Raw genomic sequence first — 114,864 nt, forward strand, 5'->3', positions numbered from 1 at the left:
CCAGCAACGCCACGTCGGCGCCGACGAGCACGAATGCCGCGCCGGCCTCGGCGTAGCGGTCGGCGGCGGCGGGGGCGAACGCATTGACCCCGGCCGGCTTGCCTGCTGTTCGGGCCGCCTCGATCGAGCGAAGCACTCCGGCCACGACATCGGGATGCTCCTGCTGGCCGATGAACCCCATGGAGGCGGCGAGGTCGGCCGGCCCGATGAGGATGCCGTCGACGCCGTCGACCGCGGCGATCCGTTCGACCTGCGCCAGCGCGGACGCCGTCTCGATCTGCACGAAGAGCGAGATCGTCGACGATGCGTCGGCGAGGTAGTGCTCGACGCGGTTCCATCGTGACGCGCGAGCGAGCGCGCTCCCGACCCCGCGGATGCCGTGCGGCGGGTACCGCACCGCACGCACCATGGCTTCGGCGTGCTCGACCGAGTCGACCATCGGAATCAGCAGGTTCTGCACGCCGATGTCGAGGTACTGCTTGATGACGACGGGGTCGCCGAACGGAGGTCGCACGATCGGCGTCACCGGGTAGGCGGCGACGGCCTGCAGTTGGGCGAGAAGCGACTCGAGGCTGTTGGGCGAGTGCTCGGCGTCGATGAGCACGATGTCGAGGCCGCTGCCGGCCACGATCTCGGCGTTGATCGCGCTGCCCGAGCACACCCAGGCGCCGAACTGCGTGCGGTCGGATGCCGCGAGCCGCGCGCCGAGCGTCGGTGGCAGGGTCATTCGAACCGGCATGTGATGGCTCCCAACTGTCCGTAGTCCGCGTGCACCGTGTCGCCGCGTTCGACCCACATCGGGCGGGTGAACGATCCGGCGAGGATGATCTCGCCCGCGCCGAGCGCCTGATCGTGCTGTGCGAGTTTGTTCGCCAGCCAGGCGACTCCCATGGCCGGATGGCCGAGCACCGCGGCGGCGACACCCGATTCCTCGATGGTCTGGTTGCGGGAGAGCAGGGCGGCGACCCAACGGAGGTCGACCTCGTCGACCTTCACGGGACGACCGCCGATGACCATCGCGCCCATGGCCGCGTTGTCGCTGATCGTGTCGACGATCGTGCGGCCGGTCATCTCGATGTGCGAGTTCAGGATCTCGAGGGCCGGTACGACGTAGGCGGTGGCGTCGAGCACGTCGAAGATCGTCGTGTTCGGCCCCTCGAGCGGTTTGGCGAGCACGAACGCGAGCTCGACCTCGATGCGCACGTTCGAGAAGCGATCGAACTCGACGGATGCCCCGGACTCGATCACCATGTCGTCGAAGATGACGCCGTAGTCCGGTTCGGTGATGCCGGTGGCGACCTGCATGACCTTGGAGGTGAGGCCGATCTTGCGCCCGACGATCCGCCGCCCGGTGGCGACGCGGCGGTCGGCCCAGAGTCGTTGCACGGCGTAGGCGTCGTCGATGCTCATGCCGGGATTGCGGGCGGTCAGGAGCGGCACGGTCGTGCGGTCACGGTCGGCCGCGAGGAGTTCGTCGGCGATCTCGGCGATGCGAGCGGGATCTAGCAACGTGCGGCTCCACTTCGTTGTCGAGGGTCCTGCGTTTGGTATCTCACATCGTATCTGATCAGCACCTCGCCGTCTCAGCTGTTCACGCGAACGATCTCCTGTTGGTAGGGCGCGACGACGCTGCCCGAGATCCGGCAGTCGAGCACGAGGAAGCGGCGTTCGTGCACGGGCTCGGCCGACCAGGTCGCAAGACGTTCGAGGTCGGGCAGCTCGCGCACGACGACGCCCTCTGCGCCGACCGCGGCTGAAAGCCCGGCGAAGTCGGTCTCGGGAATCAGCATCGGCGCCTCGGCGAGGCCCTTCTTGCCGTAGAGGTGCACTTCGGCGCCGTAGGCGGCGTCGTTCCACACAACGGCCATGCCGCGCCCGCCGGCGACCCGCACGGCGCTCTCGAGGTCGGCCAGGGCCATCAGCCCGCCGCCGTCCCCGGTCGTGAGCACGATCGTCGAGTCCGGCCGGGCGATGGCGGCGCCCGCGACGCTCGGGAACCCGAAGCCGATCGACTGGAAGGCGGTGCCGACCATGATCATGCGGTCGGGCGAGGCGATCGGCCAGTACATGTTCGCCCAGCCGATGAAGTGACCGCCGTCCGAGACGACGACCCGATCGTCGGGCAGCACTGCCGCGAGCCGGTCGGCCACGCTGCGCGGGTCGAGCCGGCCGTCGGGCGCGAGTCCGACGCCGGCGTCGTAGCTGCGTGCGGCCGTGACGTCGACCGACTCGCGCCAGCCTGCCGGCCCGGCGCCGAGCATCTCGAGCTCGGCGAGCAGCGCACGGGCGACGACGGCGGCGTCGCCGCGAATGAAGCCCGTCACGTTCGCGTGCGTCGCCGTGGCGGAGACATCCACCTGCACGACGCGAGCGCCCGGGGCGAAGAGCTCGCCGAACCGCATCGTGAACTGGTTGAGGGATGCGCCGAAGACGACCACGACGTCGGCATCGCGCACGAGCTCCATCGCCCGCTCCGCGCCGAAGCCACCGGCCACGCCGAGGTCGAACCGGCCGTCGGGGAAGACGCCGCGACCGAGGGCGCTCGAGACCGTGAGCGCGCCGGTCGCGTCCGCGAGCGCACCGAGCGCCTCTCCCGCGTTCGCGAGCCAGGCGCCGCGGCCGGCGAGGAGGAGCGGCCGGCGGGCGCTCGCGAGCGTCGCGGCGAGTTCGGCGACGGCATGCGTCGCGAACTCGCCCGTCGGCGCGAGCGGGCCGGGCAGGCGCAGGGCGGGCGCGGCGGCGCCCGCGACCTCGGGGTCGAGCGGCCCGACGTCGAACCCGCCGACGTCGTAGGGGATCGCCAGCACCGCCGCCGTGCGGTTCGCCAGCGCGTGCTCGATCGCGAGCAGCGTGGTGGCGGCGGAATCCGTGCGCCCGACCGTGAAAGTGCGCGCGCCCACCCCCGATGCCATGGCGATCTGGTCGACAGCCCACGGGCGCGGGCCGGTGGTCGGTTCGTCGCCGACGACGAGCACCACCGGGATGCGCGCCTGCACGGCCTCCGCGAGGGGGGTGAGCGTGTTCGTGAAGCCGGCGCCGTACGTCGCGGTGGCCGCGGCGAGGCGCCCGGATGCCCGGAAGTGCGCGTCGGCCGCGACCACCGCGCCCGCCTCGTGACGGAGGGCGGTATAGCCGGCCGAGGTGCGGTCGATGGCGTCGAGGAAGAGGGCGTTGCCGTTGCCCATGACCCCGAAGACGTGGTCGATGTGGCGGCTGAGGGTGTGCGCGACGAGTGCGGCGACGGTGGGCATGAGGGCTCCAGGTGAGACAGACGGATGTTGGATTCCGTATGTGTCTCGCGACCCCGGGGGGTGGCTTCATGCCCCTTTTTCGAGCACCGGCGCCAAGTTGCCGGACTCGCCGATCCTACCTCGCGTCCGCCGAGCCGCACGCGTTGAGAGGCGGCGGTGCAGTCAGCCGCGGCACACGGCAGAATGGTCGGGTGAAGACCATTCAGCTGCGCCGCTACACACTCGTCGACGGAGAATACGATGCGTTCGTCGCATGGTTCGCGGGGTCGATGCCGATCGTGCGCCCCGCGGCCGGATTCGCGATCGAGTTCGCCTACGGCATCCGCGAGTCGAACGAGTTCGTCTGGGCGGTGAGCGCACCGGGCGACCGAGCCGAGTTCACCCGACTCGAGCAGACGTACATGGCCTCGCCCGAGCGAGCCGCCGTGTTCGAGGGGGTGCCGCAGCGCGTCGCCGTCTCCGACATCCGGTTCGTCGACGACGACCCGACCGCCGGCTGACCTGGCCGCCCGACCCCGGCGCACAGCACATCCTCGGGGGACATCCGTAGAATCGACGCATCCCCCGAAGAGAATGCGGCCGACGCTGCCCACTCGGCAGACTCGCCGCGAGGACCTGGTCGACGACGCCCATCGCACGCTCGACCGAGAAGGAAGACCGTGAGCCACGAGTTCGACGCCCGCCGCACCGAATGGATCGCCAAAGAGGAGCTCGCCGAGCGGATGATCCCGCTCATCGGCGGCCTCTACCGAGACCACGGGGTGGTGACCTCCATCCACGGCCGACGACTCATCAACAGGTCCGCCATCGCGCTGCTGAAGGCGCATCGCTTCGCCCGGCAGGCCGGTGAGGTCGAGCTCGATCTCGCCGACACGATGCGCGTGCTCGAGGTGCTGCGCGAGATCGCGCCCGGGCCCGCCTCGGTCGACGTCGCACGTCTCGTGGCCCGGTACTCCGATGCCGTCGGCGAGGGCGATGCCCGCGAGCTCGCCGACTTCGTGCGCGACGAGCTCACGTCGGTGATCGCGGCCGAGGGGGAGCCCGAGGCATCCGGAACCGATGTCGTGCTCTACGGCTTCGGACGCATCGGCCGCCTGCTCGCCCGAATCCTCATCGCGCACGCCGGCAACGGCAAGGGGCTACGCCTTCGCGCGATCGTCGTGCGCAAGGGTTCCGACAACGACCTGGTCAAGCGAGCGAGCCTCTTGCGGCGGGACTCGGTGCACGGTCCGTTCGCCGGCACGATCGAGGTCGACGAGCGGGCCGGCACGATCCTCGCGAACGGCACGCTCATCCAGGTCATCTACTCGAACGACCCGGCGTCGATCGACTACACGGCCTACGGCATCGACGACGCGATCGTCGTCGACAACACCGGTCGCTGGCGCGACGAGGCAGGGCTCTCGCAGCACCTGCAGTCGACCGGCGTCGCCCGGGTGCTGCTCACGGCTCCCGGCAAGGGCGCGATCAAGAACATCGTGCACGGCATCAACCACGACGACATCTCGCCAGACGATCGCATTCTCTCCGCCGCCTCGTGCACGACGAATGCGATCACGCCGGTGCTGAAGGCGATCGACGACGCATACGGGGTCGTGCGCGGGCACGTCGAGACGGTGCACTCCTTCACGAACGACCAGAACCTGATCGACAACTTCCACTCGGGTGATCGGCGCGGGCGCTCGGCCGCCCTCAACATGGTGATCACCGAGACCGGTGCTGCGAAGGCCGTCGCCAAAGCGCTGCCGTCGTTCGCGGGCAAGCTCACCGGCAGCGCCATCCGGGTGCCGACGCCCGATGTCTCGCTCGCGATCCTGAACCTGCAGCTCGAGCAGCCGGCATCGAAGCCGCAGCTCAATCGCTACCTGCGCCAGGTCTCGCTCACCTCGCCGCTGCGCCAGCAGATCGATTACATCGAGTCGCCCGAGGTGGTCTCCACCGACTTCGTCGGTTCGAACCGCGCCGGTATCGTCGACGGCCTTGCGACGATCGCCGACGGCACCGATGCCATCGTCTACGTCTGGTACGACAACGAATACGGCTACTCGTGCCAGGTCGTACGGGTCATCGAGGCGATGGCGGGAAGCCACCCCGTCGTGCTGCCCGAGCGGCAGCCGGTCGCGCTCGAACGCGAGGTGCTCGCGCTGGTCGAGTAGCACGAAGCGCGACGTAGGCTGGGGAGCATGAGCACCGAAGCCGTCATCGTCGACGTCGTCCGCACGCCCGTTGGTCGCGGCAAACCCGGAGGCATCCTCTCCGAGATCCACCCGGTCGACCTCCTCGCCGGGGTGCTCGACACGGTCGTGAACCGCAACGACCTCGACCCGGCGCTGATCGACGACGTCATCGGCGGCTGCGTCAGCCAGATCGGCGAGCAGAGCTACAACATCACCCGCAACGCCGTGCTCGCGGCCGGCTTCCCCGAGAGCGTGCCCGGCACGACGATCGACCGCCAGTGCGGATCGAGCCAACAGGCTGCGACCTTCGCCGCCCAGGCGGTGCTCGCCGGCCAGGCCGATATCGTCATCGCCTGCGGGGTCGAATCGATGAGCCGGGTGCGTCTCGGATCGAGCACTGCCGGCGCCGATCCCTACGGGTCGCGGATCCGCTCCCGCTACCCCGACGGCCTCGTGAACCAGGGGGTCTCCGCCGAGCTCATCGCGGCGAAATGGGGCTTCTCGCGCGCCGAGCTCGACGACTTCGCGGCGCACTCGCACACGCTCGCCGCGGTGGCGCAGTCGACCGGCGCGTTCGCGAGCGAGGTCGTGCCCGTCGCCGGGGTCGACACGCTCACCGACGAGACCGTTCGGCCCGCGACATCCGTCGATTCACTGGCCGGTCTGAATCCCGCCTTCCGCACCGACGAGCTCGCCGAGCGCTTCCCCGAGATCGACTGGCACATCACGCCGGGCAACTCCTCGCCGCTCACCGACGGCGCCTCGGCCGCGCTCATCATGAGCGCAGAGCGCGCCGAGCAGCTGGGACTCACGCCGCGGGCGAGGTTCCGCGCGTTCTCAGTGGTCGGCAGCGACCCGCTGTACATGCTCACCGGCGTGATCCCGGCGACGGCGAAGGTGCTCGAGCGCGCTCGGCTGGGGCACGATGACATCGACGCCTACGAAGTCAATGAGGCGTTCGCGTCGGTGCCGCTCGCGTGGCTGCGCGAGACCGGCGCGGATGCCGCGAAGCTGAACCCGCGGGGCGGCGCGATCGCCCTCGGCCATGCGCTCGGCTCCTCTGGCACGCGCCTGCTCACGACGCTCGTCAATCAGCTCGAAGCTTCGGGCGGGCGGTACGGCCTGCAGACGATGTGCGAGGGCGGCGGCATGGCCAACGCCACGATCATCGAACGCATCTGATCGCGCCGACCCGATCCGCTCAACCGACGAAAGGACTCACATGGAACTCGACGGCGCATCCGCGATCGTCACCGGCGGTGCATCCGGCCTCGGCCGAGCGACCGCGCGAGCACTCATCGACGGCGGGGCATCGGTCGTGCTCATCGACCTGCCCGGTCCACGTGGCGAGGAGGCCGCCGCCGAACTCGGCGAGCGGGCACGCTTCGTCGCAGCGGATGTCGCGAACGAGGCCGAGGTGCAGGCCGCCGTCGACGCGGCGTCTGCGCTCGCACCGTTGCGAGTCGCCGTGAGTTGCGCCGGAATCGTCACCGCGGGCCGCACCGTGGGTCGCGACGGCCCAGCGTCGCTCGAGGCGTTCGAGCGCACGATCCGCGTGAATCTGATCGGCACCTTCAACGTCACCCGACTCGCTGCAGCAGCGATGGCCGCGACCGAACCCGCCTCGGGCGGAGTGCCGGGTGGCCCGGCCACCGCGGAGCGCGGAGTGATCGTCAACACGGCATCGGTCGCGGCGTTCGACGGCCAGATCGGCCAAGCCGCCTACGCGGCGTCGAAGGCGGCGGTGGCCGGCATGACACTGCCCATCGCGCGCGACCTCTCGAAGCTGCTCATCCGCGTCGTCACGATCGCTCCTGGCATCTTCGAGACGCCCATGATGGCCGGAATGGCCGACGACGTGCGGGCGTCGCTCGAGGCGCAGGTGCCGCACCCGTCGCGGCTCGGGCACCCCACCGAATACGCCGCGCTCGTGCGCTCGATCATCGCGAATCCGATGCTGAACGGCGAGACGATCCGCCTCGACGGCGCGATCCGCATGCAGCCGAAGTAGCCGTCGAAGGCAGCCGGATGCCGCGTGCAGCCGCCACCCGGGCGAGCACGCGGCATCCGTCGTACCGATCAGGCGGCGAGTCGTGCTGCCCCCTGCGCGCGCGACGCCTTGATGAAGCCGTCGACGATGTCCCACAGGGCGGCACCGATCGCCACGACGACGATGACGGCCACGATCACCGGTGCGGAGTCGCCCCACGGCCACCGCATCACCTCGAGGGCCGACTCGTTGAGCAGCTGGCCGGTCGTGAACAGCCAGACCGCCGGAATCGTGAACGCGGCGTTGAGCACGATGTTCGCGGTGGCGAGCCACCAGTTCCATCCCCAGGCGAAGATCGCCACGGCGAACAGGATCTCGAGGCCGATCAGCCCGAGGAAGTACGGCAGCCAGAACGACCACAGGGCGGGGTCGAGGATCGGCACCGATGCCAGCTCGGGCACCCACGGGATCCCGAACTGCTGCACGACGATCGCGGCGGCGAACACCGTGAGCATCACGACCGACGCGATGAGCTCGGCGAGCCGGGACGCCTTGCCGGGCTCGGGCACGGCGGGCAGCATGTCGAGCGTCCACGGCGCGTCGATTCCGCGCCGGCCCGCAGGGGCCGGTGTGCGTTCGAGGATCGCGAAGACGAACGTGGTCCAGAAGGCGATGTGCACCGCGACCGAGATCGTGATGCCGATGACGGCGCCGATGATGCCGCCGACCGGCGTGCCTCCGACGGCCTGGGCGATCGCGATACCGAGTGCGGCGAACGGCAGCACGGTGATGAGCAGCAGTTTGAGCAGACGCCACCACGCGAGGAAGTACTTCGGCCCGATGAGGTGGAGCGGTCGATCGACATAGTGTGCCGCGAGCGCCGCTGGGTCGCCGAGTTCGATCAGCGCGGAGCGCTCGGCGTCGTCGGTCGAGGCGCCGAGTTCGATCAGCGCGTCACTCGCGTCGCCGATGCGCTCGCGCAGTTCTCGATCGAACTCGGGGCGCTGCGCCTCGGGCAGGGTGCGGGCGGCGGCCCAGACGTAGCGGTCGGTGAGGGTGGTCATCGTTCGTCTCCGGTCGTGAGTCCGGCGAGCGCATCGTCGATGCGTCGCCAATCGGTCATGAGGGCGTCGGCGAGCTGTTCGCCGCTCGGGCTCGTGCGGTAGAACTTGCGAGGACGTGCCTCGTCGGTGTTCCACTCGCTCGTCAACAGGCCCTGCTTCTCGAGCCGCCGGAGCAGCGGGTACAGGGTGTTCGCGTCGACGAGGATGCCGAGCCCGTTCAGCGACTCGAGCAGCGCGTAGCCGTAGTCGGGGATGCGCAGGCGCACCAGGCACGCGAGCACGACGGTGCCGCGCCGGAGCTCCTGCAGGTGCCCAGCTGTCGTTTCATCGGGGTTCATGCCTCACACGATACTGTGTGACGCACACTAATGCAATAGAGACTTCATAGCGCGACGGATGCCCCGTGATCCCGTGGTCACGGAACTCACGGCGGGCTACTGCTCGGCGTGCGCCTCGAGGAACTGGTACACCGAGGAGTCGTCGACACCAGGGAACGTGCCCGACGGCAGCGGCGACAGCACGTGCGCGTGCAGCCGGGCGCTCGGCCAGGCGCGCCCCGCCCAGCGTTCGGCGAGCTCCGACGGTGCACGCCGGCAGCACGACTCCTCGGGGCACGTCGACACGGCGCGCTGGGTCGTCTCGCGCCCGCGGAACCACTTGGCCTGGTTGAACGGCACCCCGACCGAGATCGAGAAGTCCGCGGCGTCCGTTCGCCCGGTCTGCGTCGCGCACCAGAAGGTGCCGACCGGGGTGTCGGTGTACTGGTAGTTCTCGGTCGTTCGATTGGTGTGACGGAACGACGTGCGCGCGCTCCACTTCTTGCACACCCACTGGCCTTCGATCGAACCGGTGACATCGGACGGCAGCGGGAGCCCGTCGTTCTCGTAGCCCTTCAGCAGCGCACCGTCGCCGGCGACGCGCAAGAAGTGCAGCGTCATGTCGAGGTGCGTGGTGGCGAGATTCGTGAATCGCAGCGCCGCGGCCTCGTGGGTGACGCCGAACGCGTCGCGGAAGTCTTCGATCGCGAGGCGCTTCTCCTTCTTGGCTGCCTGGAGGAACGTGACGGATGCCTCGCGCGGCATCAGGCAAGCGGCTGCGAAGTAGTTGATCTGCAACCGTTGCCAGAGGAACTCCGCGTAGCTCGCCGGGCGCTCGTGTCCGAGCAATCGGTGCGCCACGGCTTGGAGCGCCATCGAGCGGAGCCCGTGGCCGCCGGGGATCGACGCCGGCGGCAGGTAGATGCGGCCGTTCGCGATGTCGGTGATCGATCGCGTGGAATCCGGCAGGTCGTCGACGTAGATGAGCTGGAAGCCGAGCCGCTCGGCCATCACGCTCACCTCGCGGTGGGTGAGGGCGCCCGAACGGTGCCCTGACGCGTGCACCTGGTCTTCGGCGAGCTGCTCGATGTCGACCAGGTAGTTGTCGCGTTCGCGCATGAGTTCGCGGAGCTCGGTATTGGCGCGCCGCGCTTCTTCGGGCGTGGCGATGGCCTCGCTCGCGCGCCGTTGCAGTTCGTGGTGCAGGCCGACGATCGCCTCGAGGGATTCGTCGGTGATGCCGCGCCCCGGCCGGATGGCCGGCAGTCCGAGGCTCGCGTAGAGCGCGCTCGACTGGGCTCGGCCGAGTTCGAGCTCGAGGGCCGCCCGCCGGCTCGGCGCCTCGCGCGAGAGCAGGTCGGCCAGGTCGACGCCGAGGGCGGCGGCGAGCGCGTCGAGCGTCGAGAGCTTCGGCTCGCGCTTGCCGTTCTCGATGAGCGACAGCTGGCTGCCGGCCAACGCCACCGCCTCGCCGAGCTGATCGAGGGTGAGGCCGCGCTCGCCACGGAAATGGCGGATGCGCTGTCCGAGTGTTGCGAGGTCTGGGGAGCCTGCCTTCATGGCTTAAGAATAGCGAAAGATTGCAGCTTCTTAACGCTGGAATTGGCAGTACGGATGTCGTGAGGGCGCGCATTCTTGAAGTACGAACTCTTTCCGACCCCGGTCGGCACCACTTGGAAGGGACGACGATGACCATCTCCGACTTCTCGATCGGCACCGAGGCATCCGACGCCACTCGCGCCGCGCGCGGCACCACCGACGCGGCCCTCCGCGCCTGGGTCGACGAGATCGCCGGGCTCACCAAGCCTGACGAGATCGTCTGGTGCGACGGCTCCCAGCACGAAGCCGATCTGCTGACGAAGCAACTCGTCGCCGAGGGCAAGCTCATCAAACTGAACCCCGAATGGCGCCCCAACAGCTACCTCGCGCGCACCGATGCGGGCGACGTCGCCCGCGTCGAGGATCGCACCTTCATCTGCTCGACGTACGAGGAAGACGCCGGCCCCACGAACAACTGGCGCGACCCGCACGCGATGCGCGAAGAGCTCACCGACGTCTTCGACGGCTCGATGAAGGGCCGCACGATGTACGTCGTCCCCTTCTCGATGGGCCCGCTCGGCGGCCCCATCTCGCAGCTCGGCGTCGAGATCACCGACTCGCCCTACGTCGTGCTCAACATGGGCATCATGACCCGCATGGGCGATGCCGTCTACCGTCTCATCGAGGCGGGCGAACCGTGGGTTCGAACCATCCACTCCGTCGGCTACCCCCTCATCGACGGCGTCGGCCACCGCCGCGCAGAGGTCGACTGGCCGTGCAACGAGACGAAGTACATCGTGCAGTTCCCCGACTCGCGGGAGATCTGGTCGTACGGCTCGGGCTACGGCGGCAACGCCCTGCTCGCGAAGAAGTGCTTCGCGCTGCGCATCGCCTCGGTGATGGCTCGCGACGAGGGCTGGCTCGCCGAGCACATGCTGCTCATCAAGATCACCTCGCCCGAGGGCAAGTCGTACCACGTCGCCGCAGCGTTCCCGTCGGCGTGCGGCAAGACGAACCTCGCGATGCTCCGTCCGACGATTCCCGGCTGGAAGGTCGAGACGATCGGCGACGACATCGCCTGGATGCGTCCCGGTGCCGACGGGCGTCTCTACGCGATCAACCCCGAGGCCGGCTTCTTCGGCGTCGCCCCCGGAACGGGCGAGAGCACGAATCCGACCGCCGTGCAGACGCTCTGGGGCAACACGATCTTCACGAACGTGGCCCTCCGGCCCGATGGCGACATCTGGTGGGAGGGGCTGACCGACACGCCTCCTGCCGAGCTGACCGACTGGGAGGGCAACCACTGGACGCCCGGCTCCGGTCGCCCGGCCGCGCACCCGAATTCGCGCTTCACCGTGGCCGCCGCCCAGTGCCCGCAGATCTCCGACGACTGGGACGCCCACGACGGCGTGCCGATCGACGCGATCCTCTTCGGCGGGCGCCGCGCGACCAACGTGCCGCTCGTCGCCGAGGCACGCAGCTGGAAGCACGGCGTGTTCATGGGCGCGACGATCTCGTCGGAGCAGACCGCGGCCGCAGAGGGCACCGTCGGCGAGCTGCGACGCGACCCCTTCGCGATGCTCCCGTTCTGCGGCTACAACATGGCCGACTACTGGGGTCACTGGGTCAAGATGGGCCGCGTGCTCGGTACCGACGCGCCGAAGATCTTCCAGGTCAACTGGTTCCGCAAGGGCGCCGACGGCTCGTTCCTGTGGCCCGGATTCGGCGAGAACTCGCGCGTGCTCGAGTGGATCGTCGGTCGCCTCGAGAGCTCCAGCGACGCGCTCGAGACGCCGATCGGCCTGCTCCCGGCGTCCGACTCACTCGACCTCGACGGACTCGAGATCGAGGATGCCGCGCTCGAGCAGCTCTTCGACGTCGACCGCGACTCGTGGCTCGCCGAGTGCGACCTGACCGAGGAGTACTTCGGCCAGTTCGGCGACCGTGTGCCTGCGGCGCTGCGGGCGGAGCTCGCGAGCCTGCGCTACCACCTGCAGCACGCCGAGTAGGCGATTTCACGAGGGAGGGCGGATGCTGAGGCACCCGCCCTCCCTCGTGACCTGCCGTTTCCCGGCACGTCGCGCGCACCGGAGACCTCCTCGGCGCTAGCGTGTGCCGCGAGGGGGGCTGCATGGGCATCGAGTTCGGCCAGATCATCGAGGCGACCGGTGAGGTCATCGACATCCTCGGTGTCATCGCCATCGTCGTCGGAGTGCTCTATGCCATCGTCGATGCAGGCCTCCGCGGGCTGCGACGTGTCAGCCCCGTCTACACGCGGTTCCGCCGCGTGCTCGGGCGAGCCATCCTGCTCGGACTCGAACTGCTCGTCGCGGCCGACATCATCAAGACGGTCGCGGTGACGCCGACGCTCGATTCCGTCGCGGTGCTCGCCGTGATCGTGCTCATCCGAACCTTCCTCAGCTGGTCGCTCGAGCTCGAGATCTCGGGGCGTTGGCCGTGGCAGAAACGCGGCGCGGCGGTCGAGACGGAGTCTGCCGTCGCCGACTGAGCGGCAGCCGACCGCCGCTCAGACGAGCAGCTGGTGCGCCGCGAGGTCGCGGTAGAGGGGCACGGCCGCGACGAGCTCGGCGTGGGTGCCTTCACCGATCACCCGGCCCTCGTCGAGCACGACGATGCGGTCGGAGTCGATGACCGTCGAGAGGCGGTGCGCGATCACGATGAGCGTGCGGCCGGCCGAGACCGCGTCGATCGCGTCGCGCATCATGCGCTCGTTGGCGCCGTCGAGGGATGACGTCGACTCGTCGAGCAGCAGCACCGGGGGAGCGGCGAGCAGCGCCCGAGCGATCGCAAGGCGCTGGCGTTCGCCGCCCGAGAGCATGATGCCGTCTTCGCCCACCGCCGCGTCGAGGCCGGCGGGGTCGCGGTCGAGCACGCCGCCCAGATTCACCGCGCGCAGCACCTGCTCGCACGCGGCGTCGGTGGCCTCGGGGCTGCCGAGCTTGAGATTGTCCCGCAGGCTGCCGGCGAGCACGGGTGCGTCCTGCTCGACGTACCCGATCTGGGCGCGAAGCTCGGCGCGGTCGAGCGAGCGCAGGTCGAGACCGCCCATGCGCACCGTGCCGACCGAGGGATCGTAGAACCGCTCGATGAGCGCGAGGATGGTCGACTTGCCGGCGCCCGAGGGTCCGACGAGCGCGATGCGCTGCCCGCGCGGCACCTGGAACGAGACGCCGCGCAGCACCGGCTGCCGATCGGTGATGTCGGGCTCGGGCTGGTGCTCGTCGAAGGAGTCGTTCGCCGGGTCGGCGGGATCGGAGCGGGTCGTCGCGTAGGCGAAGTGCACGCCGTCGAACTCGATCGCAGCGGCGTGGGGGAGCACGGCGGCGTTGGCCTCGCCGACCATGAGGGCGAGCGGCGCGAGTTCGCGATCGTGGGCATCCTCATCGGGCAGGTCGAGGATCTCCTGAATGCGGCCGAGTGCGCCGAGCGCCTGGTTCACCGAGGTGATCGCGCCGAAGGCCTGGCCGAGCGGCAGGATCATCATGAACAGGAAGAGGATGAACGCCACGAGGTTCGCGACCGTGATGGCGCCGGATGCCACTCGGAACCCGCCGACGCCGAGCACGACGAGGAATGACACCTGCATCGCGATGCCGGCGATCGGCACGATGAGCGCCGAGATCTTGGCGACGTTGACGCCCATCTGCCACGCGCTCTCAGCCTGGCCCTCGACGTCGCGGATCTCGCGTTCGGTGGCGCCGGCTGCACGAATGGTGCGCACGGCGCTGATCGCACGTTCTACGGATGCCGCGACGTCGCCGATCTTCTCCTGCGCCGCGTGCGACGCCTCGCGAACGCGGCGCGAGAGCAGCGTCACCGTGGTGATGGCGACCGCGATGACGAGCACCGTGAGTCCGAGCAGCACGGGGTCGATGATGAGCATGGCGATGAGCGCCCCGACGAAGGTGACGGCGCCGCCGACCGCTTCGACGAGGCCCTGCGTGAGCACGGCGCGGAGCATCGTCGTGTCGCTGCCGACGCGCGAGACGAGGTCGCCCGTGCGGCGGGTGTCGAACTCCGCGATGGGCAGGCGCAGGAGCTTGCCGATGAGCCGCTTCCGGCTCGAGAGCACGACGCCTTCGCCCGTGCGCTGCAACAGGTAGTGCTGGTACCCGGTGATGATGGCGCTGATCACGACGAGGGCGACGAGTGCCCAGACGATGCCGCCGAGCGGTTCGCTCGCTTCGACGACCGTGATGACCTGGCTGACGAGGAGTGGCTGGGCGAGGCTCGCGAGTGCGCCGATGACGCTCAGCACCGCGACGACGATGAGCACCGGGCGGTGCTCGAAGATGAAGGGGAGGAGTTGCCGGAACGTCGCGCGGGGACCCGTCGGGGTCGCACGTCGGCTGAAGGGGGAACGTCGGGTGTCGGTGTCGCTCATGTTCGCTTCCTGGCCGGCACGGCGAGCGGATGCCGCATCCGCTCGGGTTCCGCGTCGTCGCCGCATTGCAGCTTACGTGCCTGAGCTGCGTCCGTACTTCTTGTGCACGGCCTGCTTGGAGACCTCGAGGGCGAGGGCGATGAGTTGCCAGCTCGAACCGGCGGCCCGGGCCCGTCGCACGGCGATGGCTTCGGCGCGGTCGAGTTCGCGGGTGAGCTCGGCGCGTGCGTGGTGGAGGTTTCTGAGCGCGCGATACGGGTCGTCGCCGTCGGCCGCCGCGATCGCCGTGCGAAGGGTGGTGTCGTCCATTTCGTCAACTATAGTTGACGTTCCGGGTGTCGTCAATCGAGGTTGACGTTGGCGAGGCGGCCGCGGGCACGGCACGATGGAGGCATGGACTTCACCGGGGCCGCACTCGTCGGCATCTCGCACGGCACCGCATCGGCCGACGGACAGGCCGCCGTGCGCGCGCTCATCGACGCGGTCGAGACCGCCGGCGGCACCGGCTCGCTCGGCCCCGCTGCCCCCGGTACCCGCCGACTCGAGGGATCCGAGCCGGCGACGGTTCGGCTCGGCCACGTCGACGTGCAGCAGCCGGATGTCGCGGCGACGCTCGCCGCACTCCCTCCGGCGTTGCCGGCCGTCGTCGTGCCGCTCCTTCTTTCGGCGGGCTACCACGTGCACGTCGACCTTCGGAACGAGATCGACGCGGTCATCGAGCGACCCGTGCGCCTCGCCGCGGCCCTCGGCCCCGACGATCGTCTCGTCGAGGTGCTGCGCCGTCGGCTCGACGAGGCCGGTGCGACCGCTGACGACGTGATCGTGCTCGCCGTCGCCGGATCGAGCGACGCGCGAGCGGTCGAGGACTGCCGTGACATGGGGGAACGCCTGGGTGCAGCCCTCGGGGCTCCCGTGACTGTCGGCTTCCTCTCGGCTGCCGAGCCGCGGCTCGATGCCGCGGTCGCCTCGGCCCGCGCGAGTGGCGATGGCCGCCGAGTGGTCGCGGCGAGCTACCTGCTGGCTCCGGGCTACTTCCAGGACCTCGCCGCCGCGGCGGGTGCCGACCGCATCACCGAGCCGCTGCTCACGCCGCACGACACGCCGACGCCGCTCGTCGAGATCGTGCTCGACCGCTACTCGGCGGCGGCGGAGGGCGTCGCGAGCGAGTCGACGGCCACGGCGCCCGAACTCTAGCGTCGCGCGACCGCCCCGGCGCCATGTGACGCCGAGTTACCTGAATTGACGCCGTGTGTCCTTCCTTACCGTGATGTGACGACGCACGCTCCGGTGCCCGGCGATCGCGCCTAGCCTCGGTCGAAACCCGCAACTCGCGGCGACCGAGGAGCAGACATGACGCAAGAGACGATCGAGGCGACGGCCCCACCGGCCGGGTCGGCGAGCCGCTCCGCCGCGCGTCCGCCCCGCCCGGCGAGCCGTCCGCACGGGCAGTGGAAGGTCGACGGCACGGCACCGCTCAACGGCAACGAGGAGTGGAAGCAGGTCGACAACGGCCTGAGCGTTCGCGACCGCATCGAGAAGCTCTACTCGAAGGGCGGGTTCGCGTCGATCGACCCGACCGACCTGCACGGCCGCTTCCGCGTGTGGGGCCTGTACACGCAGCGAAAGCCCGGCATCGACGGCGGCCGCACCGCGACGCTCGAGCCGCACGAGCTCGAAGACGAGTTCTTCATGCTGCGCGTGCGCATCGACGGCGGGCAGCTCACCACCGAGCAGCTTCGCGTGATCGCCGACATCTCGATCGACTTCGGTCGCGACACCGCCGACCTCACCGACCGCCAGAACGTGCAGCTGCACTGGATTCGCGTCGAGGATGTGCCCGAGATCTGGCGGCGTCTCGAGGCCGTCGGACTCGGAACGACCGAGGCCTGCGGCGACGTGCCGCGCGTGGTGCTCGGCTCGCCGGTCGCCGGCATCGCCGCCGACGAGCTCATCGACCCGACTGCGCAGATCGACGCGATCACGAGCCGGTTCATCGGCGATGAGACGCTCGCGAACCTGCCGCGCAAGTTCAAGACGGCCATCACCGGGCACCCGAGCCAAGACGTCGTGCACGAGATCAACGACGTCGCGTTCGTCGCGGTCGACCACCCCGAGCTCGGCATCGGCTACGACCTGTGGGTCGGCGGCGGGCTCTCCACGTCGCCGCGACTCGCCGAGCGCCTCGGCGTCTTCGTCGCCCCCGAGCGGGTGGCCGAAGCCTGGCACGGTGTCGCCCAGATCTTCCGCGACTACGGCTACCGACGCTTGCGCAACAAGGCGCGCCTCAAGTTCCTGCTCGCGGACTGGGGCACCGAGAAGTTCCGCCAGGTGCTCGAGACCGAGTACCTCGAGTCACCGCTGCCCGACGGGCCTGCGGCCCCCAAGCCGCTCGCGCACGGCGATCACGTCGGCGTGCACCGCCAGAAGGACGGCCGGTTCTACGTCGGCGCCACGCCGATCGTCGGCCGCGTCTCGGGGCCGACCCTCGCGAAGCTCGCCGAGCTCATCGAGGCGCACGGCTCCTCGCGGCTGCGCACGACGCCTCACCAGAAGATCGTGATCCTCGACATCCCCGAAGACCGCGTGGAGTCGCTCATCACGGGCCTCGACGAGCTCGGCCTCTCGGCCCGTCCGAGCCTCATCCGCCGCGGCACCATCGCCTGCACGGGCATCGAGTTCTGCAAGCTTGCGATCGTGGAGACCAAGGCGTTCGCGACGGCGGCCGTGCTCGATCTCGAACGTACGCTCGACGGCTTCGACCTGCCGCACCCGATCAGCCTGCACGTCAACGGCTGCCCGAACTCGTGCGCTCGCATCCAGACGGCCGACATCGGCCTCAAGGGCCAGCTCGTCATGAGCGACGCCGGCGAACAGGTACCCGGCTACCAGGTGCACCTCGGCGGCGGCCTCGCGACGGCCGATCGTGAAGAGGCAGGACTCGGCCGCACGGTCCGCGGACTCAAGGTCGAAGCCGACGGCATCGCCGACTACGTCGAGCGGGTCGTCAAGCGTTTCCTCGACAGCCGCGACGCCGAGGCCGACGAGACCTTCGCCGAATGGGCCCACCGCGTCGACGAGGAGGTCCTTCGATGAGCGCGCGCAACCTCGCACACTCCACCGGTCGAGGAGCGGGGCGTATCGAGATCAGCGCGCCGGGTCTCGATACGGTCGCTGCGCTCCCTGCTCGACCGACGGGCTTTCGCACGCACGACGAACTGCGCGCTCTCGCCGAGCAGGGCGAACGCGAACTCCGCAGCCTGGCGGCTGACGAGGCGTCCGCCTTCGAGGTCATCGCCTGGGTCGCGCGCAACTTCGAGACGGATGCCGCGGCCGTCGCCTGCTCGATGGCCGATGCCGTGCTCCCGCACGTCGTGGCCCAGTCGTTGCCGGGCGTCGATGTGCTCTTCCTCGACACCGGCTACCACTTCGCGAAGACCTACGAGACGCGGGACCGGGTCGCATCGGCGCTCGATGTGCGCGTGGTCGACGTGCTGCCCGAGTTGACCGTCCCCGAGCAGAACGCGAAGTACGGGCTCGACCTGTTCGCCCGCGACGCCGCGGAGTGCTGCGCCATGCGCAAGGTCGCACCCCTGCACGATGCGCTCTCGGGCTACGAGCTGTGGTTCACCGGCGTGCGCCGCGACGAGGCGCCCACCCGCACGAACACGCCGCTCGTGACGTTCGACGAGCGCAATGGGCTGGTCAAGGTCAATCCGCTTGCGGCGTGGAGCTTCGACGAGCTGATCGACTACTCGAACGCCTTCGGTGTCCCCGTGAACGAGCTCCTGACGCAGGGCTACCCGTCGATCGGCTGCGAGCCGTGCACGCGGCGAGTGGCCGAAGGCGAAGACCCCAGAGCCGGTCGCTGGTCGGGCCTCGACAAGACGGAATGCGGGTTGCACCTGTGAGCGAGACATCCACCGCCGCCGGTCGGGTAGCGAGCCACGGCGAGCGTATCGAGACCACACCGTCGGGTCTCGAGACGAGCGCTGAGCGCTCCACCCGACCAGCCTCGCTCTCCGCGCTCGACACGCTCGAGTCCGAGGCGATCCACATCATCCGCGAGGTCGTCGCCGAGTTCGAGCGGCCCGTGCTGCTCTTCTCCGGCGGCAAGGACTCCGTCGTCGTGCTGCACCTCGCCGCGAAGGCGTTCTGGCCGGCGCGCGTGCCGTTCCCGGTGCTGCACGTCGACACCGGACACAACTTCCCCGAGGTCATCGCGTTCCGCGACGAGACCGTCGCGCGCCTCGGCATCCGTCTCGAAGTGGCGTCCGTGCAGGACTACCTCGACGACGGCCGCCTGCAGGAGCGCGCCGACGGCACCCGCAACCCACTGCAGACGCAGCCGCTGCTCGACGCGATCGCCGCAGGCAAGCACGACGCCGTCTTCGGCGGTGCGCGCCGCGACGAGGACAAGGCCCGCGCGAAGGAGCGCATCCTGAGCCTCCGCGACGAGTTCGGCCAGTGGGACCCGCGCAACCAGCGCCCCGAGCTCTGGGACCTCTACAACGGCCGTCACACGGTCGGCCAGCACGTGCGCGCGTTCCCGATCTCCAACTGGACCGAACTCGACGTGTGGAGCTACCTCGAGCGAGAGCAGATCGCCCTGCCGCCGCTGTACTTCGCGCACGAGCGCGAGGTGTACCTCCGCGACGGCATGTGGCGCGCGGTGAGCGAGGTGTCGCCCGCCCGCCCCGATGAGGTCATCGAGCGCCGCGCAGTGCGGTACCGCACCGTCGGCGACATGAGCTGCACCGGCGCGGTCGAATCGGATGCCGCGACCGTCGCCGACGTCGTGCGCGAGGTCGCCACCTCGACCCTCACCGAGCGGGGCGCCACTCGCGCCGACGACCGTATCTCCGAGGCCGCCATGGAGGATCGCAAGAAAGACGGGTACTTCTGATGACGTCGACCGCCACCGAGAGCACCCTCTTCCGTTTCGCCACGGCGGGCTCCGTCGACGACGGCAAGTCGACGCTCGTCGGCCGCCTGCTGCACGACTCGAAGGCGATCCTCGCCGACCAGCTCGAATCGGTGACGCGAACGTCCGCCGAGCGCGGCTTCGGCGGCGAGCCCGGCGCGATCGACTTCGCGCTGCTCACCGACGGCCTGCGCGCGGAGCGCGAGCAGGGCATCACGATCGACGTCGCCTACCGCTACTTCTCGACGGGTCGCCGCTCGTTCATCCTCGCCGACTGCCCCGGGCACGTGCAGTACACGCGCAACATGGTCACCGGCGCCGCCACCGCCGACGCCGTCATCGTGCTCATCGACGCGCGCAAGGGCGTGCTCGAGCAGACGCGCCGGCACCTCGCCGTCGTGCAGCTCCTTCGGGTGCCGCACGTGATCGTGGCCGTGAACAAGATCGACCTGCTCGACTACGCCGAATCGGCGTTCGCGCCGGTCGCCGCCGAGGTCACGGCGCTCACTCGCGAGCTCGGCCTTCCCGAGGCGCACGTGATCCCGGTCTCGGCGCTCGCGGGCGACAACATCGTCGAACGTTCCGCGAACACGCCGTGGTACGAGGGACCGAGCCTGCTCGAGTTGCTCGAGACGCTGACCTCCCTCGACGAGCTCGAGTCCGAGCTCGAGGCGCTGCGGATGCCGGTGCAGCTCGTCATCCGCCCGCAGGGCGCCGTGGCGCACGACGTCGACGACCCAGAGCTCTTCCGGGACTACCGGGCGTTCGCCGGGCGCATCTCCTCGGGAACCGTGCGTCTCGGCGACGAGGTGCAGGTCTTTCCGGGCGGTGCCACGACCACCGTCGTCGGCATCGATGCCGGATCGGCCGAACTCGCGTCGGCGTCGGCGCCGCAATCGGTCTCGCTGCGGCTCGCCGACGAACTCGACGCCGCGCGCGGCGCGGTCATCGCGGCGTCCGGCTCGTTGCCTGCGGCGCGACGCGAGCTCGAGGCGTCCGTGTTCCAGCTCGACCCGAGGCCGCTCGCGCCCGGTGCGCGCGTGCTCGTGAAGACCGGCACGTCGACCGTGCAGGCGATCGTCACCTCCATCGACGGCCGCCGCGACCTCACCACGCTCGGGCTCGACCCTGCCGATCGCCTCGAGGTGAACGACATCGGTCAGGTCTCGCTCAAGCTCTCGGCCGAGCTTCCCCTGGAGGCCTACGCCGACCATCGCCGTGCGGGCGCGTTCCTCGTGATCCACCCGCAGGACGGCGCGACCCTCGCGGCCGCGATCGTCACCCAGCCCGTCGCGTGAGCGACGAGCATTCCGACTCATCCGCGAACCAGCACCGAAGGAGCAGCAGCATGAACGCGACATCCCGCGTCCGCACCCGCATCGGCCTGGTGGGCGGCATGATGCTCGCCGCAGCCATCGTCGCCGCGGCCGTGCTGGCGCTGAGCGGCTGCGCCGCTGCCGCTGCCGGCCAGACCGGTGAATCATCCGCCTCGACGGGCCCGGCCGATGAGCTCCGCCTCGGGTACTTCGCCAACGTCACGCACGCGCCGGCGCTCGTCGGCCTCGAAGAGGGGCTCTTCGCCGACGCGCTCGGTGAGACGACCCTCACGACGCAGGTCTTCAACGCCGGACCAGCGGCGATCGAGGCGCTCTCGGCCGGCGCGATCGACGCGACCTACATCGGCCCCAACCCGTCGATCAACACGTACATCCAGTCTGCCGGGCAGTCGGCGCACATCGTCGCGGGAGCCGCGACCGGCGGTGCAGCACTCGTCGTCCGCGAGGGCATCGACTCGGCCGCCGACCTCGAGGGCACCACGCTCGCGACGCCGCAGCTCGGCAACACGCAGGACGTCGCGCTGCGCTCCTGGCTCGCCGATGAGGGCTTCGAGACCGACACGACGGGCGGCGGTGACGTGCACATCACGCCGACCGAGAACGCCCAGACGCTGACGCTCTTCCAGCAGGGCGGCGTCGACGGTGCCTGGCTCCCCGAGCCGTGGGTGTCGCGTCTGCTCGCCGACGGCGGCAACGGCGCACACGTGCTCGTCGACGAGGCCGAGCTCTGGGACGACGGAGCATTCCCGACGACCGTGCTGCTCGTGCGTGCGGAGTTCCTCGCTCAGCACCCCGAGACGGTGCGGGCGCTGCTCGACGGCCACGTGGCATCCGTCGCCTGGCTCGACGAGCACGCCGAGGAAGCGCCGGGCGTGATCAACGCGGCACTCGAGGCCGAGACGGGCAAGCCGCTCGCCGACGCCGTGATCACCCGCGCACTCGAGTACGTGAGCTTCTCGGTCGACCCGCACGCCGAGACCTTCGAGGCGCTCGTGGAGAACGGCCTCGAGGCCGGCACCCAGAAGGACGGCTCGATCGACGGACTCTTCGACCTGCGACTCCTCAACGAGCTGCTCGACGCCGATGGGGCCGAGCCGGTCTCTGCCGGCGGACTGGGCGAGGAGTAGAAGCCATGAGCGGGCAGACGGCCATCCGCATCGAGCAGCTGGGCAAGCGTTTCGGCGCAGGACCGCTCGTGCTCGACGACGTGAACCTGTCGATCGAATCGGGCGAGTTCGTCTGCCTGCTGGGCGCCTCGGGTTGCGGCAAGTCCACGTTGTTGAACCTCATCGCGGGACTCGACCGGCCAACCTCGGGCACCATCGATGTGCCCGCCGAGGGCGCAGCGGTGATGTTCCAGGAGTCGGCGCTCATGCCGTGGCTCACCGCGCGACAGAACGTCGAGCTCGCGCTGCGGCTGCGCGGCGTGCCGCGCAGCGATCGTCGCGGGCAGGCGCTCGAGCTCCTCGACACCGTGAACCTCGCGGATGCCTCGGAGAAGCGGCCGCACGAGCTCTCGGGCGGCATGCGGCAGCGCGTAGCGCTCGCCCGCGCCCTCGCCCAGGACCGGCCGGTGCTGCTCATGGACGAGCCGTTCGCCGCGCTCGACGCGATCACCCGCGACCTGCTGCACGAGGAACTCGAACGCGTGTGGCGCCGCACCGGTCGCACGATCGTGTTCGTGACGCACAACGTGCGCGAGGCGGCCCGACTCGGGCAGCGCGTGGTGCTGCTCTCGAGCCGCCCCGGCCGCGTGGCCGGCGAGTGGCGCATCGCAGAGACCTCCGGTCGTCGCATCGAATCGCCCGAGGTCGCCGCGCTCTCGATCGAGATCACCGAGCAGTTGCGGAAGGAGATCCGCCGCAATGCCGCATGACACCGCAACCCCCGCCGATCGAGGCTCGGGTCGAGTAGCGATGCAGGAGCGCATCGAGACCGAGACGGAGGAGCGTATCGAGACCGCCGCTGGTCTCGATCCGCTCGCTGGCGCTCCCGACTCGACCGGCGGAACCGGCCAGACCGACGACCTCCGCAGCCTCGAGGCGGGTCTCGACCGCCTGCAGACCGATGACGCGCGCGTCACGAACGCGTGGAGAACCTTCACCACGAGCGTGCTGCCGCCGATCGTCTTCGTCGTCGCGCTCATCGCGGCCTGGCAGATCTACGTCTGGATCGTCCAGCCCCGCCCCGACATCGTTCCGAGCCCGATCAGCGTGGTCACCGCGATCGGCGACGCCTGGCAATCCGGCCGCCTGCAGACCGCGGTGCTCACCAGTCTCGAACGCGGCGTCTTCGGGTTCCTCATCGCGGTCGTCGTCGGCACACCCCTCGGGCTGCTCCTCGCCGAGGTCAAGCCGCTGCGCCGTGCCGTCGGCCCGATCATCTCGGGTCTGCAGGTGCTGCCGTCGGTCGCCTGGGTGCCGGCCGCGATCCTCTGGTTCGGACTCACGGATGCCACGGTCTACTTCGTCGTGCTCATGGGCGCCACCCCGTCGATCATCAACGGCCTCATCGCGGGGGTCGAACAAGTACCGCCGCAGCTGCGGCGCGTCGGTACGGTCCTCGGCGCCGGACCAGCACGGCTCGCCACGCTCGTGGTGCTCCCGGCCGCCCTCCCCGGCTACGTCGCGGGCCTCAAGCAGGGCTGGGCGTTCTCGTGGCGCTCGCTCATGGCCGCCGAGATCATCGCGACGGGCGGCACGATCGGCTTCGGGCTGGGCTCGATGCTCGACCAGAGCCGCGAGCTCGCCGACCTCGCAAGCGTGCTCGCCACGATCCTCGTGATCCTCGCCATCGGCATCCTGATCGAGCTCGTCTTCTTCGCGCCACTCGAGCGACGGATGCTGCGCCGCCGCGGCCTGCTCCAGGGAGGCACGCGATGACGGCCCGCCGCCGGTCGAGTAGCGCCGAAGGCGCGCATCGAGACCAGCCCACGAGGTCTCGATACGGCGCTGGCGCGCCTACTCGATCGACGGGTACCGTCACCCTCGTCGGCGCGGGACCCGGTGATGCCGGCCTGCTCACGATCCGGGGCCTCCGCGCGCTCGAGGCGGCCGATGTCATCGTCGCCGACCGGCTCGGCGCGCGCGGCGTGCTCGACGGGCTCGCCGCCGAAGGGGTCGAGCTCACGGCCGACATCGTCGACGTCGGCAAGCTGCCCGGCCACCACGCCGTGCCGCAGGACGCCATCAACGCACTGCTCGTCACGCTCGCGCGCGACGGCAAGCACGTCGTGCGCCTCAAGGGCGGGGACCCGTTCATCTTCGGTCGCGGTGGCGAGGAACTCGCGTTCTGCCGCGATGCCGGCATCGACGTCGCGGTCGTGCCCGGCATCACGAGTGCGATCTCGGTGCCGGCGATCGCCGGCATCCCGCTCACGCACCGCGGGCTCGCGACGACGTTCACCGTCGTCACCGGGCACGAGCAGATCCGGGCGCTCGGCGGCGGCCGCGACCACACGGTCGTGCTGCTCATGGGAATCGGCACCCTCGCGAACTCGGCGATCACCCTTGCGCGCAGCGAGCGCGGCTCCGACTGCCCGGTCGCGATCATCGAAGACGGCTACGGGCCGGGCCAGCGCGTGACGGTGGGAACCCTCGACACGATCGCGCTGCAGGCGGCCCGCCGCGGCGTCCGTTCACCCGCAGTGGTCGTCGTCGGTGATGTCGTCAGGCTCAGCCCGTATGCTTCCGAGCTGTGGAATGAGCCGGTCGAACTCCGTGTCCCCGGTCCGCCTTCGGCGAGCTCATCCAGCACACACCCCCATCGAGAGGCCCAGCAGCAATGACCCGTTCCCTTCGCGTCGCGATCGTCGGAGCCGGCCCCGCCGGCATCTACGCCGGCAACATCCTCAATCGCCAGGTCACCGAGGCCGGCGGCGAGGTCGCGATCGACCTGTTCGAGTCCCTGCCCGCCCCATACGGACTCATCCGCTACGGCGTCGCGCCAGACCACCCGCGCATCAAGGGCATCGTGAACTCGCTGCACGAGATGCTCGACGCCGGCACGATCCGATTCATCGGCAACGTCGAGGTCGGCAAGGACCTCACGGTCGACGAACTGCGTGAGCGCTACGACGCGGTGATCTTCGCGACGGGTGCGCTGAAGGATGCCCCGTTGAACATCCCCGGCATCGAGCTGCCCGGCTCCTACGGTGCCGCAGACTTCGTGGCGTGGTACGACGGCCACCCCGACGTGCCGCGGGAGTGGCCGCTCGAGGCGCGGTCGATCGCCGTGATCGGCAACGGCAACGTGGCGCTCGACGTCGCTCGCGTGCTCGCCAAGCACCCGAGAGACATCCTGTCGACGGATGTCCCGGCCAACGTCGTCGCCGGCCTCGAGGCGTCGCCCGTGACCGACGTGCACGTGTTCGGCCGTCGCGGCCCGGGTCACGTGAAGTTCACGCCGATCGAGCTGCGCGAACTCGGCGAGGTGCCCGATGTCGATGTCGTGGTCTACGACGACGATTTCGAGCGCGCCGCGAACGATCCGCACGCCGAGGCGCTCTTCGCATCGAACAACCAGGTCAAGGTCATGACCCGCACGCTGAACGGCTGGCGCAAGCCCGCCGACCACGAGTACACGGCGTCGCGTCGGTTGCACCTGCACTTCCTGCACACGCCGGTCGAGGTGCTGGGTACCGACGCGGTCGAGGGCGTTCGGTTCGAGCGCGCGCGTCCGGTGGGCGACGGATCGGTCGAGGGCACGGGCGAGTTCGTCGACGTGCCCGTGCAGGCGGTCTACCGCGCGGTCGGGTACGCGAGTTCGCCGATCGACGGCGTGCCGTTCGACGAGCGGGCAGCGGTCGTTCCCAACGCCGGCGGTCGGGTGACCGATGCCGCGGGTGCTCACCTCGCGGGTGTCTACGCCACAGGCTGGATCAAGCGCGGCCCCGTCGGCCTCATCGGCCACACCAAGGGCGATGCGCTCGAGACCATCACGAACCTGATGGCCGATGCCGTGGCGGGTGCGCTCCCCGCCCCGCTCGTCGACGCCGCCGGCGGTGCCGAGGTGTTCGAGCTGCTCGAGTCGCGCGAGGTGGCGTTCACGACGTGGCAGGGCTGGCTCTCCCTCGATGCGCACGAGCGCGAGCTCGGCGAGAAGTTCGAGGCTCCCGAGCACTACGCGGGCGTCGTGCGCGAGCGCGTGAAGGTCGTGCCCCGCGACGAGCAGGTCGAGATCTCGCGCTCCGGCGCGCTGGTCGGCTCGTGACCTACGTCATCGCGCTGCCCTGCGTCGATGTCAAAGACCGTGCGTGCATCGACGAGTGTCCGGTCGACTGCATCTACGAGGGTGAGCGTTCGCTCTACATCCACCCCGACGAGTGCGTCGACTGCGGCGCCTGCGAACCGGTCTGCCCGGTCGAGGCGATCTACTACGAAGACGACCTGCCCGACGTGTGGGCCGACTACTACAAGGCCAACGTCGAATTCTTCGAGCTCTCCCACGCCGGAGGCCCGGCACTCGGCTCACCCGGCGGCGCCGCGAAATCGGGCGTGCTCGACTACGACCACCCCGTCATCGCGGTACTGCCACCGCAGGCCGACGGCGCCCACTGACGGCGAGTGCGTGCTGGCGCCCTCCCGCGACTGACGGGCGCACGAGAGTGTTTCCGCGTGTGACGGGGACCCGCGACATCCGCTCGATGCGCGCGTAACGTGGCCCGCATCCAACTCCGAGGAGCCCTCATGTCGCACCGCGAACCGCACGCCGCAACCGAGCCGCACACCGGCACGGTCATTGGCATGCGCGGGTGCGAGGTCGCAGCGGAGTGCCGAAGCGATCGGCCCGGCCACCGTCTGCACGCGATGCAGGAGCGCCTCGCGACGACCACGGCGAGCAAGTGGGTCGACGCGATCGTCGTCGACGCGAACTCGGACGGCTTCGTCACCGTCGCCGAACTGTCGAGCGATGCGCTCCGACGGGTCTGGCACCATGACGCCTTCGAAGGTGCGCTCAGCGTCGGCGACCCGGTCGCGGTGCACGGCGTCTACGGCGTGCTCGCGCACGGCGAACGACGATTCAGCGTCGCGGCCGCCTGAATCGGGGCCCCACGAACGGCGGCCCGAAACGAGCCGAACCTGCTCACGCCATCGGCATCGCCTCGCTCATCGAGCCCATCATCTTCTCCATCGCCATGACGGCCTGATCGCACGCCATCGCGCACATGCGGCAGTGCTCGCTCATGTCGGCGTGCATCATGCACTCCGTCGAGCAGGCCCGGGCCATCATGACGGTCGACTGCATCATCGACATCATCACGTGCATGTCCCAGCCGTGCATGCGCAGCATCATGCGCATCATGGTGTCGCACATGTCGGCGCAGTTCGCACAGAGGCTGGCGCACCGGCCCATGCCCTCGCCCGCGTCGGCGTCGGCGCACATGAGGCACGCCTGCATGCACGCGGAGAGGGCCTCCATACACTCCTGCATCACCATCGGATCCATGTCCTGCATGGGCATCTCCGACGATGACATCGCGCCCTTCATCATGTCCATCGTCATGTTCACGCTCGACCGCCGTCCTCGGGCGCCGAGCGTCGACGGTGCGCCGGCGGATGACTCGGCAGCCCTGTTCGCAGCCATGCTACGCCGGGCGGCTCGGGTCGAGAAGGGGTGCGTGTGACGATCGCATGAACGAATGCGGCCGACGACCGAGGGGCGGATGCCGCAGCATCCGCCCCTCTGATTCGCCGTGCGTGCCGGCTACAGCACCGCGGACGCCTCGATGCCCGCAGCCTCGTAGTCGACGTCCTTCGTCTCCTTCGACACGAGGAGCGCGATGAGCGTGAGCACGGCCATCACCGAGAGGTACACGCCGACCCAGAACGGGCTGCCGCCGCCTGCCGCCCAGAGTGCGGTGCCGATGAATGGAGCGACGGCGGCACCGAGAATCGACGACACGTTGTACGAGATACCCGAGCCCGTGTACCGCACATTCGTCGGGAACAGCTCGGGCAGCAGGGCCCCCATCGGACCGAACGTCATGCCCATGAGGGCGAAGCCGATGATGAGCCACGCCATGACCCCGACGAAACCGGCGCCGAGGAGCGGTACCCAGGCGAGGCCGAACACGATGATGCCGAGCGTCACCCAGATCAGCGTCTTGCGGCGTCCCCAGCGGTCGGCCCACGGGCCGGAGAGCAGGGTGAAGATGCCGAAGAACACGACACCGCCGATGAGCATGAGCACGAACGTCGTGTACGAGTACCCGAGACCCGCGATCGGTGCGTCGCTCGGCTTCGTGCCGTAGCCGAGCGAGAACGTGGTCATCAGGTAGAAGAGCACGTATGTCGCCAGCATGAAGAACGTGCCGAGGATGAGCTGCTTCCAGTAGTTCTTGAAGACGCTCGCGAGCGGGAGCTTCGCGAGCTTGCCCTGCTTCGAGGCGTTCGAGAACGCGGTCGACTCGACGAGTCGCAGTCGCACCCAGAGACCCACGACGACCATCACGGCCGAGAACAGGAACGGAATCCGCCAGCCCCAGTCGAGGAACGCGTCCGAGGGCAGCGAGGAGTTCGGGTCATCCGCAGGCAGCAGCGCAGCGATGATGAGGAACAGCCCGTTGGCGATGATGAAGCCGATCGGTGCGCCGAGCTGCGGGAAGGTGCCGTACCAGGCGCGCTTGCCCGCCGGCGCGTTCTCGGTCGCCACCAGGGCGGCACCCGACCACTCGCCGCCGAGGGCGAAGCCCTGAGCGATGCGGAGGATCACGAGCAGTAGCGGTGCGAACCAGCCCACCATCAGGTAGGTCGGCAGCAGGCCGATGAGGAACGTCGCGATGCCCATCGTCAGCAGCGCGCCGACGAGTGTCGCCTTGCGCCCGTGCTTGTCGCCGAGGTGTCCGAAGATGACGGCGCCCACCGGGCGCGCCACCATCGCGGCGCCGAACACCGCGAACGACTGCAGCAGTGCGGTCGTCGGGTCGCCGGTCGGGAAGAACAGGTGCGGGAAGACGAGCACGGCGGCGGTCGCGTAGACGTAGAAGTCGTAGAACTCGATCGTCGTGCCGATGAGGCTCGCGAAGATCACGCGGCTGCGGGGGTTCGCAGGGGTGGTGGGTGCGGCGTGGGCCGCGGTGGATGTGGACATCGCTGGCGAGGACTCCATGGAGAGTGTGCGGAACGCTGGCTTCCGTGGCGCGCGTCGGTCTGGCGTGAGCGCGGAGTCAGTGGGTGGGAACCGTCGCTTGTGGCAACCGAAACAGCCTACGTGCCGCTCGCCGGCGGATCCGGACGCCTCAGCACCCCTGCGCCGAACGGCGGCATCGACGCGGCGAACGGCGCGTCGCGATGCATCGAACGACGGATGTCGCGGCATCCGCGCCGTCGTCAGGCTGACCCCATGGATACGCTGTTCAGCATTCTGCACGTCGTCGGCGCCGTCTTCATCGCCGACGAGAAGTACGGCCTGTCGTTCACGACACCGTGGATCCTCTGGTCGATCATCCTCTACGCCATCGCGTTCGCGCTGACGATGTTCGTCGTCGTGCCGTCGATGAAGAAGGCTGCAGCGGCACTCGGTGCGAGCGACGGTGCGGATGCCGCGGCGACCGGCTACCCCGCGATCGCAGCGGGCAGCGGGCAGCGGCATCGCGTCGCTGCTCCTCCTGGCCGTCGTGGTGCTCATGGTCTGGAAGCCCTAGCCCAGGCCGTCGGTCGAGTGGCGAGCGCCAGCGAGCGTATCGAGATCTCGCACCGGGTCTCGATACGCTCCTTCGTCGCTACTCGACCGACGACAGCGACTTGTTCTTCGCTACTCGACCGACGACAGCGACTGCAGCACGCGCGCCGTCGCGATCGCGGCCTCGGCCGCCTCGCGGCCCTTGTCCTCCTTCGAGCCGGGCAGGCCGGCCCGGTCGAGGCCCTGCTGCTCGTCGTCGAGGGTGAGCACGCCGAACCCCACGGGCTTGCCGGTATCGAGCGCGACCCGCGTGAGCCCGTCGGTCGCCGCCGCCGAGACGTACTCGAAGTGCGGCGTGCCGCCGCGAATGATGACGCCGAGGGCCACCACTGCATCGGCACCCTCCTCGAGCGCCGCCTTCGCGACGACCGGCAGTTCGAAGCTGCCGGGCACGCGCACGAGCGTGAAATCTGCACCGGATGCCTCGAGCGTGCTGGTCGCACCCGCGATCAGGCCGTTCGTGATTTCGTCGTGCCAGCTGCCAGCGACGATGACGACCGTGAGCCCGCGTCCGTCGATGTCGAGGGTGGGGGATCCTGCTCCACTCATGATGGGTGTCCTTTCAGGAGGGTTTCGGCGGCGCCGTCGGTGAGTTGCTGGTCGTTGATCGCGTGCCCCATGCGCTGGCGTTTCGTGTCGAGGTAGCCGGTGTTGCCGACGCCGACGCCGACGACGAGCGGCAGGCGATCGGTCACGGTGATGCCGTGCGCCTCGAGCTGCCGCACCTTCTCAGGGTTGTTCGTGAGCAGGCGCACCCGCTCGATGCCGAGGTCGGTGAGGATCGCGGTCGCGGCACTGTAGTCGCGCGCGTCGATGGGCAGCCCGAGCGCGAGGTTCGCATCGAGCGTGTCGAGGCCGTCCTCCTGCAGCCGGTAGGCACGGAGCTTGTTGATGAGGCCGATGCCTCGGCCTTCGTGCCCGCGGAGGTAGACGACCACGCCGCCGTCGCGCTGGATCGTCTCGAGGGCGGCGTCGAGCTGGGGTCCGCACTCGCACTTCAGCGAGCCGAATGCCTCGCCGGTCAGGCATTCCGAATGCACCCGCACGATCGCGCCCTCGGCGACGGCTGCCGGGTCGCCGGCGATGATCGCGACGTGGTCGGCTCCCGTCGCCCGGTCGCGGTAAGCACGGACCCGGAATTCGCCGTGCTCGGTGGGCAGCGCGGTCTCGACCTCGAAGTCGACGGACGACGACTCGGGCACCGCTGACGAAGGTGCGGCTGCCGAAGGGCCGTCGCCCGGGTGACGCTGCTCGAGCCAGTCGACGAGTGCGGCGACGGTCGTCACCGGCAGGCCCTCGCGGTCGCCCAGTTCGATCAGGCCCGGCAGCCGCATCATCTCGCCGTCGTCGGCGACGATCTCGCCGATCACGCCGACGGGGGAGAGCCCGGCGAGCCGCATCAGGTCGACGGCCGCTTCGGTGTGCCCGGCGCGTTCGCGCACTCCGCCGTCGACCGCGCGCAGTGGTATGACGTGCCCGGGCCGGATGAGCCGATCGGGCGTGGCCGACGGATCGGCGAGCACACGCAGGGTGTGCGCCCGGTCGGAGGCCGAGATTCCCGTTGACGACCGATCCGCAGCGTCGACGGTGATCGTGTAGGCGGTGCCGCGCACGTCTTCGCTGCGCTCGGTCATGAGCGGCAGCGCGAGCCGGTCGGCGATCTCGTTGGGCATCGGCGCGCAGAGGTACCCGCTCGTGTGGCGCACCATCCAGGCGATCCACTCCTGCGTCGCGAACTCGGCCGCCATGATGGCGTCACCCTCGTTCTCGCGAGCCTCGTCGTCGGCGACGATGACCGGCTTGCCGGCGCGCAGCGCGTCGAGCACCTCGGGAATGGTGGCGAGGCTCATGCCGCACCTCCGTTGGTCGGCAGCGGTGACGGTGCCGGGGTCGCCTGGAATCCGATCACCGAGCTCGCGCGCTCGGCCGGTTCGTCGCGCCGACGCGCGTCGAACCGGAGCATCCGCTCGACCTGCCGGGCGAGGATGTCGGTCTCGATGTTCACTCGATCGCCGATCTCACGCGCGCCGAGCGTCGTCGCCGCGAGGGTCTCGGGAATGAGCGAGACCTCGAACCACGACCCGTCGGCTTCGTCGCCGACGGCGCTCACGGTGAGCGAGACCCCGTCGACCGCGATCGACCCCTTGTCGACGACGAGCGGCGCGTGTGCCGGGTCGAGCGAGAAGCGGATGACCCGCCACGCGTCGCCCGGGCGGATCTCGAGCACCTCGGCGGTGCCGTCGATGTGGCCCTGCACGATGTGCCCGCCGATGCGGTCGCCGACTCGGGCGGCACGTTCGAGATTGACCGCGAGCCCCTCGCGGGCGCCATCGAGCGTCGACATCTCGAGGGTCTGCGCCATCACGTCGGCCGTGAAGCCCTCGTCGTCGAAGGCGACGACGGTGAGGCAGACCCCGGACACCGCGATCGAGTCGCCGTGCTTGACCCCCTCCACGGCGAGCGGACCGCGCACCGTGAGGCGAGCTGCGTCGGCGGTGCGCTCGACGCGGGCGATGGTGCCGAGCTCCTCGATGATTCCGGTGAACATGTCAGTTCCTCTCAGGGGCGGTGGTCGAGACGCGCGGAGCGTGCCTCGAGACCGGGCGGGCGACGATCAGCAGGTCGTCGCCGAGTCGTTCGATGGTGGCGATGTCGAGGCGGAGCGCCTCGTCGATCGAGGCGACGCCGAGCTCGCCGAGGGCGAGACGGGGGCCGCCGATGAGGGCGGGCGCGAGATACACGAGTACCTCGTCGACCAGGTCTGCGGCGATGAAGGCGCTCGCGAGCGTGGGGCCGCCCTCGATGAAGAGCGAGCGGATGCCCCGGTGCGCGAGTTCCGCGAGATCGGCGGGGAGGTCGGTGCCGTCGAAGAACAGGGGTGCGTGCGGGTGACGGGTGATCGCGGCATCCGTCGGCACTTCGCGCCGGCCGAAGACCACGGGCACCGGCTGTGCTTCGAGGGGCTCGCCGCCGGAAGCGCGCGCCGTGAGCGAGGGATCGTCGGCGAGGACGGTTCCGGTACCGACCGCGATCGCATCGGCGACGGCACGCCGTCGGTGCACGTCGGCGCGAGCCTCGGGTCCGGTGATCCACTGGCTCGTGCCGTCGGCCGCTGCGGCGCGGCCGTCGAGGCTCGCCGCCCACTTGACGGTGATGCGCGGCCGGCGACGGCGAGCGGCGAAGATCCAGTCGTCGAGCATCGCCCCCACCTCGTCGGCGAGCACGCCGGCGGCCACCTCGACACCGGCCGCGCGAAGGCGATCGGCACCACCCGAGGAGTGATCGCCTGGGTCGGCGACGGCGTAGACGACGCGACCGATGCCGGCTTCGATGAGCGCCACCGCGCAGGGCCCGGTGTGCCCGATGTGGTTGCACGGCTCGAGGGTGACGACGGCCGTCGCCCCGAGCGCGGAGCCGGGCGCGAGCTTCGAGAGGGCATCGACCTCGGCGTGGGCCGTGCCGACCCCGCGATGCCAGCCCTCGGCGATCACGTCGCCCGTCGGCGAGAGGATCACGCAGCCGACCCGCGGGTTCACGCCGCGAGACGGGCCGCGGTCGGCGAGCTCGAGCGCACGGCGCATCGCCGCGACATCCGTCGCCCTGGGGTGGCCCGCACTCATCCGTTGTCCTGTCTCAAGGCTCCGGGGTGCGCGGCGTCGTCGACGACGTCGACGAATCCTGCTGCCGGCGGCGCACAGCGCTGCCGACACGTGCGCCTCCCATCCGGACTTTCACCGTCGGTACCGGAATTCCACCGGTTCGACCGCGGGTGCGGAGCCTCTCGGCCTCGCACTCGCAGTTCGCGGACTGTCACCGCCGGTTCGGACTTACACCGACCCCGGAGCACGTTTCTGTGTCGATTCTAGATCAACGCGTCCGACGGCCGGCTATTCCCCGTCGCTCGAAGTCTCGACGAGCGCGCGCGCGGTCCCCTCGTCGACGATGAGGTCGGTGATGAGCCCGGCTGCGAGTGCACCGCGCAGGCTCGCGAGTTTCGCGCGTCCCGAGACGACGCAGATGCGGCGGGGTGCGCGGCGAAGTACCGCGAAGTCGGGGCCGGTGGCGCGTTCGTTCACGGCGATGCCGTCGGTCGAGCCGTCGGCGCGGTAGAAGACGGTCGCGACGTCGCCGACCGCGCCGTCGCGGGAGAGTGCCTCGTAGTCGGCGCGTTCGAGGTAGCCGCCCTGGTAGACGTGGCTCGGCACCTCGGCGAAGGGGGAGCCGACGCCGAAGAGTGCGACATCCATGCGTTCCTGCACCTCGAGGAGGCGGCGCGTGCTGCGCTCGCGCCAGAATGCTCGGCGGGTCTCGGGGTCGTCGAAGAACGCGGGTACCGGGAACTGTTGCACGCGCGCGCCGAAGGCATCGCCGAAGCGGCGCAGCAGTTCGCTCGCGTAGACGATGCCGGTGGTGCGGCCGTTGCCGGCCCCGTTGAGCTGCACGATCTCGGAGTTGTGGACGGCTTTCGGCACGAGGTGCCGGCTCATGGCACTCATCGTCGAGCCCCACGCGACGCCGATGGTCTGGTTCGAGTCGACGAAGCGGCCGAGAATTCGTGCAGCCGAGAGGGCGACGCGGTCGAGCCGGTCGACGTCGCTCGCGTGGTCGGGCACGGGGATCACATGGGCTCCGACCTCGAATCGCTCGAGGATCTCGTGCTCGATGCGACTCGGCAGGTCGAGCGGGGAGTGGATGGAGATCTCGACGAGGCCACTGGCGCGCGCATGGCTGAGCAGGCGCGAGACCGAGGATCGTGAGGTGTGCAGTTCGTGCGCGATGGCATCCATCGTGAGGTCCTGCATGTAGTACAGGTGCGCTGCCCGCAACGCGTCGCGGGTCTTGCCGGGCACCGCTTCGGTGCCGTCGGCGACGGGGTCGGTGTGCTGCTCGATCATCCTGGTCATCCTTGCACGTTTGTTCACTCGGCTTGCAAGTTCGTTCCGCCGTGTTCACGATGTATTCATCCACACCCGGCATGCTCGACGCAAGCCGCCGTTCCACATCGAGAGGACAGCGATGTCTCCGCAGCAGACGATCCCGAACCAGCCACGCCCCCACTCGAGTGGCGAGCGAGCGGATGTCGCGGCGATCCGCGCCCGGCCGCAGGCCGCCGTGCTCGTGATCGGCGCCGGCATCAACGGCATCGCGACGTTCCGCGACCTCGCCCTCCAGGGCGTCGACGTCGTGCTCGTCGAACGCGGCGACTTCGTCTCCGGGGCCTCCTCGGCGTCGTCGCACATGATCCACGGCGGCATCCGCTACCTCGAAAACGGCGAGTTCCGACTCGTGAAGGAATCCGTGACCGAGCGCAACGCGCTCATCCGCATCGCGCCGCACTACGTGAAGCCGCTCGAGACCACCGTGCCGATCTTCTCCACCTTCTCGGGCATACTCTCCGCGCCGCTGCGCTTCCTCACGCACAAGGCAGGCAAGCCCACCGAGCGCGGTGCCGCGCTGATCAAGACCGGCCTGACGATCTACGACGCGTTCTCGCGAGACGGCGGCTCGGTGCCGCGGCACCGCTTCCACGGTCGCACGCGTTCGCTCGCCGAGCTGCCCGCACTGAACCCCGGCGTGAAGTACACGGCGACCTACTACGACGCGAGCATGCACGACCCCGAGCGGCTCGCTCTCGATGTGCTCTTCGACGGTCTCGCGGCGGGCGGGCATGCACGCGCAGCCAACTACCTCGAAGCCGTCGGCATGGGCGAGCACGGCGTGCGCCTTCGCGACACCCTCACGGGCGTGGAGTTCGACGTCGCCGCCGACGTCGTCGTCAACACCTCTGGGCCGTGGACCGATCTGACCAACGAGGGCCTCGGCCGGCCGACCGCGTTCATGGGCGGCACGAAGGGCTCGCACATCGTGCTCGACAACGACGAGCTGCTCGCCGCGACCGGCGGACGCGAGATCTTCTTCGAGCACGAAGACGGACGCATCGTGCTGATCTACCCGCTGAAGGGCAAGGTCATGGTCGGCACGACCGACCTCGAACACGACATGCGCGAGCCAGCCGTCTGCACCGAGGAGGAGGTCGACTACTTCTTCGAGCTCATCGCGCACGTTTTCCCAGCCGTCTCCGTCGACCGTTCGCAGATCGTCTACCGCTTCTCGGGCGTGCGACCGCTGCCGCGTCACGACGACGAGACACCCGGCTTCGTCTCTCGCGACTACCGCATCGAGCGAGCGGATGTCCCAGAACGACCGGGCACGACCCTGCTGAGCCTCGTCGGCGGCAAGTGGACCACATTCCGAGCGCTCGCCGAGCACTTCTCGAACGAGGTGCTCGCACTGCTCGGCCGCGATCGCACCCGTTCGACCGTCGGCCTCGCGATCGGCGGCGGCGACGGGTACCCGACCACGGACTCCGCCCGTCGGGTCTGGACGGCCACCCACGGCGACGAGGTCGGCCGCCTCCGCGCCGAGGAACTGCTCGAGCGCTACGGCACCCGCGCCGAAGCGTTCATCGCCTCGATCGAGGGCGAGCAGGACGAGCCCCTCGCGCACCACGTGGGATACAGCCGTCGCGAGATCGCCTGGCTCGTCGGCGCCGAGCGGGTCGTGCACCTGACCGACGTGGTGCTGCGACGCACGAGTATCGCCTTCACCGGTGCGCTGACGGCGCCGCTCCTCGACGAGCTCGCCGAGATCGTCGGCACCGAGCTCGGGTGGGACTTCGAGCGCCGAGCCGTCGAGACGGCCACGACGCGCGAGCTGCTCGCCGAGCGGCACGGCGTCGAGCTCGAGGCATCCGTTCTGGGCTGATCGAGGAGCGAGCGCCGGCGGCGCAAAACTGCACGCATGTGCACTCGAAAACGCCGCGTCGAGGTGCTGACCCTCGATACCGTTCTTCGGGGCCACTGCCCCAGTCATCCTGAAAGAAGGTCAATGTGGACAATCTCGGTCTCGTCTTCCTCTCCGAAGTCGTCGGCACGGCGATGCTCGTGCTCCTCGGCTGCGGCGTCGTCGCCAACGTGGCGCTCGCCAAGACGAAGGGCTTCAACGGCGGATTCCTCATGGTGACGTTCGGCTGGGGCCTCGCGGTCTTCGCCGGTGTCATCGTCTCGTACGCCTCCGGCGCGCACCTGAACCCCGCCGTCACGGTCGGTCTCGTCGCCAACGGCGCCGAGGAGTTCGGTTCCGGTGTTCCGGTCACCCCCGTGTCAGTGCTCACGTACATCGGTGCGCAGCTGCTCGGCGCGTTCCTCGGCGCGGTCGCCTGCTGGCTCGCCTACAAGCAGCACTTCGACGCAGAGCCCGAAGCCGGCAACAAGCTCGGCGTGTTCTCGACCGGTCCGGCCATCCGCAGTTACGGCTGGAACCTCGTCACCGAGTTCATCGGCACCTTCGTGCTGGTCTTCGTGGTGATCGGCTTCGGCGGCGGCCGTCAGGGCGACGGTGGCCTTGCAGCACTCGGTGCATTGCCCGTGGCGCTCCTCGTGATCGTGATCGGCACCTCGCTCGGTGGCCCGACCGGCTACGCGATCAACCCGGCTCGCGACCTCGGCCCGCGCATCGCGCACTTCCTGCTGCCCATCAAGGGCAAGGGCGGCAGCGACTGGTCGTACTCCTGGGTGCCGGTCGTCGGCCCCCTGCTCGGCGGCCTTGCGGCCGGTTGGGCGGCGATCCCGCTCCTGCCGATCCTCGGCTGAGCCCGCGGCATCCGCTCTCTTCATCATCGTTCATCACTGACAGCAACGGAGTTCTCAGATGGCTGACTACATTCTCGCGATCGATCAGGGCACGACCTCATCGCGTGCGATCGTCTTCGACAAGGCCGGGTCGATCGTCTCGACCGGGCAGCTCGAGCACGAGCAGATCTTCCCGAAGGCCGGTTGGGTCGAGCACGACCCGGCCGAGATCTGGCGCAACACCGGCGAGGTGATCGGTCAGGCGCTCGGCAAGGCGAACCTGACCCGGCACGACATCGCGGCGGTGGGCATCACGAACCAGCGCGAGACCGCGGTGGTGTGGGACAAGAACACCGGTGAACCGGTGTACAACGCGATCGTCTGGCAGGACACCCGCACGCAGTCGATCGTCGACCGGCTCGCAGCGGATGGCGGGGTCGAGCGGTTCAAGGCCAAGGTCGGGCTTCCGCTCGCGACGTACTTCTCGGGCACGAAGATCGTGTGGATCCTCGAGAACGTCGATGGCGCACGCGAGAAGGCCGAGGCCGGTGACCTGCTGTTCGGCACGACCGACAGCTGGGTGCTCTGGAACCTGACCGGCGGCGTCGAGGGCGGCGTGCACGCGACGGATGTCACGAACGCGAGCCGCACGATGTTCATGGACCTCGAGACCCTCGCCTGGGACGACGAGATCCTCGCCGCGTTCGGCGTGCCGAAGTCGATGCTGCCCGAGATCCGCTCCTCCTCCGAGGTGTACGGCATGGCGAACGAGCACTCCCTGCTGCGTGAGACCCCGATCGCGGGCATCCTCGGCGACCAGCAGGCCGCGACGTTCGGCCAGGCGGCCTTCGAGACGGGCGAGGCGAAGAACACCTATGGCACGGGCAACTTCCTGATCTTCAACACCGGTGAAGAGATCGTGCACTCCAAGAACGGGCTGCTCACGACCGTCGGCTACAAGCTCGGCGAGCAGTCGGTGCACTACGCGCTCGAGGGCTCGATCGCGGTCACCGGTTCGCTCATCCAGTGGCTGCGCGACAACCTCGGGCTGATTTCCTCGGCCGCCGATGTCGAAGCGCTTGCCGCGACGGTGGACGACAACGGCGGTGCGTACTTCGTGCCGGCGTTCTCGGGCCTGTTCGCGCCGTACTGGCGCCCCGACGCTCGCGGCGCACTGGTGGGCCTCACCCGCTACGTCAACAAGGGCCACATCGCCCGCGCGGCTCTCGAGGCCATCGCCTTCCAGACGCGCGACGTCATCGAAGCGGTGAATGCCGACGCCGGTGTCGACCTCACCGAGTTGCGTGTCGACGGCGGCGCCACTGCCAATGACACCCTGCTGCAGTTCCAGGCCGACATCCTCGGCGTGCCGGTCGTTCGACCGGTCGTCGCGGAGACGACCGCGCTCGGCGCCGCGTACGCCGCGGGCCTCGCGGTCGGCTTCTGGTCGAGCCTCGACGAGCTGCGGGCGAACTGGCAGGAGGACAAGCGCTGGACTCCGTCGATGGACGAGACCGAGCGTGCACGCCTCGACCGCAACTGGAAGAAGGCCGTGACGAAGACCCTCGACTGGGTCGACGCCGACGTCGTCTGACACCGGATCGTCATCGACTCCTGCCGGCACGTTACGGTGGGATTGCGGGCCGGGCGCATGGGGGTGCGTCCGGCCCATCTCTCGTTTCGGCCGGTGCCTGCGCCGGTGCCGGTTGTCAGCGGCCGAGACGTGCTGCGAGCAGCATCGGCAACTCCGTGAGCGACGCGATCTCGAGGACGGCGGCGGCAGCGGCTCCCGTCTCGGTCGACGTCTCGGCCGCAGCGATGCCGTGGCGATTGAGCCAGACGCCGATGAGTCCGGCGCGGGCGGCGCCGACGGCATCGGTGACGAACCGGTCGCCGATGTACGCCGCCCCGCTCACGGGTGCGTCGGCGGCGAACCGCTCGAGGGCGATGCGGAAGATCTCGGGGGCGGGTTTCGTGAAGCCGACGTCGCCCGAGGCGATGACGTGTGCGAACCGACCGCGAATACCGAGGCGCTCGAGCTTCGCGAGCTGGAAGTCGAGTTCGCCGTTCGTGATGATGCCGAACCGCACTCCGGGCACAGCCGCGGCGATGGCATCGAGCGCAGACAGGGCGTCGTCGTGCAGCGACCACGAGGCGCGGTACTGCTCGAAGTAGCGATCGAACCATGCGCCCGCGGCGAGATCGTCGAGATGCTCGCCGTGGGCGAGCGCGAAGTCGCGAGCCCGTGCCCGTCGTTGGCCCTCGAAGGTCAATCGGCCGGCGAGGTACGAGTGGTAGTGCTCCTCTTCGAGCTCGTGCCAGAGCGTCGATGCCTCGACGACATCGCCACTGTATGCCAGTTCATGCATGTGGAGGTGGATGCCGGTCCGTACCGCCGCGCGGTGCGCCATGAGCGTGTCGTCGAGGTCGAACAGCACGACCGGGGAGGCCGATGGCACCAGGCTCGGGACGCTCACGCCGCACCTCCGAGAATGGACTCCCAGGTCGAGTACGCGTCGTCGCCGATGACGGCATCGCGCTGCGCGTGCCACGCGGGAAGCACTCGCCCGTTCCGACCGGGCACGGTCGCGATTCGAGGTGTCGTGCGCCGGAATCCCGCAGCGCGAGCGACGTGCGCCGAGGCGAGATTGCCTTCGTTGGCCCGCCAGAGTATCGAACCGGCGTCAGGTACCGCTCCACTCAGCGCCCATTCGCAGACCGCGGTCACGGCCTCGGCCATGAAACCCGAGCCGCGATGCTCGGCCCCGAGCCAATAGCCGATCTCATTGCCGCGCCGCAGCCCGATGATGCCGAGGGCAGGTGCTGCTTCGTCTTGTCGAATCGCCCAGCTGAGCTCGTCGCCCGACGCCCATGCTTCGGGAACATACTCCATGAGGAATACTCTGGCATGCTCTGGGGTGTACGGCCATGGTGTGGTGAGGTATCGGTAGAAGAGCGGGTCGGCGCAGTAGCGCGCCACGCCCTCGATGTCGCCCTCGGACGGAAGGTCGAGCACGAGTCGTGATGTGCGCAACGTGACCGGGCGCATGTCAGCTCCGGCGCACGAACCCGACACGGTCGTAGACCGCGCGAAGTACCGTTTCGGCGCGTTCGCTCGCGCGCTCGGCACCGATCGCGAGCAGACGATCGAGCTCGGCCGGGTCGTCGAGCAGCTCCAGCGTGCGAGTCCGAATCGGCGCCAGGCGTTCGACGACGACCTCGGCGAGATCCTTCTTCAGATCGCCGTACCCGCGGCCGGCGTACCGGGTCTCGAGCGCATCGATGCTGTCGCCGCTGATCGCGGCGTAGATGTCGAGCAGGTTCGAGATGCCGGGCTTCGCGGCCGGGTCATGACGAATCTCGCGCTCGGTGTCGGTGACCGCACTGCGGAATTTCTTCGCCGTGACCGCGGGGTCGTCCATGAGCTTGACGAGGCCGGCTTCGGACGCCGCGGACTTCGACATCTTCGCGGTCGGTACCTGCAGATCGTAGATTCGCGCCGATTCCTTGGGAATGAGTGCCTCGGGCACGACGAAGGTGTCGCCGTATCGGGCGTTGAAGCGCCCGGCGAGGTCGCGCGTCAGTTCGAGATGCTGTCGTTGGTCGTCGCCGACTGGCACGAGTTCGGTGCCGTAGAGCAGGATGTCGGCGGCCATCAGCACCGGGTAGGTGAAGAGCCCGACCGTCGTGGCGTCGGACCCGTGCCGTGCCGACTTGTCTTTGAACTGCGTCATGCGGCCGGCCTCGCCGAACCCGGTCATCGTGCCGAGCACCCACGCGAGCTCAGCGTGCGCCGGCACGTGCGACTGCACGAAGAGCGTCGAGCGATCGAGGTCGACACCTGACGCGAGGTACTGCGCGGCAGTGCGCCGCACGTTCTCGCGCAGTGCAGCCGGGTCTTGCTGCACGGTGATCGCGTGCAGGTCGACGACGCAGTAGATGGGGTCGTAGTGGTCTTGCAGCGCAACCCAGTTGACGAGAGCGCCCAGGTAGTTGCCGAGGTGCAGGGAGTCGCTCGACGGCTGCATGCCGGAGAAGACGACGGGGCGGGTGGTGTTCATGGAGAGTGGATCCTCAGGAGAGAGTCGTGCAGGTCAGATGGCGTAGTCGACGACCACGGGCGCGTGGTCGGACCATCGCGTGTCCCACGCATCGGCGCGATCGATGGTGTACGACACGGCCGTCGCGGCGAGCGCCGGTGTTGCGAGCTGGTAGTCGATGCGCCATCCGGTGTCGGTGTCGAACGCCTTGCCGCGCTGCGACCACCAGGTATACGGGCCGTCGACTTCACCGGCGAAGCGGCGGCCCAGGTCGATCCAGCCGAATCCGGCACCCGCGTTGTACCCGTCATCGCCCTCTGCGCCGACGAAGCGGTCGAAATACGCACGCTCTTCGGGCAAGAAGCCCGCGCGCTTCACATTGCCCTTCCAATTCTTGATATCGAGTGTGCGGTGACCGACGTTCAAGTCGCCGACGATGACCGCGAGCTCGGACTGGGCTGCCAGCTTCGGCATGCGCTCGGCCATGGCATCGAGGAACTTGAACTTCTCGACCTGCTTGGGCGTGCCGGCCTCACCCGAGTGCACGTAGGCGGAGACGACGGTCACCACCCGATCGCCGACCTCGTAGTCGGCCTCGAGCCAGCGACCGGCGCTGTCGAAATCGGTCGCACCGAGCTCGACGCGGTGGATGCTCGCCCGGTTGCGGCTCGCGATCGCGACGCCGGCACGGCCCTTCGCGGTGGCGGGGTCGTGCAGGATGTCCCATTCTTCGCCGAGGAGCCCCTGCAGGTCTTCGGTGGAGGCACGCACCTCTTGCAATGCGAGGATGTCGACGTCACGTGAAGCAAGCCACTCGCCCATGCCCTTGCGGAATGCGGCACGCACTCCGTTGACGTTGACGCTGGCGAGACGGAGGGGCTTCGCAGAGGGCATGGATCGATCCTACGGGAGCCCTCCGACGTTACGAGGCCCCGCCGACGGCAGCGCGGGCGGCTCCAGTTCGGCGAGCTCCTGCTCAGCCCGGGCGAGTCGGCGACGCGCGGCGAAACGCTCGATCCAATTCGCCGTGTCGAGCTCGTGCCGGGCAGTGCGCACGCGAACCCGTGCCGCCGTGGCGAGGGCGCGCTGCTCCTGTTCGCGCTGCTCGATCGCGAGTTGCTCCGGTGTGACCAGGCGCAGACTCTCGTGCGCGTCGGAGGCCTCCACTGCGATCCAGCTCGCCGCGACGAGGATCACGATGCTCGCGAGGCGGAACCACAGCAGCAGCGCGATGAAGACCGTGAACGTGGCGAGGAGCGGGTTGGTGGTCACGCTCGAGACGAGCCAGCCGCCGAGCATCTGGAGTACCGAGAGTCCGGCGGAACCGAGAAGCGAGCCGACCCACATGCGTCGCCACGGCATGGCAGCGCCCGAGAGGAAACGGAACATCACCGCGAGCGCGAGGGTATCGAGCACGAACACGACGAGGAGCGCACCGAATCGCACGAAGACGCCCGACCAGCCGCCCCCGTCGGGCAGCGCGAAGAGGCTGAACAGCCAGCCGAAGAACGACGTCGCCACGACGGAGAGGACGGCTGCGATGGCGAGGACCGCTCCGAACGCGAATCCCACGAGGGCGTCTCTGGCCTTCAGCAGCGCGTAGGCGCGAGCGTCCTTCGGCAGCCCGAAGATGCTGCGCACCGCCATGCGCGCGTAGGTGATCCAGCCGATCGCGGTCCAGATGAGACCGGCGAGCGCGACGGCTCCGGTCCACCCGAACAGGCTGGTGCTCGTGTTGGCGATCGCGGTGAGCTCGTCGGTGGGGATGACGCCATCAGGGCCGATGAGCCCCGGCGCGTAGGTGTTCAAGAGGCCGATGAACGCGTCGAGCGTCTCACTGTTTCCGGTGAGCCAGAGTCCGCCGACGGCGAAGACGACGTAGACCGCTGCGAAGATGGCGAACAACGCCTGGTAGCTCATGCCGGACGACAGGATGAAGCCGTTGCGGTCGAGGAAGTGCCGCCAGACCCGCACCGGGAAGAGCGCGAGGGTCTTCTGCGTGATCACGGTGACCTTGCTGATCGGCTCCTCGAGTCGAACGCGAATCGGCCGGCTCATCGCCTCGAAGCGTTCCTTCGCCACCGAGGCGTGATCGTCGAGCCCCAGGGGGTCGCGCCCAGCGCGCTCGTCGAACGTCCGGCCCGGCTCCGGTGTGGGCTTCGAACCCCGCTCGCTCACGCTCCAACCCTAGCCACGACCCGGTCCGTTGCACGGCACGGACGGCCTGGATTCGCACTTCCGGACGCTGGGCGGCATGCACCGCTTTCGGGGGGCATTTCATGAGAAATGCTTGTTTTTAAGAGGTGGTCGGCGCACACTGGCGACACCCGAACCCGACCCGTTTACCCGAGCCGGCTCCCACCCGAACCTGGAGCTGTCATGACCCGTTTCAGCACTGTCCTGCCTGCCCACCCGCGCACCCAGCGCCGCTCGCTTTCAGCGCGCGGCCGCATGGGCCCCACTGCGGTGATCGTCGCCGTCGCAATGGTCGTCTTCGGCGCACCTGCGATGGCCGCCGCCGACGATGCGCTTCCGCCACCGGAGGCCGTCGTCGAAGTCGCGGTCGAGGCCCCTGCGGCCGAGCCCGTCGCTCCTGAGCCCGAGCCGGTCGTCGAGCCCGAGCCCGCCCCAGAGCCTGAGCCCGAGCCGGCCCCTGAGCCCGAGCCCGCCCCAGAGCCCGTCGTCGAGCCGGTCGTCGAGCTCGAGTCCGCGGTCGAACCGGATCCGGCGGCCGACGTCGTCGATCCCGCCGCTGCTGCCGCTCCCGAGATGGTCCAAGTGCTGGATCATGGCGGGCCACCGGTACAGGTGCCCGAGTGGAACGATCACGTCGACATCTGTCACGCGACGAGCAGCGCGAGCAACCCGTACGTCTCGATCAGCCCGAGCGTGCGATCGATCATCGATCCGAACGGCGACCCCAACGATCCGGACGACCCGACGCACGCGCACTCCGAGCATCAGGACGGTCGGGACATCATCCCCGCGTTCCACTACCTCGACAGCGAGGGTGTCGAGCAGTTCTTCCCGGGCTTGAACCTCGATCTCCTGCCGATCTTCGAGAACGACTGCGACCTGCTCGACCCGAGCCTCTCGCTGAGCTTCGTTCCGTGCCCCGTTTTCGGGGGCCCGGTGCCGGCGCTCGATGTCGTGCTCGGCGACCTCTTCCCCGGAGCGGACTACGAACTGCGCGTCTTCGAGGCGGGCACTGACACCGAGGTCGGCATGCACTCGTTCACCGCGACGAGCGCCGACTTCGAATGGTCGTTCGGTGTTCCAGCGCCAGGGGAGTACGACGTCACCCTGCACCGCGTCGGCACCGAGGCATCCGAGGATGTCAGTGGAACGATCGAGATTCTGCCGTGCCCGCCGCCCGTACCCGGCTGGGAGCTCATGAAGAGCTCCGACCCGGCTGACGGGGCGACGGTCGAAGCCGGTGCCGTGATCACCTACTACCTCGACGCTGAGAACACGTCGTTGGCGATCGTCGAGGGCGCACAGGCGTTCGACGACCTGACCGACGTGCTCGACAACGGGACGCTCGTCAGCTTCGGACCCGGCCTGAGTCTGGCCGGGAACGTGTTGACGTGGGCGGTGCCGACCCTCCTGCCGGGAGAGTCCGCGCAGACCTGGTACACCGTGCAGGTCGACGCCGACGCGCATGGGCAGCTGCTGCACAATGTGGTCGCGCCGTCAACGGGCGGAGAGTGCCCGCCGTTGGCTGAGGGCGACAACGGACCGTGCGTCGTCGATCACCCCGTGAAGCCGGTCGTGCCGGTCGTGCCGGTGACACCGGCAGGCACCACGACGACCCCCGCCAAGGTTCTGGCGGCGACGGGAACCGAGACGGCCGCGCTGCTGCCGCTCACGCTCCTCGTCCTGCTGCTCGGAGCAGCGGGGGTCGGACTCGGCCGACGTTCGCGCAGGGAGGTGTGACGGCGCCGTACCCGACGGCGACACCATCCTGAGGCCGAATCGCGGATGCCGCGGCTCACGAGAGCCGCGGCATCCGCGCGCCCGACGGGTCGAGTCATGGCGGTTCGAATTGCCGTTTCACCCCTGTTCTGGTGTCGTCTCGAGTCTTCCTCGCGTTGGTGTGCGGTGGGAGGATGACGACGAGTCCGATTACCCGCGGACTCGGGCCCGCAGTACCCGGCGGGTCGAGTACAGCCAGGAGCGATGTCTCATCGTTCCATCACCCGAAGGCTGATGATGATCGCCAAGCGCTTGCGTACCCGAGACACCGACCCGGCGCTCGAAATCACGAGCATGGCGCCTGCACGTTCGACGCGCGAGACGGAAGCTGTCCAGCACCGTCGCCGCCGTCGCCCTGCTCGCGTCGGGAGGTGTGGTTGCGGCGGTCTTCGCACCGGCCGCCCCTGCGCAGGCGGCAAGCGCTTGGCGACATCATCACCGGCATCGTCACTGCGCAGGAGAGCTGGGACGCGGGCACGGGCCCGCACCGGTGGTTCCGCCTCTGAGATCGTCACCGTCGACGGCCGTCCGCAGACGATCTTCGCCGCCTACTGGAATGCCGTGCCCCCCGGATTCACGCCGCCGAACCCTCCGCCCGCGATGGCGAGAACGGGCATCGACTCGGCGCCGCTCCCCTGGGGAGCACTCGGACTCGTGCTCGTCGGTGGTGTGCTCTTCGGGGCGTACCTGATCCGCCGTGGGCGGATCGGCGGCGAGGACGAGTAGCGCCTCCCCCCGGGGCGCGCGCGAACGGGGCCGGGTCATCATGACCCCTGGCCCCGTTCGTGTTGTTCGAGCGTCGCTACGGCTTGCCGCGCATGACGGCCTGCTTGACTTCGGCGATGGCCTTGGTCACCTCGATGCCGCGGGGGCACGCCTCGGTGCAGTTGAAGGTCGTGCGGCAGCGCCACACGCCCTCTTTGTCGTTGAGGATGTCGAGGCGCGTCTGGGCGCCCTCGTCGCGCGAGTCGAAGATGAAGCGGTGGGCGTTGACGATCGCCGCCGGGCCGAAGTACTGGCCATCGGTCCAGAACACCGGGCACGACGAGGTGCACGCCGCGCAGAGGATGCACTTCGTGGTGTCGTCGAAGATGGCGCGTTCGGCGACCGACTGCACCCGCTCCTTGCCCGCCACGGGTGCCGAGCCCGCGATCAGGAAGGGCTGCACCTCGCGGTAGCTCGCGAAGAACGGCTCCATGTCGACGATCAGGTCCTTCTCGAGCGGCAGGCCCTTGATGGCCTCCACGTAGATGGGCTTGGAGATGTCGAGGTCTTTGATGAGCGTCTTGCAGGCGAGGCGGTTGCGTCCGTTGATGCGCATCGCGTCGGAGCCGCAGATGCCGTGCGCGCACGAGCGGCGGAAGGTGAGGGAGCCGTCCTGCTCCCACTTGATCTTGTGCAGGGCGTCGAGCACTCGGTCGGTCGCGTACATCTCGACGTCGAAGTCCTGCCAGCGCGGCTCGGTGTCGACGTCGGGGTCGAAGCGGCGGATCAGGAAGGTCACCGTGAAGGACTGGATGGCCGCCTCAGCGGCGGGCGGCTGCTCGAGCGTTGCAGTGCTCACGTCAGTACTTCCTCTCCATCGGCTGGTAACGGGTGATCGTGACCGGTTTCCAGTCGAGCCGGATGTGGTCGTCGGCGAGCGAGGAGTGCGCGTCACCCGAAAGGTAAGCCATCGTGTGCTGCATGTAGTTCTCGTCGTCGCGCTTCGGGTAGTCGTCGCGCATGTGGCCGCCACGGCTCTCTTTGCGGTTGCGTGCGGAGAAGACGACGACCTCGGCGAGATCGAGCAGGAAGCCCAGCTCGACAGCCTCGAGCAGGTCGGTGTTGAAACGCTTGCCCTTGTCGTGCACCGCGACGTTCCGGTAGCGGTCGCGCAGACCCGCGATGACCTTCGTCACGTGCTCGAGCGACTCGTCGGTGCGGAACACCTGCGCGTTCTTGTCCATCTCGTCTTGCAGTTCTTTGCGGATCGCGGCGATGCGCTCGGTGCCGTTCGAGTCGCGCAGCTGCTCGAGCATGCTCCGCACCGCTGCGGCAGGATCGCTCGGCAGGGGCGTGAAGTCGACCGACTGCACGTACTCGACCGCGTTGCGGCCGGCGCGCTTGCCGAAGACGTTGATGTCGAGCAGCGAGTTCGTGCCGAGCCGGTTGGAGCCGTGCACCGAGACGCAGGCGCACTCGCCGGCGGCGTAGAGTCCGGGCACGACCGTGTCGTTGTCGGAGAGCACTTCGGCGGCGACGTTCGTCGGGATGCCGCCCATCGCGTAGTGGGCGGTCGGCATGACGGGCACGGGCTCGTAGACGGGGTCGACACCGAGGTAGGTGCGTGCGAACTCGGTGATGTCGGGCAGCTTCGTCTCGAGCACCTCGGCGCCGAGGTGCGTGCAGTCGAGCAGCACGTAGTCCTTGTGCGGGCCGGCGCCGCGACCCTCGGCGACCTCTTGCACCATGCAGCGCGCGACGATGTCGCGCGGCGCGAGGTCTTTGATGGTCGGCGCATAGCGTTCCATGAAGCGCTCGCCGCTCGCGTTGCGGAGGATCGCGCCCTCTCCGCGGGCGCCCTCGGTGAGGAGGATGCCGAGCCCGGCGAGGCCGGTCGGGTGGAACTGGAAGAACTCCATGTCTTCGAGGGGCAAGCCCTTGCGCCAGATGATGCCGACGCCGTCGCCTGTGAGGGTGTGCGCATTCGAGGTGGTCTTGTAGATCTTGCCGAAGCCACCGGTCGCGAAGATCACGGCCTTGGCCTGGAAGACGTGCAGTTCACCCGAGGCGAGGTCGTAGGCGACGACGCCCGAGGGCTGCTGCTTCCCGTCGACCTCGGTCATCACGAGGTCGAGCACGTAGAACTCGTTGAAGAAGTTGATGCCGAGTCGAACGCAGTTCTGGAACAGCGTCTGCAGGATCATGTGACCCGTGCGGTCGGCCGCGTAACAGGCACGGCGAACGGGTGCCTTGCCGTGGTCGCGGGTGTGGCCGCCGAAGCGCCGCTGGTCGATCTTGCCCTCTGGCGTGCGATTGAACGGCAGGCCCATGTTCTCGAGGTCGATGACCGCGTCGATCGCCTCTTTCGCGAGGATCTCGGCGGCGTCCTGATCGACGAGGTAGTCACCGCCCTTGACGGTGTCGAAGGTGTGCCACTCCCAGCTGTCCTCCTCGACGTTCGCGAGGGCCGCAGCCATTCCGCCCTGCGCCGCCCCCGTGTGGGAGCGCGTCGGGTAGAGCTTCGAGATGACCGCGGTCTTGGCGCCGGGGCCGGCCTCGATCGCCGCGCGCATGCCGGCGCCACCGGCGCCGACGATCACGATGTCGAACTGGTGGTAATGGACGCCGTCGATGACCGTGGTCTCGGCGTCGGCGTTCTGGGGGTTCACGGATCTCCTATGCGGCGCAGAACGAGGGAAGCAGGTCGGAGGGCGCGCCCACCGGGCACGGCTCGAAGGTGAAGACGACGAGGGTGCCGAGGACGATGAGCACCGCGGCAGCCGCGAACAGGGCGCCCTTCAGCACCTTCTGCACGCCACCGGGGTTGGTGTAGTCGTTGACGATGGTGCGCATGCCGTTGGCGCCGTGGATGAGGGCGAGCCAGAGCATCAGCACGTCCCACCACTGCCAGAACGGGTCGGCCCACTTGCCGCCGACGAAGCCGAAGTCGATGGCCTTGACGCCCTCGCCGACCATGAGGTTCACGAACAGGTGGCCGAAGATGAGCACGATCAGCACGACGCCCGACGCGCGCATGTAGATCCAGCCCCACTTCTCGAGGTTGAGGCCGCGTCGGCGCGGACGATCGGGGAATTCCATGGCAGTCATGTCCGGCGCCTCCCTAGTGGCTGAAGACGTTGATGAGGTGGCGCGGCACGAAGGCCAGCATCGTCACGACCCACAGCCCGATGACGATGTAGAACAGCACCTTCTGGTGGCGGGTCGCCCACGACCAGAAGTCGACGAGGATGACGCGCAGGCCGTTGAAGGCGTGGAAGACGATCGCTCCGACCAGGGCCACCTCGCCGAGGCCCATGATGGGCGTCTGGTAGGTGCCGATGACCGCGTTGTAGGCCTCTGGGCTCACTCGCACGAGTGCCGTGTCGAGGATGTGCACGAGGAGGAAGAAGAAGATCGCGACACCCGTGATGCGGTGCAGCACCCATGACCACATTCCCTCACGGCCGCGGTACAGCGTGCCACCAGGCTTCTGTCTCGCCGGCTTCGCGGGTGCGGTCAGGGTTCCTGCCGAGGTCTCTGGCATGAACAACCCTCCCTGGCTGTGTGAATCGCCCCGGAGATGCAGGGCTCGACGGGCACACGGCCCGATTCGAGTGTAGACCCGCGGCCCCGCCGGGCGCCGCTAAGGCCTGCCTAACTCTCTCGACGTCGAGAGATCGAATGCCGCGGCATCCGCCCTCGATTTGGCGGTCAGTCGCTCCGGTTACGCTGTGCTGATGGACGTATCCCCGATCGACGGCTTCTACACCGTCATCCCCGCAGGCGGCGTGGGCTCCCGACTCTGGCCGCTTTCTCGCGCGGACGCGCCGAAGTTCCTGCACGACCTCACCGGTTCGGGCCAGACACTGCTCAAAGACACCTGGGACCGCCTCGCCCCGCTGTCGGGCGACGACCGCATCATGGTCGTCACCGGCCGGGCGCACCGCGCCGCGGTCGAGGCGCAGCTGCCGGGGTTGGCCGACCACAATGTCGTGCTCGAGAGCGAGCCGCGCGACTCCACCGCGGCGATCGGCCTCGCCGCAGCGATCCTCGAGCGTCGCGAGCCGGGGGTCGTGGTCGGCTCCTTCGCGGCCGACCACGTGATCTCCGGCACCGCGCTCTTCCGTGCGGCCGTCGTCGATGCGGTCGCGGCGGCCCGCGCCGGGTACATCGCGACGATCGGCATCACCCCGACCGAACCCGCCGTCGGCTTCGGCTACATCGAGTGCGGCGCGCCCCTCGGCATCGAAGGCGCTGCACACGCCGAAGCGGTCGCGAGCTTCGTCGAGAAGCCCGACCTCGCGACGGCGAAGCGCTACCTCGCGGGTGGCAAGCACCTCTGGAACGCCGGCATGTTCATCGCGCGCGCCGATGCGCTGCTCGCCGAGATCGCCCGCACGAAGCCCGAGCTGCACGCCGGACTCGTCGAGCTCGCCGCGGCGTGGGACGACCCCGACACGCGAGGCCCGGCGGTCGATCGCATCTGGCCGAAGCTCGAGAAGATCGCGATCGACTATTCGGTGGCGGAGCCGGCAGCGGCAGCCGGCCGCCTCGCCGTCATCCGCGGCCACTTCGCGTGGGACGACGTCGGCGACTTCGCGTCGCTCGCCAAGCTGAACACGGCCGGCCGCTCTGGTGAGCTCGCGATCCTCGGTGAGAACGCCCGCGTGCTCTCCGACGCGTCGAGCGGCATCGTGGTGAGCCGCTCGAAGCGGGTCATCAGCCTCATCGGCGTGCACGATATCGTCGTGGTCGACACGCCCGACGCGCTCCTCGTCACGACGAGCGAGCACGCCCAGCGAGTGAAAGCGGTCGTCGACGCCCTCCGGCTCGGCGGTTCGAACGACGTGCTCTGAACGAGCACGAGGAAGCAGGTTCCGGATGTCCCTGAGTCGACGCATCATCGCCGCCGCTGCAACGATCGCCGCAACTCTGGCGCTCGCCTCGTGCGCGCCTGCACCCGACGCCGGCGACGAGGGCGCCGCCGACGAGGCCTGCGTCCGCATGGTCACGAATTCGGGCGGCCTCGAGGACCGATCCTTCAACCAGTCGAGCTGGGAGGGCCTGCAGGCGGCCGAAGACGAGTTCCCGGTCTCGGCGGAGGCGATCGTCTCGACCGGCGAGACCGACCTCGCCCCCAATGTGCAGCAGGCCGTGGACTCGGGCTGCGAGCTCGTCGTGACCGTCGGATGGGAACTGGCCGAGCCCACGCTCGACCAGGCGGCGAAGCATCCCGACATCGACTTCGCGATCGTCGACGAGACCGTCGACGCCGACAACGTCAAGCCCGTCGTCTTCGACACGGCACAGGCCGCGTACCTCGCCGGATATCTCGCCGCCGGGGTCTCGAAGACCGGCGTGGTCGCCACCTTCGGCGGCGGCAACCAGCCTCCCGTGACCCTCTTCATGGACGGGTTCGTCGACGGCGTCGCCAAGTACAACGAGGTGCACGGCACCCAGGTGCGCGCACTCGGCTGGGACAAGGCGGCGCAGGACGGCGCATTCACCGGCGACTTCGAAGATGTCAACAAGGGCAAGACGCTGACCGAGAGCTTCATCGATCAGGGCGCCGACGTGATCCTCCCGGTCGCAGGCCAGGTCGGCGAGGGTTCGGCGGCCGCCGCGCTCGAGCGCGGCGGCGTGTCGGTCATCTGGGTCGACAGCGATGGCTTCGAGTCGCTCGCGGCCGAGTACAGACCCGTCATCCTGACGAGCGTGCTGAAGAACACGCAAGACGCGATGGTCGAGATCGTCGGCTCCGTGCTCGACGATTCCTTCACGAACGAGCCGTTCGTCGGCACGCTCGAGAACGGCGGGGTCGAGATCGCCGACTATCACGATCTCGCGTCGCTCGTCTCGCCGGGTCTCGATGGCGAGATCGAGGGGCTGCGCCAGGCGATCATCGCAGGCGAGATCGTCGTCGAGTCGCCGAGTGCCCCTGAGCGTCGCTGATCGCCCCCGTTCGCGGGGCTTCCGTGCTGCTCATATGAGCAGAACATCGCGTCTTGATAACCATTGCATGTCGCCGACCCCTCGGCCGTCGCGCTCGACGCAACATTCGGTAACGTGACTGCACGAGCCTCGGATCGGTCGGGGCGCAGTCTTTGGAGGACACAGTGAAGGTCACGACCAGGAAGGCCGCTCTCGGCGGCCTCGCGATGTTCGGCGCAGCCGTTCTGCTCGCCGGTTGCGCAGCGGCTCCCGAGGAGACCGACAACGGCGCCGATGGGGGAGCCGGCAGCGACTTCCTTCCCTGCATGGTGTCCGACGCGGGCGGTTTCGACGACAAGTCGTTCAACCAGTCCGGCTTCGAGGGCGCCACGGCAGCTGCGGAGGAGCTCGGTGTCGAGCTGGTCGACGTGCAGTCCGACGCAGAGACCGACTACGCCCCCAACCTGACCAGCCTCGTCGACCAGGGCTGCGCCCTGATCGTCACGGTCGGTTTCGCCCTCGCTGCTGCGGCGGGCGAGTCGGCTGAGGCGAACCCCGACATCAACTACGTGTCGATCGACGACACGGTCGACCTCGACTTCGACGGCACGACCGACTTCGAGAACATCAAGCCGATCATCTTCGACACCGCGCAGGCGGCATTCCTCGCCGGCTATGCGGCGGCGGCGTACTCGAAGACGGGCATCGTCGGCACCTTCGGCGGCATGAACTTCCCGACGGTCTCCATCTTCATGGACGGCTTCAAGCAGGGCGTCGAATACCACAACACCGAGAAGGGCACGAACGTGCAGGTTCTCGGCTGGGACGGCACCGACGGCCTCTTCACGGGCGGCTTCGAGGCGAACGACACCGCGCGCCAGACAGCACAGAGCCTCATCGACCAGAACGTCGACGTGCTGCTGCCCGTCGGCGGCCCGATCTACCAGTCGGCTGCGGCGGCCATCCGCGATTCCGGTCGTGAGATCGCCATGCTCGGCGTCGACGCCGACCTCACCGAGACCGACCCGTCGGTCGCGGACCTGATCCTCACCTCGATCCTGAAGGGCATCTCGGTCGGAACAGAGGAGGCGGTTCTCGCGGCGGGCAACGGCGAGTTCGACAACACCCCGTTCATCGGAACGCTCGAGAACGACGGCGTCGGCATCGCGCCGTTCCACGACTTCGAGTCGAAGGTTCCGGCGGAACTCCAGGGCGAACTCGACGCGCTGAAAGATGCGATCATCGCCGGCGACGTCGAGGTCACGTCCTACCTCGCCGAGTAGCACCACCACGCGAGTCGGGGAGGTCGGCGCACGCCGGCCTCCCCGCTCTGCGTCAGTACGCGCATGAGCGCACATCGAACAACATCTGAGCACGGTGCATCCGGCGCTCGCAACTTTCGTGCGGCATCACCAACGGATGCAGCCAAATCACTAGGATCGGGGACATGAAGCTCGAACTTCGCGGCATCACGAAGCGATTCGGCAGCTTGGTCGCCAACGACCACATCGACCTCACAGTGGAGGCCGGCGAGATCCACGCCCTGCTCGGTGAGAACGGTGCAGGCAAGTCGACGCTCATGAACGTGCTCTACGGCCTGTACCAGGCCGACGAGGGCGAGGTGCTCCTCGACGACGAGGTGCAGCACTTCGCCGGACCCGGCGACGCGATGGCGGCCGGTATCGGCATGGTGCACCAGCACTTCATGCTCATCCCCGTCTTCACCGTCGCCGAGAACGTCATGCTCGGCCACGAGTCCACGAAAGCCTTCGGCCGGCTCGACCTCGCCGCAGCACGTGCGAAGGTCCTCGAGATCTCGTCCCGGTTCGGTTTCCAGGTCGACCCCGATGCTCTCGTCGAGGATCTCCCCGTCGGCGTCCAGCAGCGCGTCGAGATCATCAAGGCACTCTCCCGAGACGCCCGCGTGCTCGTGTTCGATGAGCCGACCGCGGTGCTCACGCCGCAAGAGACCGACGAGCTGATGGGCACCATGCGCCAACTCAAGGAATCGGGCACCTCGATCGTCTTCATCACCCACAAGCTGCGCGAGGTGCGCGAGGTCGCCGACCGCATCACCGTCATCCGGCTCGGCAAGGTCGTCGGCGAGGCCGAGCCGACGGCATCGAACGCCGAGCTCGCGTCGCTCATGGTCGGCCGGGCGGTCGAGCTCACCGTGCATAAAGAGGAGCCGAAGCTCGGCGACGACGCACTCGTGGTCGAACACCTCACGGTCGTCGACCCGATCGGCCAGCTCGTCGTGAACGACGTCGGCTTCACTGTGCGACGAGGCGAGATCCTCGCGGTCGCCGGTGTGCAGGGAAACGGTCAGACCGAGCTCACCGAGGCGCTCGTCGGCCTCCAGCACCGCGTGCAGGGGTCGATCAGGCTCGACGGCGCCGAGCTCATCGGCGAACGGGTGCGCACGGTGCTCGAATCCGGCGTCGGCTTCGTACCCGAAGACCGCAACGAAGACGGACTCGTCGGCGAGTTCACGATCGCTGAGAACCTCATGCTCAACCAGAGCGAAGGGCCGCCGTTCGTGCGCTTCGGAAACCTGCAGCACGGTGTCCTCGCCGATTTCGCGCGCGAGAAGGTCGAGGAGTTCGACATCCGAACGCAGGGCATCGACGAGTATGTGCAGCGACTCTCCGGCGGCAATCAGCAGAAGGTGGTGCTCGCGCGCGAACTGAGCCGCGAGCTGCGCCTGCTCGTCGCGGCCCAACCGACGCGCGGCGTCGACGTCGGATCGATCGAGTTCATCCACAAGCGCATCGTCGAAGCGCGGGACTCCGGTGTGCCCGTCGTGGTGGTCTCCACCGAGCTCGACGAGGTGGCAGCTCTCGCCGACCGCATCATGGTCATGTATCGGGGCAGGATCGTCGGCATCGTGCCCGGCGACACCCCGCGTGACGTCCTGGGCCTCATGATGGCCGGAGAAACGACCGGAGAAGGAGCCGCCGCATGAGCGACCCCACAGGGCCGCGGGGCGACGCCTCCGTCGGCGGCGACCTCGATCCCGATGTCGCGATCGAGGAACCGGGCGCGATCGTCCCAGACGGCCCGACGAACGGTCCCGCGCAGCCCCCGGTCGACGGCGTCGAGCCGCCGTCGAAGTGGCACACGATGCTGCGACAGATCGCGACGGGCAATGCGCTCATCTCGGTGCTGTCGGTCGTGCTCGCACTCATCGTCGGCGCGATCATGATCGCGTTCACCGACGAGCGCGTGCAGGAGACGAGCGGGTACTTCTTCGCTCGGCCCGGTGACCTGCTCGTCGCGATCTGGGACTCGGTGGCCGGCGCGTACACGGCGCTGTTCCAGGGCTCGATCTACAACTTCCGGCGCGACACGTTCGCTGCCGGCATCCGCCCCCTCACCGAGACCCTCACCTTCGCGACCCCGCTCATCGCCGGAGGCCTCGGCGTCGCCCTCGCGTTCCGCGTCGGCATGTTCAACATCGGTGGTCGAGGTCAGATGCTCATCGCGGCATCCATCGCCGGCTGGATCGGCTTCGCCGTCGACCTTCCCTGGGGGCTGCACATGCTCGTCGCCCTCGTGGGCGGTCTCGTGGGCGGTGCACTCTGGGCGGCCATCGCCGGCGTGCTGAAGGCGCGCACGGGCGCCCATGAGGTGATCGTCACGATCATGCTCAACTATGTGGCGTTCTACCTCGTCTCCTGGATGCTGCGCACGCCCGGCCTCCTCCAGGCGCCCGGTTCCTCCAACCCGAAGACCCCGGCGATGAAGGAGTCCGCGATCTTCCCGGGGCTGCTCGGGCCGCAGTTCAACCTGCACTTCGGGTTCATCCTCGCGCTCGCTGCAACGTTCCTGGTCTGGTGGATCCTCAGTCGGTCGAGTCTCGGGTTCAAGTTCCGGGCCGTCGGCATCAACCCCAATGCCGCACGGGTGGCCGGCATCAATGTCAAGGGCATGTACGTCTACGCGATGCTCATCAGCGGTGCGCTCCTCGGCCTCGCCGGCGTGAACCAGGTGCTCGGCACCGTCACGACGGGGTTCACGGCGGGCATCGACGCGGGCATCGGCTTCGACGCGATCACGGTCGCGCTGCTCGGGCGTTCGACTCCGTGGGGCACCTTCGTCGCCGGCATCCTCTTCGGGGCGTTCAAGGCCGGTGGCTTCTCGATGCAGGCGGCCGAGGGCGTGCCGATCGAGATCGTGCTCGTCGTGCAGTCGCTCATCGTGCTCTTCATCGCGGCGCCGCCGCTCGTTCGCACCATCTTCGGCCTGCCCGATCCGAACGCCAAGCCGAAACGTCGCAAGGCCGCGAAGGAGGTGGTGAAGTGACCACGACCGCGGAACGACCCCAGCTGTCGCCCCAGGCAGCTTCGCTCGACACGACCGTCGTGGTCAGTTGGAAGGCGCCGATCGCGTTCGGCATCTTCACGATCATCGCGTTCGCGCTCGCCGCCTTCGCTCCACGCTCTGGCGACACGACCTATCGCTGGTCGCGGGAGTCCGACGCCGTCCAGGTGCCTGACCTCGTCGTTCCTGCCGAGCAGGCGCTGTGGGCTGTCGTCGCGCTGCTCGCCGTCGCGACCCTGTACTCCATCCTGCGCGTGCGCTCGAAGCGTCGTATTCCGTTGTGGCTCATCGTCGTCTTCGCGATCCTGTTCATGTTCGGCTTCCTCACCTGGGCGGGCGCTGGTTCGTCGCTGCCGATGATCGGTCTCCTGTTCGGCTCCCTGAGCCTCGCGGTTCCGCTCATCTTCGGCTCCCTGGCCGGCGTGATCGGCGAGCGGGCCGGCGTCGTGAACATCGCGATCGAGGGTCAGTTGCTGGCGGGTGCCTTCACTGCGGCCGTCGTCGCCTCGGTCACGGGCCAGCCCTGGCTGGGGCTCATCGCGGCGATGGTGGCCGGCATGCTCGTCGGCATGGTGCTCGCGGTGTTCTCGATCAAGTACTTCGTCGATCAGATCATCGTCGGCGTCGTCTTGAACGTGCTCGTGACGGGTCTCACGAGCTTCTTCTTCTCGCAGGTGCTCGCTCCGAACGCCGCGACCCTCAACACGCCGCCGCGGTTCGACCGCTACCCGATCCCGCTGCTCGGCGACATCCCGATCATCGGGCCGGTGTTCTTCCGTCAGACGGTCATCGTCTACCTCATGTACATCGCGGTGGCGCTCGTGTTCTTCGGCCTGTTCTACACGCGCTGGGGGCTACGTGTCCGAGCCGTCGGAGAGCACCCGCAGGCCGCCGACACCGTGGGCATCAACGTCAACCGCACCCGCTTCTGGAACGTCGCCCTCGCGGGCGCGATCGCAGGACTCGGCGGCACGTTCTACACGATCGGTTCGGGCATCGCCTTCAACAAGGAGATGACCGCGGGTGCGGGCTTCATCGCCCTCGCGGCGGTGATCTTCGGGCAATGGGACCCGATCAAGGCGACGCTCGCAGCACTGTTGTTCGGCTTCGCGTCGAACCTGCAGAACACGCTGTCGGTGATCGGTTCGCCCGTGCCGAGCGAGTTCATGCTGATGCTGCCGTACGTCGTCACGATCTTCGCGGTCGCCGGATTCGTCGGACGGTCGCGAGCACCGGCAGCCGACGGCAAGCCGTACATCAAGTCCTGATGCGGGCGCCCCGCGCGGGCGCCCGCACCCACTCATCCTGGAACGGGGGAGCACCATGACCGCAACGGATGCGATCGACTGGAACGAGCTCCGCGGGCGCGCTCGCGAGGCGATGGCGAAGGCCTACGTGCCGTACTCGGAGTTCCCGGTCGGGGCCGCCGCGATCGTCGATGACGGCCGCGTCGTGAGCGGATGCAACGTGGAGAACGCCTCCTACGGCGTGACGCTCTGCGCCGAGTGCTCGCTCGTTTCGGCTCTCGTCATGTCGGGCGGCGGCAAGCTCGTCGCGTTCGCCTGCGTCGACGGACACGGGGCGGCGCTGATGCCGTGCGGGCGGTGCCGACAGCTGCTCTACGAGCACTCCGCCGAGGGGATGCTGCTCGACACCGTTTCGGGAATCAAGACCATCGACGAGGTGCTGCCCGACGCGTTCGGCCCGCGACAGCTCGCCGAATACAAGGGAGTGAATGCATGAGCGCGGTCGAACCGTTCGACGCCGTCGACCTGATCCGTGCCAAGCGCGACGGACATGAGCTCGAGACGCCCGAGATCGACTGGCTCGTCGACGCGTACACGCGCGGCTACGTCGCCGACGAGCAGATGTCGGCGATGACCATGGCGATCTTCCTGAACGGCATGACCCGCCGCGAGATCCGCGATCTCACGATGGCGATGATCGCCAGTGGTGAGCGCATGGACTTCTCGGGCCTCGGCAAGCCCACGAGCGACAAGCACTCCACGGGTGGAGTCGGCGACAAGATCACCCTGCCGCTCATGCCGCTCGTGGCGACGTTCGGCGTCGCAGTGCCGCAGCTCTCCGGCCGGGGTCTCGGTCACACCGGCGGCACGCTCGACAAGCTCGAGTCGATCCCGGGCTGGCGCGCCGAGATCACGAACGACGAGATGTTCGCCCAGCTGCGCGATGTCGGCGGCGTGATCTGCGCGGCCGGTGCCGGACTCGCCCCGGCCGACAAGAAGCTGTACGCCCTGCGCGACATCACTGGCACGGTCGAGGCGATTCCGCTCATCGCCTCCTCGATCATGTCGAAGAAGATCGCCGAGGGCACCGGCGCGCTCGTGCTCGACGTGAAGTTCGGATCCGGCGCGTTCCTCACCGACATCGAGCGATCGCGGGAGCTCGCCCGCACGATGGTCGAGCTCGGCGAAGACGCCGGCGTCGCGACCTCGGCGCTCATCACGAACATGAACGTGCCGCTCGGCCTCACCATCGGCAACGCCAACGAGGTGCGCGAGTCGGTCGAGGTGCTCGCCGGTGGCGGCCCGTCCGATGTCCGAGCCCTCACGGTCGCCCTTGCGCGCGAGATGCTCGCTCTCGCGGGCCAGCCCGATGTCGACGTCGAAGCGGCGCTCGACGACGGCCGCGCGATGGACACGTGGCGCCGCGCCATCCGGGCGCAGGGCGGCGACCCCGACGCGGTCCTGCCGGTCGCACGGGAGCAGCACATCGTGACCGCCGAGCGCGACGGCGTGCTGGTCGCGCAGCAGGCACTGCCGTTCGGCATCGCCGCGTGGCGCCTCGGTGCGGGGCGTGCACGCAAGCAAGATCCGGTGCAGCACGCAGCCGGCATCGAGCTGCACGCGAAGCCCGGCGATGCCGTGCGCAAGGGCGAACCGTTGTTCACCCTGCACGCCGATGAGCCGGCGCGATTCGCGCGTGCGCTCGACGCCGTCGAAGGTGCTTGGCGCATCGGCGACGCCGGCGACACGATCGAAGACGGCGGCCCGCTGATCGCCGACCGCATCGGCCGCTGACGGCGGGGCCTCTGGCCCGCCCTTCCTCGCGCCTCGAGGGGTGCCCTGGCGGCACGTGCCATGGGAATCGGCTTGCTTCGAGATTGCCGAGACTTCGCGGGCGCCGTATCGCTATCGTTGAGTCGTGAACACGATTCCGACGGAGTACCGCCTCGAAGGCGACGGCACGAACATCCAGTCCCTGCCGAAGATCTCGCTGCACGATCACCTCGATGGCGGGCTGCGTCCGCAGACGCTCATCGAACTCGCCGACGAGATCGGTCTCGAGGTCCCGGGGTCCGACGCCGATGCGCTCGGTCGATGGTTCACCGATCAGTCCAACTCCGGTTCGCTCGTGGAGTACCTCAAGACGTTCGACCTCACGACGGCCGTCATGCAGACCCGTGAGGGCCTCACTCGCGTCGCCCGCGAGTTCGTGCAAGACCTCGCGACCGACGGGGTGATCTACGGCGAGATCCGCTGGGCTCCCGAGCAGCACCTCACCCGGGGCCTCAGCCTCGACGAGACCGTCGAAGCGGTGCAGGCCGGCATCGAGCAGGGCGTCGACGACGCGCGCAGCCAGGGCCACGGCATCCGCGCCGGCCAACTCGTCACCGCCATGCGGCACGCCGACCGCGCACTCGAGATCGCAGAGCTCGCGGTGCGTCACCGCGACCGCGGTGTCGTCGGCTTCGACATCGCGGGCGCAGAGGCCGGGTTCCTGCCGAGTCGCCACCGTACCGCGTTCGACTATCTCGCGAGCCAGTACCTGCCCGTCACGGTGCACGCCGGCGAGGCCGATGGGCTGGAGTCGATTCGCAGCGCACTCTTCGACGGTCGGGCGCTGCGCCTCGGCCATGGCGTCCGCATCGCCGAAGACCTGCTCATCGAGCGTCAAGACGACGAGAACACCTACGTGTCGCTCGGCCCGATCGCGCAGTGGGTGCGCGACCGCGAGATCGCACTCGAAACGAGCCCGTCGTCGAACCTGCAGACGGGCGCGATCGCGGCGTGGGGCGATGAGCTCGTCGACCACCCGTTCGACCTTCTCTACCAACTGGGCTTCCGCGTCACGGTCAACACCGACAACCGGCTCCAGTCGGGCACCAGTCTCACTCGCGAACTCGCGCTGCTCAGCGACGCGTTCGGGTACGACCTCGACGACTTCGAGACCTTCCAGCTGAACGCGGCGGCAGCGGCGTTCCTGCCGCTCGACGACCGTGAAGAACTCGTCGAGCAGATCCAAGACGGCTTCGACGAGGCCTGATACGACGGATGCCTCTCCGCATCGCGCACCCGCCTGCAGCACCCTGAACGGACCCTCATGACCCTCCCGCCGCTCCCCGACGATGCGATCGTGCTCCGAGCCCACGTCGACGACTGGCACGCCGCAGTTCGCGAAGCGGGCCGTGCGCTCGTGCGCTCGGGCTCGACGCGCTCGGAGTACGGCGAACGCATGATCGCCGTCATCGAGGAGTTCGGTGCCTACGTCGTGATCGCTCCCGGGCTCGCGCTGGCGCACGCGCGGCCGGGCGCCGATGTGCTGCGCGAGGGCATCGCCGTGATCACCCTCGCCGAGCCGGTGCCGTTCGGGCACCCGCACAACGACCCGGTGCGTGTCGTCGTCGGCCTCGCCGTCTCGAACGCAGAAGAGCACGTGGCATCCGTCGCCAGGCTCGCGAATGCCTTCAACGACAGCGGAATCGTCGAGCGCATCGCGAACGCCGAAACGGCCGACGAGGTGCGCACCCTGCTGGGTTTCGATCGAGCGGCAGGCTCGTGAAGATCATCGCCGTCTGCGGGGTGGGCATCGGGACCTCCGCGATCCTGAAGGTCAATGCCGAGCGGGCGCTCGCTCGTCTCGGGCTCTCCGCCGAGGTCGACGCGAGCGATCTGGCGAGTATCGCCGTGGCGGCGGCGGATGCCCAGGTCATCCTGACGTCGACGGAGCTCGCCGAGGCGGTGCGTGCGGCGATCGGGCGCAGCTTCGCCGAGATCGTCGAGGTGTCGAACTACTTCGACGTCGAAGAGATCGGCGCGAAGCTCGAGACCTCGCTCGGCTGATCGACCGCCCCGGCCGCCATCCCACGGCACCCGGCGGCGGCTGGGCGTTCAACGTCGCCTCATGACCTGAACGGGCAGCAACACGCCGTGCTGTGCCGCTGCGACCGCGTGGTCTTGCCCACTCAGCGGGCCGCCTACGCGACGAGCTCGCGCATTCCGGTTTCGAGCGCAGCAACGGTCGCGGATGCCGCGGCGCGACGTTCGGCGACCGTGCCGGTCTCTGAGACCGCATCGATGTAGACCTTGAGCTTCGGCTCGGTGCCGCTGGGGCGCACCATCACGCGGGCGCCGCCGTCGAGCACGATGCGCAGCACGTCGGACGGCGGCAGCTCACCGAACCCTTCGGAGAGGTCTTCGATGCGTTCCACGCGGACGCCGCCGATGACCGCCGGCGGATCGGCACGGAGTCGGGCCATGATCTCGCCGATGCGGGCGAGCTCGGTGACTCGAAGCGAGATCTGGGCGGAGTCGTGGCATCCGAATCGGTCGACGAACGCGTCGAGGTGGTCGGCGACCGTGCGGCCCTCGGCCTTCAGCGCTGCGGCGAGGGAGAGGAACGAGATGCCCGCCGAGATGCCGTCTTTGTCGCGCACCGTGCCGGGATTCACGAGGTAGCCGAGCGCTTCTTCGAAGCCGAAGACGAGATTCGGCGCGCGAGAGATCCACTTGAATCCGGTGAGCGTCGCCTCGAAATCGAGGTCGTAGGCGCGGGCGACCGCCTCGAGGCCGGGGGAGGAGACGATCGAGCAAGCGAGCGAGCCCTCGGGCCCGCCGTCGCCTGAGACCGCGGCGGCGCGTTCGGCGGCCTGCCAGCCGAGCAGCAGCCCGATCTCATTGCCCGAGAGTCGTCGGTAGCCGGCCTCGGCTGCGGGGTCGGGAATCGCGACGGCGAGGCGATCCGCGTCGGGATCGTTCGCGATGACCAATTCGGCGCCGACCTCTCGGGCGCGCGCGAACGAGAGGTCCATCGCGCCGGGTTCCTCGGGATTGGGGAACGAGACGGTCGGGAATGCCGGGTCGGGGTCGATCTGCGCATCGACGAGAGCCGGCGTATCGAAGCCGGCGGCGTCGAGCACCCTCGACATCGTCTGCCACCCGACACCGTGCATGGCGGTGTACACCACGGCGGGTTGCGCCGTCGGCGCGGCTGCGACGGCGGCCGTCTGGCGAACGTACTCGTCGATCACGGACTCCGCGGCGGTCTCGAAGACACCTCGGCGCAGTTCGAGCACGTTGGCGGTGTCTGCGACCTCGATGATGCGCGCGGCTATCTCGGCGTCGGTGGGCGCGACGATCTGAGAACCGCGGTCTTCGCCGCCGAGGTACACCTTGTAACCGTTGTCGTTCGGCGGGTTGTGCGAGGCCGTGACCATCACCCCCGCAGCGACGTCGAGGTGCCGCACCGCGAAGGCGAGCACGGGGGTCGGCAGCAGTCGCGGCATGAGGATCGCACGCACGCCGGCGCCCGCCATGATCTCGGCGGTGTCGCGTGCGAAGACAGCGGAGTTCCTGCGGCCGTCGTAACCGACGACGACCGACGGCGTCTGGCCGACCGTGGCGTGTTCGATGAGGTACGCCGCGAGGCCCGCCGCCGCCTGCGAGACGAGCACGCGGTTCATGCGGTTCGGTCCGGCCGCGATCTCGCCACGGAGCCCGGCGGTGCCGAAGGCGAGCCGTTCGTCGAACCGATCGGCGAGATCTGCGGTTGCCGCGGGGTCGCCGGCACGCACGGCCTCGACGATCGCGGTGAGCTCGGCTCGCGTCTCGGGGTCGGGGTCTTGCGCGAGCCACGCCTCGGCGCGGTCGATGCGGTGCTGGTCGTCGATCTGCGACATCCGCTGCCCCTTAGAGTTCGGCGACGATCTTGGCGAGCAGGCTGGAGATCACCGGCTCGGCGGCACGGCCGGCCTCGATGACCTCTTCATGGCTCAGCGGCGACTGCTGGATGCCGGCGGCGAGGTTCGTGATGAGCGACATCCCGAGCACCTCCATGCCCGCCTGACGGGCCGCGATCGCCTCGAGTGCGGTCGACATGCCCACGATGTGCCCGCCGATGATCTTCGCCATCTGCACCTCGGCCGGCGTTTCGTAGTGCGGGCCGCGGAACTGGCAGTAGACGCCCTCGTCGAGCCCGGGTGCGACCGAGTGCGCGAGGTCGCGCAAACGCTTGGAGTAGAGGTCGGTGAGGTCGATGAACGTCGCGCCCTCGAGCGGCGAGTCGGCAGTGAGGTTGATGTGGTCGCTGATCAGTACCGGGGTACCCGGCGTCCAATGGTCCTTGATGCCTCCGGCACCGTTCGTCAGGATCATCGTCGTCGCGCCGGTGGCCGCCGCGGTGCGCACCGAGTGCACGACGCGTCGCACGCCGTGATCCTCGTAGTAGTGCGTTCGGGCGCCGATGACGAGGGCGCGCTTGCCGCTCGGCAGCAGCACCGAGCGCAGTGTGCCGACGTGGCCCTCGAGCGCGGGCTTCGAGAAGCCCGGCACGTCGGTCGCGGCGAGGGTGTGCGTCGTCTCGCCGATGAGCTCCGCTGCGCGACCCCAGCCGCTGCCGAGGGTGAGGGCGATGTCGTGGCGCTCGACGCCGGTGAGCTCTGCGATGCGCTCCGCCGCGAGGGCGGCGATGGCGAACGGGTCTGCGGTCGGGTCGTCGAGCGGGTTTGCTGCGTGCATCACACCACTCTAATGAGCAGCGGATGCCGCGGCGCATTCCTGCTCGTTTGCTGGCCGGGCGCCCGAAACTGACAGAATGTGAGCATGGCCTACGAGTTCGAGCGCACCCAACGCATTGCCGTCCTCGGAGGAGGACCCGGTGGATATGAGGCGGCCCTCGCGGGCGCCCAGCTCGGGGCGGAGGTCACCCTCATCGAACGAGCCGGTGTGGGCGGCTCGGCCGTGCTCACCGACGTGGTGCCGTCGAAGTCGCTCATCGCCACCGCTGAGGCATCCAACGCGGTGAAGGAGGCCGCAGATCTCGGCGTGCAGTTCTTCGCCAAGGGCTCCGCCGACAAGGCCGTCAAGCCCGAGGTCGCGATCAACCTCGCCGCCGTCAACAAGCGGTTGCTCGGCCTCGCCGCCCAGCAGTCCGAAGACATGCGGGGCAACCTCATCGAGGCCGGCGTGCACCTCGTGCAGGGCGAGGGCCGCCTCGACGGGGCGAACGCGGTCATCGTCTCGACCGCCAAGGGCGGCACCGACTTCGACCGCATCGAGGCCGACACGCTCGTGATCTCGGTCGGCGCCTCACCTCGCGTGCTGCCGACCGCGGTGCCCGACGGCGAGCGCATCCTCACGTGGACCCAGCTCTACCACCTGCAGCAGGTTCCCGAGCACCTCATCGTGGTCGGCTCCGGAGTGACCGGAGCCGAGTTCGCATCGGCGTACCGGGCACTCGGTGCGAAGGTCACGCTCATCTCGAGCCGCGACCAGGTGCTGCCGGGCGAAGACGCCGACGCCGCAACCGTGATCGAGAAGGTCTTCAAGCGCAACGGCATGAAGGTCATGAACAAGACGCGCGCCGAGTCGGTCGTGCGCGACGGCGACAGTGTCGTTGCGACGCTCACCGACGGAAAAGAGGTGCGTGGCAGTCACTGTCTCATGGCCGTCGGCTCGGTGCCCAACACGGCCGAGATCGGACTCGAGGAGGCGGGCGTACAGCTCGCCGAGAGCGGGCACATCCGGGTCAATCGCGTGGCTCGCACCTCGATGCCGAACATCTACGCGGCCGGCGACTGCACGACCTTCCTTCCGCTCGCCTCGGTCGCCTCGATGCAGGGCCGTACCGCCGTGTTCCACGCCATGGGCGACATCGTGAACCCGCCTGAGCTCCGCAACATCACGTCGAACATCTTCACGCAGCCCGAGATCGCCACGGTCGGCTGGACCGAGAAGGAGATCGAAGAGGGCGTCGTTCCCGGGGTCGTCTACAAACTGCCGCTCGCCTCGAATCCCCGCGCGAAGATGATGGGCATCCGCGACGGCTTCGTGAAGCTCTTCGCGTCGAGCGGTTCGGGCGCGATCATCGGCGGCGTCATCGTGGCGCCCAAGGCCTCCGAGCTCGTCTTCCCGATGACGCTCGCGGTGGAGCACCGGCTCACGGTCGACCAGTTCGCCGAGGCGTTCCCGGTCTATCCGTCGCTCAGCGGTTCCCTGACGGATGCCGCGAGGGCGATGCACATCGTGCGCTGAGTGTGCAGCGCCGCGGGGGCGGCACGCTGTCCTCTGGGGGAGCGACGAACCTGCGAGTGAATCGGTCGAGTCGTCGATCGCCGACTCCCATGACGAGGGGGAGCGAGCCGCCTAGCCTCGTCGGCGCCCCCGACCGGTGACGAGCGTGATCCGCGCTCCATGGAACTTCGGCATCGGGCACGTCTGAAGGTTCGCGCTCTTCGGCGCAACGATGTTGTCAACAGTGTTGCGGACATGTCGCCGTTCGCGGTACTGTCCGATTGCAGCATCCGTTCGTCGGCCGGTTCCGCGTCTCGAGGCTCCGTCGGCGGCCCTCTGACAGCGACGTTCCAGGAGGCACGATGTACGACGAAGACGCGACCACGACGGGCCATGCTCGACGGTTCACGCGGCGCACCATGCTCGGCGTCGGCGCGGCCGGCGCCGCAGGCCTGCTCCTCACCGCGGGCGCGCACCCGGGCCGCGGCATCCCGGGTTCCCACAACCGCATGTGGGATGCGATCGTCATCGGGGCCGGCGCCGCGGGTCTCGGCGCCGCACGAGTGCTCGCCGATGCCGGCAAGCGCGTGCTCGTGCTCGAGGCCCGTGATCGTATCGGCGGCCGCATGTGGACCGACCGCACCTCCATGTCGATCCCGATCGAGCGCGGCGCCGAGCTCGTGCACGGCACGACGGTGTCGACGTGGGGCCTCATCGACCAGCTCGGACTCTCGACTCGCCGGCAGACGACGATCTTCGGACGGCTCCGGCCCGACACGCAGTGGGTCGACGGCTTCACCTTCGAGAGCTGGCACTTCCCGCTCGGAGCGCCGTGGCTGCCGGGCGGGCTGCCCGACCCGGTCGACGCTGAAACCGCCCTCGCATGGCTCGAGCGCGTGGGCATCCCACGCGAGAGCTATCCGATCATGGTCGCTGCGCTCGAGGTCGACAGCGAGCAGTTCGACGTGCTGCCCGCGTGGTTCGTCGTCGACACCGTGGCGGCCTGCCTCGAGATGCAGGAGCTCTCAGGTCCGATGCCGCCCGAGGACTACGGCGACTACCGAGTCATCGGCGGGTACGACCAGGTGCTGCAGCCGCTCGTGGCAGGTCTCCCGCTGCTGCACGGCGCTCGCGTGCACACCGTCGAGCACCGGCCAGGCAGGGTCGACGTGCACTCGACCCGCGGCTCGTTCAAGGCGAAGTCGCTCGTCGTCGCCATCCCCGGAGGCGTGCTGAAGCACGGTGACATCACGTTCGATCCTCCGCTGCCAGCCGACAAGCGCGACGGATTCCAGGAGATCGAGTACCTGCCGGTGTTCAAGGGCATCCTCGAGTTCGCCCAGCCGGTGCTGTCGCCCGACCACCCCGTGCCGCACGCCTGGGACATCATGACGACGTTCTCGAAGAACCCGCCGAGCCTCTGGAACGGCTCGTTGGGAACGCCGGGCTACGCCGGCGAGATCGTCGTCGCGTGGATGACCGGCGGCAAGGCGCAGGAACTCCTCGATCTGCCCGAGGCCGAGCGGTTCGAGGCGGCGCTCGACAACGTGCGCACCGCCGTCGGTGATCACGGGCTCCGGTGCGTCAACGCCTCGACCTACGACTGGTCGCAGGACGAGTTCGCGAGAGGCGCGTACCCCGGGCCGTTCTCACGGCGCAACGGCCTGAATGCCCCGATCGACGGCACGATCTTCTGGGCGGGCATGGTGACGAGCACGATCCACGCCTCGCGCAATTCGGGCGCGGCCGCGGCGAACGCGGCACTTGCCGCGCTGGCGATGCGCTGATCCGGCTTCGTCGCGCCCGCGATCGACCGAGCGGTCACGGGTACGGCGGGACGTCACGGACGCCGCGGGCTACGCGTCGTTGATGGCGAGCAGCAGGTGCCCGCTCGAGACGGTCGCGCCGGCCTCGGCGTTCACGATGCCGATGACGCCGTCTTTGTGAGCGAGGATCGGCTGTTCCATCTTCATCGCCTCGAGCACGAGCACCAGGTCGCCCTTGACGACGTGATCGCCTTCAGCGACCGCGACCTTCACGACGGTCGCCTGCATCGGCGCCTTGACGGCATCGCCGGTCGCTGCGGAGACGGCGTGCGCCGCGGTGCGGCGACGCGGTGCGGGGCCCGCAGTTCGTGCAGCGGATGCCCCACCCGCGAGTCGCTTCGGCAGGGTGACCTCGACCCGGCGGCCGGCGACCTCGACGACGACACTCGTGCGTGCGTCGGGGCCGCGCGTCTCGGCGAGTTCACCCGACCACGGCTCGAGCTGGTTGTCGTACTCGGTCTCGATCCAGCGCGTGTAGATCGAGAAGGGCTCGTCGCCCGCAGGAGCGAAGGCCGGGTTGTGCACGATGTCGCGGTGGAAGGGCAGCACGGTCGGCAACCCGGCGACCTCGAACTCGTCGAGGGCGCGGCGCGCGCGCTCGAGGGCGTCTTTGCGATCGCGGCCGGTGACGATCAGCTTGGCCAGCAGTGAATCGAAGGCGCCCGAGATCTCGTCACCGGTCGTGACGCCGGAGTCGACGCGCACGCCGGGCCCGCCGGGGAAGCGCAGCTGGTGCACCGGTCCGGGAGCGGGAAGGAAGCCGCGGCCCGGGTCTTCGCCGTTGATGCGGAATTCGATGGAGTGGCCGCTCGTGACCGGGTCGGCGTAGTCGAGCACGCCGCCCTCGGCGAGGCGGAACTGCTCGCGCACGAGGTCGATGCCGGTGACTTCTTCGGAGACCGGGTGCTCGACCTGCAGGCGCGTGTTCACCTCGAGGAAGGAGACGGTTCCGTCTTGACCGATCAGGAACTCGCAGGTGCCGGCGCCGACGTAGCCGACCTCGCGCAGGATCGCCTTCGACGATTCGTAGAGCAGCTCGATCTGCGCGTCGGAGAGGAATGGCGCTGGTGCCTCTTCGACGAGCTTCTGGTGGCGGCGCTGCAGCGAGCAGTCGCGGGTCGAAACCACGACCACGTTGCCGTGCGCGTCGGCGAGGCACTGCGTCTCGACGTGGCGCGGCTTGTCGAGGTACTTCTCGACGAAGCACTCGCCGCGGCCGAACGCTGCGACCGCCTCGCGGGTCGCGGAATCGAAGAGCTCGGGGACTTCCTCCCGCGTGCGGGCGACCTTCAGGCCGCGACCGCCGCCGCCGAAGGCCGCCTTGATCGCCACCGGGAGGCCGTGCACGTCGACGAAGTCGAGCACTTCGGAGGCATCCAGCACCGGGTTCAGGGTGCCCGGGGCGAGCGGCGCGCCGACCTTCTCCGCGACGTGGCGCGCGGAGACCTTGTCGCCGAGTCGTTCGATGGCCTCGGGCGAGGGGCCGATCCAGACCAGCCCCGCGTCGATGACCGCCCGAGCGAAATCGGGGTTCTCGGCGAGGAAGCCGTAGCCGGGGTGCACCGCGTCAGCGCCCGAGCGACGGGCGACCGAGAGGATCTTGTCGATGACGAGGTAGGTCTCGGCGCTCGTCGTGCCGTCGAGGGCATAGGCCTCGTCGGCGAGCTTCACGTGCCGCGCGTCGCGGTCCTGATCGGCGTAGACGGCGACGGAACCGAGGCCGGCATCACGGGCGGCCCGGATGACGCGGACGGCGATCTCGCCACGGTTGGCGATGAGGACCTTGGTGATACGCGGCATAATGCTCAAGCCTATTGGTCGGGGAGGTCGGCCCTTTGGGTGCCTTCGACAAAAAGAGCGGATGTCTCTTGCGGGGGTCGACAATCGCCCGAGATGTCATCCTGCAGTGCGCGCGCGATTCCAGAGCGAGGGCCACGCGACGCCGAGTTCCCGAACGAGATCCCGCAGGGTCGAGAGCGACAGGCCGACGACGGTGGACGGATCGCCCTCGACCCTCCGGATGAACGGTCCGCCGAGGCTGTCGATCGTGAACGCCCCAGCGACGAGCAACGGCTCGCCGGTCGCGATGTAGGCGTCGATCTCGGCGTCGTCGAGCGCCGCGAAGCGTACTGTCGCGACATCCGCTCGTCCGACGGCGCCGTGGACGCGGCCGCCGCGATGATCGATCAGCCAGTGCCCCGACCACAGTTCGCCATGCCCGCCGTTCTGCGCGAGCCAGCGCTGCCTCGCCACCCCGGGCAGGTGCGGCTTGCCGTGGATCGCGCCACCGGTGAGGAATGCCGAATCGCCGCCCAGGATGAGCCCGTCGATCGGTTCGCCCGCGGGCTCGGTGCCGACGAGCGCCTCGGCCTTCGCTCGTGCGAGGAGCTGCACCATGTCACGGGCCGGGAGTGGGCCGGATTCCGCCTCGCGGGCGGCCACGACCGCCTCCTCGTCGACGCCGGGCGGCATTGCGACCGGTTCGATGCCGGCCGCGCGAAGGGTCTGCAGCCGGGCCGGCGAGGTCGAAGCGAGATAGAGGCGCATGCCTCCATCCTGCCCGGGCCGACGCCCCTGTGGAATGCTCGATGCATGGCAGAGAACCGTCGTCCCCGTCGTCCCGGTGCGCGAAAGCCGTCGCGGTCGCCCCGCCCGGCACCGAAACCGCCCGCGACGGACGGCCCGGTGATCGAACTCGAGATCGAGCGGGTCGCGCACGGCGGCGTGTTCGTCGCGCACCACGAGGGTCGCGTGGTCTTCGTCGCCGACGCGATTCCCGGCGAACGGGTCGCTGCGCGGGTGAGCGACCAGGGCCGCGACCGCTTCTGGCGAGCAGAGACGGTGCGCGTGCTCGAGGCGTCGCCCGACCGGCGGGATCACGTGTGGGCCGAGGCCTCCGTCGACCGTGCACCGGAGATGCGACCCGGGGGCGCCGAGTTCGGGCACATTCGCACCGCGCGGCAGCGGGAGTTGAAGGGCGAGGTGCTGCGCGAGTCGCTCGCTCGCATGGCCGGCATCGAAACCGAGGTGCAGGTGCAACCGGTCGAACCCGAACTCGCTCCGGGTGCTTCCGTCGACGAGGGCACCGGCTGGCGCACCCGGGTTCGCCTGCACGTCGGCTCCGACGGCCGGGTGGGGCCGTACGCGGCCCGGAGCCACTCGATCGTGCCCGTGACATCCGTCCCGCTCGCGGTGCCGGAGCTCGAGGCACTCGCACCGCTCGACGACCGCTTTCCGGGCGCGAGCGCGATCGACCTCGTCGCGCCGAGCGCGGGCGATGCCGCGATCGTCATGGTCGAGGGCGAGCGGATGTCGCGGGGCGCGCGTCCCACGGTCGAGGAACGCGTCGGCGAGCGTACGTTCCGCGTCGATCGCGACGGCTTCTGGCAGGTGCACCGCGGTGCCGCCGCGACGCTCACGCGGGCGGTGCAGGAACTCATCGACGGAGACCTGTTCGACCCCCGCGCGGCCAATCACGACCTGTACGGGGGCGTCGGCCTGCTCGCCGCCGCCGTCGGCGACCGATTCGGCGACACCGCGCGCATCACGACCGTGGAGTCCGACGCGCGGGCGACCGAGCACGCCGGAGCGAACCTGTCGGAATGGATCGGCGCCCGCGCCGTGACGGCCCGTGTCGATCGCTACCTCGAGGAGCTCGCCGCCGGTGCAGGGGCAGGTGCCGAACGTGCACGGCTGCGCGACGCCTGCTTCGTGCTCGACCCGCCCCGCTCCGGCGCCGGCCGCGATGTCGTCGAGCGACTCGCCGAGCTTCGGCCCCGGCAGGTGGTCTACGTCGCCTGTGATCCGGTGGCGTTCGCCCGCGATGTCGGCCTCTTCCGAGAGCGCGGGTACGAGCTCGACGCGCTGCGGGCGTACGACCTGTTCCCGAACACGCATCACGTCGAGGCGGTCGCCCGGCTCCGCGCTATCGTGTGAACGTGGAAGTGGGGGACAAGTGACCGCAACATCGGGCGCAGCGAGACACGCCGTGGCGACCGTCGCGATCGTCGACGATCACGAGGCCGTACGGCTGGGCCTGCGGGCCGCGTGCCGCGATGCCGGGTACGAGGTCGTCGTCGACGCCGCGAGCGTCCCTGAGCTGCTCGCCGGGCTCGCCGGGCGGGCGTGCGACGTCGTGGTGCTCGACCTCTCGCTCGGCGACGGTTCGTCGGTGACCGAGAACGTGCGTGCCGTGCTCGCGACCGGCAGCGCGGTGCTCGTGCACAGCATCGCCGACCGGGTCGCCGCCGTACGCGAGTCGCTCGCCGCCGGCGCTGCCGGTGTCATTCCGAAGGCGTCTCCGATGTCGGCCGTGATCGGAGCGATCGACACGGTCGCCCGCGGCGACGTGCTCACGAATGTGGAGTGGGCCAGCGCCATCGAGGCCGACCGGGACTTCGCGAAGGCGCAGCTCGGACGCCGGGAGCACGACGTGCTGCACCTCTACGCGTCTGGCCTGCCGTTGAAGCTCGTGGCCGCGCAGCTCGGCATCGCGCACTCCACTGCGCGCGAGTACCTCGACCGCATCCGGGCGAAGTACATCGAAGTGGGTCGCCCGGCTCCCACCAAGGTCGACCTGCTGCGCCGCGCCGTCGAAGACGGAATCCTGCCTGGGCTCGACGATGGCGGAGATGCCCGCCGTTGATTGGCGGGTGACGCGCCTCGCGCGTCGCCGGGCCACGGTGACCCGCGCGCAGGTCGAGACCGTGGCCGGGCGTGCCCTCGGCCTCTTCGGGCTCGTGTTCGGCGCGCAGACCGTGCCGGTGGCGCTCGAGCAGGCCGGCGCGCTCGTGCCGGGCGCCGGAGCCGCCCTGATGGCCGTGCTCTACGGCGCGATCGTCGCGCTCGCCGTCGCCACGGTGACGAAGGTGGCGGTGCGTGCAGCGTGCCTCGGCTTCGCCGCACTGTACGTGATCGCGTTGGCGGCATGGCCGTTCATCGTCGCCGATCCGGCGGCGCTCGATGGCAGCGCGCCATGGCTCTACTATCTCTGCACGGTGGCGACGACCGCCGCCGTCATCGGCGTCGTGCCCTTGTGGGCGGCGGCTTATACACTCGTGGTCCCGGCCGTCTACGGCGCCATCCGCCTCCTGCCGGCGGGCGGCGATGCCGGCCCGCTGCTCGCAGTGCTCGACGCGCTCTACGCCGTCGTGCTCGGCGTGGTCGTGCTCGCGATCATCACGATGCTCCGTCAGGCCGCCGAGTCGGTGGACTCCGCGCAGGAAGCCGCGCTCCAGCGCTACGACGTCGCCGCTCGCCAGCACGCGAACGAGATCGAGCGGGTGAAGATCGATGCGCTCGTGCACGACAGCGTGCTCACGACACTGCTCTCGGCTGCCGCCGCGACGTCACCGGAGCAGCAGCAGCTCGCGGCACGGATGGCCCGCGACGCCGTGCACCGCCTCGATGAGGCTGGTGCGACGGGCCCGCGATCCCTCGATCGGGTCGGGCTGCCGGTGCTCGTGCGTCGACTGCGCGCGGCTCTCACCACCTTCAACACGCCGTTCACGGTGCGGGTGGTGAACGCGGGGGGTGTCGAGCTGCCGGTCGAAGCCATGGAGGCGCTCTACACGGCGGCGGTGCAGGCGATGGTCAACAGCCTGCAGCACGCCGACGAGCCCGGCCTCTCGACGAGGCGGGAATTGCGCATCAGAGGCGTGCGCGCTGGCGGCTGCCTGATCGAGGTCGCCGACAACGGTCGCGGGTTCGAGGTCGACCAGGTGCCCGCCGGGCGACTCGGCCTGCGCGTCTCGATCGAGGAGCGCATGGCGAACGCGGGTGGCGCCGCCCACATCGTGACCCGGGTCGGCCACGGCACGACCGTCACCATCGCGTGGCCGCTCGGCGCAGGAGGCAGTGCATGATCTCCGTTCCCCGCTGGCTCCTGCTGGTACTCGGCGCGCTGTTCTCGGCGTATCACGTCGTACTCGGCATCTATTCGCTCGGCGTGCCGACGTCACCGTGGCCGACCCTGGTGGCGCTCCTGCTCTACTCCGTCGCCACGACGCTCAGCCTGTGGCCCGTCCGACGCGTGCGGATGCCCGACTGGCTCGCAGCGTTCACGCTCGCGGTCTCGATCGTGCTGCCCCTGCTCGTGACGAGCCAGCTCGATCCCGATGCCGAGAACGGGTACGCGACGTGGTACGTCGCGGCAGTGGGCACGCTCATGACCATCACGGCGGCGCGCCGCCAGCTGACCGCCGCCTGGCTCGGGGTCATCGTGCTCGCGGTGCAGAGCGTCGTGTGGGCCGGACCCCTCGCACTCGGAGGCCTCGGCGTCATCGGCAGCATCGTGTGGGTGGGCATCGCGCACATGCTGACGAGCGCGCTGACGAACGCGGCGCGCGAGACGCGGCGATATGCGCAGGCCGAGCGCGAGGCTGCGGCCTGGCAGGCCGCGCAAGACGCGCACCTGTTCGAGGGTCGCATGCGACTGGCGCACACCAACCGGCTCGCGGCACCGATGCTGCGACGCATCGCCGATCGCAACGGCGCGCTCACCGATGCGCAGCGCGCCGAGTGCCGAGTGCTCGAAGCGGCGATCCGCGACGAGATCCGGGGCCGGATGCTCCTGACCGACGCCGTTCGCGTCGAGGTGCAGCGTGCCCGCGCTCGCGGCATCACGGTCACGCTCCTCGACGAGGGCGGCATCGACGATCTGGACGAGTCCGTGCGAGACCGCGTGCTCTCGAGGCTGGCCGAGGCGGTGGCCGGTTCGACGGCCGACCGCATCATCGCGCGCACCGCGGCCGAGGGATCGCCCGTCGCCGTCACCGTGGTGGGCCTCCGCGAGTCCGACGACCCTGCGTCGGATTCGGATGAGGCAGAGGTCGAGCTCTGGCTCGAGATCCCCCGTCAGCCCTGATCGAGGCCGAACATGAAGGTGGGGGGCCGATCTGAGATCGACCCCCCATCAAGCCCGAGACACGGCGACAACCCGAATATCGCCCTGACTCGCCCCCAACTGTCACCGGTTACCCGACCGATGACGATGGCGACTCCTGAGGAGCCTGCACTCACAATAGTGCTGCACCGGTCGATCAACGCAAAGTCGTCATTTCGGGGGACACGAGTGTCCGCCTCGCGCGTCGATTCCGCGTGATTCCATCACCGGGAGCGTGCACGCCGCCACCGACCGTGTCGGTTCGGGGGACACCGACGGTCGGGGCGGCAACAGCGGGCAGGTCAGCCGTCGGCGCGCGCCCAGCGGCCGGGGCCGACGTCGATGGGGCGGCGCATCGCGCCGCCGCTTCGCACCCATGCGCTGCGGCCGGGCTCGGCGACGAACGCGGCCAGCGAGGCCTCCTCGTCGAGAGCAGCGAGCAGCACGGCGGTGACCGCTGCTGCGTCGTCAGCGGTGACCGCGGTGGTCGCGAACTGCAGCGCGGCAGCTCGGTCGTCGATGTCGTCGCTCATGTCGCTCCCTACAGGGGGATGTTCCCGTGCTTCTTCGCAGGCAGGCTCGCCCGCTTCGTGCGAAGCGCACGAAGCGCTTTCACGACCGAGACCCGGGTCGCCGCGGGCTCGATGACGCCGTCGAGCTCGCCGCGCTCCGCCGCGAGGAACGGCGACGCCACGTTGTAGGTGTACTCGTTGGCGAGCTTGGTGCGCACGGCGGCGACGTCTTCGCCGGCGAGCTCGGCGGCCTTGATCTCGGCGCGGTAGAGGATGTTCACCGCACCCTGGCCGCCCATGACGGCGATCTCGGCGGTCGGCCAGGCGAGGTTGATGTCGGCGCCCAGCTGTTTCGATCCCATGACGATGTATGCGCCCCCGTAGGCCTTGCGCGTGATGATCGTGACGAGCGGCACGGTGGCCTCGGCGTAGGCGTAGAGCAGCTTCGCACCGCGGCGGATGACTCCCGTCCACTCCTGCTCGGTACCGGGGAGGTAGCCGGGCACGTCGACGAGCGTGAGGATCGGGATGGAGAATGCGTCGCAGAATCGCACGAAGCGCGAGGCCTTCTCGCCCGCCGCGATGTTCAGCGTGCCGGCCATCTGGCTCGGCTGGTTCGCGATGATGCCGACCGAGCGCCCGTCGACGCGCGCGAAGCCGATGATGATGTTCGGCGCGAACAAGGGCTGCACCTCGAGGAAGTCGCCGTGATCGACGATGCCCTCGATGATCGAGTGCATGTCGTACGGCTGGTTCGGCGAGTCGGGGATGACGGCGTTCAGGCGACGATCGTCGTCGGTGATCTCGAGTTCGGCCTCGGCGTCGTAGACGGGAGCGTCCGTCATGTTGTTGTCAGGAAGGAACGAGATGAGCGTGCGCGCGTAGTCGAGCGCATCGGACTCGTCGCTCGCGAGGTAGTGGGCGACACCCGACACCGAGTTGTGCGTGAGGGCGCCGCCGAGCTCCTCCATGCCGACGTCTTCGCCGGTGACGGTCTTGATCACGTCGGGGCCGGTGACGAACATCTGGCTGGTCTTGTCGACCATGATGACGAAGTCGGTGAGGGCGGGGGAGTACACCGCGCCGCCGGCCGCCGGACCGCACACGATCGAGATCTGCGGGATCACGCCGGAGGCCTGGGTGTTGCGACGGAAGATCTCGCCGTACTTGCCGAGGGCGACGACGCCCTCTTGAATGCGGGCACCGCCCGAGTCGAGGATGCCGATGATCGGCACGCCGGTCTTCAGCGCGAGTTCCATGACCTTGATGATCTTCTCGCCGGCGACCTCGCCGAGGGAGCCGCCGAAGATGGTGAAGTCCTGTGAGTAGACGGCGACCTGCCGGCCGTGGATCGTGCCGGTACCCGTGACGACGGCGTCGCCGTAGGGACGCTTGGCTTCCATGCCGAAGGCGTGCGTGCGGTGTCGCACGAACTCGTCGAGCTCGACGAACGAGCCGGGGTCGAGCAGCTCGGCGATGCGTTCGCGGGCGGTCATCTTGCCCTTGGCATGCTGCTTCTCGATGGCTGCCTCGCCCGATGCCGTCACCGCTTCGTGGTAGCGCAGCTTGAGGTCGGCGAGCTTGCCGGCAGTGGTGGAGAGGTCGGGGCCGTCAGTCGCTTCGGTCACGTCGTTCACTCTACCGGCGAGCAACTGGCCGACTTCGTTGACGGATTCCTACAAATACCCGGTCGGTGCTGGTGACTATCGCCATTCGATCGCTCGGCGGGGCGGCTGGGTAGGGTGTTGGCATGGAGTGGGAGCGATCGCGCGCGGCCGTGTCACGGTTCGAGTTCCTCGCCGAGGCGGGGTCGACGAACGACGAACTGCGCGAGGCCGCGAGTGGGCAGGATGCTGCGGCCTGGGGGCACGGCGCGGTGATCGTGACCGACAACCAGACGCGCGGGCGGGGCCGTCTCGGCCGCACCTGGCTCGCCCCGACCGGGAAGACGCTGGCGATCTCGGTGCTGCTGCGGCCCGGGCTCGCTGCCGGCGGGTCCTTCCCCGCCGATGCCTACGGTTGGATCCCGCTCATCGCGGGCGCCGCGATGACCGAGGCGGTACGCCGTGCCGTTCCCGAGCGCGCAGAACCGGTCGACGAGCGCGAGATCGCGACGCCGTCGGGTCGGCGTTCGCGCGCGGCATCCGCTCGACTCGACCGACTCGGCGACGACCTCGCGCAACTCGAGGTCTCCGGCGGCGTGGACGTGCTGCTCAAGTGGCCGAACGACGTGCTGGTGTCGGGATACAAGATCTGCGGCATCCTCTCGGAGCTGCTGCCCGAGTCCGGCGCCGTCATCGTCGGGGCGGGGCTCAACCTGACACTCGACGAACACGACCTTCCGACGCTGACCTCGACGTCCCTCCTGCTGGCCACCGGTGAGCAGCCCGATGCCGATGCCGTGCTCGCCGACTATCTCGGCACCTTCCTCGGCATGTTCGACGACTTCGCCCGTGCCGGGGCCGACGCCGTCGCGAGCGGGATCGCCGACCGGGTCGCCGCGCTCTGCGGAACGATCGGCAGCGACGTCCGGGTCGAACTGCCCGGCGATCGCGAGCTGCTCGGGCATGCGCAGGGCCTCGATGCCGACGGCCGACTCGTGGTGATCGACCGTGAGAACGGCGAGCCATGGTCTGTCGCCGCGGGCGACGTGACCCACCTGCGGTATTAATGGCGTATGAGGCCTGCCGCGACACCCGACTCGGCCGTGCCATCGGCGCAATCGCCTGAGCGCGTCGTTGCACGGCTGCGACGGAACGCGCGAGTGCTGACCTTTCCCGCCGTGCTGCTCGTCGCGGTCGCCGGCGCGACGGCGTACGGTCTCGGCATCGCCTCCGAGCTCTGGCAGCAGCTCGCGATCGTCGGCGGAGCCGTGCTCCTCATCCTGCTCGGGTGCTTCCTGCCGTTCCTCGGCTGGCTCACGCGCCGCACCACCATCACCACGCGGCGCATCATCGTGCGCAGCGGCATCTTCGTGCGCGTGCGCCAGGAACTCCTGCACAGTCGCGGCTACGACGTGACCGTGCGTCGCACCTGGGCGCAGAGCGCCTTCGGCTCCGGCGACGTGCGCATCAACACCGGGCACGAGCAGCCGTTCGTGCTGAAGGACGTGCCGAAGCCCGAACTCGTGCAGGGGGCCCTGCAGGAGCTCATGGGTGATGAGCACTCCCGCATCGCCGACCGTCGCAGAGCCGAACAGTCCACGATCGACGGCGACACCGTGGCCTGGGGCGGGCGCTGAATCGGTCGGATTCGTGACCCTTGTCCACTGAGGTGCAGCGGCAGGCCTCCAAAGGACGTAACGTTGACAGGTGGTCTCGTGCGCCCCTGAGCGCGAGCCGCACGATGAAGGGTTCCTCTTGGCCGACGAATGCAAACACGGTTTCGATGACGGCCTCTGCGCCATCTGCTTCCCGCCACCCGAACCCGAGCCGAAGCCGGCGCCCGCGCCCGTCGCTCGTTCGGCCCGCTCGACGACGACCCGCAACGGCCGTCCGCCGGCCCGTGTTCCCGGCGCCTCCCGTCCGGCGATCGCCTCGGATGCGCCGCGGCTCGACCTGAAGGCGCTGCGCATCTACCACGTGACGCACATCGACAACCTCCCGCCGATCCTCGAGGCCGGCGCGCTGATGGCGGATGCCGCGGGCGCGGTGCCGATCGTCGATCTCGCCGCACCCCATGCCCGCGAGTACCGGCGCAGCGCCCCGATCGCAGAGACCGACGCGGTGATCGCCGACTACGTGCCGTTCCTGCTCACCACCGACGCACACGTCTGGAATTCGGTGCGCACGGCCACGCCCGACCCGCGCCTGCATGAAGACGCGGTGAAGCGCGCTCCGGCCGACTTCGTCATCTTCGTGAGCTCGCTCGCGAGTGCACAGGCGGGCAATTCGGAGGTGCCGGGCACCATCGTGGTGAACGAGTCGGACGCAGCTGCGGGCGGCTCCGCCGTCGCCACCGAATGGAGTGACGTGCAGCGGCTGCTGCAGCGACTGCACCGCGACGAAGACGGCGCCGGACTCGACGGCGCAGAGCTGCTCGTGCGGGAGTGCCTGCCGCTCGACAGCGTCGCGCTCATCGCGGTGGCGAACGACCCGGTTCGCGATCGGGTGCGTGCCGCGCTCGCCGCGGCCGGTGTGCGCGCTCGGGTCGCGGTCTACCCCCCGTGGTTCCAGCCGACGGTCGACGCCGCGGAGTAGCCCACCCCGTTCCGAAAGCTGGGGCCGTCGACGCGCCCACGCGAGCCGCCGGCCTTCGACCGGCTCGGTGCACGAAGGCGCTATCGCGCAGGACTCGAGGCGTCGGGCTCCTCGAAGAGGGTGCGCTGCGCCTCCTCGACGCGCGCGAGATTCGAGAGCCCGTCGGCGCGATGGTGCCCGTAGACCCAGTAGCGGTACAGCACGAAGCGGAACGCTGTGCCGAGTGCGAGGCCGACCACGTTGGTCGCGATGTTGTCGGCCACGAGACTCGTGTAGCCGAGCCAGTGGTGGCTGACCCAGAGGCATCCGAGCGCAATGACCATGCCGCCGAGCGAGACGACCACGTACTCGGCGAACTCGCGCAGATAATTGCGGCGACGGTGGTGACGGAACGTCCAGTACCGATTGCCCAGCCAGTTGAAGACGATCGCGACGCTCGTCGAAATGGTCTTCGCGCCGATCGCCGATTGCGCCCAGTGATCGTCGCCGAAGACGCCGAGTCGCAGTGCGTTGAACAGCGTCACGTCGATCACGAGTCCGATGAGTCCGACGACACCGAACTTCACCGCGTAGGCGAGCAGGCCGTTCCAGAGGCGTGCGATGGCGCTCGCGAAGCGTGAGGACACCGGCACATCCTATGCCGTCGGCTGCGGCCTAGACTGAACGGGGCACCGGCTGAAGGTGCTGGAAGCAGCGGTGAATGGAGTGCGTGACGTGCGGGTCGGCGTGATCGGTGGAGGCCAGCTGGCCCGGATGATGATTCCCGCGGCGATCGAGCTCGGAGTCGACCTCCGCGTGCTCGCCGAAGCTCCCGGCATGTCGGCCGCGCTCGCCGCCGACCGTGTCGGTGACTACACCGACACTGCCACGGTGCTCGAGTTCGCACGCGAGGTCGACGTCGTGACCTTCGATCACGAACACGTGCCGCAAGACGTGCTGCGTGCCCTCGTCGACGCCGGTGTGCCGGTGCATCCCGGGCCCGATGCCCTGCGCTTCGCTCAAGACAAGCTGCTCATGCGCGAGCGACTCTCCGAGCTCGGTCTGCCGGTGCCGGATTGGGCTCGAGTCGAAACGCTCGACGAGCTCGACGAGTTCATCGCGGCGCACGGCGGCGTGGCGGTCGTGAAGACGCCGCGCGGCGGCTACGACGGCAAGGGCGTGCGCGTCGTGCGCGGTGCCGCCGAGGTCGCGGAGTGGTTCGGCACGATCGCCGAAGACGGCCGCGCGGGGGCGCTGCTCGTCGAGGAACTCGTCGACTTCCGCCGCGAACTCGCCCAGCTCGTCGCCCGGCGGCCCTCGGGCGAGATCGCTGCGTGGCCGGTCGTCGAGACCGTGCAGGTGGGCGGGGTCTGCAGCGAGGTCATCGCGCCGGCACCCCGATCTGCCGGCAGGCTCGCGGATGTCGCGGCCGATGTCGCCATCACGATCGCCGAGGGGCTCGGGGTCACCGGTGTGCTCGCCGTCGAGCTCTTCGAGACGAGCGACGACCGCATTCTCGTGAACGAGCTCGCGATGCGACCCCACAACAGCGGGCACTGGTCGATGGACGGCTCGACGACCGGGCAGTTCGAGCAGCACCTGCGCGCAGTGCTCGACCTGCCGCTCGGCGGCACCGGAACGCACGACGACTGGTCGGTCATGGTGAACGTGCTCGGAGGACCCGTCGAGGGCTCGCTCGCCGACCGCTACGCCACGGCGCTCTCGGGGCACCCCACGGTGAAGATCCACAACTACGGCAAGTCGCCGCGGCCTGGCCGCAAGGTGGGGCACGTCACCGCGATCGGCGACGATCTCGACGTCGTCGTCTACGAGGCGCGCGCCGCGGCTGCCGTCTTCCAAGACTGAATCCAGACGCTGACCGCGTCGGCGCACGGGCGCCGTATCGAGACCCGATCGGTCTCGATACCCCTTTCGTCGCTACTCGACCGGCGGGGTTGCGGTCATCTCCCAGCACCCGGCCCTACACTCGTTCGAGTGACTGAGACGAACACCGCCCCGCTCGTCGGCGTCGTGATGGGATCCGACTCCGACTGGAACGTGATGCGCGAGGCATCCGCTCTGCTCGACGAATTCGGCGTCGCACACGAGGTCGAGGTCGTGTCGGCGCACCGCACGCCCGAGAAGATGATCGCCTACGGCAAGGAGGCCGCGGCTCGTGGCCTGAAGGTGATCATCGCGGGCGCCGGGGGAGCGGCTCACCTGCCCGGCATGCTCGCCTCGGTCACGACGCTGCCGGTCGTCGGCGTGCCGGTGCCGCTGTCGCGACTCGACGGCCTCGACTCCCTGCTCTCGATCGTGCAGATGCCCGCCGGGGTTCCGGTCGCCACCGTCTCGATCGGCGGCGCGAAGAACGCCGGCCTCATCGCGGTGAAGATCCTCGCCACCGCCGACGACACGCTCTCGAGCGCCCTCGCCGACTACGCGACGGCGCTCGCCGCCCTCGTCGAAGAGAAGAACGAACGGCTCAAGCAGAACCGATGACGCTCGCCGCCAGCCCCATCCGATACCCGGACGTCGCCTCGCGTACGGTCATGACGCGCCGCGCCTGGTGGCTCGTCGTGCTCAACTTCCTGATCCCCGGCGCGCCGCAGGTACTCGCCGGCAGTCGGCGTCTCGGTCGGTTCGGCCTCGGCGCGACGCTGACCCTTTGGACCCTTGCGATCGTGGCGCTCGTCGTCTGGCTGCTCTGGCCGGCGACGCTCTACACGGTCTTCTCGACGACGATCTCACTCTGGATCGTCGCCCTGCTGCTCGCGTTCTACGCGGTGCTCTGGGTGGTTCTGACCCTCGACACGCTGCGCCTCGTGCGCCTCGTGAAGACCGCGCCGTCGGCGCGTGCCTGGGTTGCCGGCCTCACCACCGTGCTGATGATCGGCCTCTCGGGCACCGCCGCCTACGGTGCCTACCTCGCGACGACGGCGAGCGGATTCCTCTCCTCGGTGTTCATCGCAGGGCCATCGAAAGAACCCGTCGATGGCAAGTACAATTTCCTCCTGCTCGGCGGCGACGCCGGCCCCGATCGCGATGGGCTCCGGCCCGACAGCATCACGGTCGTCAGCGTCGATGCCGAGACCGGCCAGGCCGTGACGATCGGCCTTCCGCGCAACATGGAGGACGTGCCGTTCCCCGAAGGCAGCCCGCTCGCTGACCTCTACCCAGAGGGGTACGGCTCGATCGACGGCTGCGAGGTCGACGTCTGCATGCTCAACTCGATCTACACCGAGGTCGAGCTCATGAGCCCTGAGATGTACCCCGACGCCGTTGCCCAGGGCAGCGAACCCGGCATCGAGGCGATGCGAGATGCTGCCGAAGCGATCACCGGACTCGAGATCCAGTACTACGCGCTCATCGACATGGCCGGCTTCCAGCAGCTCATCGACGCACTCGGCGGGGTCACCGTCACCGTTCCCGAAGACGTGCCGATCCACGCCGACGAGACGTTCACGACCGTTGCCGAGTGGATTCCGGCGGGAGAGCAGCACCTCGACGGCTATCACGCGCTCTGGTACGCACGCTCTCGTCACGGAACGAGCGACTACGACCGCATGGCCCGCCAGCGCCAGATCCAAGAGGCCGTGCTGGCACAGTTCAACCCCGCGAACGTGCTCTCGAAGTTCCAGGAGATCGCAGCCGCGGGCTCGCAGGTCGTGAAGACGGATGTCCCGCAGGGCAGCCTCGGCTATTTCGTCGATCTCGCCGGGAAGACGAAGCAACTGCCCATCATCGATGTCGAACTCGTGCCCTCGAACGATGTGGATCCGGAGGATCCCGATTACGACTACATCAGGCAACTCGTGCAGCAGGCGGTGTTCCCGCCGACGGCGGAGCCGACCGAGGAGTGACGGCCGCGTCGGTGGCTGAAGGCTCTCGCCTGCTGCGCTCAGAGGCGTCTGGCGACCCCGCTCCAGCCGAGCTGGCTACAGGTCCGCGTGGAGCTGCCAGACGCGCTCGGCAGAGTCCCGCCAACTGAATGCACGGCTGCGGTCGCTTCCGGCGATCGAGAGTTGTTCGGCGAGCGACGCGTCAGTGATCACCGAGGTGATGGCCGCAGCCAGCCGGTCGCCATAGCCGTCGCCGATGCCGACCGGCACGGCGAGGCCGGCGCCACCGGACACCTCCAGGTACGCCGGAGCATCGGAGTGGATGACCGGCCGGGCGAGGCTGAACGCCTCGATCAGTGCAGTGCCGGAGCCCTCAACGTGACTCGGGGCGATGAACGCCGTGGCGCCCGCGATCACGACCGCGAGATCGGCGGCCTCGAGTTCATCGAGTCGGGTGATGCGTGTCGGCGAGATGCCCTCTTCTTCTGCAACGGTGAAGAGATGCTGATCGCCCCAGCTCTCGGGCCCGAGCACCACGATCGGAATCTCCGGTACCCCGCGCCGTCCGAGCGCCGCCAGCACGTCGACGAGGCCCTTGCGGGGTTCGAGCGTGCCCGGGACGACCAGGTACTCGGGTGGAAGCCCCAGCCGAGCCGCACGGATCGGCGCATCCGAGCCGATTGTCAAGCCGTTGCGCGGCGCGGTGCCGACCACGCGGATCCGATCGCCGAAATCGGCGATCTCCGCGAGCCGTTCGGCGAGAGCATGCGTCGGCACCACGACCGCGTCGGCATGTTTGCGAGCGCGCTTCAGCATGCCCTTCTGCCACGCGACCGATGTCGCGCTGAGCGACTCGGGGTGCGTCCACGCGAGCACATCATGCACGGTGACGACGATCTGAGTGCCGTCCACCGTGTGGTCGTGCTTTCGGAGGGGGGCGAAGAGGCTCGGCGCGTGGATCATGCCAGGACCCGGAGAGGTGGTGAGACCGAGCTGCCAGGCACCGGCGAGTTCGCGTCGTGCGAGGGTGGTCTTGTAGAGGCTCGACAAGCCAGGGATCCCCGACAGCACCCGCTCGTAGTCGTCGGGCTGCGATGAGGAGACGATGCCCTCGACGTGGCATCCGGACGGCGCGGCCGCGACGATCGCGTTCGCGAGATCGTGCGCGTACTGGCCGAGGACGCCCGGCACGGGCGCGACGATCTGATCGACGATGACGCGGAGAGTCGTGCTCACATTGCTCCTACCGATACTGCATACACCGGGTTGTAACCTTATGGGGTGGCTGGGCTCAGGCGATGAGCCGGAGCAGCCAGGCGGGGATCATGCCCCGACGGCGGATCGTCCCGTGGAAAGTACCGACAGAGATCGCGAGCAGTTGCGCGAGTCGGTGCGGCCCGCTGACGATCGACGTGATCATGCCGCCCGTCTCGCGCTTCGCGACCTGGAGCACCCAGCGCGGACGCTTCCTCATGAAGCGGAACATGAGATCGATGTTGTTCCTGGCGATGTAGTAACGCCGGAACGGCGAGTGGTACTGGTAGGTCGCGACGGCGCCGGACCCGACGTGCCGCATCGGCACCCCGAAGGGCCTGAGCTCGGCGCGGCGGCCGATCGAGTGCCGGATGTCGGTTCCGGTGGCAACGGCGATGCGGAAGCCGTGATCGCGTACACGCAGGCAGTACTCGGTGTCGACGGTGTCGATCACGAGCTGTTCGTCGAACATACCGGCCGTTTCGATGCACTCTCGAGAGATCACGAATCCCGTCTGGATCGCCTCGGGCACGAGCCCGAGTCCTTCAGGAGAGGTCCACGTCGGAAGGGCGGGAGCGCCGTTGACTGCGTCGACGCAGACAATGCCGACGCGCGTCACCGCGTTCGCCATTCCGAACACCTCCATCGCCCGCTGGACGTAGTCGCCGGGCAGTTCCGTGTCCTGATCCACGGTGACGATGAAATCGGCGCCGTTCGAGAGCGCCGTCGCGATGCCTCGATTGAGCGCTGCCGCGATGCCGACGTTCTTCGGGAGCCGGATGCACTCGGCGTATTCGGCGAGGCGCCCGAGCAGCACGGTCGGGTCGGAGGGGCTGCCATCGTCGACCACGATCACCCGGTCGACCTGGGCCGAGAGCCTGCGCACGCGGTCGACCACGTCTGGATCGGCGTCGTACGTTGGCATGATCGCGGTGATGTGAGCCAAAGACGTGATCCTCTCGAGGCGGCGGTCCGCACTTCGGTGCGCCGCACTAGGCTAGTTTACGGTCGAGTTTGAGAGGACCCACCAGTGACGTATAGCTCGAGGTCGACGCCGTGGAGTTCGGATCGGGAACGTGTCGTATCTCGTAGCGAGACGGTCATGCTCGAGCGTTTCGCCGAGCGGGACGAATTCCTCACGCGTCAGCATGGGCATGGTCCGATCGCCGTACCGCCTCACGGCCTGCGCCGCCTCGGCCGCTATCCGCTGGCTGCGGCGCGCATCGCGGCCTCGACACCTCCCGGCCGATTCGCCCGCCGCCTGCAGAGCAGACTCGGACGGATGGCGTGGGCAGCCGCCCGCCGCGCGCGGCCTGAGGCCGCGTCAGACGATGCCCTCGAGCGCATCGGCATCGCAGTGGTGGCATCCGACCTCCGCTCCGCCGAGATCGAGGCGGTGATCGCCGCGACATCCCCTCGATACCTCGCGTTCCTCCGATCGGGCGGCGCTCTCTTGCCGTCGGCGCCGGCGGCCATCGCGCGTGTGCTCGAAGCCGATCCGTCGCTGCAGCTCGTGTACGGCGACAGCAGGTCGACCGCGGGGCGCGTATTCCGTGCGCCCGCGTTCTCGCCGATCAGGCTTCGGGAGCAGGACTACCTCGGACCGGTGGTCATCGTGTCGACCGAGGCGATCCGCTCGCGCGGGGGCCTGCGAATGAACGCTGACGGAGTGCATGTGCTCGACCTGGCGCTGGAGATCCACCTCGACCGCGTGGCCCGCATCGGGGAGGTCCTCTCGGTCGGCCCGGCCATCGACGAGCCGGCACAGTTGGCCCGACGCGCCTGCGAGATCGTGAAGGAGCGTCTGCAGGCGACAGGCATCGAGGCGGAGGTCTCTGTGGCATCGGCGTCGACACGGCGCGTCGAGTATCGCGTGACCGATGACCCGCTCGTGTCGATCGTGATCCCGACCCGCGGTAGCCGAGGTGAGGTGGCAGGCAGCGAACGAGTCTTCGTCGTCGAGGCCGTGCGATCGATCCTCGAGCGCTCGACCTGGCAGAACGTCGAGTTCATCGTGGTGGCCGACGATGAGACCCCGCAGGGCGTCATCGACGAACTCGTGGCAGTCGGAGGCGCGCGACTCGATCTCGTCCGCTGGTCGGCGGAGTTCAACTTCAGCGCCAAGATGAACCTCGGTGCGGCATTCGCGCGCGGCGACTACCTGCTGCTGTTGAATGACGACATCGAACCCATCTCCGACGATTGGCTCGAGCGACTCGTCGGCGTTGCTGAGTTGCCGGGTGTCGGCATCGCCGGTTCGCTGCTCTTCTTCGAGGACGGCTCGGTGCAGCACGCTGGGCATCTCTATCGGAACGGCAACCCCGGGCACGTCGGGTTCGGGGTGATGCCTGGCGCGCTGCATCCGCTCGACACGATCGCTGTGACCCGCGAGGTCTCGGGGGCGACGGCGGCGTGCGCATTGATCCGCTCGGAAGTCTTCGCCGACGTCGGCGGGTTCTCGGTCGCGTACCCCGGCAACTACAACGACGTCGATCTCAGCCTCAAGGTCCGTTCGTCCGGCCGAGTCGTGGTCTGTGTCGGCGCAGCACGCCTGTACCACTTCGAATCGCGGACCCGTGATCCGAAGGTTCGCCCCCAGGACATCGCCGTACTGCACTCGCGGTGGGCGAGCGACCTGCAGCGCGACGAATACGAACGCGCCTGAAGACCCGCCGTGCGCGTGCGCCGCTCGGCGACTCGCTGCTAGCGGTTGCCGAAAGCCCCGGTGTCGACGGCGTCCCGGAGAGCCTCTCGCCAGTCGCGCATGGCCGGCAGGCCTGCCGCTGCCCAACCCTCGTGTTTCAGCACAGAGTAGGACGGACGAGGAGCGGGGCGTACGAAGGCCGAACTGTCGGTCGGCGTCACGCGCTCGGGATCTAGCCCGGATTCCTCGAGCACGGCGCGTGCGAATGCGTACCAGCTCGTCTCTCCGGAGTTGGTTCCGTGGAAGATCCCGCCTGACGCCTTCGAGTCCAGCAGGTCGACGATCCGGACGGCGAGGTCTGCGGTCCAGGTCGGCTGTCCGACCTGATCGTCGACGACCGCCCAGGTGTCCTTCGATGCCGCAAGCGCGAGCATCGTCTTGGCGAAGTTCGGCCCATGCTCGCCGTACAGCCAGGCGGTCCGCACCACGTAGGTCGCGCCGGGGTTGCGTTCGAGCGCGAGACGCTCGCCAGCGGCCTTCGTTCGCCCGTAGGCGGAGATGGGGTCGTGCGCGTCGTGCTCGCCGTACGGGGATTCCGCTCGTCCGTTGAAGACGTAGTCCGTGGACACCTGGACGAGACGGGCACCGTGCGCCGCGGCCGCGTCGGCGAGGTTGGCCGCACCGGTCGCGTTGATGGCGTAAGCGTCGTCCTCGTGCGATTCGGCGTCGTCGACCTTGGTGTAGGCCGCCGCATTGATGATCACGTCGTGGCCGGCCGTGGCTTCGAGCACGGCACTCGCATCGGTGATGTCGAGGTCGGTGCGGGCGAGCGGCGTCACGTCGCGGTCGGCCAGGGCGACCTGGAGGTCGCGGCCGAGCATGCCAGCAGCACCGGTGATGAGGTACCGGGTTCCCGACATCACTGCCCCTGAGCCGTGTAGCGGGCTTCGGTCGCGTCCTTCTGCGGAGCCCACCAGGACTCGTTGTCGCGGTACCACGCGATCGTGTCGGCGAGACCTGCCCCGAAGTCGGAGTAGCGCGGCTCCCAGCCGAGTTCGGTGCGGAGCCGCGTCGCGTCGATCGCATAGCGGAGGTCGTGGCCGGGACGATCGACGACGTGGTCGTACGCGTCCACCGGCTGACCGAGGGTCGTCAGGATCAGCTCGACGACCTCCTTGTTGTTCTTCTCGCCGTCTGCGCCGATGAGGTAGGTTTCACCGATCTCACCCTGTTCGAGGATCGTGAGGACAGCAGAGGAGTGGTCGTTCGCGTGGATCCAGTCACGGACGTTCTCGCCAGTGCCGTAGAGCTTGGGGCGTTCGTTGCGCAGGACATTGGTGATCTGGCGCGGGATGAACTTCTCGACGTGCTGATACGGCCCGTAGTTGTTCGAGCAGTTCGAGATGGTGGCCTTGACTCCGAACGAACGCACCCACGCGCGCACGAGGAGATCGCTGCCCGCCTTCGTCGACGAATAGGGGCTCGAGGGGTTGTACGGGGTCTGCTCTGTGAATCTCGCCGGATCGTCGAGTTCGAGATCGCCGTAGACCTCGTCGGTCGAGATGTGGTGGAAGCGGAGGTCGTGTCTGCGTGCCGCTTCGAGCAGCGTGTAGGTGCCGATGATGTTCGTCTCGAGGAACGGCCGCGGATCGTCGAGGGAATTGTCGTTGTGGCTCTCGGCCGCATAGTGCACGACCGCGTCGTGCTCAGCGAACAGTGCATCGACGATCGCTGCATCAGCGATGTCGCCCTGAACGAAGCGGAAGCGGTCGGCGGGGAGGCCGTCGAGAGAAGCGAGGTTCCCGGCATAGGTGAGCTTGTCGAGGACGGTCACCGAATGATCGGTGTTCTCGAGCACGTAGTGGACGAAATTCGAACCGATGAAGCCGGCACCGCCGGTCACGAGGAGTCTTGACACCCCGACATCTTAGCGAGCGGTCCCGTGGGCAAGCTCCGCCGCCGCGATCCCAACGACCGATTGGTACACTGCTCACCGTGCAGATCCGCGAACTGAAGATCCCCGACAGCTATGAGATCACCCCGAAGCAGTTCGGCGACGATCGAGGCGTGTTCCTCGAGTGGTACCGCTTCGATCGACTCGAGGAGACGATCGGACACTCACTGAGCCTCGCTCAGGGCAACACCTCGGTCTCCAAGCGGGGAGTGGTGCGCGGCATCCACTTCGCCGATGTTCCGCCGAGCCAGGCGAAGTACGTGACCGCGACCCATGGTGCGGTGCTCGACTTCGTCATCGACATCCGCGTCGGATCGCCGACGTTCGGTCAATGGGACTCCGTGCTGCTCGACGACGTCGACCGACGGGCCATCTACATCGCTGAAGGGCTGGGCCACTGCTTCGTCGCACTCACGGACGACGCGACCGTCAGCTACCTGGTCACGTCGACCTTCAACGCGGCTCGTGAGCACGGTATCGATCCGCGCGACCCCGAGATCGGCCTCGTATTCCCCGATGCTGCGGGCGAGCCGCTCCTCTCCCCGAAGGACACGGGCGCACCGTCGCTCGCTGAAGCCGCAGCAGCCGGGCTGCTTCCCAGCTGGGACGCTGCACGTGCCTACTACAGCTCACTGAACACGGAGGTGTGACCTTGCGCGGAATCATCCTCGCCGGCGGATCGGGAACCCGGTTGTGGCCGATCACCAAGGGCATCTCCAAACAGTTGATGCCGATCTACGACAAGCCCATGATCTACTACCCGCTGTCGACGCTGATGATGGCGGGAATCCGAGAGATCCTGATCATCACGACGCCGGAGTACAACGCACAGTTCCGTGCGCTCTTCGGCGACGGCAGTGCTCTCGGGCTCAGGCTCGAGTACGCAGAACAGCCGTCGCCCGATGGTCTCGCGCAGGCGTTCATCATTGGCGAGGAGTTCATCGGCGACGAGAGCGTCGCTCTCGTGCTCGGCGACAACATCTTCCACGGCTCCGGTCTCGGATCAGCGCTCCGTCAGAATCAGGAGATCGACGGCGCCTTGATCTTCGCCTACCAAGTCAGCGATCCGTCTGCGTATGGTGTCGTCGAATTCGATGACGAACTCCGTGCGATCTCGATCGAAGAGAAGCCGACAGCACCGAAGAGCGACTATGCGGTTCCCGGGCTGTATTTCTATGACAATCGCGTCGTCGAGATCGCCAAGACGATCGAACCGAGTGCTCGAGGCGAGCTCGAGATCAGCTCGATCAACGATCGCTACCTTCAGGACGGCTCGCTGAACGTGCAGGTGCTCGACCGGGGTACGGCATGGCTCGACACCGGCACCTTCGAATCGATGATGCAGGCGTCGGAGTACGTTCGCGTCATCGAAGACCGCCAGGGGTTCAAGATCGGCTGCATCGAAGAGATCGCGTGGCGTGCCGGCTGGATCGATGACGCACAGCTCGGTATCTTGGCCGATCCGCTGACGAAGAGCGGCTACGGTCGATACCTTCGCCGTCTGCTTGGCTGATGTGGATCAGCTGTTGACGATCGGCTCAATGAGGAGCCGGCTCGGCGCCCGCCTTCGCGGGCTCGGTGCAGGACCAACGATCGACGGCTTCGCTCGCGGCCACCGTCGGCTTCGTGACGCGAACCGACGCGTTGTGTGGCGAGTGATCTGCCTCTGGCGGACGATCAGGCTTCCAACCCCGTCGGCACGCGCGGGCAGAGCTAGCACTGGATCGATTCCGGTTATCGTGTGCATGTGGCGACGTCCCGAGCGTCTGCACGACGTCATCCGTCAGCTCGATATGCAGCAGAACGCTCCACCGCTTCGGCTCATCATTTGGAACAACCGATTCGACGAGCGGAATCGCTACCGCCAAGTCATTGAGTCCACGCGGTTGAACGGTGCACTCGAAAGCATCGAACTGTACGACAGCCGGGTGAATCTCGGCGGTATCGCAAGGTTCCTCGTTGCTCGCTCGCTCTGGCGATCCGGATTCCAGGGTCCGTTCATCACACTCGACGACGATCAGAACGTTTCGCGCTCATTCGCCGCTGAATTGCTCGCCCGGTCGACACCGAGCACCGTCGTTGGCTGGTGGGCGTTTCGCACGCGACAGGGATACTGGGACAGGACCGAACTCGACGACGGAGCCGAAGCGACGTACATCGGCACTGGGGGCGCGGCGTACCCGATTTCGATGGTCGCGTATCGACCCTTTTTCACGAGGCTGCCCGCGAAGTTCGGGTTTCTCGAAGACAGCTGGGCCAGCCATGTTTCCAAGCGCATGGGAATGCGCTTGGAAAAGGTCGAAACGTCGATCGAATTCGTGCTTGCTGAGCACGATCAAGGGCACTCTCTCGTCCGACTCAAGGAGCAGTTCTACGAATGGCTTCAAACGGACCGACGTCGCTGGCCGCAGTCACGTGTTGACTGTTAGCTTCGTCTGCGAGCAGAAGGAAGACGAATGAAACGAACGACTGGTGAGCCACCGCGTCGAGCCGTGTATACGGCGATGTTCGGCGGGTACGAGACTCTGCACGAACAACCGGTGGCGGCGTTGGATACGATGCCGTTCATCTGCTTCACCGACGATCCGACGCTCGAAAGCGAGAGCTGGGAGATCCGTGTGGTTGCCCCGCGTTTCGGCAGGGACTTCGTCCGCAGTGCGCGACACCTCAAGATCCGCGGTCACGCAGACCTCCACGAGTTCGAGGAGACGCTGTGGATCGACAACACTGTGCACTTGCGTGTGCAACCTTCGGCGATCTTTGACGATTGGCTGTCAGCAACCGATTTTGCTCTTCCCCGTCACAGCTACCGCAGAACGGTCATCGCCGAGTTCGACCAGATCGCAGCCGTTGGCTACGACGACCCCACCCGCGTGTACGAACAGATGCTCCACTACTTGGCGCTCGACGAAAGCTCCCTCGATGAGGTGCCGTATTGGACTGCATTGCTGGCGCGTCGTCGAACCGACGAGGTCGATGACGCCATGCTGCTGTGGATGGATCATGTACTTCGCTACTCGCGGCGCGACCAGCTGTCGATCAACTTCGTGCTTCGCCAGTTGAAATTGCCGGTGAACGCGATCGAGATCGACAATTTCGGCTCGAGCCTGCATGAGTGGCCTGCACACGTTGATCGAAAGTGGGGCATCAAGGAGAGCCGATTTCAGGATGCAATCCGTGCTCCCCGTTCGGAGCTCGGACGATTGCAGAACGAGAACGACGAGTTCGCCCGGGTCCACGAATCCGATACGTCCATGGTTGCGGAGCTCGAGTCGGAGCTCAAGCGTGCTCACGATGAAATGAACTCGATGCGTTCGACCCGTTCTTGGCGCGCGACTTCGCGCATCAGTCGACTCCTTCAGTTTCTGCGGCCTCGTCGCTGATCGGCTGACCTGCGGCGATACCTCGGAATTTCGAGTCGTGAACCGTCGTTTCGGATTGCGAGCCACTGCAATGACACGCCGATGGCGATCAACCCGACCGCGATCCAGCTCGGCAGTGGGGGGGCCCACAACGGGTCGGTCAGTGCGGCTCCCCAGGGTGCCGCATCGCCGACTGCGAAGAACTTCTGCACTGTCGCGAACGCGATGATCGTGGTGATGAGTGAAAGCGCCACGACACCGATGATGGCGCGTCGATATCGGTGCGTCGATCCGTCGGTCACTTGGTAGGCGATGCCTGCCGAAAGCGTCAAGGGGGCGAGCAGTACGAGTGCGTACCGTCCCTGCCAGATGTACCCGAGCTCGCTGACACTCAACCCTTGGATGAGAGCGGGCACGACGACGATCGAGAGCGCAATGAGGGCGGTCACCCAACGCGCCGTTCCCGAACCCGCTGCGATCGCGAAGCCGACCCACGCGAAGATGAGTGCTCCCCACACGAAGACGAGCGTCTCAGGGAGGTCGTTTCCAGCGATATGCCCGATCATGTCGCGGCCGTACTCCGCCGTACGGGCGATCATCGTGAGTACGCCCTTCAAAGGTCCGTCGCCCGCGCCGGGGTACGGAGTCGTGGCCTCGATCGGACCGAGACGAATCACCCACAACGTGGCAAGGAGTGAGGATGCCAGACCGATCGCTGCCAGCACATAGGTCCACTTGCTTCGGATGAGAACTGCCCAAGCCCGCCGAGGTGCGAAACAGAGTGCGAATGCCACGATGAGGACGGCCCAGAGCGGAGAGATCGATCGCGCCGAGATGAGGAGAAACAGCGAGAGACCTGCGAGGGCGATTCGTGCGGGCATCGAACGCGAACCGGGTTGACGCACGAGCAGCAGCAACGTGGCAAAGAGTGCGACTCCCGCCGAGACCTCCAGGCCGTTCGGATTCACCAGCGAGTTGAGATACACGGTCATCGGAGTGATTCCCAGAATCAACCCGAGGCCAGCTGCAGTCGAGCGTCGGAGGGACGTCACCATAGCGAACGGGATCGCGAGGAGCGCTGAGCAGAGAACCGCGCTGACGATCCTCATCGCATAGAGGCCGAGCTCTCCGGGCCAGAAAAGCGCGGGCCACCCCACCAATGCGTAATACACCGGATTGTACCGGCCTGCTCCCGTTGCGCCATCGATCAATGGTCCGGGTGCGGCGGAGATCGGAGGAGCACACGACGCCGAGAGAGTACGGTCCCAGTAGTAGCAGATCTGATCCCAGAGCATGCCGGTGCCAGGTGCGACGGCGGCGAGTACCGCGCCTCGCGAGTCGACCTTCTCGGGCAGAATCTGTCCGCGAGCCACGGACTCGGCTCGGATCATGTGTGAGGTCTCGTCCGGTCCGCTCGAGACCGGCGTCGAGAGTGACCACGCGAGCGAGCAGAGGAGGAGTCCTGCGAAAGCGATCAGATAGACGCTGATCGGCCGAAATCGTGCATGCCGCAATCGAACTGTCGGACTGAGCACCCGCCCGGCGTCGGCGCTCGAAAAAAACCGAGCAGAGTCACGGGTGGGCATGCTCCCGATCCTAGCCGTGAGTTCATGCCCAGCACGGCTGGTCAGCTCGAGCTCTCCTTGCGAGACCTGCGTTTCGCCCGCGCGGCGCGGAGCTGAAGCCCGAGGTCGAGTGACCATCGCAATGGTCGCTGCCACCACTTCGGATACCGCATCGACACGAATCGCCGGGCGCTCATGTGATGCGCGTCGATCATTGCTGCAGCGCGACCCGATGTCGCATGTGCGCCGGCGTGCGTGATCACCGCGGCGGGTTCATACAGATTGCGGTAGCCGAGTTCACCGAGTCGCCAGCCGAGGTCGACATCCTCGAAGTACATGAAATACCCCTCGTCGAATCCTCCCACTCGCTCGAACAACTCCCGACGAATCATCAGACAGGCACCCGAGAGCCAGCCGACGTCACGTCGATCAGGAGAATAGCTTCCCAAGTATTGGCGTGACCAGGGATTTCGCTTCCAGGTGTTCGCGAAGAAGGCATGACCCACGCCCACCCTCAGGGAAGGGATGTCTCGCGCAGACGGGTACAGGGATCCGTCAGCGTTCAGGATGCGAGGCCCAACGGAACCAATCGAACTGTCTGATGAGGCGCTCCTGACCAGTTGATCGATCGCGCCCTCGCCGAGCTCGATGTCGGGATTCGCGACGAGGATCCATCGAATATCCTCGTCCAGGAGTGCCGCTGCAGTGTTCACGGCGGCGCCGTACCCAGGATTTCGATCCAAAGGGAGATAGCGTGCAGCATTCGCTTCAGCAATAGCCTGGGCATTCCCGAGGCTCGGAGCGTTGTCGGCAATCACCACCAGTGGAGTCACGGCGCTCGCCCGTTCCAGCGAACGGAAGAGGCGGTCCAGCACGACATCGGAGTCGTAGGCGACCACGATCATTGCGACATCTGACCCAGAGTCGCCGCTCGTCATCGCAGCGAGAAGGAGATATCGGTGGACACCGGCCCCCAGTACCGATCGGTCTTCTCGATGCTGAAGCGTGCGGCCTGGTTCGCTCGGTGCAGTTCGCGCCTATCTGTGCCCATCAGTGCAACAGTCACGCCGTACTCACCGGAGCCGATCTGCACATTCGGAAGCGCGAACCGCCCAGTTGCCAGACCATCGAGCGACTGCGTCGGGTCGGACTTCAGGCTGCCGGTGGTTGCACCGATCACGAGCTGGCCCAGCGCGTTGTCGACGTGAATTCCGAGTGCCCAAGCGGAGACGGGTGTTTCGCTTTCCACATCGACCTCGATGAAGATGTCCGTGCCTGTCGCGAACGCGCCTCGTTCGTTCCCCGCGTCATCAACGACTCGAACTGCCGCGATCTTCGCGCGCTCCGAGTTCCCAGCTGCAGGGGCTGGCGCCTTTGCTGTGCCGTCGGCAGCGAAGCCGGAGCGCAGGACGGATACGGCATCCTCGGGGTCGCCGTCATAAACGACGCTGCCTTTCGCCAGCACGACAGCTCTGGTGCACAGATCTGTGATCTGGCTCAACGTGTGCGTGACGAGAACAATCGTCCGTCCCTCTTCCTGGAACGAACGGATCTTGTCGAGACACTTCTGCTGGAACGCTTCATCGCCGACAGCGAGTACCTCATCGACGAGGAGAAGATCTGGATCGGCGTGAATGGCGACAGCGAACGCGAGCCTCACATACATCCCGCTCGAGTAGAACTTGACCTGAGTATCGATGAACTCCCCGATACCGGAGAAATCAACGATGTCGTCGAAGTGTCGATCCGTGTCTTGGCGAGTCAACCCGAGGATCGAGGCGTTGAGATAGACGTTCTCCCGGCCCGTGAGGTCGGGGTGGAACCCGGCGCCGAGCTCGAGCAATGCAGCCATCTGTCCACGTCGCTGGATCGTTCCGGAACTGGGCTGAATGATACCGCCGATCGCTTTCAGCAAGGTGCTTTTGCCTGAGCCGTTCGGGCCGATCAGGCCGATCGTCGTGCCGGCCTCGATCTCCAGGTCGATGTTCCGGAGTGCCCAGAAGTCTTCGCGGTGCTGAGCACCTCGCCCGAAGTTGACGATCCGCTCCTTGACGCTGTTGTCTTTTCGGATCACGAAGCGCTTCGAGACGCCGGCGATGCGAACGATGGGCACGGCCATACGATCAGAGCTCCTGTGCGAAGTTGCCCTGGAGCTTCGCAAAGACCCTCTGGGCGATGAAAAGTCCGATGACGCCGATGACCAATGCGATTCCCATGCGCATCGCCAGGTCGCCGAGTCCGATCCCGATTCCAGCCGGATCCCAGAATGCAGCTTGGAATCCGAGCACTGAAAGTGTGATGGGGTTGCCGATGAACGCGTCCATCGCGGCCGGTGGCAGCACGGACGACACCTGGGCGAGGGAATAGACGATCGGGGAGGCCCACATGAGGAGCAAGAGAACGACCTCCACGAGATATTGGATGTCGCGGAGGTATACGTTCACGGCCGACAGGATCAACGAGAGCGCTGCGCCGTAAACGAGAATGAGAAGCACGGATCCGACGCCGACCCAGAGGTTCGGTCCAACCACGATCGTTCCTGACAATGCCGCTGCGACGATCAGGATGATGAGTTGAATTCCGAAGTTGAAGAATGAGGATCCGATGGAGGCAAGGGGGAAGATCTCCCTCGGCAGATAGACCTTCTTCACGAGTCCGGCGTTCGCAAGGATCGAGCCGGTGCCAGATGCGACGATCTCAGAGAACAACGTGTAGATCGTGAGCCCGGCGAAGATATAGACGGCAAAGTTGTCGATAGCTCGAGCAGCGCCGAGAAACTGGCCGACGACGACGTAGTAGATGAGCAGCTGCGTCAAGGGCCGTGCGAGACTCCAGAGGAATCCGAGCGTGCTGTCTTTGTATCGTGCTTTGAGTTCCCGGCGCGTCAGCATGCCCAGCAGTTCGCGGCGATTCCAGATCTCGAGGAGGGAACCGGCCGTTCCGCGGAAGAGACCGACAGGTGCCCCCGCGTCATGCCAGGGCAACTGCTCGAGACGGGCCTCCCGCTCTGGCAGCGAACCCCCGGCGTTTGGCATCAGGGAGAGCCTCCAAATTGGGTTGAACGAGAGCATGGCCGATTGGCCGGTACGAGAATACCCCACAGGAGCTGTGCAAGCGGCATGACAGGCGCCCGTCAAGCGTCGCTCGCATAGACTTGACCGAGTGAGATCTATCAAATCGACCATCGCCTCGGGCGCCCGTCGGGTTCTTCCACTTGGGTCACCCGTGCGTCGCTATCTCGCCGCTTCGCTGCAGAGCGCCCGTTCGGCTCAGGATCGGTTCGCTGAAGTCGTCGATCTACCCGTGCATCACACGGAAGATGAGATCGGGTTGGGCTCGTACAGTGCCTGGCGTCGGCAGGAGAAGAAGTACGCCGTGCGACCGAGTCTCATCGACGTCGGCGTGTCCTTCAGCGTCGTGATCGAGGTGTCTGCCGAAAGCGACACGGTGAGCGTGGAGCGGACTCGTCGCTCCCTCACCGCACAAGCGGGTGTCGCTGTGCAGACGATCATGACGGAGCGCGGTGAGCGACTGACCGACGTGTTCGCACGTGTGGGCGGCGATTTTGTCCTCATCGTGGAAGCCGGAGCACGATTCGCACCAGACGCACTTGCGCAGATCGCCCATGCGCACCGCATCGATCCCGCGCTTCGCTTGATCAGTTTCGATTCCGATGTCCAGGGAAAAGGTGGCCGCCCGGTTGATCCATTCTTCCGACCGGCATGGTCGCCCGAGATGCTCCTCGGGTCGAACTATCTCGGACGTGCTTTTGCGATCCGGTCAGACGCGGCGCGCAGCGCAGATCTCGACGTTCTCGACGGGACCGGCATCTGGCGGATGCTCTTGACTGCCGGCCTCGATGACCGGACTGTCGGGTCAGTGCATTCCGTCCTCCTCACCGAACGCGAGTCGACGGTACGCGCGACTCGTGCCGCCGACATCGCCATGATCGAGCAGGTGCTGAGCGCGGCAGGTGAGCCCGCGACGGTCGATCTGGAAGATGGCGTCGCTCGTGTTCGCTTCACGCCTGGCGAATGGCCGAAAGTGTCAATCGTCGTCCCGACGAGACATTCGCGCGCAAATCTCGGGCGGCTCTTCGCTTCGCTCGCCGGCACCGCATACCCGTCGTTCGACGTCACCGTGATCGACAACGGAGGCCAGAGCGATGAGAATGATCGCTGGTACGAGTCGAACGACTGGGGCTTCCCGCTCAGGGTGCACTGGTGGACCGAGAGTCCCTTCAACTATTCTCGAGTCAACAACGTTGCAGCGCGTTCGACCGACGGCGAGATCATCGTGATGCTGAACGACGATACCGAGATCGTCGACGTGCGATGGCTCACAGAGATGGTCGGAATGCTCTCCCGCGACGGCGTGGGTACTGTGGGCGTCCAGCATCGCCAGGCTGAGGGTCTCATTCAGCACGGTGGGGTGATGATCGGCCCCGGTGGTTTCGCAGACAATCTGTTCGCGGGCCTCACGCCGAACAGCGGCACGATCATCGGGCAGACGGGGTGGTACCGAAATACACTCGCGGTGACCGGCGCGTGCGTTGCAATTCGTCGTGAATTGTTCGACGAGGTCGGTGGCCTGGACGAACGGTTCATCCTCTGCGGGAGCGATGTCGTCCTTGGTCTCGATCAGATCATTCATGGTCGGCGAAACGTCGTCATCCCATTCGATCTGGTTCGTCACTACGAATCGTTGACACGTGGCACAGCGGTCCCGGCCGAGGATTTCTACGCGAGTTATTGGCGGTATCACCCGTGGCTGCAGTCAGGCGACCCTTACGTCTCACCGAATGTCTCGCGTCTCTCGGCGCGGCCCAAGTTCCGCAACCGACACGACGCTGATCCCGTCAAGCTCGCCCTCGCAGGGATCGGTAGGACCTTCGGAGAGGTCAAGCAGAAGTCGACGATCTCCGATGAAGCCGTTGGCCTGCTCGGTCAGGCGTCCGTGTCGCGCGAACAGGTCGATGGCGTGCGGCGCACGCACGCCGAAACAGAGGGCTTCCGGAATGTCGAGACGATCAATTGGTTCATCCCCGATATCGATATGCCCTTCTTCGGGGGACTGAACACGGCATTCCGAATGGCGGCGAAGCTCGCCGCCGAGCATGGTGTGACCAATCGATTCGTCGTTCTCGCCCAGCCGAACCGAGAGTACTTCCGGTCCGCCCTCGCGGCGGCATTTCCGATCCTCGGCGCGTCCGAGTTTCACTTCTACGACGGATCCGATGAGTCCGTGGCTGCGATTCCAGCCGCGGATGCAGCGGTTGCTACGTTGTGGCTCACCGCGATGCACGTTGCAAAGTCTGGAAACGTCCCGCGAAAGTTCTACCTGATGCAGGACTACGAGCCATCCTTCTACCCCGCAAGCACCATGTTCGCAATGGCGGAGGAGAGCTACAGGTTGGGGCTGTACGCAATTTGCAACACGGAAAGCATGTATCGCATCTACACCGAGTCGTACGGCGGCAAGGCGATCTACTTCGCGCCGGCCGTCGACCGATCCCTGTTCCACGCAGACGGTCGGCGTGAGAAGTCGCCGGATGAGCCCGTGACGATTTTCGTGTATGCGCGAGACCATTTCCGAAACTGCTGGGAGCTGGCGTACGCGGCCCTGATCGAGATCAAGAAGCGCCACGGACATGGTGTTCGCATCGTCGCGGCCGGAGCTCGATACCTCCCTCCCTCGGCAGACTTCGTTGATCTCGGTTTGATGGATTTTCGTGCCACCGGCGCGGTGTACCGTGAAACGGACATCGGCTTGACGCTCCAGATCTCTCGGCATCCGTCATACCTTCCGCTCGAGCTCATGGCATGCGGTGTGCCGATGGTCGCGCCGGACAGCAAGTGGTTCAACTGGCTCTTCGCGGATGGCGAGAATTCACTGCTTGCGATGCGCTCACTTGACGACGTCGTTTCGCGCCTTGATCAGCTTATTCGTGATGTCGAACTTCGGCGGAGATTGGCAGCAGGTGCGCTGGATAGCATCGAGAGTTCTCATGCCGATTGGGACGTGGCGCTTGCGAACGTCTACTCCTACATGTGTGATCCGGAGTCGGTGCTAGCGAACACCGCGGCTTCGACACCCCGCGAATGAGGGCGCGGCCGTTCGCGTGAGCCACTAATCTGATTGGCGCGACCACCGGGCAGGGGGCCTGGTTCACGGCGTGATGGAATTCGGGGTGGTGGCGCGATGTGGGGTAGATCCGCATGGAGGCTCTTGACAGCTGTTCTGTTCGGAGCGCTTGTCTCAACGTCCCTCATTGCAACACCCACAACGAGTGTTGAGGCGGTAACGGCCGCTCAGTGGGATCCGGGAAACATCATCACGGATGCATCGTTCTTCAATTCGACATCGATGAACGAGTCACAGGTGCAACGATTCCTCGAATCAGAAGTGCCGAACTGCGCCGCAGGCAATGGTTATCCATGTCTGAAGAATTACACAACCGCCACGACGTCTCGACCGTCGGCGGGGGCGGGCCACTGTGCCCCATATGCGGGGGCCTCCTCTGAGTCCGCGGCCCGCATCATCGTCAAGGTCGCGCAGGCGTGCGGCATCAATCCACAGGTGCTCCTGGTGACGCTCCAGAAGGAGCGCAGCCTCATTACCGATACTTCGCCGACATCGGGCGATTACCAGATCTCGATGGGGTACGCGTGTCCTGACACCGCGCCGTGCGACACCGCGTACTACGGGTTCTACAATCAGGTCTACTGGGCAGCTTGGCAGTTCCGTCAATACACCAACTTTCCCGACCGCCGGTACAAGATCGGACCGGTCTCGATTCAGTTCCACCCCAATGCGGGGTGCGGCTCGACAGTGGTGACGATCAAGAACCAGGCGACGGCCAACCTCTACAACTACACGCCGTACCAGCCGAACGCCGCTGCTCTCGCAAATCTCTATGGAACGGGTGACGCCTGCAGCTCGCACGGCAACCGGAACTTCTGGCGGCTATTCAACGACTGGTTCCCGACCGGCCTCGTGCCGAATGTGCCATTCGGAAACATCGAGATCGCGCGAGCTGGGGTCTCGACAGCCAATTTCCGGGGTTGGATGATCGATCCCGACACGACCGATCCGATTCAGATGCACCTCTACGTGAACGGCAATTGGGGCGGTGCGTTTGCTGCAGACGTGTCACGACCCGATGTGCAGGCCGCATATCCGGCATACGGGGCACGACACGGGTTCGATATCACCATTCCGATCGGCACGGGAACGTTCGAGGCGTGTCTCTATGCAATCAACGTGGGCCCAGGTTACAACTCGCTGGTAGGTTGCCGCACCCTCAGTACGCCCTCTGGTTCACCCGTCGGCAGCATCGACTCGGTAGCTCGAGTCGACCGAACTGCGAACCTCTCCGGATGGGCGATAGATCCAGACACCACTGCGCCGGTCGTCGTGCGGGTGTCCATCAACGAAGCTGTCGTCGGCGAGTATCCCGCGAACACACTCCGTCGTGATGTGGGACGTGCATACCCGGGATATGGCGACAATCACGGTTTCTCCATCAGCGTGCCGATCAACGTCGGCACGAGCAAGGTCTGCGCCGTGCTGGTGAATCAGGGCGCGGGATCGGATGCCTCAGTCGGATGCGCGACCGTCTCGACCGCCTCGGGTCCCCCCACTGGAAACTTGGAGTGGGCGTCCTCCGCGCCCGGTGGCGGCACCATTCGCGGCTGGGTCGTTGACCCTGACTCCGCGGGGCCCGTGGCGATTCATGTGTATGCGAACGGCGGGTGGGCGGGTGCGTTCACAGCAGGTCAGGAACGTGCCGATATTGATCGGGCGTTCCCGGGTTATGGGCCAGGACATGGCTTCCTCGAGACATTCGCACTGAAGCCCGGTGCGAACAACGTCTGCGTCTACGGCATCAACGTCGGTGGCGGATACAACGCCTCGCTCGGATGTCGGACGATCCAAGTCGCCGGCGGACCGCCGTTCGGCAACTTCGAGTGGATCTCCTCAGGGAACGGAACTGCCACGATCCGAGGCTGGGCCATCGATCCCGACACGACGTCGCCGGTCGCCATTCACGTGTACGCCAATGGCGGGTGGGCTGGTTCGTTCACCGCGGACGAGGTTCGAGGCGACGTGGAGCGCGCCTACCCGCCCTACGGAACGTCGCATGGGTTTCTCGAGTCGATCGCTCTGAAGCCGGGACCGACCAACGTGTGCGTGTACGGCATCAACGTCGGCTCGGGATACAATCAGTCACTCGGCTGTCGCGTGGTCGACATTGGGATGCCGGCGGAGATCGCTCCTGAATCGGTGCCCGCGACTCCAGTCGGCTAGGCGTCGCAGTCAATCGCGTACATGATTGTGCGCCCGGCGATTGGCGGCGATGGATCCGGCCCCAACCACCGCGAAGGAACGGATCAGAAGTGAAGCTCATGCAGGCGCCCCCTCCAAGAGCTCGCTCCGTGTTTCCTGTAGTCATCCTGGTCATCGCTTCTGCGTTGCTGGTCGTAAGCACCGTCCTCCGGCAGCTCCCGTTGTCGGCCTACGACGAGTACGTCTACCTCGATTACCTCGACAAGGTCGGTTCTCAGGGGTTCCTCCGTCAAGGCGATGAGACCGGCGAGGTGGCTCGAAACGAAATATCGTGTCGCGGTGTGATCGGATACGGCTCGTTCGGCGAGCAGTGCGATATTGGAGCCCATGACGAGGACGTCAGCTATCCCTACGCCGGCCGCACAGCCGCGGACATCTACTCGCCGGCGTACTTCGCCACCACGTGGGTGCTCGCCCAACCCGTGACCTGGTTCGGAGTCTCGTTGTTGGACGCGGGACGAGCTGTCGGCGTGTTCTGGCTGTCGCTCGGAACAGTTCTCGCGTTCCTGGCAATGCGCCTGGCACGCATACGAGACGATGTCGCACTCGGGCTCGTCCTGCTCGTCGTTGCGAGTCCGGCAGTTTACTGGGCCACAACTTTCGTCAGCACGGACGCTCCGACTCTCGCTGTGAGCGCTGCGCTGGCGATTGTCGGAATCCAGATCGCGAGGCAGCGTCTGTCGACGTGGTGGTTCCCGCTGGCAGCTGCGCTGGCCGTGCTTTTCAAGCTCCAGAACATCGCGGCTGTGGGGCTCGTCGGGCTCGCGCTCGCCGTATGGTTCGTGTTGGCCGTCAGACACGAGGAGCATGGTGCCAGAGGCCGACTTCGCTCGGGCATCGCTGCAATCATCGTCGGCGCGGTGGCGGCTGTCGGCGCTCAGTTGGCATGGCTCGCAGTCCGATCGGCGAGCGCCTTGCCGACCGCCGCGGACGTCGCGCTCGAAAGCGGGCATCCGTTGACGAGCTCAGCGCTGGTCACCGAGTCGCTCAAGTTCCTCGGCTCGATCGGGGTTGCAGGTCTCGACGCAGGTGCGGCTGCGGGGGTGGCCAGTACGACACTCACCATCCTTGGTGTCTCTGGAATCGTCGGCGTCCTCGTCACCGCGGAGTTCAGATCTCGGGCCGAATGGGTCATCGGCGGGTCGACACTCGTCCTCGCTCTGCTGATGGGACCGGTGCTCGCGATCATGACTCGTTTCGTTGCGGGGTACTACGTGGCACTTCCTGAGAGATATGGGCTCACATTGCTGCCGTTTTTCGTGCTCACTGCTGGGCTGTTCCTTCAGACGGCGAGACGGATCGGTGGCCCGCTCGTCGTATTCGCGGGCGTCATATACGCTGTCGCATTGATCTGGTGAGGGTTGATGATGAGACTCACTCATGATGGGGAGTGGCGCACACGCTGTCGCGAGTGCGGTCGGGATCCGAAACACACCTCGAGCGCGAAAAGGTGATCACAAGCAATGACCTCCACTGAGACACAACGCCTCGTGACAGCAACAGCTGCTCGCGCGGATCGCGTGTCAATCGGCGCAGCGCTTGCTGGACATCGAAACTCGCTCGGCGTGATTCGGCTCGTACTCGCGACGATGGTCATCTTCGACCATGCGTTCCCGCTCGGCGGATTCGGGCCGAACCCGAGTGCCGGCTGGTCGCGAGGGCAGGAGACGATCGGCGGGTTCGCAGTGGTCGGATTCTTCGCCATCTCGGGGTATCTCATCGCGAAATCCGGGGCGAACTCGGATGTCATCCAGTTCCTCTGGCGACGAACTCTTCGGATCTTTCCCGCGTTCTGGCTGGTCCTGGTTGTTGCTGCGGTCCTCGTCGGGCCGACTTTCTGGCTCGCGAGCGGGCGGCGCTTCGCCGACTACTGGACGCTCGGACCGGGAGGCCCGGTGGACTACATCCTCGCCAATGCGGACCTGGCCATCCGGCAGTGGGGTATCCACGATATCTTCCTGACGACTCCATACGGGCAGTCGACCGGAATGAGCGTGTTCAACGGGTCGTTGTGGACTCTGTCGTACGAGTTCGGTTGTTACCTGATCATCGCCGTCCTCGTTCTCTTCGGAGTGCTGAAGCGTGCTCGGCTACTTGTCGTTGCGATCACTGCCTTCTACTTCGTCCTTGAGATCATTGCGCTCGCAGATCCGAATGCGGTTGCGTCGATCGTCCCTTCGCTCGGAAATCCGTACACGTTGAAGCTTGGACTCATCTTCCTGATCGGATCGTCGATCGCGCTCTATTCGAAAGAGATTCCGAGTGCCGCGGGCCTCGCTGCGTTGGCTGCGTGCGTCGTGGTCGTCACCCTGCGCTTCGGTGGCTGGACCGTCATCGGCTACCCGGCGTTCGCGTACCTTCTGCTCTGGCTCGCATCGGCGTTGCCGAGGCGAGTGCAATGGATCGGGGCGAGGAATGACTACTCGTACGGGATGTACGTCTACGGATTCTTGGTGCAGCAGTCAACAGCTGCACTCGGTTGGTACAAACTCGGTTACGCCCCGTGGGTTGCGATCACGATCCTCATCACTGCCGGTTGTGCGTGGCTGAGCTGGCATGCAGCCGAAAAGCATGCTCTTGCACTCAAGGATTGGGGGCCGGGCAAGGGGGTCAGATTCTGGTATGAACGCGGAGCTCAATTCGTACGTCGCAGAGGAAAGCCGAGCGCCGACGCTTCAGGGGTCTCTGGCGATACCGGACCGAGTCTCGGGTAGGCTTTCGAGGCCGCTGTTCACTGATTCGAGGGAGTAACGTGGCTGAGTTGGGAACTGTGCTGGTGACAGGAGGGGCAGGGTTCATCGGAACGACCGTCTCGCAATTGCTCGCCGATCGGTCGGAACGATGGGTCGCCGTCGATAACCTCCATCCACAGGTGCACGCCGATCGCGTGCGGCCGTCGGCGCTGGCGCAGGCGGCCGAACTCGTTGTCGCCGACGTCGCCGAGCGCGACACGTGGGAGGCTCTCCTTGACGACGTACGTCCTGATACTGTGCTGCACCTCGCGGCCGAGACAGGAACCGGCCAGTCATTGCACGAGGCGACACGGCACGCGAACGTGAACGTCGTCGGCACGACGGAGATGCTGGACGCATTCGGCCGCGTCGGCCACGTTCCCACCCACTTCGTCTTCAGCGGATCGCGCGCGGTGTACGGCGAAGGGGAGTGGGTGCGCGAGGGCGGAACGGTCTTCCGGCCGGGCCAGCGTTCGCACGCCCAACTCGATGCTCATCGTTGGGATTTCCCAGACGCACGACCGTTGCCGAGTTCGGCGGCCACGACTTGGCCCGCACCGACCAGCGTCTACGGAGCGACGAAACTCGCGCAGGAACAGATTCTCGCGGCGTGGACCGCCGCACGAGAGTCGAAGCTCACGGTTCTTCGTTTTCAAAACGTCTATGGCCCTGGCCAGTCGCTCACCAACCCGTACACCGGCATAGTCTCCCTGTTCTCGCAGATGGCGAGAAGAGGCGAATCGATCCCCGTCTATGAGGACGGCCTGATCACGCGAGATTTCGTCTACATCGACGACGTCGCGAGCGCCGTCAGGGCGGTCCTTGTCGCGCCCCCGAAGCCGGACTACTCGTGCTTCGACATCGGGTCCGGGGACGCGACCACCATCCTCGAGCTTGCAAGCATTCTCGCCGAATATCACGGGGCCCCGGCCCCACATGTGAACGGAGCGTACCGTGACGGTGACGTGCGCCACGCGTCGTGCAGCATCGATGACACGCTGAAGCATCTCGACTGGCGACCCGAGTGGTCGGTCGGCCGCGGCGTGGCCTCGCTTCAGGAGTGGATCGAGACCACCCTATGAGCATGGGTGGCTGAAGTTCGGGGCAACCCAGGCGGTGCGAAATGGGTGCTTCTCGGGACCGCTGTCGGCGGAGGTGCCGGCTACATTCTTTCCGCACTCGCCGGCCCACTCCTCGGGCCTGCCGCGTACGCACCCTTCGCGGTGTTCTGGTCCGCCCTGTACTTGCTGGTGAGCGCCGCATCGGGAATTCAGCAAGAGGTGTCGCGGAGTGCCCGGCCGATTTCGGCGCAATCCTCGCTGGTCCCGTATCGACGCGATGCCGACGCTCGTCGGTTCGCGCTCACCGCAGCCGCGGTGGTGGCGGGCGTAATTGTGAGCACGTCGGTGTTCTGGGCACCGGCTGCGCTCGGTGATTCGTGGTCCACGCTCGTATGGCCTCTCGCATTCGGAGTCGCTTCATACGTGATCATCACCGTGTACGCCGGTGTCCTGTATGGACTCCGGCTTTGGCGCCACATAGCGACGCTCGTCGTCCTCGATGGCCTGATCCGCCTCGTCCTCGTTGTCGGCACCATGCTCGTGACCGACGACCTCACGCTGATCGCTTGGGCAGTGGTGATCCCATTCCTCGCCGCGCCGTTACTCCACTGGCCATTCGCACGCAGGGTGGTGGTGAACGGTTACGAAATGGATGTCACTCCGCGTGGACTCGCCTCCAATTCGGCCAAGACGGTTGCAGGAGCGGCTGCGACCGGGGTGTTGGTGAGTGGCTTCCCACTCCTGCTCGCCGCAGCGACCGGCGATTCGCAGACATCGCAACTCGCTGCCATCGTGTTCGCAGTGACCCTGACGAGGGCTCCGATCGTGGTTGTCGTCATCGCACTGCAGAGCTATCTCATCGTGCGGTTCAAGACCCACAACGAGGCATCTGGGGCCGACGCTGTGCGCTTCATCGCCGCCATCGCCGTGCTCACGGGTGTAGTTGCCGTCGCGCTTCTCCTGTGGGGTGAAGGAATCTTCCGTTTCGTATTCGGTGACGCTTTCGCTCTGCCGGGCCTGCTCCTCGCTTCGATCGTGGGGTCGTCGGCCGCTATAGGGGCGCTGTGCGTGACCGGTCCACTTGTGCTGTCCCGCGCGCGGCACTCACTTTTCACGGCTGGCTGGGTCACTGCTGCGTTGGTGACGATCGCTGCCCTACTGCTGCCGGTTTCGCTAGAAGTGCGCACGATTGCGGCACTCTGGGCAGGACCGCTCGCCGGGCTGACCGTTCACCTCATCGGTATCCGCGTGAGCGGAAGAAGCGTCTGACCAGTCGACGACTCTCTCAGGTCGACGTCAGGTCCGCGAGACCGGGACTCTCGGAGTGGATGCCGGTTTTGAGGGAGCGACCACCCTCGCTGGTGCAGCCGAAGCGAATCGATAGGCCCATGCTGCAAACGCAGCGACGACAACGACGACCGCGCCAGTCATGAAAGCTGTTCCTCCGGGCGGTGACCAGTCGGGAGAGCGGAAGAACTCGCTCCACGAACCAGGAAGACCCTGAGCGTAGCGACGCAGGACATGCACGAAGGCATCGACGTGCGCGAAAGCCCATCCCGCCACGACGACGGCGAATAGGCGACGTGAAACGGTCGCTCCAACGCGAGTTCCGATGGAATCGTCGATCATGGAAGCCACGACGAACACGAAGGCGGCGAACATCGGCATGGTGTATCGACCCTGCCAAATGTAGCCCCCTTGGCTAACGTATGCGGCTTGGATCAAGGCAGGGAGGAATACCAGTCCGCCGAGCATCGTGAAGTACACCACCCGCGCCCGTCGCGGCAGAACTGCCGCCCCGACGACCACGAGTCCGCCGACGATCACCGACCAGACGAGAAAGATGCTCGTCGGTGCGACGGTATCTGCCCAGCCGAACTCTCCGACGGTGCCACGGGCATACTCGAGGGTGTTGAGCACCACTCGCCCGAACCCGACGATCGGGCTGGTGCCTGTACCGGGGAATCGGTTGTCGGCGGCGCCGTCGTCGATAGCGGATACGAGCGAACTGCTGAGCATCGTCCAACTGAGACCGACCACAGCCGCGACGGCCACCGTGCAAACCGCGAGTCGTACGGCTGTTGTCCGAAGCAAGACTCGGAGCTGCGACCATTCGATGAGCGCGAGTGGTGCCGCCAGCGCCACAGCGAGCCATATCGGACTGATACCGCGCATGTTGGCCGCGAGTGTCGCGGTGATCGCGAGTGCAGTACAGCGCTCTCGAAGTCGTTCGGGGTCGGGATGCAGGACAATCGAAACGACCGCCACGACGGCAGCGAGCGTGCCGGCCGCTTCAGGGCCGCTCGGATTGACCACTGCACTGAGGAACAGGAGCATTGGTGTCACCGCGGCGAGCAGTCCGAGTGCGGGCAGCGAGCGCCGGGGCCACGAAGAAATGAGCATGAAGGAGACCGCAAGGAGCCCGGAGGTCAACACGGCACTGACAACACGCATCGCGATGATGCCCGCGTCGTCGGAGAAGATGAGCGAGGGCCAGCCTACGAGCAAGTAGTACAAGGGGTTGTAGAGTCCCGCGGTGGTCGTGCCATCGATCGATTCGGCTCGATCGCCGCCGAGCTCGGGGACGCATGCGGCCGAGCGCTCGGGGTGGAAGGCAAAGCAGGTGCGTGCGTGCGACTCGGCGATGTACCGGGGTACTTGCACCACATGCCCGAAATCTCCGGGCTCGCCGACGAACTGGCCCCGAACTACTGACGCGGCCTTGATGATGTGCGCCGGTTCATCCGGCGCGGCACTCATGGGTGTGGCGAGCACCCAGAGGATGGTGAAACATGCGAGGAACGCCCAAGCCGTCGAGAACACCACCCAGGGCCGCTGCCGGGAGCCTGCCGCGTTCACTCTGATGAGTTCTGACCGTGCGATTGACGCTCGAGTTCCTCGATCCGGAGAGCTTGGAGTGCGGACTGCTCGGCGAGAATCCGAGTCCTGTCTTCGAGGTCGGTGAGCTCGGCGCTGTGCTGGATGCAGACCAGAAAGAGGATGAAGACGCTGACGAAGAAGATGAGGTTCGTCGGGACTTCGACGCCGACGACACCGGCAGCCCAGATGAGCAATTGGGGGAACACACCGACGAGGAGTGCGAGAACACCGGCGACGATCCACCATATGGCGTGGCGTTCCCGGAGACGTCGTCGTCGGAGCATCTCGATGACGACACCGAGGGTGAGCAGTGCTGCGAAAATACCCAGCAGGTAGGTGGCAGTGCTCATGCGCGTACCTCTGTCAGGGGAACCCTTGGACGCATCAGTGCAATAAGGAGGGCCATTCCCGCCCGCCCGAGATATGCGGTGGCCTTCGCCGGGTTCTGTGACGGGGTGCCACCGGCTCGTGGTCGCATCGCGACCGCGACCTGACGGATGTCGCAACCGGATCGGGCTGCGATGACGAGCGATTCGACGGTGTCGCCGAGGTACTCCGCAGGATAATGCTCCGCGAACAGTGCGACGGCTCGCGGCCCGGTTGCTCGGAACCCCGACGTCGTGTCTGTGAGCTTCGATTTCGCAAGCCGACTGATGACGCCTGCGAGGACGACCATGGCCCATTTCCGTGGTCCGCTGACCGCATAGTCTCCCTCGCCTGCGAACCGTGCCCCGAGAACCAAGTCGGAGTTCGCGAGTTCGGCGACGAGCGTCGGCACACCTGTTGGGTCGTGCTGCCCGTCGGAATCGACCTGGACGACGTTCCGGTACCCGTGCAATTGTGCGTACTTGAAGCCAGCGCGCATCGCTCCGCCGACGCCGAGATTGTAGGGCAGCGTCAGAACCCGAGCGCCACTCGAGCGTGCGATTTCCGCGGTGCGATCAGTCGAACCGTCGTCGACGACGAGCACGTGGATCCCAGGCAACTTCGACTCCACCTCAGCGAGAACTCCGCCGATCGCCTCCTCTTCGTTCAATGCGGGCATCACAATCAGCGTGCGCTCGAGGGAGGAGTCCATGGCAGCGATCCTAGCAATGCGGAGTATTGGAGACGTGCAGTTCAGCTGGCGAACACGTGACGCAGGAGGGTCCGTCGACCGTCGACGTTCTTTGTCCGGATGGCCGCGGGTACCTCCGTCAGTGCATTCAGGCGAGACGTGAGGTGGAAGCGTGCCGCTCGTGCTGCACGGTGCCAGCCAAGCAGATCGCAGGCGGCAGCAGTCTCGGCGAACAGCGTCGCCTCCTGGCGGAACTTCGAACCGTCGGGCCCGGTGACGGCGGAGACGCTCGTGGAGTGTCGGCGATAGTCGAAGCAAACGACATCGTCGAGCACAAGCGACCCCCCGCCCATGGTGATCTGCATGAGCTTTGCGAGATCTTGCACGACATCCAGGTCCGTGCGGAAGTGTTGATCGCGAAGTTCCTCGACTCGCCAGACGAGAGAGGGGAAGTACGTCCAGTTTCCGCGGAGCAGGCTCGTCGCGAGTCGCTCGCCGACGTATCGGCGAACCCCGTGTCCGCCGAAGCGATAGAACGATTTTACTCGGTCGGCGAGCGGCGTCGACGGTTGACCGTGCTCATCGATGACTGCCACTCCGGGTTGGAAGACCGAGACGTTCGGATTCCGAGCGATCAAGTCGCGCACTCTGGCGACGTAGTTCGGCCGCATGACGTCGTCGCAACCCATGAGAACCGCGTACTCGCTCTGCATCAGGCCGATGCACTTGTTGTAGTTGCGGCTCGGCCGGAGGTTCTCGGTGTTGCGGATGTATGTGATGCGGTCGTCATCGAGGCTCTGCAGCCACCGGCCAGGCTCACGATCCGGGTATACATCATCGACGACGACGAGTCTCCAATCCGTATCAGTTTGGGCCAATATGCTGTTCACGGCGTCCCTGAAGTGGTCGAAACGGCCGTAGAAGGGCATCATGATGTCGAGGGTCACAGCGGAAAGATCCTGCTCATAAGGGGTATGGAATACTCCATGCTCGCACACGCCGATCAGAGCACCGATTCGGAGCCGGAGGCGGGTCCACTCGGACGCCCGGCGTGTCCCGTATTCTTGGGAGAATGTCAGATCGCGAAACGCTCCCCGGCTCCCTCATCGCGGGTGCCGAGCGCGCAGACCTGCGTCTCGTCGTATCGATGCTCTCGCTCGTGCCCGACGGTATGGGGGGAAGCGAGACGTACGCACGTCGCCTCGTCGCCGGTATGGACGCCCGAAACGATGTCGACGTCGAGTCTCTCCTCCCGAGCAACGTGGTCGGCTTCACCAGTGGTGGTCGAGAGCAGGCGGTCGCATCAGTCGTCGCTCGCACTACGACCAGAGGGCGTCTCCTCGCGATCTGGAATGCCTGGCGTTCGTCACCGCGGCTCCGGCGCTTCCTCGGCGAAGCCGATGTGATTCACTACCCCTTCACCGTGGCCGTTCCTCGTCCGCCATCTCGGCTCGCGCAGGTGATCACCGTGCATGACGTCCAGCACTTGGACCTGCCGCACCTGTTCTCACGGGCGGAACGCCTCTTCCGGCGACTGGCGTACGAGATTCCAGCGCGGCGAGCCGACGTCGTCATCACGATCAGCGAGTTTGCGCGCGAGCGAATCACTTCGCAGCTCGGCATCGCGGAAGAGCGCATTCGCGTCGTTCCCCTCGGAGTCGACGCAGGGGACTACGAGCCGAATCTCGGCGAGCGGGAGAGTTTCCTGCTGTATCCGGCTCGGGGGTGGCCGCATAAGAACCACGAGCGACTGCTTGAGGCGGTGCGCCGTCTCCGCCGCACCGAGCCCGATCTCCGTTTGGTGCTGACGGGTGGCGGCCTCGAGGCGCTCGGTCCGCTTCCGGAATGGGTCGACATCCGCGGGATCGTTCCGATCGAGGAGCTGCGTTCTTTGTACCGTCGGGCGGCCGTCGTCGTGTTCCCGAGTCTCTATGAGGGGTTCGGCTTGCCTCCGCTCGAGGCGATGGCGTCTGGATGTCCTGTTGCTGCTTCGAATGCCGGGTCGATTCCCGAGGTGTGCGGCGATGCTGCGATCCTGTTCGATCCGCTCGACCCCGAGGATATCGCGCGCGGCATCCGTGAGGCGAGAACTCGGCGGGTTGAGCTGTCGCAGCGCGGCGTTGAGCACGCATTGAAGTTCAGCTGGGATACCTGCGTCGAAGGACATGTGGAGGCCTATCGGGACGCGCTTGAAATCGCCCGGAGGCGGAACCTGTGAACGCTGGACGGCCCGCCGAAGGAGCCCACCCCCGTATCTCTGTCGCGCTCGGAACTCGAAACGGCCGAGAGTTCATAGCCGAGCAGTTGCGGAGCATCATCGCGCAATCGACGCCGGTGCACGAGATCGTGCTCTCAGACGACGCATCCAGCGACGGCACCGTCGAGTTCGCCGAGCAGGTCGTCGATGAACAGCGATCGACGCACCGCCGAGTACCGTCCTTCGTCGTGCTTCGCAACCAAGCTCCGCTCGGCATCACGGCCAACTTCGAACAGGCGCTGCGTGCGGCATCCGGTGAGCTCATCGCGCTGTGCGATCAGGATGATTTCTGGCACGTCGATCGAATCGCTCGGGCGGTCGAGCGATTCGAAGCGCGCCCGTCGCTCGAACTCGTGGCCGCCAATGCGAGACTGGTCGATGAGTCGGGCGATCCGCTCAAGGCGACTCTTTTCGAGACGTTGGGTGTTGATGCTCGCGCACTGCGACAACTCGAATCTTCGAAGGCGTTCGACGCGCTCTTGAAGCGAAATCTCATCACCGGCGCGACCTCGATGGTCACCCGCCGCCTTGTCGAGCAATCGACCCCCTTTCCTTCTTCATGGGTGCATGACGAATGGCTCGCCGTCACCGCCGCGGCGATCGGTGAAATCGGCATCATCGAAGAGCCACTCATCGACTATCGTCAACACCCCATGAACCAGATCGGGGTCCGACGGCTCGGAGTGGGCGGCAAACTGGCGCGGCTCCGCGAGCCGCGGACGTCGCGGAATGCGCGACTGTTCGCCCGCGCCGAAGACCTTGCCGAGCGGATTTCGCAGCTGGTTCCCGATGGCGCCAACGATCTTGCGGCGAGAGCGAAGCTCGAGCACGAGCGCGTGCGTGATTCACTGCCGGCGGCGCGAATGCGGCGTATCGGTGCGGTGTTCCGGCAGTGGCGCAGCGGCGCCTACTCTCGCTATGGGCTCGGGTTGCCTGATCTATTGCGCGATCTTGTGCAACCAGTCTGACGGCGAACAACTACGCAGAAGCGTTGGGCGATTGCTTGTACAGTATGCACACGATTGCCGGAGACGAGAGCACGACCGGCAGATCGGGGAAGTACAGCATTTTCGCCACGCCCGCGATCGCTTTGATCGCTATGCCCGCCGTGTATCGGTGCAGCCCGTGGACCGCCGACGTGCGGAAGCCGCGTCGCTTCGCCGCACGGAGTTGCACGAGCTGCAATTCGGCTTCGGCCGCGTAGTACTGCATCTTCAAGACGCCGATGGCGTTCACGTGCGTGACGTCGCCGTACTGGAGCGGGTTGCCGATCCATGTGTCGACGTTCGGGAAGCGAAGCAGCACCGCGCCACTGTCGGAGAGCTTTTCGGAGATGATGCGGAGAAACGCGACGCTCTGGTCGGGCGGTATGTGCTCGAAGACGTCGAAGGCGACGATCAAGTCGAATTCGCCGCTGCCCAGGTGCCGGAGTTCATCGGCATGGTGCGCGTCGAAGCCGGCCGTGCGGGCGATCGTGACGAGTCCGGGGAGTAGCTCAGTGCCGCTGACCTCCCAGTCCTGCGAACGGCAGTAACTCAGGAATGCGCCATTGCCATACCCGATCTCGAGCACTCGCACGACCGGTCTCCGGCGGACGATCTCGCGAATCTCGCGCGAGAAGTAGTCGGCGTCGCCGCGCGCCATACGTCCGAAGTCGGCGAGGCCCCAGCCTTTCCACTTCGTGTATCCGGATGATGTCGTCTGGTCGTCCAAGCCCATGGCACCTCCCTCCGGCTTCCGTCGATGGTCGCACGCGGAGCCCCGGATTGCACTGGTCAACGCGGCGATGCTGCGGTCGATACCGACTCATGTCGTCACTCGATGGCCGGAGGACGCCCTGCCGCGAGTGCATCCCGCCAGCTCATGTCCCGCGCGGCCTTCACCGCGCACACCACGAGCAACATCCACCCGCCTTCGACGAGCACGAAGCTCTCGGCGAATGAGGTCACCGCGATCGCCACGAGCATGAGCGCTGGCCAGACGTAGACGACGCTCCGCCGCGTTGAAGCGAGCAGCCACGCGCGAACGAGGGCGACGCCGAGCAGCGCGATGAAGAGCAACGCGCCGATGACGCCGACCTGGAAGTAGACGTCGACGTACGCGTTCAGGGCCGAACCGTGGGGTCTGCCCGTCGCCAGCTCGATCCACGTGTAGGGCGCAGCGTCGGGCCAAGAGCCGACCCAGCCCCACCCCTGCAGGGGATTGAGGCTGAGGTAGCGCGAGAGTTCCCGCCAGACATCGAGGCGCACGTCGAACTCGCCTCGCGCGTCGAGCAGCTCGATGATGCGGATACGCACGATCCAAGCGGTCACGAGTGCGACGACGGCGGTGACCAGGAGCGCGAGCTGCCAACGCCATCTCGTCGGGGCAGGGGCGCGGCGCAGGCCGTACAGCGCGGCAAGGGCCAAGAGTGCTGCCCCGAGCGCGAACCACGTGGTCGGTGAGCCGGAGAAGACGAGGCAGATCGAAGCGAGCGACAGTGAAAGTGCAGCACGAGTGCGCCGCACTATCTTCGTCCGCCATTCGACCACGAAGGTGAGCAGCGCGATGAGCGCCACGAAGCCGAGCATGTTGCGCGATCCGAAGATCCCCTGGATCGGCCCCAGCTGAGCGATGTGGCCTTCGATGCCGAGGGCTCTGATCGGAAGGTCGAGGATGATGCCGGAGAGCACCTCGAGGGCGAGTGAGACGCCCAGCAAGGTGCGCATGACGTCACCGAAGGCGCGCACGATCTGGATCGTGTCGCGCATCAGCGCGACGTACACACCGACGAATGCGAACGCTACGAGGTAGGCGAGTCGGGCGATCGAGGTGATGGCCGGCAGATTGCTCCAGATCACCGAAGCCGCACACCAGCCGATGAAGACGAGGATGGTGAGCGGGAGAATGCCGTACCACTCGACCGCTCGCCAACGTGCCACCAATGACGCTGCGCACAGCAGTAGGAGACCGAACAGCGCCGCGAGGAG

General features: G+C 67.5%; 104 protein-coding genes, 1 pseudogene and 1 riboswitch (2 of these 106 only partly in view). Of the genes and pseudogenes, 60 read left to right on the forward strand and 45 right to left on the reverse strand.

Annotated elements, in window-relative coordinates; genetic code table 11:
- The 3 genes from AC6CH0_RS10690 to AC6CH0_RS10700 form a co-directional block, all read right to left on the reverse strand.
- Window positions 1–739, reverse strand: partial view of an HpcH/HpaI aldolase family protein gene (locus AC6CH0_RS10690; RefSeq protein ID WP_498100519.1) — the 5' portion only. It extends 71 nt beyond the left edge of the window; the window shows 739 of its 810 coding nt (coding positions 1–739); it begins with the start codon at window positions 737–739; the stop codon falls past the left edge of the window.
- Window positions 724–1,509: a 2-oxo-hept-4-ene-1,7-dioate hydratase gene (gene hpaH, locus AC6CH0_RS10695; protein ID WP_498100521.1), complete on the reverse strand. Its 786-nt coding sequence runs from the start codon at window positions 1,507–1,509 to the stop codon at window positions 724–726. The genes AC6CH0_RS10690 and hpaH overlap by 16 nt, the downstream gene beginning before the upstream one ends.
- Before the next feature lie 74 nt (window positions 1,510–1,583).
- Complete coding sequence (locus AC6CH0_RS10700) at window positions 1,584–3,251, reverse strand: thiamine pyrophosphate-binding protein (RefSeq protein ID WP_498100522.1); 1,668 nt, start codon at window positions 3,249–3,251, stop codon at window positions 1,584–1,586.
- 191 nt (window positions 3,252–3,442) lie between these two features.
- Here AC6CH0_RS10700 and AC6CH0_RS10705 point away from each other — a divergent pair, with 191 nt between their 5' ends.
- From AC6CH0_RS10705 to AC6CH0_RS10720, 4 genes are all read left to right on the forward strand, one after another.
- Window positions 3,443–3,751 carry a hypothetical protein gene (locus AC6CH0_RS10705; RefSeq protein WP_498100524.1) on the forward strand — a complete coding sequence of 103 codons (309 nt, stop codon included), beginning with the start codon at window positions 3,443–3,445 and terminating at the stop codon, window positions 3,749–3,751.
- Window positions 3,752–3,910: 159 nt separating this feature from the next.
- Window positions 3,911–5,407: a glyceraldehyde-3-phosphate dehydrogenase gene (locus AC6CH0_RS10710; RefSeq protein ID WP_498100526.1), complete on the forward strand. Its 1,497-nt coding sequence runs from the start codon at window positions 3,911–3,913 to the stop codon at window positions 5,405–5,407.
- A gap of 27 nt (window positions 5,408–5,434) precedes the next feature.
- Window positions 5,435–6,610: a thiolase family protein gene (locus AC6CH0_RS10715; protein WP_498100528.1), complete on the forward strand. Its 1,176-nt coding sequence runs from the start codon at window positions 5,435–5,437 to the stop codon at window positions 6,608–6,610.
- 40 nt (window positions 6,611–6,650) lie between these two features.
- A complete protein-coding gene (locus AC6CH0_RS10720) occupies window positions 6,651–7,439 on the forward strand; it encodes an SDR family NAD(P)-dependent oxidoreductase (protein WP_498100530.1) in 789 nt (262 codons plus the stop codon).
- 68 nt (window positions 7,440–7,507) lie between these two features.
- On the opposite strand, the gene AC6CH0_RS10725 is transcribed toward AC6CH0_RS10720, so the two are convergent.
- The 3 genes from AC6CH0_RS10725 to AC6CH0_RS10735 form a co-directional block, all read right to left on the reverse strand.
- Window positions 7,508–8,482, reverse strand: coding sequence for a permease prefix domain 1-containing protein (locus AC6CH0_RS10725; RefSeq protein WP_498100532.1), 975 nt, complete (start codon window positions 8,480–8,482; stop codon window positions 7,508–7,510).
- Window positions 8,479–8,820, reverse strand: a complete 342-nt coding sequence (locus AC6CH0_RS10730; RefSeq protein WP_498100534.1) for a PadR family transcriptional regulator — start codon at window positions 8,818–8,820, stop codon at window positions 8,479–8,481. The genes AC6CH0_RS10725 and AC6CH0_RS10730 overlap by 4 nt, the downstream gene beginning before the upstream one ends.
- A 96-nt stretch (window positions 8,821–8,916) precedes the next feature.
- Window positions 8,917–10,359, reverse strand: coding sequence for a helix-turn-helix domain-containing protein (locus AC6CH0_RS10735; RefSeq protein ID WP_498100536.1), 1,443 nt, complete (start codon window positions 10,357–10,359; stop codon window positions 8,917–8,919).
- Between the two features lie 128 nt (window positions 10,360–10,487).
- Here AC6CH0_RS10735 and AC6CH0_RS10740 point away from each other — a divergent pair, with 128 nt between their 5' ends.
- Together AC6CH0_RS10740 and AC6CH0_RS10745 are read left to right on the forward strand one after the other, a co-directional pair.
- Complete coding sequence (locus AC6CH0_RS10740) at window positions 10,488–12,347, forward strand: phosphoenolpyruvate carboxykinase (GTP) (protein WP_498100538.1); 1,860 nt, start codon at window positions 10,488–10,490, stop codon at window positions 12,345–12,347.
- Window positions 12,348–12,475: 128 nt separating this feature from the next.
- Window positions 12,476–12,847 (forward strand): DUF1622 domain-containing protein, encoded by a 372-nt coding sequence (locus AC6CH0_RS10745; RefSeq protein WP_498101104.1) that lies wholly within the window; start codon window positions 12,476–12,478, stop codon window positions 12,845–12,847.
- 18 nt (window positions 12,848–12,865) lie between these two features.
- On the opposite strand, the gene AC6CH0_RS10750 is transcribed toward AC6CH0_RS10745, so the two are convergent.
- Both AC6CH0_RS10750 and AC6CH0_RS10755 read right to left on the reverse strand, forming a co-directional pair.
- Window positions 12,866–14,743: an ABC transporter ATP-binding protein gene (locus AC6CH0_RS10750; protein WP_498100540.1), complete on the reverse strand. Its 1,878-nt coding sequence runs from the start codon at window positions 14,741–14,743 to the stop codon at window positions 12,866–12,868.
- Between the two features lie 72 nt (window positions 14,744–14,815).
- On the reverse strand, window positions 14,816–15,052 hold the full coding sequence (locus AC6CH0_RS10755; protein WP_498100542.1) for a hypothetical protein: 237 nt from the start codon (window positions 15,050–15,052) through the stop codon (window positions 14,816–14,818).
- Between the two features lie 84 nt (window positions 15,053–15,136).
- On the opposite strand from AC6CH0_RS10755, the gene AC6CH0_RS10760 reads away from it, so the two are divergent.
- The 12 genes from AC6CH0_RS10760 to AC6CH0_RS10815 all read left to right on the forward strand — a co-directional run bounded on the left by AC6CH0_RS10760 (window position 15,137) and on the right by AC6CH0_RS10815 (window position 27,042).
- Complete coding sequence (locus AC6CH0_RS10760) at window positions 15,137–15,937, forward strand: sirohydrochlorin chelatase (protein WP_498100544.1); 801 nt, start codon at window positions 15,137–15,139, stop codon at window positions 15,935–15,937.
- A 156-nt stretch (window positions 15,938–16,093) separates the two neighbouring features.
- Window positions 16,094–17,836 (forward strand): nitrite/sulfite reductase, encoded by a 1,743-nt coding sequence (locus AC6CH0_RS10765; RefSeq protein ID WP_498100546.1) that lies wholly within the window; start codon window positions 16,094–16,096, stop codon window positions 17,834–17,836.
- Entirely contained in the window at window positions 17,833–18,651 is an 819-nt protein-coding gene (locus AC6CH0_RS10770) for a phosphoadenylyl-sulfate reductase (protein ID WP_498100548.1), read from the forward strand. The genes AC6CH0_RS10765 and AC6CH0_RS10770 overlap by 4 nt, the downstream gene beginning before the upstream one ends.
- Before the next feature lie 47 nt (window positions 18,652–18,698).
- Window positions 18,699–19,646: a sulfate adenylyltransferase subunit CysD gene (gene cysD, locus AC6CH0_RS10775; protein ID WP_498101106.1), complete on the forward strand. Its 948-nt coding sequence runs from the start codon at window positions 18,699–18,701 to the stop codon at window positions 19,644–19,646.
- Window positions 19,646–20,962: a sulfate adenylyltransferase subunit 1 gene (locus tag AC6CH0_RS10780; protein WP_498100550.1), complete on the forward strand. Its 1,317-nt coding sequence runs from the start codon at window positions 19,646–19,648 to the stop codon at window positions 20,960–20,962. The genes cysD and AC6CH0_RS10780 overlap by 1 nt, the downstream gene beginning before the upstream one ends.
- A 50-nt stretch (window positions 20,963–21,012) precedes the next feature.
- Entirely contained in the window at window positions 21,013–22,128 is a 1,116-nt protein-coding gene (locus AC6CH0_RS10785; protein WP_498100552.1) for an ABC transporter substrate-binding protein, read from the forward strand.
- A gap of 5 nt (window positions 22,129–22,133) precedes the next feature.
- Entirely contained in the window at window positions 22,134–22,877 is a 744-nt protein-coding gene (locus tag AC6CH0_RS10790) for an ABC transporter ATP-binding protein (protein ID WP_498100554.1), read from the forward strand.
- On the forward strand, window positions 22,867–23,883 hold the full coding sequence (locus AC6CH0_RS10795; protein WP_498100556.1) for an ABC transporter permease: 1,017 nt from the start codon (window positions 22,867–22,869) through the stop codon (window positions 23,881–23,883). The genes AC6CH0_RS10790 and AC6CH0_RS10795 overlap by 11 nt, the downstream gene beginning before the upstream one ends.
- Window positions 23,880–24,788, forward strand: coding sequence for a uroporphyrinogen-III C-methyltransferase (gene cobA / locus AC6CH0_RS10800; protein ID WP_498100558.1), 909 nt, complete (start codon window positions 23,880–23,882; stop codon window positions 24,786–24,788). The genes AC6CH0_RS10795 and cobA overlap by 4 nt, the downstream gene beginning before the upstream one ends.
- Window positions 24,785–26,212: an FAD-dependent oxidoreductase gene (locus AC6CH0_RS10805; RefSeq protein ID WP_498100560.1), complete on the forward strand. Its 1,428-nt coding sequence runs from the start codon at window positions 24,785–24,787 to the stop codon at window positions 26,210–26,212. The genes cobA and AC6CH0_RS10805 overlap by 4 nt, the downstream gene beginning before the upstream one ends.
- Window positions 26,209–26,559, forward strand: coding sequence for a ferredoxin (gene fdxA / locus AC6CH0_RS10810; RefSeq protein ID WP_498100562.1), 351 nt, complete (start codon window positions 26,209–26,211; stop codon window positions 26,557–26,559). The genes AC6CH0_RS10805 and fdxA overlap by 4 nt, the downstream gene beginning before the upstream one ends.
- Before the next feature lie 129 nt (window positions 26,560–26,688).
- Window positions 26,689–27,042, forward strand: coding sequence for a hypothetical protein (locus tag AC6CH0_RS10815; protein ID WP_498100564.1), 354 nt, complete (start codon window positions 26,689–26,691; stop codon window positions 27,040–27,042).
- Between the two features lie 43 nt (window positions 27,043–27,085).
- Here AC6CH0_RS10815 and AC6CH0_RS10820 read toward each other — a convergent pair whose 3' ends face one another.
- Both AC6CH0_RS10820 and AC6CH0_RS10825 read right to left on the reverse strand, forming a co-directional pair.
- Complete coding sequence (locus AC6CH0_RS10820) at window positions 27,086–27,505, reverse strand: four-helix bundle copper-binding protein (protein ID WP_498101108.1); 420 nt, start codon at window positions 27,503–27,505, stop codon at window positions 27,086–27,088.
- A gap of 201 nt (window positions 27,506–27,706) precedes the next feature.
- Window positions 27,707–29,092, reverse strand: coding sequence for an MFS transporter (locus AC6CH0_RS10825; RefSeq protein ID WP_498100566.1), 1,386 nt, complete (start codon window positions 29,090–29,092; stop codon window positions 27,707–27,709).
- Window positions 29,093–29,344: 252 nt separating this feature from the next.
- On the opposite strand from AC6CH0_RS10825, the pseudogene AC6CH0_RS10830 reads away from it, so the two are divergent.
- Window positions 29,345–29,485: pseudogene (locus AC6CH0_RS10830) on the forward strand (DUF2269 family protein); the annotation flags it as partial.
- A 270-nt stretch (window positions 29,486–29,755) separates the two neighbouring features.
- Here AC6CH0_RS10830 and ribH read toward each other — a convergent pair.
- The 5 genes from ribH to AC6CH0_RS10855 all read right to left on the reverse strand — a co-directional run bounded on the left by ribH (window position 29,756) and on the right by AC6CH0_RS10855 (window position 34,578).
- Window positions 29,756–30,232, reverse strand: a complete 477-nt coding sequence (gene ribH, locus AC6CH0_RS10835; RefSeq protein WP_498100568.1) for a 6,7-dimethyl-8-ribityllumazine synthase — start codon at window positions 30,230–30,232, stop codon at window positions 29,756–29,758.
- Window positions 30,229–31,533, reverse strand: a complete 1,305-nt coding sequence (gene ribA, locus AC6CH0_RS10840) for a GTP cyclohydrolase II (RefSeq protein ID WP_498100570.1) — start codon at window positions 31,531–31,533, stop codon at window positions 30,229–30,231. The genes ribH and ribA overlap by 4 nt, the downstream gene beginning before the upstream one ends.
- Window positions 31,530–32,231, reverse strand: a complete 702-nt coding sequence (locus AC6CH0_RS10845) for a riboflavin synthase (RefSeq protein WP_498100572.1) — start codon at window positions 32,229–32,231, stop codon at window positions 31,530–31,532. Before AC6CH0_RS10845 ends, ribA begins: the two co-directional genes overlap by 4 nt.
- Window position 32,232: 1 nt before the next feature.
- Window positions 32,233–33,303, reverse strand: a complete 1,071-nt coding sequence (ribD, locus tag AC6CH0_RS10850; protein ID WP_498100574.1) for a bifunctional diaminohydroxyphosphoribosylaminopyrimidine deaminase/5-amino-6-(5-phosphoribosylamino)uracil reductase RibD — start codon at window positions 33,301–33,303, stop codon at window positions 32,233–32,235.
- Window positions 33,304–33,390: 87 nt separating this feature from the next.
- Window positions 33,391–33,533: riboswitch (FMN riboswitch) on the reverse strand.
- A gap of 37 nt (window positions 33,534–33,570) precedes the next feature.
- Window positions 33,571–34,578 (reverse strand): sugar-binding transcriptional regulator, encoded by a 1,008-nt coding sequence (locus tag AC6CH0_RS10855; RefSeq protein ID WP_498100576.1) that lies wholly within the window; start codon window positions 34,576–34,578, stop codon window positions 33,571–33,573.
- A 121-nt stretch (window positions 34,579–34,699) separates the two neighbouring features.
- Here AC6CH0_RS10855 and AC6CH0_RS10860 point away from each other — a divergent pair, with 121 nt between their 5' ends.
- From AC6CH0_RS10860 to glpK, 3 genes are all read left to right on the forward strand, one after another.
- Window positions 34,700–36,448 carry a glycerol-3-phosphate dehydrogenase/oxidase gene (locus AC6CH0_RS10860; protein ID WP_498100578.1) on the forward strand — a complete coding sequence of 583 codons (1,749 nt, stop codon included), beginning with the start codon at window positions 34,700–34,702 and terminating at the stop codon, window positions 36,446–36,448.
- A gap of 125 nt (window positions 36,449–36,573) precedes the next feature.
- Entirely contained in the window at window positions 36,574–37,335 is a 762-nt protein-coding gene (locus AC6CH0_RS10865) for an MIP/aquaporin family protein (protein ID WP_498100580.1), read from the forward strand.
- Window positions 37,336–37,393: 58 nt separating this feature from the next.
- Window positions 37,394–38,908: a glycerol kinase GlpK gene (glpK, locus tag AC6CH0_RS10870; protein ID WP_498100582.1), complete on the forward strand. Its 1,515-nt coding sequence runs from the start codon at window positions 37,394–37,396 to the stop codon at window positions 38,906–38,908.
- A gap of 115 nt (window positions 38,909–39,023) precedes the next feature.
- Here glpK and AC6CH0_RS10875 read toward each other — a convergent pair whose 3' ends face one another.
- From AC6CH0_RS10875 to AC6CH0_RS10895, 5 genes are read right to left on the reverse strand one after another with little or no spacing between them, the layout of a single operon-like run.
- Window positions 39,024–39,791 (reverse strand): HAD family hydrolase, encoded by a 768-nt coding sequence (locus tag AC6CH0_RS10875; protein WP_498100584.1) that lies wholly within the window; start codon window positions 39,789–39,791, stop codon window positions 39,024–39,026.
- Window positions 39,788–40,363 carry a GNAT family N-acetyltransferase gene (locus AC6CH0_RS10880; protein ID WP_498100586.1) on the reverse strand — a complete coding sequence of 192 codons (576 nt, stop codon included), beginning with the start codon at window positions 40,361–40,363 and terminating at the stop codon, window positions 39,788–39,790. Before AC6CH0_RS10880 ends, AC6CH0_RS10875 begins: the two co-directional genes overlap by 4 nt.
- Window position 40,364: 1 nt before the next feature.
- Window positions 40,365–41,375, reverse strand: a complete 1,011-nt coding sequence (gene trpS / locus AC6CH0_RS10885) for a tryptophan--tRNA ligase (RefSeq protein WP_498100588.1) — start codon at window positions 41,373–41,375, stop codon at window positions 40,365–40,367.
- A gap of 33 nt (window positions 41,376–41,408) precedes the next feature.
- Window positions 41,409–42,248: an exodeoxyribonuclease III gene (locus AC6CH0_RS10890; RefSeq protein ID WP_498100590.1), complete on the reverse strand. Its 840-nt coding sequence runs from the start codon at window positions 42,246–42,248 to the stop codon at window positions 41,409–41,411.
- A gap of 9 nt (window positions 42,249–42,257) precedes the next feature.
- Window positions 42,258–43,532, reverse strand: a complete 1,275-nt coding sequence (locus tag AC6CH0_RS10895) for a YihY/virulence factor BrkB family protein (RefSeq protein WP_498100592.1) — start codon at window positions 43,530–43,532, stop codon at window positions 42,258–42,260.
- A gap of 201 nt (window positions 43,533–43,733) precedes the next feature.
- On the opposite strand from AC6CH0_RS10895, the gene AC6CH0_RS10900 reads away from it, so the two are divergent.
- Window positions 43,734–45,290: a DUF7927 domain-containing protein gene (locus AC6CH0_RS10900; protein ID WP_498100594.1), complete on the forward strand. Its 1,557-nt coding sequence runs from the start codon at window positions 43,734–43,736 to the stop codon at window positions 45,288–45,290.
- 639 nt (window positions 45,291–45,929) lie between these two features.
- Window positions 45,930–46,055, forward strand: a complete 126-nt coding sequence (locus AC6CH0_RS10905; RefSeq protein ID WP_498100596.1) for a hypothetical protein — start codon at window positions 45,930–45,932, stop codon at window positions 46,053–46,055.
- A gap of 76 nt (window positions 46,056–46,131) precedes the next feature.
- On the opposite strand, the gene AC6CH0_RS10910 is transcribed toward AC6CH0_RS10905, so the two are convergent.
- The 4 genes from AC6CH0_RS10910 to sdhC are packed head-to-tail and all read right to left on the reverse strand — an operon-like array spanning window position 46,132 to window position 49,578.
- Window positions 46,132–46,893, reverse strand: a complete 762-nt coding sequence (locus AC6CH0_RS10910) for a succinate dehydrogenase iron-sulfur subunit (RefSeq protein WP_498100598.1) — start codon at window positions 46,891–46,893, stop codon at window positions 46,132–46,134.
- Between the two features lies 1 nt (window position 46,894).
- Window positions 46,895–48,703, reverse strand: coding sequence for a succinate dehydrogenase flavoprotein subunit (gene sdhA, locus AC6CH0_RS10915; RefSeq protein WP_498100600.1), 1,809 nt, complete (start codon window positions 48,701–48,703; stop codon window positions 46,895–46,897).
- Between the two features lie 7 nt (window positions 48,704–48,710).
- Window positions 48,711–49,142, reverse strand: a complete 432-nt coding sequence (locus tag AC6CH0_RS10920) for a succinate dehydrogenase hydrophobic membrane anchor subunit (protein WP_498100602.1) — start codon at window positions 49,140–49,142, stop codon at window positions 48,711–48,713.
- A 13-nt stretch (window positions 49,143–49,155) separates the two neighbouring features.
- On the reverse strand, window positions 49,156–49,578 hold the full coding sequence (gene sdhC / locus AC6CH0_RS10925) for a succinate dehydrogenase, cytochrome b556 subunit (protein ID WP_498100604.1): 423 nt from the start codon (window positions 49,576–49,578) through the stop codon (window positions 49,156–49,158).
- A gap of 193 nt (window positions 49,579–49,771) precedes the next feature.
- On the opposite strand from sdhC, the gene AC6CH0_RS10930 reads away from it, so the two are divergent.
- The 11 genes from AC6CH0_RS10930 to AC6CH0_RS10980 all read left to right on the forward strand — a co-directional run bounded on the left by AC6CH0_RS10930 (window position 49,772) and on the right by AC6CH0_RS10980 (window position 61,372).
- A complete protein-coding gene (locus AC6CH0_RS10930; protein ID WP_498100606.1) occupies window positions 49,772–50,890 on the forward strand; it encodes a mannose-1-phosphate guanylyltransferase in 1,119 nt (372 codons plus the stop codon).
- 25 nt (window positions 50,891–50,915) lie between these two features.
- Window positions 50,916–51,986, forward strand: coding sequence for a BMP family lipoprotein (locus AC6CH0_RS10935; protein WP_498100608.1), 1,071 nt, complete (start codon window positions 50,916–50,918; stop codon window positions 51,984–51,986).
- A 164-nt stretch (window positions 51,987–52,150) separates the two neighbouring features.
- Complete coding sequence (locus tag AC6CH0_RS10940; RefSeq protein WP_498100610.1) at window positions 52,151–53,248, forward strand: BMP family lipoprotein; 1,098 nt, start codon at window positions 52,151–52,153, stop codon at window positions 53,246–53,248.
- Window positions 53,249–53,412: 164 nt separating this feature from the next.
- Window positions 53,413–54,930, forward strand: a complete 1,518-nt coding sequence (locus tag AC6CH0_RS10945; protein WP_498100612.1) for an ABC transporter ATP-binding protein — start codon at window positions 53,413–53,415, stop codon at window positions 54,928–54,930.
- Window positions 54,927–56,270: an ABC transporter permease gene (locus tag AC6CH0_RS10950; protein WP_498100614.1), complete on the forward strand. Its 1,344-nt coding sequence runs from the start codon at window positions 54,927–54,929 to the stop codon at window positions 56,268–56,270. Before AC6CH0_RS10945 ends, AC6CH0_RS10950 begins: the two co-directional genes overlap by 4 nt.
- Window positions 56,267–57,556, forward strand: coding sequence for an ABC transporter permease (locus AC6CH0_RS10955; RefSeq protein ID WP_498100615.1), 1,290 nt, complete (start codon window positions 56,267–56,269; stop codon window positions 57,554–57,556). Before AC6CH0_RS10950 ends, AC6CH0_RS10955 begins: the two co-directional genes overlap by 4 nt.
- A gap of 55 nt (window positions 57,557–57,611) precedes the next feature.
- Entirely contained in the window at window positions 57,612–58,031 is a 420-nt protein-coding gene (locus AC6CH0_RS10960; protein ID WP_498100616.1) for a cytidine deaminase, read from the forward strand.
- The gene (locus AC6CH0_RS10965) at window positions 58,028–59,329 is read left to right on the forward strand and encodes a thymidine phosphorylase (protein ID WP_498100617.1); all 1,302 of its coding nucleotides are present in this window, start codon (window positions 58,028–58,030) and stop codon (window positions 59,327–59,329) included. Before AC6CH0_RS10960 ends, AC6CH0_RS10965 begins: the two co-directional genes overlap by 4 nt.
- A 133-nt stretch (window positions 59,330–59,462) precedes the next feature.
- Window positions 59,463–60,575: an adenosine deaminase gene (locus tag AC6CH0_RS10970; RefSeq protein WP_498101110.1), complete on the forward strand. Its 1,113-nt coding sequence runs from the start codon at window positions 59,463–59,465 to the stop codon at window positions 60,573–60,575.
- Window positions 60,576–60,632: 57 nt separating this feature from the next.
- On the forward strand, window positions 60,633–61,091 hold the full coding sequence (locus tag AC6CH0_RS10975; protein ID WP_498100618.1) for a PTS sugar transporter subunit IIA: 459 nt from the start codon (window positions 60,633–60,635) through the stop codon (window positions 61,089–61,091).
- Window positions 61,088–61,372, forward strand: a complete 285-nt coding sequence (locus tag AC6CH0_RS10980) for a PTS sugar transporter subunit IIB (protein WP_498100619.1) — start codon at window positions 61,088–61,090, stop codon at window positions 61,370–61,372. The genes AC6CH0_RS10975 and AC6CH0_RS10980 overlap by 4 nt, the downstream gene beginning before the upstream one ends.
- 134 nt (window positions 61,373–61,506) lie before the next feature.
- On the opposite strand, the gene AC6CH0_RS10985 is transcribed toward AC6CH0_RS10980, so the two are convergent.
- The gene (locus AC6CH0_RS10985; protein ID WP_498100621.1) at window positions 61,507–63,207 is read right to left on the reverse strand and encodes a phospho-sugar mutase; all 1,701 of its coding nucleotides are present in this window, start codon (window positions 63,205–63,207) and stop codon (window positions 61,507–61,509) included.
- Window positions 63,208–63,217: 10 nt separating this feature from the next.
- On the reverse strand, window positions 63,218–64,045 hold the full coding sequence (locus AC6CH0_RS10990) for a purine-nucleoside phosphorylase (RefSeq protein WP_498100623.1): 828 nt from the start codon (window positions 64,043–64,045) through the stop codon (window positions 63,218–63,220).
- Window positions 64,046–64,129: 84 nt separating this feature from the next.
- Here AC6CH0_RS10990 and AC6CH0_RS10995 point away from each other — a divergent pair, with 84 nt between their 5' ends.
- Together AC6CH0_RS10995 and AC6CH0_RS11000 are read left to right on the forward strand one after the other, a co-directional pair.
- Window positions 64,130–65,560 carry an NAD(P)H-quinone dehydrogenase gene (locus tag AC6CH0_RS10995; protein WP_498100625.1) on the forward strand — a complete coding sequence of 477 codons (1,431 nt, stop codon included), beginning with the start codon at window positions 64,130–64,132 and terminating at the stop codon, window positions 65,558–65,560.
- Between the two features lie 341 nt (window positions 65,561–65,901).
- Window positions 65,902–67,326 carry a flavin monoamine oxidase family protein gene (locus AC6CH0_RS11000; protein ID WP_498100627.1) on the forward strand — a complete coding sequence of 475 codons (1,425 nt, stop codon included), beginning with the start codon at window positions 65,902–65,904 and terminating at the stop codon, window positions 67,324–67,326.
- 69 nt (window positions 67,327–67,395) lie between these two features.
- Here the strand turns inward: AC6CH0_RS11000 and AC6CH0_RS11005 are convergent, their stop codons facing one another.
- Window positions 67,396–69,165 (reverse strand): acetyl/propionyl/methylcrotonyl-CoA carboxylase subunit alpha, encoded by a 1,770-nt coding sequence (locus AC6CH0_RS11005; protein ID WP_498100629.1) that lies wholly within the window; start codon window positions 69,163–69,165, stop codon window positions 67,396–67,398.
- Between the two features lie 96 nt (window positions 69,166–69,261).
- A complete protein-coding gene (locus AC6CH0_RS11010; RefSeq protein WP_498100631.1) occupies window positions 69,262–69,912 on the reverse strand; it encodes a Maf family protein in 651 nt (216 codons plus the stop codon).
- A gap of 138 nt (window positions 69,913–70,050) precedes the next feature.
- Here AC6CH0_RS11010 and AC6CH0_RS11015 point away from each other — a divergent pair, with 138 nt between their 5' ends.
- Genes AC6CH0_RS11015 through AC6CH0_RS11030 form a run of 4 tightly spaced genes read left to right on the forward strand, consistent with a single transcriptional unit; the run spans window position 70,051 to window position 74,230 of the window.
- Window positions 70,051–71,301, forward strand: coding sequence for a class I SAM-dependent RNA methyltransferase (locus AC6CH0_RS11015; protein ID WP_498100633.1), 1,251 nt, complete (start codon window positions 70,051–70,053; stop codon window positions 71,299–71,301).
- A 52-nt stretch (window positions 71,302–71,353) separates the two neighbouring features.
- On the forward strand, window positions 71,354–72,010 hold the full coding sequence (locus AC6CH0_RS11020) for a response regulator (protein WP_498101112.1): 657 nt from the start codon (window positions 71,354–71,356) through the stop codon (window positions 72,008–72,010).
- Window positions 71,997–73,229 carry a sensor histidine kinase gene (locus AC6CH0_RS11025; RefSeq protein WP_498100635.1) on the forward strand — a complete coding sequence of 411 codons (1,233 nt, stop codon included), beginning with the start codon at window positions 71,997–71,999 and terminating at the stop codon, window positions 73,227–73,229. The genes AC6CH0_RS11020 and AC6CH0_RS11025 overlap by 14 nt, the downstream gene beginning before the upstream one ends.
- Window positions 73,226–74,230 carry a DUF8320 family protein gene (locus AC6CH0_RS11030; RefSeq protein ID WP_498100637.1) on the forward strand — a complete coding sequence of 335 codons (1,005 nt, stop codon included), beginning with the start codon at window positions 73,226–73,228 and terminating at the stop codon, window positions 74,228–74,230. The genes AC6CH0_RS11025 and AC6CH0_RS11030 overlap by 4 nt, the downstream gene beginning before the upstream one ends.
- Window positions 74,231–74,550: 320 nt before the next feature.
- On the opposite strand, the gene AC6CH0_RS11035 is transcribed toward AC6CH0_RS11030, so the two are convergent.
- Both AC6CH0_RS11035 and AC6CH0_RS11040 read right to left on the reverse strand, forming a co-directional pair.
- On the reverse strand, window positions 74,551–74,781 hold the full coding sequence (locus tag AC6CH0_RS11035; RefSeq protein ID WP_498100639.1) for an acyl-CoA carboxylase subunit epsilon: 231 nt from the start codon (window positions 74,779–74,781) through the stop codon (window positions 74,551–74,553).
- An 8-nt stretch (window positions 74,782–74,789) separates the two neighbouring features.
- Complete coding sequence (locus AC6CH0_RS11040) at window positions 74,790–76,397, reverse strand: acyl-CoA carboxylase subunit beta (RefSeq protein WP_498100641.1); 1,608 nt, start codon at window positions 76,395–76,397, stop codon at window positions 74,790–74,792.
- 113 nt (window positions 76,398–76,510) lie between these two features.
- Here AC6CH0_RS11040 and AC6CH0_RS11045 point away from each other — a divergent pair, with 113 nt between their 5' ends.
- The 3 genes from AC6CH0_RS11045 (at window position 76,511) to AC6CH0_RS11055 (ending at window position 78,959) form a co-directional block, all read left to right on the forward strand.
- On the forward strand, window positions 76,511–77,431 hold the full coding sequence (locus AC6CH0_RS11045) for a biotin--[acetyl-CoA-carboxylase] ligase (protein ID WP_498100643.1): 921 nt from the start codon (window positions 76,511–76,513) through the stop codon (window positions 77,429–77,431).
- Window positions 77,432–77,524: 93 nt separating this feature from the next.
- Window positions 77,525–78,001: a PH domain-containing protein gene (locus tag AC6CH0_RS11050; RefSeq protein WP_498100645.1), complete on the forward strand. Its 477-nt coding sequence runs from the start codon at window positions 77,525–77,527 to the stop codon at window positions 77,999–78,001.
- A 118-nt stretch (window positions 78,002–78,119) separates the two neighbouring features.
- On the forward strand, window positions 78,120–78,959 hold the full coding sequence (locus AC6CH0_RS11055; protein WP_498100647.1) for a DarT ssDNA thymidine ADP-ribosyltransferase family protein: 840 nt from the start codon (window positions 78,120–78,122) through the stop codon (window positions 78,957–78,959).
- An 80-nt stretch (window positions 78,960–79,039) separates the two neighbouring features.
- Here AC6CH0_RS11055 and AC6CH0_RS11060 read toward each other — a convergent pair whose 3' ends face one another.
- Complete coding sequence (locus tag AC6CH0_RS11060; RefSeq protein WP_498100649.1) at window positions 79,040–79,585, reverse strand: GtrA family protein; 546 nt, start codon at window positions 79,583–79,585, stop codon at window positions 79,040–79,042.
- A 70-nt stretch (window positions 79,586–79,655) separates the two neighbouring features.
- Here AC6CH0_RS11060 and AC6CH0_RS11065 point away from each other — a divergent pair, with 70 nt between their 5' ends.
- The 3 genes from AC6CH0_RS11065 to AC6CH0_RS11075 all read left to right on the forward strand — a co-directional run bounded on the left by AC6CH0_RS11065 (window position 79,656) and on the right by AC6CH0_RS11075 (window position 82,801).
- Entirely contained in the window at window positions 79,656–80,804 is a 1,149-nt protein-coding gene (locus tag AC6CH0_RS11065) for a 5-(carboxyamino)imidazole ribonucleotide synthase (RefSeq protein ID WP_498100651.1), read from the forward strand.
- Between the two features lie 168 nt (window positions 80,805–80,972).
- Window positions 80,973–81,440: a 5-(carboxyamino)imidazole ribonucleotide mutase gene (purE, locus tag AC6CH0_RS11070; protein ID WP_498101114.1), complete on the forward strand. Its 468-nt coding sequence runs from the start codon at window positions 80,973–80,975 to the stop codon at window positions 81,438–81,440.
- 50 nt (window positions 81,441–81,490) lie between these two features.
- Complete coding sequence (locus tag AC6CH0_RS11075) at window positions 81,491–82,801, forward strand: LCP family protein (protein ID WP_498100653.1); 1,311 nt, start codon at window positions 81,491–81,493, stop codon at window positions 82,799–82,801.
- A gap of 75 nt (window positions 82,802–82,876) precedes the next feature.
- Here the strand turns inward: AC6CH0_RS11075 and AC6CH0_RS11080 are convergent, their stop codons facing one another.
- Window positions 82,877–84,016, reverse strand: coding sequence for a glycosyltransferase family 4 protein (locus AC6CH0_RS11080; protein ID WP_498100655.1), 1,140 nt, complete (start codon window positions 84,014–84,016; stop codon window positions 82,877–82,879).
- Between the two features lie 55 nt (window positions 84,017–84,071).
- Window positions 84,072–84,980 (reverse strand): glycosyltransferase, encoded by a 909-nt coding sequence (locus tag AC6CH0_RS11085; protein WP_498100657.1) that lies wholly within the window; start codon window positions 84,978–84,980, stop codon window positions 84,072–84,074.
- Window positions 84,981–85,136: 156 nt separating this feature from the next.
- Between AC6CH0_RS11085 and AC6CH0_RS11090 the strand changes: the two genes are divergently transcribed.
- The gene (locus tag AC6CH0_RS11090) at window positions 85,137–86,699 is read left to right on the forward strand and encodes a glycosyltransferase family 2 protein (RefSeq protein WP_498100659.1); all 1,563 of its coding nucleotides are present in this window, start codon (window positions 85,137–85,139) and stop codon (window positions 86,697–86,699) included.
- Window positions 86,700–86,737: 38 nt separating this feature from the next.
- On the opposite strand, the gene rfbD is transcribed toward AC6CH0_RS11090, so the two are convergent.
- Window positions 86,738–87,598: a dTDP-4-dehydrorhamnose reductase gene (gene rfbD, locus AC6CH0_RS11095; RefSeq protein WP_498100661.1), complete on the reverse strand. Its 861-nt coding sequence runs from the start codon at window positions 87,596–87,598 to the stop codon at window positions 86,738–86,740.
- Complete coding sequence (gene rfbB / locus AC6CH0_RS11100; protein WP_498100662.1) at window positions 87,598–88,596, reverse strand: dTDP-glucose 4,6-dehydratase; 999 nt, start codon at window positions 88,594–88,596, stop codon at window positions 87,598–87,600. The genes rfbD and rfbB overlap by 1 nt, the downstream gene beginning before the upstream one ends.
- A gap of 77 nt (window positions 88,597–88,673) precedes the next feature.
- On the opposite strand from rfbB, the gene AC6CH0_RS11105 reads away from it, so the two are divergent.
- From AC6CH0_RS11105 to AC6CH0_RS11120, 4 genes are all read left to right on the forward strand, one after another.
- Window positions 88,674–89,282: a dTDP-4-dehydrorhamnose 3,5-epimerase family protein gene (locus tag AC6CH0_RS11105; RefSeq protein ID WP_498100664.1), complete on the forward strand. Its 609-nt coding sequence runs from the start codon at window positions 88,674–88,676 to the stop codon at window positions 89,280–89,282.
- Window positions 89,283–89,284: 2 nt separating this feature from the next.
- Window positions 89,285–90,145 carry a glucose-1-phosphate thymidylyltransferase RfbA gene (rfbA, locus tag AC6CH0_RS11110; protein ID WP_498100666.1) on the forward strand — a complete coding sequence of 287 codons (861 nt, stop codon included), beginning with the start codon at window positions 89,285–89,287 and terminating at the stop codon, window positions 90,143–90,145.
- A gap of 232 nt (window positions 90,146–90,377) precedes the next feature.
- Window positions 90,378–91,061, forward strand: coding sequence for a hypothetical protein (locus AC6CH0_RS11115; RefSeq protein WP_498100667.1), 684 nt, complete (start codon window positions 90,378–90,380; stop codon window positions 91,059–91,061).
- A 27-nt stretch (window positions 91,062–91,088) separates the two neighbouring features.
- Window positions 91,089–92,015 (forward strand): glycosyltransferase domain-containing protein, encoded by a 927-nt coding sequence (locus AC6CH0_RS11120; RefSeq protein WP_498100669.1) that lies wholly within the window; start codon window positions 91,089–91,091, stop codon window positions 92,013–92,015.
- Here AC6CH0_RS11120 and AC6CH0_RS11125 read toward each other — a convergent pair.
- The 4 genes from AC6CH0_RS11125 to AC6CH0_RS11140 are packed head-to-tail and all read right to left on the reverse strand — an operon-like array spanning window position 91,991 to window position 96,630.
- Window positions 91,991–93,697, reverse strand: coding sequence for a DUF2142 domain-containing protein (locus tag AC6CH0_RS11125; protein ID WP_498100671.1), 1,707 nt, complete (start codon window positions 93,695–93,697; stop codon window positions 91,991–91,993). The two genes, AC6CH0_RS11120 and AC6CH0_RS11125, sit on opposite strands and share 25 nt — an antisense overlap.
- Window positions 93,622–94,464 carry a glycosyltransferase gene (locus tag AC6CH0_RS11130; protein ID WP_498100673.1) on the reverse strand — a complete coding sequence of 281 codons (843 nt, stop codon included), beginning with the start codon at window positions 94,462–94,464 and terminating at the stop codon, window positions 93,622–93,624. The genes AC6CH0_RS11125 and AC6CH0_RS11130 overlap by 76 nt, the downstream gene beginning before the upstream one ends.
- A gap of 29 nt (window positions 94,465–94,493) precedes the next feature.
- Entirely contained in the window at window positions 94,494–95,678 is a 1,185-nt protein-coding gene (locus AC6CH0_RS11135; RefSeq protein WP_498100674.1) for an ABC transporter ATP-binding protein, read from the reverse strand.
- Window positions 95,679–95,682: 4 nt separating this feature from the next.
- Window positions 95,683–96,630, reverse strand: coding sequence for an ABC transporter permease (locus tag AC6CH0_RS11140; RefSeq protein WP_498100676.1), 948 nt, complete (start codon window positions 96,628–96,630; stop codon window positions 95,683–95,685).
- A 154-nt stretch (window positions 96,631–96,784) separates the two neighbouring features.
- On the opposite strand from AC6CH0_RS11140, the gene AC6CH0_RS11145 reads away from it, so the two are divergent.
- The 6 genes from AC6CH0_RS11145 (at window position 96,785) to AC6CH0_RS11170 (ending at window position 106,970) form a co-directional block, all read left to right on the forward strand.
- Window positions 96,785–99,664 (forward strand): rhamnosyltransferase WsaF family glycosyltransferase, encoded by a 2,880-nt coding sequence (locus AC6CH0_RS11145; protein ID WP_498100678.1) that lies wholly within the window; start codon window positions 96,785–96,787, stop codon window positions 99,662–99,664.
- Between the two features lie 96 nt (window positions 99,665–99,760).
- Complete coding sequence (locus AC6CH0_RS11150; protein ID WP_498100680.1) at window positions 99,761–101,869, forward strand: LasA N-terminal domain-containing protein; 2,109 nt, start codon at window positions 99,761–99,763, stop codon at window positions 101,867–101,869.
- An 89-nt stretch (window positions 101,870–101,958) separates the two neighbouring features.
- Window positions 101,959–103,266 (forward strand): hypothetical protein, encoded by a 1,308-nt coding sequence (locus tag AC6CH0_RS11155; RefSeq protein WP_498100682.1) that lies wholly within the window; start codon window positions 101,959–101,961, stop codon window positions 103,264–103,266.
- 105 nt (window positions 103,267–103,371) lie between these two features.
- On the forward strand, window positions 103,372–104,622 hold the full coding sequence (locus AC6CH0_RS11160; protein ID WP_498100684.1) for an acyltransferase family protein: 1,251 nt from the start codon (window positions 103,372–103,374) through the stop codon (window positions 104,620–104,622).
- A 38-nt stretch (window positions 104,623–104,660) separates the two neighbouring features.
- The gene (locus AC6CH0_RS11165) at window positions 104,661–105,722 is read left to right on the forward strand and encodes an NAD-dependent epimerase/dehydratase family protein (RefSeq protein WP_498100686.1); all 1,062 of its coding nucleotides are present in this window, start codon (window positions 104,661–104,663) and stop codon (window positions 105,720–105,722) included.
- Window positions 105,723–105,728: 6 nt separating this feature from the next.
- On the forward strand, window positions 105,729–106,970 hold the full coding sequence (locus AC6CH0_RS11170; protein ID WP_498100688.1) for a polysaccharide biosynthesis protein: 1,242 nt from the start codon (window positions 105,729–105,731) through the stop codon (window positions 106,968–106,970).
- A gap of 27 nt (window positions 106,971–106,997) precedes the next feature.
- Here the strand turns inward: AC6CH0_RS11170 and AC6CH0_RS11175 are convergent, their stop codons facing one another.
- The 4 genes from AC6CH0_RS11175 to AC6CH0_RS11190 are packed head-to-tail and all read right to left on the reverse strand — an operon-like array spanning window position 106,998 to window position 110,585.
- Window positions 106,998–108,527 carry a DUF2142 domain-containing protein gene (locus tag AC6CH0_RS11175; RefSeq protein ID WP_498100690.1) on the reverse strand — a complete coding sequence of 510 codons (1,530 nt, stop codon included), beginning with the start codon at window positions 108,525–108,527 and terminating at the stop codon, window positions 106,998–107,000.
- Window positions 108,528–108,556: 29 nt separating this feature from the next.
- Window positions 108,557–108,931 (reverse strand): DUF2304 domain-containing protein, encoded by a 375-nt coding sequence (locus AC6CH0_RS11180; RefSeq protein ID WP_498100692.1) that lies wholly within the window; start codon window positions 108,929–108,931, stop codon window positions 108,557–108,559.
- Window positions 108,928–109,659, reverse strand: coding sequence for a glycosyltransferase family 2 protein (locus tag AC6CH0_RS11185; RefSeq protein ID WP_498100694.1), 732 nt, complete (start codon window positions 109,657–109,659; stop codon window positions 108,928–108,930). The genes AC6CH0_RS11180 and AC6CH0_RS11185 overlap by 4 nt, the downstream gene beginning before the upstream one ends.
- Window positions 109,660–109,700: 41 nt before the next feature.
- On the reverse strand, window positions 109,701–110,585 hold the full coding sequence (locus AC6CH0_RS11190; RefSeq protein ID WP_498100696.1) for a glycosyltransferase family 2 protein: 885 nt from the start codon (window positions 110,583–110,585) through the stop codon (window positions 109,701–109,703).
- 200 nt (window positions 110,586–110,785) lie between these two features.
- Here AC6CH0_RS11190 and AC6CH0_RS11195 point away from each other — a divergent pair, with 200 nt between their 5' ends.
- Together AC6CH0_RS11195 and AC6CH0_RS11200 are read left to right on the forward strand one after the other, a co-directional pair.
- Window positions 110,786–111,856, forward strand: a complete 1,071-nt coding sequence (locus tag AC6CH0_RS11195) for a glycosyltransferase family 4 protein (protein ID WP_498100698.1) — start codon at window positions 110,786–110,788, stop codon at window positions 111,854–111,856.
- Window positions 111,853–112,863, forward strand: coding sequence for a glycosyltransferase family 2 protein (locus AC6CH0_RS11200; protein ID WP_498100700.1), 1,011 nt, complete (start codon window positions 111,853–111,855; stop codon window positions 112,861–112,863). The genes AC6CH0_RS11195 and AC6CH0_RS11200 overlap by 4 nt, the downstream gene beginning before the upstream one ends.
- Window positions 112,864–112,873: 10 nt before the next feature.
- Here the strand turns inward: AC6CH0_RS11200 and AC6CH0_RS11205 are convergent, their stop codons facing one another.
- Both AC6CH0_RS11205 and AC6CH0_RS11210 read right to left on the reverse strand, forming a co-directional pair.
- The gene (locus AC6CH0_RS11205; protein ID WP_498100702.1) at window positions 112,874–113,614 is read right to left on the reverse strand and encodes a class I SAM-dependent methyltransferase; all 741 of its coding nucleotides are present in this window, start codon (window positions 113,612–113,614) and stop codon (window positions 112,874–112,876) included.
- 95 nt (window positions 113,615–113,709) lie between these two features.
- On the reverse strand, window positions 113,710–114,864 hold the 3' portion of the coding sequence (locus tag AC6CH0_RS11210; RefSeq protein ID WP_498100704.1) for an O-antigen ligase family protein. It continues 186 nt past the right edge of the window; 1,155 of the gene's 1,341 nt are visible here — the last part of the coding sequence; its start codon lies off the right edge, out of view; it ends in the stop codon at window positions 113,710–113,712.

Source organism: Agromyces sp. GQ35, assembly GCF_059758475.1.

Bases quoted from the DNA above. Each gene is read 5' to 3' on its own strand.
- AC6CH0_RS10700 (WP_498100522.1), bottom strand. From the start codon at position 3,251: ATGCCCACCGTCGCCGCACTCGTCGCGCACACCCTCAGCCGCCACATC.
- AC6CH0_RS10715 (WP_498100528.1), top strand. From the start codon at position 5,435: ATGAGCACCGAAGCCGTCATCGTCGACGTCGTCCGCACGCCCGTTGGT.
- AC6CH0_RS10720 (WP_498100530.1), top strand. From the start codon at position 6,651: ATGGAACTCGACGGCGCATCCGCGATCGTCACCGGCGGTGCATCCGGC.
- AC6CH0_RS10725 (WP_498100532.1), bottom strand. From the start codon at position 8,482: ATGACCACCCTCACCGACCGCTACGTCTGGGCCGCCGCCCGCACCCTG.
- AC6CH0_RS10730 (WP_498100534.1), bottom strand. From the start codon at position 8,820: ATGAACCCCGATGAAACGACAGCTGGGCACCTGCAGGAGCTCCGGCGC.
- AC6CH0_RS10735 (WP_498100536.1), bottom strand. From the start codon at position 10,359: ATGAAGGCAGGCTCCCCAGACCTCGCAACACTCGGACAGCGCATCCGC.
- AC6CH0_RS10740 (WP_498100538.1), top strand. From the start codon at position 10,488: ATGACCATCTCCGACTTCTCGATCGGCACCGAGGCATCCGACGCCACT.
- AC6CH0_RS10750 (WP_498100540.1), bottom strand. From the start codon at position 14,743: ATGAGCGACACCGACACCCGACGTTCCCCCTTCAGCCGACGTGCGACC.
- AC6CH0_RS10755 (WP_498100542.1), bottom strand. From the start codon at position 15,052: ATGGACGACACCACCCTTCGCACGGCGATCGCGGCGGCCGACGGCGAC.
- AC6CH0_RS10760 (WP_498100544.1), top strand. From the start codon at position 15,137: ATGGACTTCACCGGGGCCGCACTCGTCGGCATCTCGCACGGCACCGCA.
- AC6CH0_RS10765 (WP_498100546.1), top strand. From the start codon at position 16,094: ATGACGCAAGAGACGATCGAGGCGACGGCCCCACCGGCCGGGTCGGCG.
- AC6CH0_RS10770 (WP_498100548.1), top strand. From the start codon at position 17,833: ATGAGCGCGCGCAACCTCGCACACTCCACCGGTCGAGGAGCGGGGCGT.
- AC6CH0_RS10780 (WP_498100550.1), top strand. From the start codon at position 19,646: ATGACGTCGACCGCCACCGAGAGCACCCTCTTCCGTTTCGCCACGGCG.
- AC6CH0_RS10785 (WP_498100552.1), top strand. From the start codon at position 21,013: ATGAACGCGACATCCCGCGTCCGCACCCGCATCGGCCTGGTGGGCGGC.
- AC6CH0_RS10790 (WP_498100554.1), top strand. From the start codon at position 22,134: ATGAGCGGGCAGACGGCCATCCGCATCGAGCAGCTGGGCAAGCGTTTC.
- AC6CH0_RS10795 (WP_498100556.1), top strand. From the start codon at position 22,867: ATGCCGCATGACACCGCAACCCCCGCCGATCGAGGCTCGGGTCGAGTA.
- cobA (WP_498100558.1), top strand. From the start codon at position 23,880: ATGACGGCCCGCCGCCGGTCGAGTAGCGCCGAAGGCGCGCATCGAGAC.
- AC6CH0_RS10805 (WP_498100560.1), top strand. From the start codon at position 24,785: ATGACCCGTTCCCTTCGCGTCGCGATCGTCGGAGCCGGCCCCGCCGGC.
- AC6CH0_RS10815 (WP_498100564.1), top strand. From the start codon at position 26,689: ATGTCGCACCGCGAACCGCACGCCGCAACCGAGCCGCACACCGGCACG.
- AC6CH0_RS10820 (WP_498101108.1), bottom strand. From the start codon at position 27,505: ATGACGATGGACATGATGAAGGGCGCGATGTCATCGTCGGAGATGCCC.
- AC6CH0_RS10825 (WP_498100566.1), bottom strand. From the start codon at position 29,092: ATGTCCACATCCACCGCGGCCCACGCCGCACCCACCACCCCTGCGAAC.
- ribH (WP_498100568.1), bottom strand. From the start codon at position 30,232: ATGAGTGGAGCAGGATCCCCCACCCTCGACATCGACGGACGCGGGCTC.
- ribA (WP_498100570.1), bottom strand. From the start codon at position 31,533: ATGAGCCTCGCCACCATTCCCGAGGTGCTCGACGCGCTGCGCGCCGGC.
- AC6CH0_RS10845 (WP_498100572.1), bottom strand. From the start codon at position 32,231: ATGTTCACCGGAATCATCGAGGAGCTCGGCACCATCGCCCGCGTCGAG.
- ribD (WP_498100574.1), bottom strand. From the start codon at position 33,303: ATGAGTGCGGGCCACCCCAGGGCGACGGATGTCGCGGCGATGCGCCGT.
- AC6CH0_RS10855 (WP_498100576.1), bottom strand. From the start codon at position 34,578: ATGATCGAGCAGCACACCGACCCCGTCGCCGACGGCACCGAAGCGGTG.
- AC6CH0_RS10860 (WP_498100578.1), top strand. From the start codon at position 34,700: ATGTCTCCGCAGCAGACGATCCCGAACCAGCCACGCCCCCACTCGAGT.
- glpK (WP_498100582.1), top strand. From the start codon at position 37,394: ATGGCTGACTACATTCTCGCGATCGATCAGGGCACGACCTCATCGCGT.
- AC6CH0_RS10880 (WP_498100586.1), bottom strand. From the start codon at position 40,363: ATGCGCCCGGTCACGTTGCGCACATCACGACTCGTGCTCGACCTTCCG.
- trpS (WP_498100588.1), bottom strand. From the start codon at position 41,375: ATGAACACCACCCGCCCCGTCGTCTTCTCCGGCATGCAGCCGTCGAGC.
- AC6CH0_RS10890 (WP_498100590.1), bottom strand. From the start codon at position 42,248: ATGCCCTCTGCGAAGCCCCTCCGTCTCGCCAGCGTCAACGTCAACGGA.
- AC6CH0_RS10900 (WP_498100594.1), top strand. From the start codon at position 43,734: ATGACCCGTTTCAGCACTGTCCTGCCTGCCCACCCGCGCACCCAGCGC.
- AC6CH0_RS10905 (WP_498100596.1), top strand. From the start codon at position 45,930: ATGGCGAGAACGGGCATCGACTCGGCGCCGCTCCCCTGGGGAGCACTC.
- AC6CH0_RS10920 (WP_498100602.1), bottom strand. From the start codon at position 49,142: ATGACTGCCATGGAATTCCCCGATCGTCCGCGCCGACGCGGCCTCAAC.
- sdhC (WP_498100604.1), bottom strand. From the start codon at position 49,578: ATGCCAGAGACCTCGGCAGGAACCCTGACCGCACCCGCGAAGCCGGCG.
- AC6CH0_RS10930 (WP_498100606.1), top strand. From the start codon at position 49,772: ATGGACGTATCCCCGATCGACGGCTTCTACACCGTCATCCCCGCAGGC.
- AC6CH0_RS10935 (WP_498100608.1), top strand. From the start codon at position 50,916: ATGTCCCTGAGTCGACGCATCATCGCCGCCGCTGCAACGATCGCCGCA.
- AC6CH0_RS10945 (WP_498100612.1), top strand. From the start codon at position 53,413: ATGAAGCTCGAACTTCGCGGCATCACGAAGCGATTCGGCAGCTTGGTC.
- AC6CH0_RS10950 (WP_498100614.1), top strand. From the start codon at position 54,927: ATGAGCGACCCCACAGGGCCGCGGGGCGACGCCTCCGTCGGCGGCGAC.
- AC6CH0_RS10960 (WP_498100616.1), top strand. From the start codon at position 57,612: ATGACCGCAACGGATGCGATCGACTGGAACGAGCTCCGCGGGCGCGCT.
- AC6CH0_RS10965 (WP_498100617.1), top strand. From the start codon at position 58,028: ATGAGCGCGGTCGAACCGTTCGACGCCGTCGACCTGATCCGTGCCAAG.
- AC6CH0_RS10975 (WP_498100618.1), top strand. From the start codon at position 60,633: ATGACCCTCCCGCCGCTCCCCGACGATGCGATCGTGCTCCGAGCCCAC.
- AC6CH0_RS10985 (WP_498100621.1), bottom strand. From the start codon at position 63,207: ATGTCGCAGATCGACGACCAGCACCGCATCGACCGCGCCGAGGCGTGG.
- AC6CH0_RS10990 (WP_498100623.1), bottom strand. From the start codon at position 64,045: ATGCACGCAGCAAACCCGCTCGACGACCCGACCGCAGACCCGTTCGCC.
- AC6CH0_RS10995 (WP_498100625.1), top strand. From the start codon at position 64,130: ATGGCCTACGAGTTCGAGCGCACCCAACGCATTGCCGTCCTCGGAGGA.
- AC6CH0_RS11000 (WP_498100627.1), top strand. From the start codon at position 65,902: ATGTACGACGAAGACGCGACCACGACGGGCCATGCTCGACGGTTCACG.
- AC6CH0_RS11005 (WP_498100629.1), bottom strand. From the start codon at position 69,165: ATGCCGCGTATCACCAAGGTCCTCATCGCCAACCGTGGCGAGATCGCC.
- AC6CH0_RS11010 (WP_498100631.1), bottom strand. From the start codon at position 69,912: ATGCGCCTCTATCTCGCTTCGACCTCGCCGGCCCGGCTGCAGACCCTT.
- AC6CH0_RS11025 (WP_498100635.1), top strand. From the start codon at position 71,997: ATGCCCGCCGTTGATTGGCGGGTGACGCGCCTCGCGCGTCGCCGGGCC.
- AC6CH0_RS11030 (WP_498100637.1), top strand. From the start codon at position 73,226: ATGATCTCCGTTCCCCGCTGGCTCCTGCTGGTACTCGGCGCGCTGTTC.
- AC6CH0_RS11035 (WP_498100639.1), bottom strand. From the start codon at position 74,781: ATGAGCGACGACATCGACGACCGAGCTGCCGCGCTGCAGTTCGCGACC.
- AC6CH0_RS11045 (WP_498100643.1), top strand. From the start codon at position 76,511: ATGGAGTGGGAGCGATCGCGCGCGGCCGTGTCACGGTTCGAGTTCCTC.
- purE (WP_498101114.1), top strand. From the start codon at position 80,973: ATGGGATCCGACTCCGACTGGAACGTGATGCGCGAGGCATCCGCTCTG.
- AC6CH0_RS11075 (WP_498100653.1), top strand. From the start codon at position 81,491: ATGACGCGCCGCGCCTGGTGGCTCGTCGTGCTCAACTTCCTGATCCCC.
- AC6CH0_RS11090 (WP_498100659.1), top strand. From the start codon at position 85,137: ATGCTCGAGCGTTTCGCCGAGCGGGACGAATTCCTCACGCGTCAGCAT.
- rfbD (WP_498100661.1), bottom strand. From the start codon at position 87,598: ATGTCGGGAACCCGGTACCTCATCACCGGTGCTGCTGGCATGCTCGGC.
- AC6CH0_RS11115 (WP_498100667.1), top strand. From the start codon at position 90,378: ATGTGGCGACGTCCCGAGCGTCTGCACGACGTCATCCGTCAGCTCGAT.
- AC6CH0_RS11120 (WP_498100669.1), top strand. From the start codon at position 91,089: ATGAAACGAACGACTGGTGAGCCACCGCGTCGAGCCGTGTATACGGCG.
- AC6CH0_RS11125 (WP_498100671.1), bottom strand. From the start codon at position 93,697: ATGGTCACTCGACCTCGGGCTTCAGCTCCGCGCCGCGCGGGCGAAACG.
- AC6CH0_RS11130 (WP_498100673.1), bottom strand. From the start codon at position 94,464: ATGATCGTGGTCGCCTACGACTCCGATGTCGTGCTGGACCGCCTCTTC.
- AC6CH0_RS11135 (WP_498100674.1), bottom strand. From the start codon at position 95,678: ATGGCCGTGCCCATCGTTCGCATCGCCGGCGTCTCGAAGCGCTTCGTG.
- AC6CH0_RS11140 (WP_498100676.1), bottom strand. From the start codon at position 96,630: ATGCTCTCGTTCAACCCAATTTGGAGGCTCTCCCTGATGCCAAACGCC.
- AC6CH0_RS11150 (WP_498100680.1), top strand. From the start codon at position 99,761: ATGTGGGGTAGATCCGCATGGAGGCTCTTGACAGCTGTTCTGTTCGGA.
- AC6CH0_RS11160 (WP_498100684.1), top strand. From the start codon at position 103,372: ATGACCTCCACTGAGACACAACGCCTCGTGACAGCAACAGCTGCTCGC.
- AC6CH0_RS11180 (WP_498100692.1), bottom strand. From the start codon at position 108,931: ATGAGCACTGCCACCTACCTGCTGGGTATTTTCGCAGCACTGCTCACC.
- AC6CH0_RS11185 (WP_498100694.1), bottom strand. From the start codon at position 109,659: ATGGACTCCTCCCTCGAGCGCACGCTGATTGTGATGCCCGCATTGAAC.
- AC6CH0_RS11195 (WP_498100698.1), top strand. From the start codon at position 110,786: ATGCTCTCGCTCGTGCCCGACGGTATGGGGGGAAGCGAGACGTACGCA.
- AC6CH0_RS11205 (WP_498100702.1), bottom strand. From the start codon at position 113,614: ATGGGCTTGGACGACCAGACGACATCATCCGGATACACGAAGTGGAAA.